106 protein-coding genes, 5 tRNA genes and 2 pseudogenes are annotated in these 111,593 nt (G+C 71.2%); 36 read left to right on the top strand and 77 right to left on the bottom strand.

The window, feature by feature from the left end; all coding sequences use genetic code 11:
* Positions 1-148: 148 nt before the first annotated feature.
* Positions 149-664: a DsbA family protein gene (locus ACFWSK_RS19355; protein ID WP_383787464.1), complete on the top strand. Its 516-nt coding sequence runs from the start codon at positions 149-151 to the stop codon at positions 662-664.
* A gap of 46 nt (positions 665-710) precedes the next feature.
* On the opposite strand, the gene ACFWSK_RS19350 is transcribed toward ACFWSK_RS19355, so the two are convergent.
* Genes ACFWSK_RS19350 through ACFWSK_RS19340 form a run of 3 tightly spaced genes read right to left on the bottom strand, consistent with a single transcriptional unit; the run spans position 711 to position 3,453 of the window.
* A complete protein-coding gene (locus ACFWSK_RS19350; protein ID WP_383787461.1) occupies positions 711-1,547 on the bottom strand; it encodes a GNAT family N-acetyltransferase in 837 nt (278 codons plus the stop codon).
* Between the two features lie 50 nt (positions 1,548-1,597).
* Positions 1,598-2,419: an aminotransferase class IV gene (locus ACFWSK_RS19345; protein ID WP_383787458.1), complete on the bottom strand. Its 822-nt coding sequence runs from the start codon at positions 2,417-2,419 to the stop codon at positions 1,598-1,600.
* Positions 2,416-3,453 carry a chorismate-binding protein gene (locus tag ACFWSK_RS19340; RefSeq protein ID WP_383787489.1) on the bottom strand — a complete coding sequence of 346 codons (1,038 nt, stop codon included), beginning with the start codon at positions 3,451-3,453 and terminating at the stop codon, positions 2,416-2,418. The genes ACFWSK_RS19345 and ACFWSK_RS19340 overlap by 4 nt, the downstream gene beginning before the upstream one ends.
* Before the next feature lie 163 nt (positions 3,454-3,616).
* On the opposite strand from ACFWSK_RS19340, the gene ACFWSK_RS19335 reads away from it, so the two are divergent.
* The 5 genes from ACFWSK_RS19335 (at position 3,617) to ACFWSK_RS19315 (ending at position 4,062) form a co-directional block, all read left to right on the top strand.
* Positions 3,617-3,689, top strand: a tRNA-Gly gene (locus tag ACFWSK_RS19335).
* A gap of 37 nt (positions 3,690-3,726) precedes the next feature.
* A tRNA-Cys gene (locus tag ACFWSK_RS19330) sits at positions 3,727-3,800 on the top strand.
* A 1-nt stretch (position 3,801) separates the two neighbouring features.
* A tRNA-Val gene (locus tag ACFWSK_RS19325) sits at positions 3,802-3,873 on the top strand.
* 19 nt (positions 3,874-3,892) lie between these two features.
* Positions 3,893-3,964 (top strand) — tRNA-Val (locus tag ACFWSK_RS19320).
* 23 nt (positions 3,965-3,987) lie between these two features.
* Positions 3,988-4,062: transfer RNA gene (locus ACFWSK_RS19315), tRNA-Val, on the top strand.
* A 127-nt stretch (positions 4,063-4,189) separates the two neighbouring features.
* Here ACFWSK_RS19315 and ACFWSK_RS19310 read toward each other — a convergent pair.
* The 3 genes from ACFWSK_RS19310 to ACFWSK_RS19300 form a co-directional block, all read right to left on the bottom strand.
* A complete protein-coding gene (locus ACFWSK_RS19310) occupies positions 4,190-4,501 on the bottom strand; it encodes a zf-TFIIB domain-containing protein (RefSeq protein WP_383787455.1) in 312 nt (103 codons plus the stop codon).
* Positions 4,502-4,566: 65 nt separating this feature from the next.
* Positions 4,567-5,682, bottom strand: coding sequence for a phosphotransferase (locus ACFWSK_RS19305; RefSeq protein ID WP_383787452.1), 1,116 nt, complete (start codon positions 5,680-5,682; stop codon positions 4,567-4,569).
* Between the two features lie 246 nt (positions 5,683-5,928).
* Positions 5,929-6,135, bottom strand: coding sequence for a hypothetical protein (locus ACFWSK_RS19300; protein WP_383787449.1), 207 nt, complete (start codon positions 6,133-6,135; stop codon positions 5,929-5,931).
* A gap of 684 nt (positions 6,136-6,819) precedes the next feature.
* On the opposite strand from ACFWSK_RS19300, the gene ACFWSK_RS19295 reads away from it, so the two are divergent.
* On the top strand, positions 6,820-8,160 hold the full coding sequence (locus ACFWSK_RS19295; protein WP_383787446.1) for a serine/threonine-protein kinase: 1,341 nt from the start codon (positions 6,820-6,822) through the stop codon (positions 8,158-8,160).
* Between the two features lie 10 nt (positions 8,161-8,170).
* Here ACFWSK_RS19295 and ACFWSK_RS19290 read toward each other — a convergent pair whose 3' ends face one another.
* From ACFWSK_RS19290 to ACFWSK_RS19255, 8 genes are all read right to left on the bottom strand, one after another.
* Entirely contained in the window at positions 8,171-8,989 is an 819-nt protein-coding gene (locus ACFWSK_RS19290) for a TrmH family RNA methyltransferase (protein WP_383787443.1), read from the bottom strand.
* A gap of 64 nt (positions 8,990-9,053) precedes the next feature.
* A complete protein-coding gene (cobA, locus tag ACFWSK_RS19285; protein WP_383787440.1) occupies positions 9,054-10,307 on the bottom strand; it encodes a uroporphyrinogen-III C-methyltransferase in 1,254 nt (417 codons plus the stop codon).
* A 388-nt stretch (positions 10,308-10,695) separates the two neighbouring features.
* Positions 10,696-14,196, bottom strand: coding sequence for a nicotinate-nucleotide--dimethylbenzimidazole phosphoribosyltransferase (gene cobT / locus ACFWSK_RS19280; protein ID WP_383787437.1), 3,501 nt, complete (start codon positions 14,194-14,196; stop codon positions 10,696-10,698).
* A 334-nt stretch (positions 14,197-14,530) separates the two neighbouring features.
* A complete protein-coding gene (gene cbiE / locus ACFWSK_RS19275) occupies positions 14,531-15,769 on the bottom strand; it encodes a precorrin-6y C5,15-methyltransferase (decarboxylating) subunit CbiE (protein WP_383787434.1) in 1,239 nt (412 codons plus the stop codon).
* A 103-nt stretch (positions 15,770-15,872) separates the two neighbouring features.
* Positions 15,873-16,559 carry a GNAT family N-acetyltransferase gene (locus ACFWSK_RS19270; protein ID WP_383787431.1) on the bottom strand — a complete coding sequence of 229 codons (687 nt, stop codon included), beginning with the start codon at positions 16,557-16,559 and terminating at the stop codon, positions 15,873-15,875.
* Positions 16,560-16,660: 101 nt separating this feature from the next.
* The gene (locus ACFWSK_RS19265; RefSeq protein WP_383787428.1) at positions 16,661-17,527 is read right to left on the bottom strand and encodes a MetQ/NlpA family ABC transporter substrate-binding protein; all 867 of its coding nucleotides are present in this window, start codon (positions 17,525-17,527) and stop codon (positions 16,661-16,663) included.
* A 72-nt stretch (positions 17,528-17,599) separates the two neighbouring features.
* Positions 17,600-18,271 carry a methionine ABC transporter permease gene (locus tag ACFWSK_RS19260; RefSeq protein ID WP_383787425.1) on the bottom strand — a complete coding sequence of 224 codons (672 nt, stop codon included), beginning with the start codon at positions 18,269-18,271 and terminating at the stop codon, positions 17,600-17,602.
* A complete protein-coding gene (locus ACFWSK_RS19255) occupies positions 18,268-19,329 on the bottom strand; it encodes a methionine ABC transporter ATP-binding protein (protein ID WP_383787422.1) in 1,062 nt (353 codons plus the stop codon). Before ACFWSK_RS19255 ends, ACFWSK_RS19260 begins: the two co-directional genes overlap by 4 nt.
* A gap of 652 nt (positions 19,330-19,981) precedes the next feature.
* Between ACFWSK_RS19255 and ACFWSK_RS19250 the strand changes: the two genes are divergently transcribed.
* Both ACFWSK_RS19250 and ACFWSK_RS19245 read left to right on the top strand, forming a co-directional pair.
* Positions 19,982-20,341: a hypothetical protein gene (locus ACFWSK_RS19250; protein WP_383787419.1), complete on the top strand. Its 360-nt coding sequence runs from the start codon at positions 19,982-19,984 to the stop codon at positions 20,339-20,341.
* A gap of 2 nt (positions 20,342-20,343) precedes the next feature.
* A complete protein-coding gene (locus tag ACFWSK_RS19245) occupies positions 20,344-20,775 on the top strand; it encodes a hypothetical protein (protein WP_383787417.1) in 432 nt (143 codons plus the stop codon).
* Between the two features lie 21 nt (positions 20,776-20,796).
* On the opposite strand, the gene ACFWSK_RS19240 is transcribed toward ACFWSK_RS19245, so the two are convergent.
* The 3 genes from ACFWSK_RS19240 to ACFWSK_RS19230 form a co-directional block, all read right to left on the bottom strand.
* A complete protein-coding gene (locus ACFWSK_RS19240; protein ID WP_383787414.1) occupies positions 20,797-21,300 on the bottom strand; it encodes a GNAT family N-acetyltransferase in 504 nt (167 codons plus the stop codon).
* A gap of 37 nt (positions 21,301-21,337) precedes the next feature.
* Complete coding sequence (locus ACFWSK_RS19235; RefSeq protein WP_383787411.1) at positions 21,338-21,886, bottom strand: sigma-70 family RNA polymerase sigma factor; 549 nt, start codon at positions 21,884-21,886, stop codon at positions 21,338-21,340.
* 117 nt (positions 21,887-22,003) lie between these two features.
* Entirely contained in the window at positions 22,004-23,164 is a 1,161-nt protein-coding gene (locus ACFWSK_RS19230) for a glycerophosphodiester phosphodiesterase (protein WP_383787408.1), read from the bottom strand.
* 233 nt (positions 23,165-23,397) lie between these two features.
* On the opposite strand from ACFWSK_RS19230, the gene ACFWSK_RS19225 reads away from it, so the two are divergent.
* The gene (locus tag ACFWSK_RS19225; RefSeq protein ID WP_383787405.1) at positions 23,398-24,069 is read left to right on the top strand and encodes a lysophospholipid acyltransferase family protein; all 672 of its coding nucleotides are present in this window, start codon (positions 23,398-23,400) and stop codon (positions 24,067-24,069) included.
* Positions 24,070-24,149: 80 nt separating this feature from the next.
* Here the strand turns inward: ACFWSK_RS19225 and ACFWSK_RS19220 are convergent, their stop codons facing one another.
* Together ACFWSK_RS19220 and ACFWSK_RS19215 are read right to left on the bottom strand one after the other, a co-directional pair.
* Complete coding sequence (locus ACFWSK_RS19220) at positions 24,150-25,694, bottom strand: MFS transporter (RefSeq protein WP_383787402.1); 1,545 nt, start codon at positions 25,692-25,694, stop codon at positions 24,150-24,152.
* The gene (locus ACFWSK_RS19215) at positions 25,691-26,242 is read right to left on the bottom strand and encodes a TetR/AcrR family transcriptional regulator (protein WP_383787399.1); all 552 of its coding nucleotides are present in this window, start codon (positions 26,240-26,242) and stop codon (positions 25,691-25,693) included. Before ACFWSK_RS19215 ends, ACFWSK_RS19220 begins: the two co-directional genes overlap by 4 nt.
* Before the next feature lie 102 nt (positions 26,243-26,344).
* On the opposite strand from ACFWSK_RS19215, the gene ACFWSK_RS19210 reads away from it, so the two are divergent.
* Complete coding sequence (locus ACFWSK_RS19210; RefSeq protein ID WP_383787396.1) at positions 26,345-26,854, top strand: hypothetical protein; 510 nt, start codon at positions 26,345-26,347, stop codon at positions 26,852-26,854.
* 31 nt (positions 26,855-26,885) lie between these two features.
* Here ACFWSK_RS19210 and ACFWSK_RS19205 read toward each other — a convergent pair whose 3' ends face one another.
* The 4 genes from ACFWSK_RS19205 to ACFWSK_RS19190 form a co-directional block, all read right to left on the bottom strand.
* The gene (locus ACFWSK_RS19205; protein WP_383787393.1) at positions 26,886-27,764 is read right to left on the bottom strand and encodes a sigma-70 family RNA polymerase sigma factor; all 879 of its coding nucleotides are present in this window, start codon (positions 27,762-27,764) and stop codon (positions 26,886-26,888) included.
* Between the two features lie 106 nt (positions 27,765-27,870).
* Complete coding sequence (locus ACFWSK_RS19200; RefSeq protein ID WP_383787391.1) at positions 27,871-28,842, bottom strand: aldo/keto reductase; 972 nt, start codon at positions 28,840-28,842, stop codon at positions 27,871-27,873.
* Between the two features lie 64 nt (positions 28,843-28,906).
* A complete protein-coding gene (gene argH / locus ACFWSK_RS19195) occupies positions 28,907-30,340 on the bottom strand; it encodes an argininosuccinate lyase (RefSeq protein ID WP_383787388.1) in 1,434 nt (477 codons plus the stop codon).
* A gap of 121 nt (positions 30,341-30,461) precedes the next feature.
* Positions 30,462-31,655, bottom strand: coding sequence for an argininosuccinate synthase (locus ACFWSK_RS19190; protein ID WP_383787385.1), 1,194 nt, complete (start codon positions 31,653-31,655; stop codon positions 30,462-30,464).
* A gap of 170 nt (positions 31,656-31,825) precedes the next feature.
* Between ACFWSK_RS19190 and ACFWSK_RS19185 the strand changes: the two genes are divergently transcribed.
* The 3 genes from ACFWSK_RS19185 (at position 31,826) to ACFWSK_RS19175 (ending at position 34,486) form a co-directional block, all read left to right on the top strand.
* The gene (locus tag ACFWSK_RS19185; RefSeq protein WP_383787382.1) at positions 31,826-33,067 is read left to right on the top strand and encodes a hypothetical protein; all 1,242 of its coding nucleotides are present in this window, start codon (positions 31,826-31,828) and stop codon (positions 33,065-33,067) included.
* A gap of 53 nt (positions 33,068-33,120) precedes the next feature.
* A complete protein-coding gene (locus ACFWSK_RS19180) occupies positions 33,121-33,720 on the top strand; it encodes a pyridoxamine 5'-phosphate oxidase family protein (RefSeq protein ID WP_383787379.1) in 600 nt (199 codons plus the stop codon).
* A gap of 64 nt (positions 33,721-33,784) precedes the next feature.
* Entirely contained in the window at positions 33,785-34,486 is a 702-nt protein-coding gene (locus ACFWSK_RS19175) for a L,D-transpeptidase (RefSeq protein ID WP_383787377.1), read from the top strand.
* 8 nt (positions 34,487-34,494) lie between these two features.
* Here ACFWSK_RS19175 and ACFWSK_RS19170 read toward each other — a convergent pair whose 3' ends face one another.
* From ACFWSK_RS19170 to ACFWSK_RS19100, 15 genes are all read right to left on the bottom strand, one after another.
* The gene (locus ACFWSK_RS19170; RefSeq protein ID WP_018515284.1) at positions 34,495-35,031 is read right to left on the bottom strand and encodes an arginine repressor; all 537 of its coding nucleotides are present in this window, start codon (positions 35,029-35,031) and stop codon (positions 34,495-34,497) included.
* Positions 35,032-35,056: 25 nt separating this feature from the next.
* Positions 35,057-36,253, bottom strand: a complete 1,197-nt coding sequence (locus tag ACFWSK_RS19165) for an acetylornithine transaminase (protein ID WP_383787375.1) — start codon at positions 36,251-36,253, stop codon at positions 35,057-35,059.
* Entirely contained in the window at positions 36,250-37,167 is a 918-nt protein-coding gene (gene argB / locus ACFWSK_RS19160; RefSeq protein ID WP_383787372.1) for an acetylglutamate kinase, read from the bottom strand. The genes ACFWSK_RS19165 and argB overlap by 4 nt, the downstream gene beginning before the upstream one ends.
* Positions 37,164-38,318, bottom strand: coding sequence for a bifunctional glutamate N-acetyltransferase/amino-acid acetyltransferase ArgJ (gene argJ, locus ACFWSK_RS19155; RefSeq protein WP_383787370.1), 1,155 nt, complete (start codon positions 38,316-38,318; stop codon positions 37,164-37,166). Before argJ ends, argB begins: the two co-directional genes overlap by 4 nt.
* On the bottom strand, positions 38,315-39,343 hold the full coding sequence (gene argC / locus ACFWSK_RS19150; RefSeq protein ID WP_383787367.1) for an N-acetyl-gamma-glutamyl-phosphate reductase: 1,029 nt from the start codon (positions 39,341-39,343) through the stop codon (positions 38,315-38,317). The genes argJ and argC overlap by 4 nt, the downstream gene beginning before the upstream one ends.
* Positions 39,344-39,469: 126 nt before the next feature.
* Positions 39,470-40,474: a MerR family transcriptional regulator gene (locus ACFWSK_RS19145; protein WP_383787364.1), complete on the bottom strand. Its 1,005-nt coding sequence runs from the start codon at positions 40,472-40,474 to the stop codon at positions 39,470-39,472.
* Positions 40,475-40,477: 3 nt separating this feature from the next.
* Positions 40,478-41,149 carry a HEAT repeat domain-containing protein gene (locus tag ACFWSK_RS19140; RefSeq protein WP_383787361.1) on the bottom strand — a complete coding sequence of 224 codons (672 nt, stop codon included), beginning with the start codon at positions 41,147-41,149 and terminating at the stop codon, positions 40,478-40,480.
* 123 nt (positions 41,150-41,272) lie between these two features.
* Positions 41,273-41,941 (bottom strand): response regulator, encoded by a 669-nt coding sequence (locus ACFWSK_RS19135; RefSeq protein WP_383787358.1) that lies wholly within the window; start codon positions 41,939-41,941, stop codon positions 41,273-41,275.
* A complete protein-coding gene (locus ACFWSK_RS19130) occupies positions 41,938-43,233 on the bottom strand; it encodes a histidine kinase (RefSeq protein ID WP_383787487.1) in 1,296 nt (431 codons plus the stop codon). The genes ACFWSK_RS19135 and ACFWSK_RS19130 overlap by 4 nt, the downstream gene beginning before the upstream one ends.
* A gap of 10 nt (positions 43,234-43,243) precedes the next feature.
* Positions 43,244-44,404 carry an acyltransferase gene (locus ACFWSK_RS19125; protein WP_383787356.1) on the bottom strand — a complete coding sequence of 387 codons (1,161 nt, stop codon included), beginning with the start codon at positions 44,402-44,404 and terminating at the stop codon, positions 43,244-43,246.
* Complete coding sequence (locus ACFWSK_RS19120) at positions 44,397-45,365, bottom strand: alpha/beta hydrolase (RefSeq protein WP_383787353.1); 969 nt, start codon at positions 45,363-45,365, stop codon at positions 44,397-44,399. Before ACFWSK_RS19120 ends, ACFWSK_RS19125 begins: the two co-directional genes overlap by 8 nt.
* Positions 45,366-45,473: 108 nt before the next feature.
* Positions 45,474-45,656 carry a hypothetical protein gene (locus ACFWSK_RS19115; RefSeq protein WP_383787484.1) on the bottom strand — a complete coding sequence of 61 codons (183 nt, stop codon included), beginning with the start codon at positions 45,654-45,656 and terminating at the stop codon, positions 45,474-45,476.
* Between the two features lie 169 nt (positions 45,657-45,825).
* Positions 45,826-46,977 carry a serine hydrolase domain-containing protein gene (locus tag ACFWSK_RS19110; protein WP_383787350.1) on the bottom strand — a complete coding sequence of 384 codons (1,152 nt, stop codon included), beginning with the start codon at positions 46,975-46,977 and terminating at the stop codon, positions 45,826-45,828.
* A 95-nt stretch (positions 46,978-47,072) separates the two neighbouring features.
* A complete protein-coding gene (locus ACFWSK_RS19105) occupies positions 47,073-47,648 on the bottom strand; it encodes a histidine phosphatase family protein (protein WP_383787347.1) in 576 nt (191 codons plus the stop codon).
* A gap of 105 nt (positions 47,649-47,753) precedes the next feature.
* Positions 47,754-49,226: a PLP-dependent aminotransferase family protein gene (locus tag ACFWSK_RS19100; RefSeq protein WP_383787344.1), complete on the bottom strand. Its 1,473-nt coding sequence runs from the start codon at positions 49,224-49,226 to the stop codon at positions 47,754-47,756.
* Between ACFWSK_RS19100 and ACFWSK_RS19095 the strand changes: the two genes are divergently transcribed.
* The 3 genes from ACFWSK_RS19095 (at position 49,225) to ACFWSK_RS19085 (ending at position 51,578) form a co-directional block, all read left to right on the top strand.
* Positions 49,225-50,226 carry a DMT family transporter gene (locus ACFWSK_RS19095; protein WP_383787342.1) on the top strand — a complete coding sequence of 334 codons (1,002 nt, stop codon included), beginning with the start codon at positions 49,225-49,227 and terminating at the stop codon, positions 50,224-50,226. The two genes, ACFWSK_RS19100 and ACFWSK_RS19095, sit on opposite strands and share 2 nt — an antisense overlap.
* Before the next feature lie 42 nt (positions 50,227-50,268).
* Positions 50,269-50,472: a DUF1918 domain-containing protein gene (locus ACFWSK_RS19090; RefSeq protein ID WP_383787340.1), complete on the top strand. Its 204-nt coding sequence runs from the start codon at positions 50,269-50,271 to the stop codon at positions 50,470-50,472.
* Between the two features lie 245 nt (positions 50,473-50,717).
* Positions 50,718-51,578 carry a 3-hydroxybutyryl-CoA dehydrogenase gene (locus ACFWSK_RS19085; RefSeq protein ID WP_383787338.1) on the top strand — a complete coding sequence of 287 codons (861 nt, stop codon included), beginning with the start codon at positions 50,718-50,720 and terminating at the stop codon, positions 51,576-51,578.
* A gap of 75 nt (positions 51,579-51,653) precedes the next feature.
* Here ACFWSK_RS19085 and ACFWSK_RS19080 read toward each other — a convergent pair whose 3' ends face one another.
* From ACFWSK_RS19080 to infC, 9 genes are all read right to left on the bottom strand, one after another.
* Positions 51,654-52,184: an NUDIX hydrolase gene (locus tag ACFWSK_RS19080; RefSeq protein ID WP_383787336.1), complete on the bottom strand. Its 531-nt coding sequence runs from the start codon at positions 52,182-52,184 to the stop codon at positions 51,654-51,656.
* Positions 52,185-52,272: 88 nt separating this feature from the next.
* On the bottom strand, positions 52,273-53,613 hold the full coding sequence (locus ACFWSK_RS19075; RefSeq protein WP_383787333.1) for a transcriptional regulator: 1,341 nt from the start codon (positions 53,611-53,613) through the stop codon (positions 52,273-52,275).
* A gap of 421 nt (positions 53,614-54,034) precedes the next feature.
* Positions 54,035-56,587: a phenylalanine--tRNA ligase subunit beta gene (gene pheT / locus ACFWSK_RS19070; protein ID WP_383787331.1), complete on the bottom strand. Its 2,553-nt coding sequence runs from the start codon at positions 56,585-56,587 to the stop codon at positions 54,035-54,037.
* Entirely contained in the window at positions 56,587-57,726 is a 1,140-nt protein-coding gene (gene pheS / locus ACFWSK_RS19065) for a phenylalanine--tRNA ligase subunit alpha (RefSeq protein WP_383787328.1), read from the bottom strand. Before pheS ends, pheT begins: the two co-directional genes overlap by 1 nt.
* 184 nt (positions 57,727-57,910) lie before the next feature.
* Positions 57,911-59,065, bottom strand: a complete 1,155-nt coding sequence (locus tag ACFWSK_RS19060; protein ID WP_383787325.1) for an ATP-binding protein — start codon at positions 59,063-59,065, stop codon at positions 57,911-57,913.
* Positions 59,066-59,187: 122 nt separating this feature from the next.
* Positions 59,188-60,030 (bottom strand): TrmH family RNA methyltransferase, encoded by an 843-nt coding sequence (locus tag ACFWSK_RS19055; protein ID WP_383787322.1) that lies wholly within the window; start codon positions 60,028-60,030, stop codon positions 59,188-59,190.
* Positions 60,031-60,146: 116 nt separating this feature from the next.
* A complete protein-coding gene (gene rplT / locus ACFWSK_RS19050) occupies positions 60,147-60,530 on the bottom strand; it encodes a 50S ribosomal protein L20 (protein WP_007457565.1) in 384 nt (127 codons plus the stop codon).
* 105 nt (positions 60,531-60,635) lie between these two features.
* Positions 60,636-60,830 carry a 50S ribosomal protein L35 gene (gene rpmI, locus ACFWSK_RS19045; RefSeq protein ID WP_173311612.1) on the bottom strand — a complete coding sequence of 65 codons (195 nt, stop codon included), beginning with the start codon at positions 60,828-60,830 and terminating at the stop codon, positions 60,636-60,638.
* Positions 60,831-60,954: 124 nt separating this feature from the next.
* Complete coding sequence (infC, locus tag ACFWSK_RS19040) at positions 60,955-61,659, bottom strand: translation initiation factor IF-3 (RefSeq protein ID WP_383787481.1); 705 nt, start codon at positions 61,657-61,659, stop codon at positions 60,955-60,957.
* Between the two features lie 372 nt (positions 61,660-62,031).
* On the opposite strand from infC, the gene ACFWSK_RS19035 reads away from it, so the two are divergent.
* Positions 62,032-62,394: a DUF1844 domain-containing protein gene (locus tag ACFWSK_RS19035; protein ID WP_185301810.1), complete on the top strand. Its 363-nt coding sequence runs from the start codon at positions 62,032-62,034 to the stop codon at positions 62,392-62,394.
* 159 nt (positions 62,395-62,553) lie between these two features.
* Here ACFWSK_RS19035 and ACFWSK_RS19030 read toward each other — a convergent pair whose 3' ends face one another.
* Complete coding sequence (locus ACFWSK_RS19030; protein WP_383787319.1) at positions 62,554-63,282, bottom strand: SseB family protein; 729 nt, start codon at positions 63,280-63,282, stop codon at positions 62,554-62,556.
* Positions 63,283-63,573: 291 nt separating this feature from the next.
* On the opposite strand from ACFWSK_RS19030, the gene ACFWSK_RS19025 reads away from it, so the two are divergent.
* On the top strand, positions 63,574-64,290 hold the full coding sequence (locus ACFWSK_RS19025; RefSeq protein WP_383787316.1) for a serine hydrolase: 717 nt from the start codon (positions 63,574-63,576) through the stop codon (positions 64,288-64,290).
* On the opposite strand, the gene mycP is transcribed toward ACFWSK_RS19025, so the two are convergent.
* Positions 64,287-65,483: a type VII secretion-associated serine protease mycosin gene (gene mycP, locus ACFWSK_RS19020; protein WP_383787314.1), complete on the bottom strand. Its 1,197-nt coding sequence runs from the start codon at positions 65,481-65,483 to the stop codon at positions 64,287-64,289. The genes ACFWSK_RS19025 and mycP overlap by 4 nt on opposite strands.
* Positions 65,480-66,364: a hypothetical protein gene (locus ACFWSK_RS19015; protein ID WP_383787311.1), complete on the bottom strand. Its 885-nt coding sequence runs from the start codon at positions 66,362-66,364 to the stop codon at positions 65,480-65,482. The genes mycP and ACFWSK_RS19015 overlap by 4 nt, the downstream gene beginning before the upstream one ends.
* A gap of 700 nt (positions 66,365-67,064) precedes the next feature.
* On the opposite strand from ACFWSK_RS19015, the gene ACFWSK_RS19010 reads away from it, so the two are divergent.
* On the top strand, positions 67,065-68,267 hold the full coding sequence (locus tag ACFWSK_RS19010) for an amino acid deaminase/aldolase (RefSeq protein ID WP_383787308.1): 1,203 nt from the start codon (positions 67,065-67,067) through the stop codon (positions 68,265-68,267).
* Positions 68,268-68,299: 32 nt separating this feature from the next.
* Here the strand turns inward: ACFWSK_RS19010 and ACFWSK_RS19005 are convergent, their stop codons facing one another.
* The gene (locus ACFWSK_RS19005) at positions 68,300-69,322 is read right to left on the bottom strand and encodes a DUF2510 domain-containing protein (RefSeq protein WP_383787305.1); all 1,023 of its coding nucleotides are present in this window, start codon (positions 69,320-69,322) and stop codon (positions 68,300-68,302) included.
* A 79-nt stretch (positions 69,323-69,401) separates the two neighbouring features.
* The gene (locus ACFWSK_RS19000) at positions 69,402-70,472 is read right to left on the bottom strand and encodes a hypothetical protein (protein ID WP_383787302.1); all 1,071 of its coding nucleotides are present in this window, start codon (positions 70,470-70,472) and stop codon (positions 69,402-69,404) included.
* A 156-nt stretch (positions 70,473-70,628) separates the two neighbouring features.
* On the opposite strand from ACFWSK_RS19000, the gene ACFWSK_RS18995 reads away from it, so the two are divergent.
* From ACFWSK_RS18995 to eutC, 3 genes are read left to right on the top strand one after another with little or no spacing between them, the layout of a single operon-like run.
* Positions 70,629-71,453: a hypothetical protein gene (locus tag ACFWSK_RS18995; protein WP_383787299.1), complete on the top strand. Its 825-nt coding sequence runs from the start codon at positions 70,629-70,631 to the stop codon at positions 71,451-71,453.
* 13 nt (positions 71,454-71,466) lie between these two features.
* Positions 71,467-72,867 carry an ethanolamine ammonia-lyase subunit EutB gene (locus tag ACFWSK_RS18990; protein ID WP_383787296.1) on the top strand — a complete coding sequence of 467 codons (1,401 nt, stop codon included), beginning with the start codon at positions 71,467-71,469 and terminating at the stop codon, positions 72,865-72,867.
* Entirely contained in the window at positions 72,864-73,613 is a 750-nt protein-coding gene (gene eutC, locus ACFWSK_RS18985) for an ethanolamine ammonia-lyase subunit EutC (RefSeq protein ID WP_383787294.1), read from the top strand. Before ACFWSK_RS18990 ends, eutC begins: the two co-directional genes overlap by 4 nt.
* A gap of 98 nt (positions 73,614-73,711) precedes the next feature.
* On the opposite strand, the gene ACFWSK_RS18980 is transcribed toward eutC, so the two are convergent.
* Positions 73,712-74,635, bottom strand: a complete 924-nt coding sequence (locus ACFWSK_RS18980; protein WP_383787291.1) for a LysR family transcriptional regulator — start codon at positions 74,633-74,635, stop codon at positions 73,712-73,714.
* Between the two features lie 70 nt (positions 74,636-74,705).
* On the opposite strand from ACFWSK_RS18980, the pseudogene ACFWSK_RS18975 reads away from it, so the two are divergent.
* A pseudogene (locus tag ACFWSK_RS18975) lies at positions 74,706-75,728 on the top strand (TDT family transporter); the annotation flags it as partial.
* Between the two features lie 4 nt (positions 75,729-75,732).
* Here the strand turns inward: ACFWSK_RS18975 and ACFWSK_RS18970 are convergent.
* The 4 genes from ACFWSK_RS18970 to ACFWSK_RS18955 form a co-directional block, all read right to left on the bottom strand.
* Positions 75,733-76,506 (bottom strand): helical backbone metal receptor, encoded by a 774-nt coding sequence (locus ACFWSK_RS18970; RefSeq protein WP_383787288.1) that lies wholly within the window; start codon positions 76,504-76,506, stop codon positions 75,733-75,735.
* 16 nt (positions 76,507-76,522) lie between these two features.
* Complete coding sequence (locus tag ACFWSK_RS18965; protein ID WP_383787285.1) at positions 76,523-77,068, bottom strand: helix-turn-helix domain-containing protein; 546 nt, start codon at positions 77,066-77,068, stop codon at positions 76,523-76,525.
* Between the two features lie 174 nt (positions 77,069-77,242).
* Positions 77,243-79,873: an ABC transporter permease/substrate binding protein gene (locus ACFWSK_RS18960; RefSeq protein ID WP_383787283.1), complete on the bottom strand. Its 2,631-nt coding sequence runs from the start codon at positions 79,871-79,873 to the stop codon at positions 77,243-77,245.
* A complete protein-coding gene (locus tag ACFWSK_RS18955) occupies positions 79,866-80,957 on the bottom strand; it encodes a glycine betaine/L-proline ABC transporter ATP-binding protein (RefSeq protein WP_383787280.1) in 1,092 nt (363 codons plus the stop codon). Before ACFWSK_RS18955 ends, ACFWSK_RS18960 begins: the two co-directional genes overlap by 8 nt.
* Positions 80,958-81,324: 367 nt before the next feature.
* Here ACFWSK_RS18955 and ACFWSK_RS18950 point away from each other — a divergent pair, with 367 nt between their 5' ends.
* Positions 81,325-82,233, top strand: a complete 909-nt coding sequence (locus ACFWSK_RS18950; RefSeq protein ID WP_383787478.1) for a 5'-3' exonuclease H3TH domain-containing protein — start codon at positions 81,325-81,327, stop codon at positions 82,231-82,233.
* Positions 82,234-82,280: 47 nt separating this feature from the next.
* On the top strand, positions 82,281-83,123 hold the full coding sequence (locus tag ACFWSK_RS18945; RefSeq protein WP_383787279.1) for a siderophore-interacting protein: 843 nt from the start codon (positions 82,281-82,283) through the stop codon (positions 83,121-83,123).
* A gap of 72 nt (positions 83,124-83,195) precedes the next feature.
* Here ACFWSK_RS18945 and ACFWSK_RS18940 read toward each other — a convergent pair whose 3' ends face one another.
* A complete protein-coding gene (locus tag ACFWSK_RS18940; protein WP_383787276.1) occupies positions 83,196-83,840 on the bottom strand; it encodes a MerR family transcriptional regulator in 645 nt (214 codons plus the stop codon).
* A 169-nt stretch (positions 83,841-84,009) separates the two neighbouring features.
* Between ACFWSK_RS18940 and ACFWSK_RS18935 the strand changes: the two genes are divergently transcribed.
* From ACFWSK_RS18935 to ACFWSK_RS18900, 8 genes are all read left to right on the top strand, one after another.
* Positions 84,010-84,930 carry a hypothetical protein gene (locus ACFWSK_RS18935; RefSeq protein ID WP_383787273.1) on the top strand — a complete coding sequence of 307 codons (921 nt, stop codon included), beginning with the start codon at positions 84,010-84,012 and terminating at the stop codon, positions 84,928-84,930.
* On the top strand, positions 84,927-85,427 hold the full coding sequence (locus ACFWSK_RS18930; protein ID WP_383787271.1) for an ABA4-like family protein: 501 nt from the start codon (positions 84,927-84,929) through the stop codon (positions 85,425-85,427). Before ACFWSK_RS18935 ends, ACFWSK_RS18930 begins: the two co-directional genes overlap by 4 nt.
* Before the next feature lie 68 nt (positions 85,428-85,495).
* Positions 85,496-86,080, top strand: coding sequence for a sigma-70 family RNA polymerase sigma factor (locus ACFWSK_RS18925; protein ID WP_383787268.1), 585 nt, complete (start codon positions 85,496-85,498; stop codon positions 86,078-86,080).
* Positions 86,077-86,829 carry an anti-sigma factor domain-containing protein gene (locus ACFWSK_RS18920; protein WP_383787265.1) on the top strand — a complete coding sequence of 251 codons (753 nt, stop codon included), beginning with the start codon at positions 86,077-86,079 and terminating at the stop codon, positions 86,827-86,829. Before ACFWSK_RS18925 ends, ACFWSK_RS18920 begins: the two co-directional genes overlap by 4 nt.
* Positions 86,830-87,083: 254 nt before the next feature.
* Positions 87,084-88,673, top strand: coding sequence for a molybdopterin-dependent oxidoreductase (locus ACFWSK_RS18915; RefSeq protein WP_383787475.1), 1,590 nt, complete (start codon positions 87,084-87,086; stop codon positions 88,671-88,673).
* A 111-nt stretch (positions 88,674-88,784) separates the two neighbouring features.
* Complete coding sequence (locus ACFWSK_RS18910; RefSeq protein ID WP_383787262.1) at positions 88,785-89,429, top strand: fasciclin domain-containing protein; 645 nt, start codon at positions 88,785-88,787, stop codon at positions 89,427-89,429.
* Between the two features lie 91 nt (positions 89,430-89,520).
* Positions 89,521-90,474, top strand: a complete 954-nt coding sequence (locus ACFWSK_RS18905; RefSeq protein ID WP_383787259.1) for an ADP-ribosylglycohydrolase family protein — start codon at positions 89,521-89,523, stop codon at positions 90,472-90,474.
* Between the two features lie 112 nt (positions 90,475-90,586).
* Positions 90,587-91,024, top strand: a complete 438-nt coding sequence (locus tag ACFWSK_RS18900; RefSeq protein ID WP_383787257.1) for an SPW repeat protein — start codon at positions 90,587-90,589, stop codon at positions 91,022-91,024.
* Between the two features lie 141 nt (positions 91,025-91,165).
* Here the strand turns inward: ACFWSK_RS18900 and ACFWSK_RS18895 are convergent, their stop codons facing one another.
* From ACFWSK_RS18895 to ACFWSK_RS18840, 12 genes are all read right to left on the bottom strand, one after another.
* Positions 91,166-94,012, bottom strand: a complete 2,847-nt coding sequence (locus tag ACFWSK_RS18895; RefSeq protein WP_383787255.1) for a DEAD/DEAH box helicase — start codon at positions 94,010-94,012, stop codon at positions 91,166-91,168.
* A 43-nt stretch (positions 94,013-94,055) separates the two neighbouring features.
* Positions 94,056-94,949 (bottom strand): diacylglycerol kinase, encoded by an 894-nt coding sequence (locus ACFWSK_RS18890; RefSeq protein ID WP_383787252.1) that lies wholly within the window; start codon positions 94,947-94,949, stop codon positions 94,056-94,058.
* 18 nt (positions 94,950-94,967) lie between these two features.
* On the bottom strand, positions 94,968-95,915 hold the full coding sequence (gene tatC, locus ACFWSK_RS18885; protein ID WP_383787249.1) for a twin-arginine translocase subunit TatC: 948 nt from the start codon (positions 95,913-95,915) through the stop codon (positions 94,968-94,970).
* Between the two features lie 49 nt (positions 95,916-95,964).
* Entirely contained in the window at positions 95,965-96,258 is a 294-nt protein-coding gene (gene tatA, locus ACFWSK_RS18880) for a Sec-independent protein translocase subunit TatA (protein ID WP_383787246.1), read from the bottom strand.
* Between the two features lie 216 nt (positions 96,259-96,474).
* Positions 96,475-96,672 (bottom strand): hypothetical protein, encoded by a 198-nt coding sequence (locus ACFWSK_RS18875; RefSeq protein ID WP_383787243.1) that lies wholly within the window; start codon positions 96,670-96,672, stop codon positions 96,475-96,477.
* Positions 96,673-96,699: 27 nt separating this feature from the next.
* Positions 96,700-96,975 carry a hypothetical protein gene (locus ACFWSK_RS18870; protein ID WP_383787240.1) on the bottom strand — a complete coding sequence of 92 codons (276 nt, stop codon included), beginning with the start codon at positions 96,973-96,975 and terminating at the stop codon, positions 96,700-96,702.
* Positions 96,976-97,016: 41 nt separating this feature from the next.
* Positions 97,017-97,973, bottom strand: coding sequence for a helix-turn-helix transcriptional regulator (locus ACFWSK_RS18865; RefSeq protein WP_383787237.1), 957 nt, complete (start codon positions 97,971-97,973; stop codon positions 97,017-97,019).
* Between the two features lie 15 nt (positions 97,974-97,988).
* A complete protein-coding gene (locus tag ACFWSK_RS18860) occupies positions 97,989-98,942 on the bottom strand; it encodes a helix-turn-helix transcriptional regulator (RefSeq protein WP_383787235.1) in 954 nt (317 codons plus the stop codon).
* 115 nt (positions 98,943-99,057) lie between these two features.
* Positions 99,058-99,432, bottom strand: coding sequence for an FKBP-type peptidyl-prolyl cis-trans isomerase (locus ACFWSK_RS18855; RefSeq protein ID WP_383787232.1), 375 nt, complete (start codon positions 99,430-99,432; stop codon positions 99,058-99,060).
* 43 nt (positions 99,433-99,475) lie between these two features.
* Complete coding sequence (locus ACFWSK_RS18850; RefSeq protein ID WP_383787229.1) at positions 99,476-100,411, bottom strand: FKBP-type peptidyl-prolyl cis-trans isomerase; 936 nt, start codon at positions 100,409-100,411, stop codon at positions 99,476-99,478.
* Between the two features lie 186 nt (positions 100,412-100,597).
* Positions 100,598-101,959 (bottom strand): Pup--protein ligase, encoded by a 1,362-nt coding sequence (gene pafA / locus ACFWSK_RS18845; protein WP_185301781.1) that lies wholly within the window; start codon positions 101,957-101,959, stop codon positions 100,598-100,600.
* A gap of 9 nt (positions 101,960-101,968) precedes the next feature.
* The gene (locus ACFWSK_RS18840; protein WP_383787226.1) at positions 101,969-103,228 is read right to left on the bottom strand and encodes an MFS transporter; all 1,260 of its coding nucleotides are present in this window, start codon (positions 103,226-103,228) and stop codon (positions 101,969-101,971) included.
* 143 nt (positions 103,229-103,371) lie between these two features.
* Between ACFWSK_RS18840 and ACFWSK_RS18835 the strand changes: the two genes are divergently transcribed.
* A complete protein-coding gene (locus ACFWSK_RS18835) occupies positions 103,372-104,400 on the top strand; it encodes a LacI family DNA-binding transcriptional regulator (RefSeq protein WP_383787223.1) in 1,029 nt (342 codons plus the stop codon).
* Positions 104,401-104,493: 93 nt separating this feature from the next.
* Here ACFWSK_RS18835 and prcA read toward each other — a convergent pair whose 3' ends face one another.
* The 6 genes and pseudogenes from prcA to arc all read right to left on the bottom strand — a co-directional run bounded on the left by prcA (position 104,494) and on the right by arc (position 110,255).
* On the bottom strand, positions 104,494-105,324 hold the full coding sequence (gene prcA, locus ACFWSK_RS18830) for a proteasome subunit alpha (protein ID WP_383787221.1): 831 nt from the start codon (positions 105,322-105,324) through the stop codon (positions 104,494-104,496).
* A gap of 56 nt (positions 105,325-105,380) precedes the next feature.
* Entirely contained in the window at positions 105,381-106,226 is an 846-nt protein-coding gene (gene prcB / locus ACFWSK_RS18825; RefSeq protein ID WP_383787218.1) for a proteasome subunit beta, read from the bottom strand.
* Positions 106,178-106,364, bottom strand: a pseudogene (locus ACFWSK_RS18820) (endonuclease VII domain-containing protein); the annotation flags it as partial. The gene prcB and the pseudogene ACFWSK_RS18820, both read right to left, overlap by 49 nt.
* A 37-nt stretch (positions 106,365-106,401) precedes the next feature.
* Positions 106,402-106,620, bottom strand: a complete 219-nt coding sequence (locus ACFWSK_RS18815) for a ubiquitin-like protein Pup (RefSeq protein WP_382729049.1) — start codon at positions 106,618-106,620, stop codon at positions 106,402-106,404.
* Between the two features lie 120 nt (positions 106,621-106,740).
* Entirely contained in the window at positions 106,741-108,252 is a 1,512-nt protein-coding gene (gene dop / locus ACFWSK_RS18810) for a depupylase/deamidase Dop (RefSeq protein ID WP_383787214.1), read from the bottom strand.
* Between the two features lie 236 nt (positions 108,253-108,488).
* Complete coding sequence (gene arc, locus ACFWSK_RS18805; RefSeq protein WP_383787211.1) at positions 108,489-110,255, bottom strand: proteasome ATPase; 1,767 nt, start codon at positions 110,253-110,255, stop codon at positions 108,489-108,491.
* 240 nt (positions 110,256-110,495) lie between these two features.
* Between arc and ACFWSK_RS18800 the strand changes: the two genes are divergently transcribed.
* On the top strand, positions 110,496-110,807 hold the full coding sequence (locus ACFWSK_RS18800; RefSeq protein ID WP_383787209.1) for a ferredoxin: 312 nt from the start codon (positions 110,496-110,498) through the stop codon (positions 110,805-110,807).
* 27 nt (positions 110,808-110,834) lie between these two features.
* Here the strand turns inward: ACFWSK_RS18800 and ACFWSK_RS18795 are convergent, their stop codons facing one another.
* Entirely contained in the window at positions 110,835-111,413 is a 579-nt protein-coding gene (locus ACFWSK_RS18795) for a hypothetical protein (protein ID WP_383787206.1), read from the bottom strand.
* Between the last annotated feature and the right edge of the window lie 180 nt (positions 111,414-111,593).

Below are 111,593 nucleotides of genomic sequence, written 5' to 3'. Positions count from 1 at the left end.
CTCCAAGGCGTGGGGAAACGTCCCTTCCATCCTGCACCGCCGCCCGCGCCGGGGCCACGACCCGCGACCACATCAGGGACATTTCAGGGCCGAGCTCCTCCCCAGGTCCCGATTGGGAAGCTCCCTCGCGGCCTGAAAGACTGATTTCATGAGCGAATCCACACCCCCGGCCCCGGTCGTCCTCGACATCTGGTGCGACCTCCAGTGTCCCGACTGCCACCAGGCCCTCACCGATGTACACGCCCTGCGCGCCCGCTACGGCGACCGGCTGGACGTACGGCTGCGGCACTTCCCGCTGGACAAGAACAAGCACGCCTACGCCGCCGCGCAGGCCGCCGAGGAGGCGTACGTACAGGGCGGGAGCTGGCCGTACGTCGAGGCCCTGCTCGCGCGTACCGCCGACCTGGGCCGCTCGGGTGAGCCAACGCTGCTCGACGTGGCACGCGAACTCGGCCTGGACGTAGAGGAGTTCGACACCGCCCTGATCGACGGCCGGCATCTCCTGATCGTCGACGCCGACCAGGCCGAGGGCAAGGCCATCGGTGTGACCGGGACTCCGACGTATGTGATCGGCGACGAGCGGCTGGATGGCGGCAAGAGCCAGGAGGGGCTCCGCGAGCGGATCGAGGAGATCGCCGACCGGCTGCTTGCCGCGCGGGACTGACAGCCGGAGAGGGACAGCCGGATCGCCGCGGGGACGGCCCGGCCGGCTACAGCGGCTTGGCGAGGTTGTGGTTGGTCGTCTCGTAGCCGAGGGACTCGTACAGCCGGAGCGCCGGGGTGTTGGCCGCGAAGACATGGAGTCCCAGCCGGTCCACGCCGGCGGCCAGCGCCATGCCCTCGGCCTCCAGCATCAGCGCCCTGCCGTAGCCGCGCCCCCGGTACTCCTCGCGCACCTCCACGTCGTAGACCCAGCCGATCCACGCACCGGGAGCCTGCTCGTAGCGTGCCACCCAGATGTGGCCGACCGCTTCCCCGTCGTGGACCAGCACATGCAGACGCACGCCTTCCGATGACAGCCCGTTGGGCAGCAGCCTGGCGTGGTCGGCCTCGGACTTCCGCATGGCCTGGCCATCGGGGACGCCGCGGTCGATCCAGTCCTGGGCGTAGGCCGTGATGGCAGTGCTCTCCCACCGCCTGAACTCCTCCTCGGACATCGAGCGCGCGACGAGGCCGCCGGGCAGCGAGGGAGGGTCCTGCGACAGCGCCTTGATCATGTTCCGGCTGCGCTCCGTGTAGCCGAGCGCGGCCGCCAGCTGCTGGGCGGCCTCGTTGCCGGCGGGGGCCTCCAGGCGGACCTGGACACAGCCCCATCCCCTCAGCACCTCCTCGGCGGCGAGCGCGGCGATGGTGCCGCGGCCCCGCCTCCGGTGCGGTGCGTCGATCCGCAGCGAGCGGAGCACCCCTGCCGCCGCGCCGAACGCCGGGTCGGTGGCGATCTGGACGGCACCGACGGGACGCCCGTTGTCGCACACGTCGTAGGCGCGTTCCCGTGCGCCGTCGGCGCCTTGCTTGCTCGGCCCGGTCGGCCGCAGGGTGGTGGTCATCAGAGGTGTTCTATCCGCTGTACGGCGGCCCGTCACCCGTTTTTACGCCCTCACGGGTCGAGGTCGTCCCCCGCGCGCTCGTCGAAGACGCGCATGGCCTTGGCGGTCACCGGACCGGGGGCGCCGGGAAGCTCGCGCGCGTCGACCCGGTGGACGGCCTGGATGTCGCGCGTGGTGGAGGTCAGGAAGATCTCCTCGGCGCGCCCGAGCACCTCCGGCGACAGCTCGGTCTCGTGCGCCCCGGTCCACTCCACGGCCAGGGCGCGGGTGATTCCGGCGAGGCATCCCGAGGCGAGCGGCGGGGTGTGGATCTGTCCGTCGATGACGACGAAGACGTTGGAGCCCGTGCCCTCGCAGAGCTGCCCCGCCGTGTTGGTGAAGAGCGCCTCGGAGGCTCCCTGACCGTGGGCGCGGGCGAGCGCGACGACGTTCTCGGCGTACGAGGTGGTCTTGAGCCCGGCGACGGCGCTGTGTTCGTTGCGCGTCCAGGGCACGGTGATCACGGCCGTGGAGTCGGGGCGGCGGCCCACCTCGCCCAGGGCGACTACGAGACCCGGGCCGTTGTCGCCGCGGTCCGAACCGAGCGGGGAGATGCCGCCGGTGAACGTGATGCGCAGCCGGCCGAGCGGCAGGGGCGTGGCGTCGGTCACGGCCCGGGCGGCGCGGCGGATCTCGTCGTGGTCCGGGTCCGGGAGGCCGAGGCCCCTGGCCGAACGGGTCAGCCGGTCCAGGTGCCGGGTCAGGGCGAAGGGACGTCCCTCGATGGTCTTGACCGTCTCGAAGACACCGTCCCCGACGGTGAGCCCGTGGTCGAGCACGGACACCCGTGCGGCATCGGCGTCGCACAGCTCGCCGTTGACCCAAATCATCATGATGCGGTCCTTCCGGTCTCCTCGTAGGTCCCCGACGCTACAGCGAGCAGTCTGGACGCCTTCAGTTCGGTCTCGTCCCATTCGCGCTCGGGGTCGGAGCCCCAGGTGATGCCCGCGCCGGTACCGAAGCGCAGGACCGGCGCGGCGCCGGTGCGGTCGATCCAGAACGTCCGTATCCCGACGGCGAGGCCCGCGGTGGCGCGGTCGGCGTCCACCCATCCGATCCCCCCGCAGTACGGTCCCCGCGGCGAGGTCTCCAGGGCTTCGATGATCCGCAGCGCACTGGACTTCGGTGCCCCGGTGACGGAGCCGGGCGGAAACGCGGCCCCGAGCAGTTCCGGCCACCCCGCGCCCTCCGCGAGCCGTCCCCGCACGGTGGAGACGAGGTGGACGAGGCCGGGGTGCTTCTCCACCACGCAGAGTTCGGGCACGGTGACGCTTCCGGTCGCGCAGACCCGTCCGAGGTCGTTGCGGACCAGGTCGACGATCATCACGTTCTCCGCGTGGTCCTTCTCCAGCAGATCGTCCTCGGTCCGTCCCGTGCCCTTGATCGGCCCGGACTCGACGGTCCGGCCGTCCCGCTTCAGGAAGAGCTCGGGGGACGCGGTGGCGATCTCGACGCCTTGCGCGGGCAGCCGGATCGTTCCCGCGTACGGAGCGGGGTTGCCGCGCGCGAGGAGCGCGGTGAGGGCGTCCACGTCACTCGCCACACCGTCGGGCAGGGGCGCGGACATCACCCGGCAGAGGTTGGCCTGGTACACCTCACCTGCCGCGATGTGTTCACGGATGCGCCGCACACCGGCCATGTAGGCGGTCTTGTCCAGGGACGAGGACCAGTCCCCGACAGCGGGTCCGCGCCAGGCCCCGGGCAAGGGCGCGGGCACCTGCTCCGGCCGTACGTCGGAGAAGCGGGCGCAGACGAGACCGCCTTCGAAATCGGCGCGGACGGCCCAGAAGCCGGAGGAGTCGAGGGCCGCGGGATCGGTGGTCACATCCCGCAGACCGGAGGCGACGAGGCCGCCGAAGCGGGCCATGGGAGCGAGGTCGTACACGCTGGTGAGTCTAGGACGGCACGCCGTGACCTGCGTCGGGGCGAGTGCACCTCGGCAAGCTGCGCAAACGCGTTTTTGTACTGGCCCGGGAATCCGCTAGAGTTCAACACGTCGCCGGGACGCGCAAGCGAACCGGGAATGACAAGCGGACGTAGCTCAGTTGGTAGAGCGCAACCTTGCCAAGGTTGAGGTCGCCAGTTCGAACCTGGTCGTCCGCTCGCAGAAAGTGAGGGATCTTCCCGAACCCTCACTCCTGGTGGAGTGGCCGAGAGGCGAGGCAACGGCCTGCAAAGCCGTCTACACGGGTTCAAATCCCGTCTCCACCTCCAAGGACGATTAGCTCAGCGGGAGAGCACTTCCCTGACACGGAAGGGGTCACTGGTTCAATCCCAGTATCGTCCACTGGTCCGCAAGGATCCCCGCGCGATTAGCTCAGCGGGAGAGCGCTTCCCTGACACGGAAGAGGTCACTGGTTCAATCCCAGTATCGCGCACGCAGTACACGCAGGGTCACCCTGCGCGATTAGCTCAGCGGGAGAGCGCTTCCCTGACACGGAAGAGGTCACTGGTTCAATCCCAGTATCGCGCACCATCCGAAACCCCCGGTCGTCTCGACGACCGGGGGTTTCAGCGTTCCTCCACAGCATCGTGCCGGGAGCCGGAGGACGGCAGCACGGACCGGCGCGGTGCGTCCGGGCCGTGCTGCCGTGGTGCCGGGCTCAGGAGGAGAAGAGCATCCGGCCGAAGCCCTTCTGACGGTGGTGGCCGTAGTGACCGCCCTGGTGCTGCGGGGCGCCCCACGCGGGAGCGGGCGCTGCGGGGTACGGCTGCGCGGCGGGGTACGCCTGCGGGGCGGCCGGCGGCGCGGGGGCGGGCGGGGCCTGCTGCGTCCACTGCGACTCCAGGCGGGTCAGGGACTCCAGCTCGCCGTAGTCGAGGAATATCCCGCGGCAGCCGCTGCACTGCTCGATCTGGACGCCGTTGCGGTTGAACGTCTGCATCTGTGCGTGGCACTTGGGACACTGCATCATCTGGTCGGCTCCTCGCCGTCGGTTAGCCGTCGCCGGAATTCATGCCCGGCTGCGGTCGGTTCACCCTACGACGAGCGTTCGACGGCCAACTCGGGCGGGAGGGACGCAATGCGGACACATGCGTCGATCATCAGCTGCTCGACCTCATCCGGACTGCGTCCCTCCGCAGCGGACTTGGCGAAGGCGAGCGCGGCGGTCTGAACGGTGAGCGCCCGCGCCGGCACGTCCAGCTCCGGCCACGGGTCCCCCTCGGACCGCACGGCCGGGCCGCCCGCGGAACGGTACGCGTCGAGGAAGCGCAGCCAGATGCCGGGCGGCAGCAGTCCGGCCGCGTACCAGGCCGCGGGCCGCGCGAGGTCCCAGGCCGCGTCGCCCAGGCCCGTGTCGTCGACGTCGATCAGCAGCCAGGGGCCGTGCGGTGCGGGGTGCCGGACCAACTGGCCGAGGTGCAGGTCCCCGTGGCAGAGGAACCCCGCGCGGTGGGCGGGCGGGGGCTCCTCGTCGCGGGCCCAGGCGGGCAGCCCGCGCCAGGCCGCCAGTACGGGGCGGGTGGCGGGGTCGTCGGGCCGGGCCGCCCGCATCCTGGCGACGGCGAGGGCGGCCTTGGCGGGGCCCCGCATCGGCGGGAGCCACACGGGCGGCTCCGTGCCGTGCAGCCGGGCGAGGAGGACGGCCGCCTCCCCCCAGGGGGCGGCGTCGGGGTCCGACGGGTCGACGGGTGAGCCGTGCGGCCAGAGTGTGACGGGGCGGCCTTCCAGGAGCGTCTGCGCGGGGCCGGGCCGGGAGGGCGCCGGCTCCGGGGGGTGTCCGGCGGGCGAGCCGGTGCCGGCTGCGGGCGGGTGGCGCCGGTCCAGCCGCTGGTCCTGCTGGTCCTGCTGGTGTTGGTGGGCGACTCCGTGGCCGTTGGCCGCCGACGGGTCCGCCGCGCGGGGTGACGGGAGCGGCGGCAGGAGGATGCCGGCCAGGGCGGGCGTCGCGGCTAGGGCCAGGCGGGCCGCCAGGGCCGGGCCGTCGGTGTCCGGGGCGTGGGCCTTGGCCACGATCTTCCCCCTGCGGACGACCGTGCCGTCCGCGCGGTCCGCCAGCACCTGGGCCGGGGCGCAGTCGCAGGCGGTGGTCCGTGGATGGGCGCTGTCGTGCGCGAGGTCGCCCAGTGCGCGTACGACCGTGGTGGTGGTCATGGACTCCCCCGGATGGCGACGGTGCGGCGCTGTCGCCGGTCCCGGCTCCGAGCGTACGTGCCGTGCCGGGCGCCGTGACTCCGGCCCTGATCCGCCGGGGCGGCCCCGAAGGACCCCGGACAGCGCGATGTCCGGCCAGCTCCCCAGCTGGCCGGACAAACGCTGCCGTCCGCCGCACCCCCGTCCCCACGGGGTTGTTGGCCGGATGTCCCGGTCCGGACCGCTCTTCCGGACCCGGGGCGCCGCTCAGCGCCCCAGCATCACGCCCACGGACGACGCTTGAGTGACCACCGCGTCCCAGCCGCCGAAGACGACTACGAGCAGGGCCGCCAGGGGAAGGACCATGGCCGTCGCCACCAGTGGGTGGCGCGTACCGGACGGACGGGCACCGAACGAGGCGTGTGCCTTGCGTCCCTGCGCACGGATCATGGTCCGCATGGCCGTGTCCGACATGGTTCCTCTCCTGACCTGATGTGGAGCGGCGGGCGTCTGACCTCGGGGGACGAGTGCTGCGCCCGCCGCTTGACCTCAACATTAGGGAACCCTGGGGCATGGGTCGTCATGCCCGCGTACCGATTGCCGGGCCTCCCGGAGGATGAGCTGTCGGTAGTCGGCGTACTCCCCTGGGTGGAGATGCGGCGCTACACCTTGGGGACATCCCGGAGGGGACGCTCGGACGCGTCCTCCCTGGGAACCGGTCGCTCGACCAGGGCGAGCACTCTGGTTCGCCGTGAAGCGGGCGGTGCGGACGACTCGTCAAGGGGGGCGCCTCCCGTGGCTTCAGGGCTGTGGGGGAGCGTGACTTCACTCACTTCGACCACCCCCCGGCGGACGGCCGTCTCGACCCTGCGGCCTGTCCTGGAGGCCACCACCTCGTACGTCCTGGCCGTGTCTCCCGCGTCCGTGACCATCTCCACGCGATCGCCCTTCACTGATCCAATCCCCCTTCTGCGAGGCTCCCTTGAGATCTCGCACGGGCCGGGGCGCCTGGATCCACCGCTCCCTGACCACTCCTCAAGTTTCCCACCCGGCACTGACAATCGATTCTGCGGCGAGGGCGCGGCCTCTGAGCGTGCCGGGCGGCGGGTACGTAAGCTGTGCCTCGTCAGGCGGACCAGGCAGCGGGGATGGGCAGACATGGCGATGATGCGGCTCCGGCGCGAGGACCCGCGTCTCGTCGGCTCGTTCAGGCTGCACCGACGGCTCGGTGCGGGCGGCATGGGTGTCGTCTACCTCGGTTCGGACCGGCGCGGACAGCGCGTGGCGCTCAAGGTGATCCGCCCGGATCTGGCCGAGGACCAGGAGTTCCGTTCGCGTTTCGCGCGCGAGGTGTCCGCCGCCCGGAGGATTCGCGGCGGGTGTACGGCGCGCCTGGTGGCCGCCGACCTGGAGGCGGACCGTCCGTGGTTCGCGACGCAGTACGTGCCGGGCCCCTCGCTCCACGACAAGGTCGCCGAAGAGGGCCCGCTGTCGGCCGCCGAGGTGGCCTCGATCGGGGCGGCGCTCTCCGAGGGGCTGGTGGCGGTCCACGAGGCCGGTGTCGTCCACCGTGACCTGAAGCCGTCGAACATCCTCCTCTCCCCCAAGGGCCCCCGGATCATCGACTTCGGTATCGCCTGGGCGACCGGGGCGAGCACCCTCACGCACGTCGGTACGGCGGTGGGCTCGCCCGGCTTCCTGGCACCCGAGCAGGTGCGGGGCGCCGCGGTGACCCCCGCAACCGACGTCTTCTCGCTGGGCGCCACGCTGGCTTACGCCGCGATGGCCGATTCGCCGTTCGGGCACGGCAGTTCCGAAGTGATGCTGTACCGCGTGGTGCACGAGGAGCCGCAGTTGTACGACGTGCACGACGCGCTCGCTCCGCTGGTCCGCGCCTGCCTGGCGAAGGACCCCGAGGAGCGGCCGAGCACGCTGCAACTGTCCATGCGGCTCAAGGAGATCGCGGCGCGCGAGGCGCAGGGGCTGCACGACGGCCGGCCTCCCGCGCAGCGGTCCGCGACGGACCCGGACCGGCCCACCGGCCGGATGGACGGCGCGTACACCGAGCAGCAGACGCGGCGGGCGGGCGACGGCGCCGAACCGGCTTCCCGGCCGCAGGGACAGCGCTCCGCCTCCCGGTCAGCCGCGTCCGCCCCGCCCCGTACCGGAGGCTCGCGTCCGCGGGCGCCACGCGATACGACCCGCTCGGGGAAGCGGCCGCACGGTACGCAGGGGACGAACGGTGCACAGGCTCGTCCGGGTACCCGGCCCGGCTCCCGGACCACCTCCACCGGGCGGCGGCCCGCCAATCCCCGACTGCTGCGGCAGCGGCTGGTCGTCTTCGTCGTCGTCACGCTGCTGGTGGCCCTGGGGATCGCGGCGGCCCAGGGCTGCCAGGGGCCGGCGCGCGGGCTGGGCGGCGGACAGTCGCCCGAGGGGGCTCTGACGCAGTCGCACGAGCGGGCCGCGGCACCGGAGCTGCCGCGGGCTCAGCGGTAGCGGTGCTCCGTCAGTTCCGGGGACGTCCGGTCGCCACCGCGTAGAAGGCGACGGCCGCCGCGGCGCCCACGTTCAGCGAGTCGACGCCGTGGGCCATGGGGATGCGTACCCATTCGTCGGCGGCCATGAGCGCCTGGGTGGACAGGCCGTCGCCCTCGGCGCCGAGCATCAGTGCCACCCGTTCCAGCCGGTGCGGCGCGGCGTCGTCGATGCTCGACGCCTTCTCGTCCGGGGTGAGCGCGAGGAGCTTGAACCCGGCCTCCCGTACGCCGTCCAGGGCCTTGGGCCAGGTGTCGAGGCGGGCGTACGGCACGGAGAACACGGCGCCCATGGACACCTTGACGGAGCGCCGGTAGAGCGGGTCCGCGCAGTCCGGGGAGAGCAGGACCGCGTCCATGCCGAGGGCGGCGGCACTCCGGAAGATCGCACCGATGTTGGTGTGGTCGTTGACCGATTCCATGACGACTACGCGGCGCGCGGTGCGGAGCAGTTCGTCGGCCGTCGGCAGCGGCTTGCGCTGCATGGAGGCGAGGGCGCCACGGTGTACGTGGTAGCCGGTCACGCGCTCGGCGAGCTCGGGGTTGACCGCGTACACCGGGGCGGGGACCTCGTCGATGACGTCACGCATCACGTCGACCCACTTGGCGGAGAGCAGCATGGACCGCATCTCGTACCCGGCGTGCCTGGCGCGCCTGATGACCTTCTCGCCCTCGGCGATGAAGAGGCCCTCGGCGGGCTCGCGCCGTCGCCGGAGTTCGACGTCGGTCAGACCGATGTAGTCGCGCAGGCGGGGGTCGTCGGGGTCGTCGATGGTGATGAGATCAGCCACAGGGTGATACTGCCTTGTCCGGTGTGAGGTGCCAACGGCTCGGATGAAGATCCATGACCGCCGGTTACTCGGTGGGGGTGGCGACGGGGCCGGGGCCGACGTTCACGACGTCGCCGATGACGATCACGGCCGGCGGGCGGACGTCCTCGGTGACGGCCCGTTCGCCGACGGTCGCGAGGGTCGCGTCGACCCGGCGCTGGGCCGCCGTGGTGCCCTCCTGGACAAGGGCGACCGGGGTGTCGGGGGACTTGCCGTGCGCGATGAGCGCGGCGGCGATGGCGCCGATCTTGTCGACGGCCATCAGGAGGACGAGGGTGCCACGCAGTTGCGCGAGGGCCGCCCAGTCGACCAGGGAACGCGGGTCCTCGGGGGCCACGTGGCCGCTGACCACCGTGAACTCGTGGGCTACGCCACGGTGGGTGACGGGGATTCCGGCGGCGCTCGGGACCGAGATGGAGCTGGAGATGCCGGGTACGACGGTGCAGGGAATGCCCTCGGCGGCCAGCGCCTGAGCCTCTTCCATGCCGCGGCCGAAGACGAACGGGTCGCCGCCCTTGAGGCGGACGACGGCCTTGCCCGCCTTGGCGTGCTCGATCAGCGCCTGGTTGATCGCCTCCTGCGCCATGAAGCGGCCGTACGGGATCTTGGCGGCGTCTATCACCTCGACGTGCGGCGGAAGCTCGTCGAGCAGGTCGCGGGGGCCGAGCCGGTCGGCGATGACGACGTCGGCCTCGGCCAGGAGGCGGCGGCCTCGCACCGTGATCAGGTCGGGGTCGCCGGGGCCGCCGCCGACCAGCGAGACGCCCGGGGCGTGCGTGCGGTGGTGCGGGGCGGCCAGGGTGCCGTCACGCAGGCCCTCGACGATGGCGTCACGGACAGCGGCGGAGTGGCGGGGGTCGCGGCCCTGTGAGGTGGTGGTGAGCACGGCGACGGTGACGCCCTCGCTGCGGCCGGTCGCCGGGGTCCAGGCCGTGGCCGCCTCGGCGTCGTCACTGCGGACGCACCAGGTGCGGGTGCGCTCGGCCTCGGCGGACGCGGCGTCGTTCGCGGCGGCGTCGGTGGAGGCGATCAGGGCGTACCAGGTGTCCGTGAGGTCACCGTCCTGGTAGCGGCGGCGTTCCCAGCGGATCTCGCCGGCGTCGGCCATCGCCTCGACGGAGGGGGTCGCTGACGGCGACACCAGGGTGATGTCTGCGCCGGCCGCGATGAGCGCGGGGAGGCGGCGCTGCGCGACCTGGCCGCCGCCGACGACGACTACGCGGCGCCCGCGCAGGCGCAGTCCGACGGGGTAGGCGGGGTGCTCGGCGTGCTCGGCCATGGCTGTGCGGGCTCCTCGGGCAGGGTGCAGGGTGCAGATGCGGAGTGCTGCGGTGTGCTGCGGGCCGCTGCGGCGGTGGAGCGGCTGTGACGTGCGGGGATTGGGGCACGGGTGGGGCGTGGGAACACGATACGGGGTGGTGGGCAGGAGGTGGGGTGTACGGGGGTGAGGTCTCCGGGGCTGTACATGCGGGACGGGGAACGCGCCTGCGGTGCGGGGTGGGGCGGCGCCAGGGGCGTGCTTGTTGCCCTGCCGGCCCCTTCCCGGACCCCAGCCCCCGTCCCCCGGTCCCCGGACCTCGGACGCCGGACGCCGGACGCCGGACGGGCTGACGTACGTACCCTCAGGCGCCGGGCGGACTGGATCTCCGGTCCGCCCGGCAGGGGGGTTACTTCTCCGTTACGCCCGCCGAGTCGAACGTCGCCACCTCGTGCATCGCGCGGGCCGCGCTCTGCACGATGGGGAGCGCGAGCAGCGCTCCCGTCCCTTCGCCGAGGCGGAGGTCCAGGTCGACCAGGGGGCGCAGGCCCAGCTTGTTCAGCGCGGCGATGTGGCCCGGCTCCGCACTGCGGTGGCCTGCGATGCAGGCGGCGAGGGACTCCGGGGCGATCGCCCTGGCGACCAGTGCCGCCGCTCCGGCGCTCACACCGTCCAGGATGACGGGGGTACGCAGCGAAGCGCCGCCGAGCAGGAACCCGGCCATCGCCGCGTGCTCCAGGCCGCCGACCGCGGCGAGCACGCCGATCGGGTCGGACGGATCGGGCTGGTGCAGATCCAGCGCACGGCGGACCACGTCGACCTTGCGGGCGTGCATCTCGTCGTTGATCCCGGTGCCGCGGCCGGTCACCTCGGCCGGGTCGATCCCCGTGTACACGCAGATCAGCGCCGCCGAGGCCGTCGTGTTGGCGATGCCCATCTCGCCGGTCAGCAGGCCCTTGTTGCCCGCTGCCACGAGGTCGCGGGCCGTCTCGATGCCCACCTCGATGGCGGCCAGCACCTCCTCGCGGCTCAGCGCGGGACCCGTCGTGAAGTCGGCCGTTCCCGCTCGGACCTTCCGGGGAAGGAGACCGGGCGTCGCGGGCAGCTCGGCGGCAACGCCGACATCGACCACACAGACCTCGGCGCCCACCTGGGCCGCGAAGGCGTTGCACACCGCTCCGCCGCCGAGGAAGTTCGCGACCATCTGCGCGGTCACTTCCTGCGGCCAGGCCGTGACGCCCTGGGCGTGCACTCCGTGGTCCCCGGCGAAGATCGCGACGGCCGCGGGCTCCGGGATCGGCGGCGGGCACATCCGGGAGAGGCCGGACAGCTGCGCGGAGATGATCTCCAGCATGCCGAGGGCGCCCGCCGGTTTGGTCATCCGCTTCTGGCGTTCCCATGCCTCGCCGAGCGCCTTGGCGTCCAGCGGGCGGATGTTGGAGATGGTCTCCTGGAGCAGGTCGTGCGGCTCCTCGCCGGGGAGCGCGCGGCGGCCGTACGTCTCCTCGTGCACGACCCATGACAGCGGGCGGCGCTTGGACCAGCCCGCCTGCATCAGCTCGGGCTCCTCGGGGAACTCGTCGACGTAGCCGACACACAGGTACGCGACGACTTCGAGGTGATCGGGCAGACCGAGTGCGCGGACCATTTCGCGCTCGTCGAAGAAGCTGACCCAGCCGACGCCGAGCCCTTCTGCCCGGGCGGCGAGCCAGAGGTTCTCCACGGCGAGGGCCGAGGAGTAGGGCGCCATCTGCGGCTGGGTGTGCCGACCGAGGGTGTGGCGGCCGCCGCGCGTGGGGTCTGCGGTGACGACGATGTTCACCGGAGTGTCGAGGATGGCCTCGATCTTCAGTTCCTTGAACTGCTTGGCGCGGCCCTTGGGCAGCGACTTGGCGTACGCGTCGCGCTGGCGCTGTGCCAGTTCGTGCATGGAACGCCGGGTCTCCGCCGAGCGGATGACGACGAAGTCCCAGGGCTGCGAGTGGCCCACGCTGGGCGCCGTGTGCGCGGCCTCCAGGACGCGGAGCAGCACCTCGTGCGGGATCGGGTCGCTGCGGAATCCGTTACGGATGTCGCGGCGCTCACGCATCACGCGGAGCACTGCCTCGCGCTCGGCGTCGTCGTAGCCGGGGGCGGGCGGGGAGTAGGCGGCCGGTTCGGCGATCTCCTCGGCCGGCTGGGGTGCCTCTGCCGTTTCGGCCGCCGGGGCGCTCTCGGTCTCCTCGGCGGGGACTGGTGCCTCGGTGGGGACCGGTGCCTCGGTGGCTTCCTCGGCGGGGGCCGGAGCCTCGGCGGCGTCCTCTGCCGTGGGTGCTGCCGGGGCGGCCTGTGCCGGTTCCACGATCTCCGGGGTCTCGATGATCTCGGGTCCGGTGACGAGCTCCGGTGCGGCCTCGGCCGCCGGCGTGGCCTCGGGAGCGGGGACGGGCTCGGGAGCGGGGACGGGCTCGGGAGCGGGGACGGGCTCGGGAGCGGGGACGGGCTCGGCCATCACGACCGGTTCCACCGTCGGCTCGGGCTCGGGCTCTGCCGCTGCTTCGACGGCTACGGGAAGCTCGGTGGGAGCTGCCGGGGCCGCGGGCTCGGGCTGGACCGTCGCGGCCGGCTCGACGAGCGGCTCCGGCTCCGGCACCGTCTCCGCGACGGGCGCCGCTACCGGCTCGGGTACGGGTACGGGTACGGGTACGGGTACGGGCTCAGGGTCGCTCACGGGCTCCGGAGCGTTCACGGCCTCCGGGGCGTTCACGGCCTCCGGCTGAGGCTCGGCCACCGGTTCCGGCGCCGGGTGCGGCTCCGGGGCGGCGGCGGCCTCCGGCGGTGCCGGCTGCTCGGCCACGGCCACCGCTTCGGGGGCCACGGGCTGTTCGGCGGCCGGTGTCGGGGATAGGTGCGGGGCCGTCGGAACGGAACCCTCCACTGCCACGAACCGGCCCATGGTGTCGCCCTCGGACACGGGCGCGGGCGGGGCCACGACCTCGGCCACGACCTCCGCGGGAGCCTCGGCCGGCGCCTCCACGGGGGCCTCGGCGACCGGCTCGGCGACCGGTTCGGCGACCGGCTCAGGGACGACCGTTTCTGCGGGGGCGACCGGGGCGACCGCGGCGGCGGGCTGAGCCGCCTGCTCCGGCTGGGGTGCCTGCGGTGCGACCGGCTGCGGTGCCTGGGCTGCCCACGGGCCAGGGGCCTGCGGCGGGATCTCGCCCGGCTGCGGTCCGGGCTGCGGGGCCTCGTCGGCCGGCAGATCGAAGTATTCGGGGCCCGGGGTCGGCGGTCCGGCGTGCCGGGCCGGTGCCTGGATCTGGGTCTGGGGTGCGGCGGTGGGGCCCCGGTCTGCCAGCGAGCGGACCACTCCGCCGCTCGGTGTGCCGCCGCTGGGTGTGCTGCCGAAGGACGGCGCCTCGGTGGAGGCGGGCCCCCGGTGCAGCGGGCGGCGCGTGGGAGCGGCAGCGGCCTGGGCACCCGCCGGGGCCGGCGCCGGTGCCTGGGCCTGAGCCGGGGTCGATGCGGCCATGGGCGCCGGGATACGTACGCCGTTGAGGTCGACGGAGCCGGTGTCACGGCCGCCGGACTCGTGCGTTCCCGCCATCTGCTCCGCCACCTGCGCGGCCTGGACCTGATGGCCGTACAAGAGGTCCTGTGGGGCGGTCTGCACCGGGGCCTGCGCGTAGGACTGCTGCTGGTACGCGGCCTGCTCGGGTGCCGGTGCGTACGCCGCGGGCTCGGCCGGGGCCGCCTGCGGGTCGCTCCACGCACCCTGGGACGTGGGCATCAGGAGAAGGTCGTCGTCCTCGGGTGCCTGCTCGGAGGGATCGAGGAAGGTGTAGGCGTCCGGGGCGGGGACGCCCGGCTGCTCCACCATGCCTGCGTTCTCCGGCAGTCCCTCGCCCGGGATCTGGCCGGTGTCAGTCATGCGTACCCCTCGCCCATCGTCAGTGCTCCTTCGGCCCTTCGCCCGGGACGCCCGAACCACGGCACGCCGGTGCTCGTCTACAAGAACGAGCGGGCTCGCCGCGCGGCACGAATCGCCCGCGGACATACACATTCTCGCGGCCGTTCGCCGCCGCGGCAGCTACTTCTGCCACGGCTCGCTGTGGACTGCGCCACGTCGCGCGCGTCCCCCGGTTGTGCCGTACCACAGCGAGGACCAAAACGGTCCCCTTTTCCGGACATTGACGAACGAAGCGACGAACGACCGGGCGCGGTACAACGATCGGCCAGCCTACCTCCCGCCGTCTCCGACCGGGTCAGGGGGCGAGGTCCGAACGCACGCCGGAGAGCAGGAAGACGACAGAGCGTTCCCGCTCCGACCATGCGGTCGTGTCGAGTTCGACGGTCTGGAGGAGGGCGCAGTCGATCCGGTATCCGTTCGCGGCGAGTGCGCCTCCGAGTGCCTCCGCCTCGTCCCGGGTGGACGCGTGCGTGACGATCCGTTCGGGGCGGCGGTCCGCCACGGCGGTGACGACCGGGACGCCGCCGCCCCCGATCCGTACGACATCGGGTTCGGGCAGGCGTTCCAGGACGTGCGGGGCCCTGCCCTGGACGACCTGGAGCGGAACCCCGAAGGCGCGGGCGGCGGCTGTGGTGCGGGCGCACGCCTCCGGATCGCTGTCAACGGCCAGGACCGCCGCGCCGAAGCGGGCCGCTTCCACGGCCAGGGCGCCGCTGCCGGAGCCGATGTCCCAGACGAGGTCGCCGGTCCGCGGGCCGAGGCGTGCCAACTGGGCGGCGCGCAGCCCCGGGAACTCGCCCTCGCCGCTCTCCCCCGCGATGTCCGCCGCACCGTCGCGGTACGCGTCGGCGGGCAGCGCCCAGCCTCGTACGCCCTGGGGGTACGCGGGCTGGCGGCCGGCGATCCAGGCGCCGGTGGCGGTGGTCTCGGGGCCGCCGCCGATGACGATGACGACGTTCGGGTCGCGCCAGGCGTGGTCGGCGGCCTTGTCGGAGGTCAGGACGGTGACCTGTTCGCGGTCGGTGCCGAGCTCCTCGCAGATCACGAAGGTGCGGTGCACGCCGTCGAGGAGGAGGGCGAGTTCGGCGGGGCCGGCGCCGGGCGAGGTGAGGACGGCGACCTTGTGGTGGGCGCGGCAGACGTTGACCGCACGGCGCAGCGTCCTCGGGTGGGCGACGACGACCTGGGCGTCGTCCCACGGCATTCCGGCGCGGGCGAAGGCGGTGGCGACGGAGGAGACGGCCGGAACGACTTCGACTTCGAGGCCGTGTTCGGGCGCGCGCAGGGTGCGTACGACGCCGAAGAAGCCGGGGTCGCCGTCGGCGAGGACCACGGCGCTGCCGCGGTGTCCGGCGATCCTGCGGGCGGCGAGGTCGACGCTGCCGAGACGGATGCGTTCGGCGCGTTCGGGGACTTCGGGGAGGGCGAGGTGGTGCCCTGCTCCGGCGACGAGCGTGGCGGCCGAGAGGGCGGCGGTGGCGGCCCTGCTCAGCGGCGAGCCGTCCCAGCCGATCACCGTGACCCGGTCGGCCATCGTCGTCAGTCTCCTGGGGTGTCGCAGGCGGGGCTGCCCGGGGGTGGCGGGCACGGTGAGAGTACCTGGTCCGTACCTGGCCGGGTCCGGCGGCTTCTCGTTGTCAGTTCCAGTCGTTGTAGCTGCCGTAGCCGCCCGCGTCGGCCAGCTGCTCGGCGACCCCTTCGAGGTCCTCGGGGAGGAGTCCCCAGACGATCAGGTCGGTCCTGATGTCGGTCCAGCCGCCGTCGGTACCGTTCTCGGTCCTGGTACGGGCTATCCGCGCGTTGCGCAGGACGCCTTCGCTGATGCAGCCCAGTTTCTGGGCGACCTGCTGAGAGGCGGTGTTGTCGGCGGGGGTGCGCAGCTCGATGCGTTCGAACCGCTGGTCCCGGAAGAGCCATTCGGCGAGGGCCAGCACGGACTCGGTGGCGTATCCCTCGCCGCGTGCCCAGGGCGCGGTGATGTAGCGGACCTCGGTGGCGAGGGTGCGCCAGTCGGTGTTGAGGAGCCGGACCGATCCGACGAGGCGCTGGGTGAGGAACTCGGTGACGGCGAAGACGATGCCGTTGCCCTGGGTGCGCTCGGCAGGAGCGATCCTGCGGACCCATCGTTCGGCGTCGACCTGGGTGTAGGGATGGGGGCTCTCGGTCCAGGCGGTGACGAGCTCGTCGTTCATCATCTCGATGTACGCGGGCACGTCCGCCATGTCGAAGGGGCGCAGCACCAACCTGTCCGTGCTGATGGAGATGGACGGAAAGGTGGTAGTCATGCGCAGCTCCATGCAGAAGACCGTGTAAAGGCACAGCATGCAGCATCCGGCCGACGTTGTGCATGGCCGGGTCCGTACCACGGAGCCCCGCGCACCCTGTGGGGGTGTGCGGGGCTCCGTGGGCAAGTGCCGTCCGGGTGTCAGGACTTGGCGGGGCTACCGAAGGAGGGGACGATCGAGCCCTGGTAGGTGTCCTCGATGAACTTCTTGACCTCGTCGGAGTTCAGGAGCCCGGCGAGCTTCTGGACGCGGGCGTCCTTCTCGTTGCCCTCCTTGACCGCGAGGAAGTTGGCGTAGGGGTTGCCCTCGGCCTTCTCCAGCACGAGGGAGTCCTTGCCGGGCTTGAGCTTGGCCTCGATGGCGTAGTTGCCGTTGATGACGGCGGCGTCCACATCGCTCAGGGCGCGGGGCACGGTCGCGGCCTCCAGCTCCTTGAACTCCAGGCCCTTCTTGTCCGTGATGTCGCTGAGCTTGGCGCTGGTGCCGACACCGGGCTTGAGGGTGATCAGGCCGTTCTCGGCGAGGAGCTGAAGGGCGCGGCCCTCGTTGGTGGTGTCGTTCGGGACGGCGATGGTCTGGCCGGCCTCGATGTCCTTGATGTCCTTGACGCTCTTGGAGTAGAGGCCCAGGGGCTCCAGGTGCACGTTGACGACCGGGACGATGTGGGTGTTGTTCTGCTTGTTGAAGTCGTCCAGGTACGGCTTGTGCTGGAAGAAGTTGGCGTCGACCTGGCCGGTCTCGGTCGCGGTGTTCGGCAGGACGTAGTCCGTGAACTCCTTGACCTCCAGCTTGAGGCCCGCCTTGTCGGCCAGGTTCTTCTTGACGAAGTTCAGGATGTCGTGGTGCGGCGTCGGGGACGCGGCGACGACGAGTGCCTTGGAGGTGTCGGCCTTGGCGCCGGTCTCGCCCTTGGCCGCCGGGTCGGAGTCCGTACCGCAGGCGCTGAGGCCGAGGGCGAGGGCGGCGGTGGCGGCGGCAGCTGCGGTGATCTTGATGTTCTTACGCACGAAAAGTGCCTCTTTCGGTGGTGAGGGTGGAGCGCCCGGACAAGGAGTTCGGGCTTGGTGGGGAGGAAAGTCTCAGGTGGTGGTGCGGCCCCGGCGGGCCAGCAGGCGTACGGCTCCGTCGCCGATCAGCTGGACCACGGTGACGATGACGACCAGGAGCACGACGGTGACGAGCATGAACTGGTTGTCGAAGCGCTGGAATCCGTACGTGACGGCCTTGGAACCGAGTCCTTCGCCACCGACCGCGCCGGCCATCGCGGAGTAGCCGATGAGGACGATGACGGTGGTCGTGACGCCCGAGACGAGCGAGGGCAGGGCCTGCGGGAGGAGGACCTTGCGGACGATCGTCGGGATGGAGCCGCCCATGGACTGGACGGCTTCGACGAGCCCGTGGTCGACCTCGCGGATCGCCGTCTCGACGAGCCGGGCGAAGAACGGGATGGCGCCCACGGCGAGCGGGACGATCATGGCCGTGGGGCCGATGAACGTGCCGACGACCCAGGTGGTGAAGGGGATCAGTGCGATCAGCAGGATGATGAAGGGCAGCGAGCGGCCGACGTTCACGATCGCGCCGATGACCTTGTTCACCGCGGTGTTCCGCAGCAGTCCGCCCTTGTCGGTGAGGACCAGCAGGACGCCGAGCGGCAGGCCGGCCAGGACGGTGACGAGCGCGGACCACAGCACCATGTAGAGGGTGTCGACGGTGCCCTGGGTCAGCAGTGGCTGCATTTCGGACCAGGTCACTTGACGGCCTCCTTGGTGAGCGGGGCGGGGGTCTGGGCGGGTACGCCGGGAGCTTCGGGCTCCACGACCTCGGCCTGGAGGCCCTGCTCGCGCAGGAAGCCGATCGGCACGACGTTCTCCTCGAAGCGGCCGGGGAGCTCGATGCGCATCCGGCCGATCTGGTTGCCGCCGACGGTGTCCATGGCGGCACCCAGGATCGAGATGTCGATGTTGTACGTACGGGAGAGCTGGGAGATCACCGGCCGTCCGGCGGCCTCCCCGTGGAAGGTGACGTCGACGACCGTGCTGTCCGGGCCGGACGCCGTACCACCGACGGGGAACAGCTCGTGGGCCAGTTCGGAGCCGGGGGTGGCGAGGAGCTCGCGGACGGTGCCTGACTCGACGACGCGGCCCTTGCGCATCAGCGCGGCCGAGTCGCAGACCGTCTTGACGACGTCCATCTCGTGCGTGATGAGCAGGACGGTGAGGCCGAGCTGCTGGTTGAGGTCGCGCAGCAGCTGGAGCACCGAGCGGGTGGTCTCGGGGTCGAGCGCGGAGGTCGCCTCGTCGGAGAGCAGCACCTTGGGCTCTCCGGCCAGGGCGCGGGCGATGCCGACGCGCTGCTTCTGGCCGCCGGACAGCTGGCCGGGGTACGCCTTCGCCTTGTCGGAGAGGCCGACCAGGTCGAGAAGTTCCAGGGCCTTGCGGGCCCGGTCACGGCCGGAGACGCCGAGGATCTCCAGGGGGAGTTCCACGTTGTCCTGCACGGTGCGGGAGGCCAGCAGGTTGAAGTGCTGGAAGACCATGCCGATGCGGCTGCGTGCCTGCCGGAGCTCCTTGCCGGCGCGGGGGCCCCGGCCCGCGAGTGCGGTGAGGTCCTGGCCCGCGACGGTCACGGTGCCGGACGTGGGGCGTTCCAGCAGGTTGACGCAGCGGATCAGGGAGGATTTTCCGGCGCCGCTCTGTCCGATGACGCCGTACACCTCGCCCTCGCGGACATGCAGGTCGACGCCGTCGAGGGCGGTGACCTCTCGGCCGCGCGACTGGTAGACCTTCGTGAGGCCCGTAGTGGTGATCACAGGGGTTTCCGTCACTGTCGAGTGCGCGGCGCGGTGTCCGCCGGGCACGGGGCATTCGTCTGATGAGACTGTTCGCAGTGGTTGACCGGTCAGGTCTCGGCGCGGCTGATCGCGGCGGACGGCCGGAAGGCAGCGCATGCTCGGGCAGGCACGTTCCGCTGGGTGCGGACGGCGGGGGCTCGGTCTCGCTTCGGGGCGTGAGACTCAGGCGGGGCTCAGAAGGCGCGCATTCGACACATACAACGAGCACCGGGCGTGGTGATCGCCTCGGTCGCAGGGATGCGGCAGCTCGTCGTGGTCATGGCCCAAGTAAAACAGACGTCACCCCCGCACCGGTCGGCCTGTCCGGATAGCGGACAAGCGTGGATGCTCGCTCCAGCTGCCACTCGGGGACGGGTGAGATTTCGCGAACACGGCTGTGACCTGCGCCGATACGGGTGGGACGGCGGCGGGGGCCTGGTTGGGCACGCCCCGGTGTCAGGGTCCGCTGTGGCGAAGGCCACGATCTTCGCTCCGGCCGCAGGGCCGGCCGCTCCGGCCACAGGGCCCCGGGCCTTCCTCCCGCCGGCCCCGGAGGGTGCCCGTGTCCCGGGGCCGGGCGGACAGGGGGCCTACACACGGGGCCTCTGCCCGCACGTAATACCCTCGCTTCATGCTTGACGCCCTGACGGTCGCGGTCGCCGTGTCCGCGCTCGCCCTTGCCGCCTGGTGCGGACTCGCCGCTTTCCGTGACCAGCCGACGAAGGACTGGCACTTCATAGGGATGGCCGTCGTGTCCGTACTGGCGCTGGCGCAGCTGGTCGTCGGAATCGTGCAGCTGGCCCGTGGCGAGCGGCCGGAGCAGGGGATGACCGTCTTCATCGCCTATCTGATCGGTGCCTTCGCCGCCGTGCCCGCGGCCGGTTTCCTGTCGCTGACCGAGCGGACCCGCTGGGGATCGGTGACGGTGGCGGCGGGGGCGGTCGTGCTGGCCGTCCTCGAAGTACGGCTCTACGACATCTGGGGAAACTGACCGTGACCGGCACCGAGCGCACCACCGAGGGTTCCCGCAGGCAGCCGTTCGAACTCGGCACCGGGCCGGGGCGCGTACTGGTGTGGTTCTACGGGGTGTTCACCGTGGCCGCCGCCTCCCGCTCGGTCGTCCAGATGATCCTGGACTTCGACAGGGCGCCGCTGGCCTACGTGCTGTCGGCCGTCGCCGCCGTCGTGTACGGCTTCATCACGTACTCGCTGGTGCGCGGCGGGGAGAAGGCACGCAGGGCGGCGCTGGTGTGCTGTGCCGCCGAACTCGTGGGTGTGCTCGTCGTGGGTACGTGGACGATGGTGGAGCCGTCGGCCTTCCCCGACGCCACCGTCTGGTCGGACTTCGGTACGGGCTATCTGCTCATCCCGGTGATCCTGCCGATCACCGGGATGATCTGGCTGCGACGCGCGAAGGTCGCGTAGCCACCCGCGTACGACGAGCCGTCAGGCGCTGGCCACGTAGGCCGGTGCGGCGGCGTGCTTCTCCAGCAGGATCAGCCGGACGCCGTCCTGTCCGGTGGCGTCCCCCACCCGTGCGTAACCCTCCCTGCGGTACAGCCGCAGATTGGTCTCGCTCCGGTGTCCGGTGTGGATCCGGAAGCGGGTGGCCGCGCGGCCGTTCGTGAGACCCGACTCCGCGGCGCGCAGCAGACGGGCGCCGAGGCCGTGGCCCTGGAGCCGGGGGTGCACGCAGAGCTTGCCGATCTGCCCGGTGCCGTCCTGGTCGGAGAAACCGCGTACCGAACCCACGACTTCGTCACCGAGCCGGGCCACGAACACCAGGTCCGCTTCGACTTCCACGCGGACCGAGTCGAGGGTCTGCACGAGCGGGTCGATCCGGTAGTTGCCGTAGAGCTCCGCCTCGCTCTGGAAACAGAGGTATCGGAGTTTGAATATCTGCTCGGCGTCCTGTGTGTCCGCCGCCGAGATGGTCACGCTCATGCCCATGTGTGCATGCCTCCCGCTCACCTGATCCGCCGGTTGTCTACCGCTCCTTTCCCCGCAGTTCAGGAGCTACAACCTCCGCCGCGAGCATTCTGCGCAGACATCCAAGGCATCGGGAACGCATCGGACCCAAACTCCCCTGTGACATACCCAACCTTCCTGCGATTTCCCGGTAGGTCGGATCGGCTGGGGAAAGCATCGCGTCGAGCAGCTGCGCGCACCTTCCGGGCAGACGTTCCACCGCCGTGCGTAACACCCGCCGTGTGTCGGCGCCGAGGGCGGTGCGCTCCGGGCAGCCGTAGTGGTCCGCGGCGGGCTCGGCGCTGCCGTACGCGTACTCGTGACGGGCCGTTCGCCGGGTCCGCCGCGCCTCCCCTCGTACCGCGCCGCGCACCCAGCGGGCCGGGTCGGCGGGCGGACCCTGGGCGTCGAGGCGCTCGAAGAGCCGGAGCCATACGGCCTGTTCGAGATCGGCGGGGTCGGCCGATGCGGCCTGGGCCTCGGCCCTCGCCTCCGCGCGGATCAGCGGGAGCAGGGCTTGTACGACGGCCGGACCGGCAGGGGGCGGGGCATGATCGATAAGCGTCATGCCCCACCCGACGTGCCGTGCGGGCGGCCGGTTGCCGTGCGCGGGGAGTGCCACCCGACCGGGGTGCGCCCGGCCGGGTGCTGACGCGGCTCCCGGGGTACAGCGGTCCCCCGTGGATCAGTCCCGGGTGAAGTCGGCCGCGGCGAGCAGTGCGGTGTCCGGGTTGTCGGAGAAGACGCCGTCGATGCCTGCCTCGAAGTACGTCCGGAGCGCGCCGAACGCGTCACCGTACGCGGCGGGGTCGGTCCCCCGGCGGAACTCGGCGGGCAGGAAGCTGTTCTCGTTGCGCATCGTGTACGGGTGCAGGATCAGGCCCTGCTGGTGCGCGTCCCGCACCAGGGTGGTCGGCGTGGTGAGCCGTCCCGCACCGTCCTTGGGGATGATCAGGTCCAGCGTGGGGCCGATGCCCTGTGCGAAGGAGGCCATCCACTTCAGGCCGGCGGGCTGGACGAGCTCGGCGACGGTGCGCGGGTCGCCGGCCTCGACGAAGTCCCAGGGGCGCGTCGCGGCGCCCGACAGCAGAACGACCCTGGGCGTGGCGACGAGCTTCGCGAGCCGCTGCATCGAGCTCGGCTCGAAGGACTGCAGGATGAGCGGGGAGTTCGCGCGGTGGCGGCCGTGGCGCCGCAGGAGGCGGGCGAGCGGCTCCTCCAGACCGAGGCCGAGGGACCGGAAGTACGTGGGGTGCTTCGTCTCGACGTACAGCCAGACCGGTGCGCCGCGCCTGCGTCCTTCCTGGTCGGCCCAGCGCAGGACCTCCTCGAAGGTGGGGATCTCCCAGCGGCCGTCGTAGAGGGTGTTCTCCTGGCGGGTGCCGGGGATGCGCTCCTTGGCGCGCAGCGTCTTCAGTTCGGCGAGGGTGAAGTCCTCGGTGAACCAGCCGGTGAACGAGACACCGTCGACCTTCTTCGTCGCCCTGCGGCTCGCGAACTCGGGGTGCTCGGCGACGTCCGTGGTGCCGGTGATGTCGTTCTCGTGGCGGCAGACGAGGTGACCGTCCTTCGTCGGCACGAGGTCCTGCTCGACGATGTGCGCGCCCATGTCCAGGGCCAGCTGGTAGGCGCCGAGGGTGTGCTCGGGCCGGTAGCCGCTGGCACCACGGTGGCCTATGACGGTCGGAACGGGCAGGTCGCGGTAGCCGCCGCGGCCCTTGCCCCGCCCGTCGGCGCCGCGCTCGGTGGCGGCGGCCGTCCCGGGCAGGCCGAGGGCCGCCGTGCCGAGCACCGCGGCCCCCAGCAGGGCCCGCCTGCCGGGGCTCGTCTGCGCACGCTCTGTCATGAATGCTCCTCGCTGTGATGTCCGGCACCTGGTCGAGCGAGGCCCGATCGTAGGCAGCTACGCCATCGGTGGGGCTGCTTCTGGACGAACGTGGCGGAAACACACGTCAACACTGCGTATCCAGTGCGTGAACCCGATGTGCGATCAGTGAGTACCCGCGAGTATCGTCCTCACCTGCACGGACCTTCATTCGCACCCGCCCCGGCCGCCCGGCCACGACACCGGAGGAACCGTTGTCCCGTCTCACGGTCATCAAGGCAGTGCTCGGACCGATCCTGCGCCTGATGTTCCGCCCACAGGTGGAAGGCGCCAAGAACATTCCCGGGACCGGGCCGGTGATTCTCGCGGGCAACCACCTCACGTTCATCGACTCGATGATCATGCCGATCTGCTGCGACCGGCCAGTGTTCTACATCGGCAAGGACGAGTACGTCACGGGCAAGGGCCTCAAGGGCAAGCTGATGGCCTGGTTCTTCACGGGCTGCGGGATGATCCCGGTGGACCGGGACGGCGGGCGCGGTGGCGTCGCGGCGCTGATGACGGGCCGCCGGGTGCTGGACGAGGGCCACGCCTTCGCGATCTACCCGGAGGGCACCCGCTCCCCCGACGGCCGGCTCTACCGCGGCCGTACGGGCATCGCGCGGCTGACCCTGATGACGGGCGCCCCCGTTGTCCCGTTCGCGATGATCGGCACCGACAAGCTTCAGCCGGGCGGCGCCGGGCTGCCCCGGCCGGGCAAGGTCACGGTCCGTTTCGGCGAGCCGATGGAGTTCTCGCGCTACGAGGGCATGGACCGCGACCGCTATGTGCTGCGTGCGGTGACGGACTCGGTGATGGCCGAAGTGATGCGGCTCTCCGGCCAGGAGTACGTCGACATGTACGCCACGAAGGCCAAGGCCGCGTGAGCTGACACGCTCCGCGTCGATCGGAAGGGCCCGTACCCCGGCCAGTCGGGGGTACGGGCCCTTCCGTGTGACACCGCGTGCTACGGGTGCTCGACGCCGTCCTCCAGCTTCTGGCCCCGCAGCAGGAACCAGGCGGCCACGGCTGTCGCCAGGAGGACGGCGGCGCCGATGCCCGCCGCGTACCGCAGCCCCTCGACGAACGCCTCCTGCGCTGCCTCCACCAGGGGCGCCGCCTGGGCGGCGGGAAGCGTGGAGGCCGCTTCGACCGCGCCGCCCAGCGATTGGTGGGCGGCCTCCGCCGTGCCGGACCCGATGCCGGCCGGGGTCTCGAAGCCCTGGTAGACGCCCGTGACGATCGAGCCGAGAATGGCGATGCCGAGGGCCGCGCCGAGCTCGTACGCCGTCTCGGAGACCGCGGACGCCGAGCCCGCCTGCTCCTTGGGGACGGTGGAGAGGATGACGTCGGCGGTGACGGTGAAGGCGAAACCGGCACCGACTCCGACGACCAGCAGCATCGCTCCGAGCATCGGGTACCCGGTGTCCTTGCTCAGCAGGGTCACCGAGGCGAGCGCCACCCCGACGGCGGCGAGTCCGCCGGTCACCACCGAGCGCACGGAGTAGCGGCGGGCCACCAGCCCGGCCATCAGTCCCGCGGCCACCGCGCCGATGGCCGCGGGCAGTTCGGCGAGGCCGGCCTCCAGCGGGCCGCGGCCCTGGACCAGTTGCAGGAACTGGGAGAGGAAGAAGATCAGTCCGGCCAGACCCAGGATGGTCAGCAGGTCGGCGAGTACCGCGCCGGAGAAGCCCCGGTGGTGGAAGAGCCGCATGTCCAGCAGCGGTGCGGGCAGCTTCAGTTGCCTGCGTACGAACCAGGCGAGCGCCGCCGCCCCGATGACGGCCGAGGCCGCCACCTCCCCGCTCCCGCCGTGGGCGGCCAGTTCCTTGATGGCGTACACGACGCCGATCATGCCGATGAGCGAGAGTCCGACACTGAGGAGGTCCCAGGGGCCCGGTGCCGGGTTCTTGGATTCGGGGATCATCTTGATGCCGACCACGACCAGGACGGCCATCACCGGGAGGTTGATCAGGAAGACCGAGCCCCACCAGAAGTGTTCGAGCAGGAAACCGCCCACGACGGGGCCGACGGCCGCGCCGGCGGAGGCCATGGCGCCCCAGATGCCGACCGCGAGGCTGCGTTCCCGAGGGTCGTGGAAGAGGTTGCGGATCAGGGCGAGCGTGGAGGGCATCAGGGTGGCGCCCGCGACACCGAGCAGCGCCCGGGCCAGGATCATCATCTCCGGGCTGGTCGCGTAGGCGTTGAGCACCGAGACCGCACCGAACGCGACGGCGCCGGTCAGCAGCAGCTTCTTGCGGCCGATGCGGTCGCCGAGGCTGCCCATGGAGACGAGCAGTCCGGCGATGACGAAGGAGTAGACGTCACCGATCCAGAGCAGCTGGGTGCCGGTCGGCGCGAGGTCCTCGCTGAGGAAGGGGGTCGCCAGTCCGAGGACGGTGGCGTCGACGGCCACCAGCAGCACGGCGAGGACGAGGACGGCCAGAGCGATCCACCGTCCCGGCCGGCGCACGATGTCCGTGGTGTGCGATGTCTGGGCGATGCTGCTCATTGCTCCACGCTCCGGCGTGCTCCGCCGATCAACAACTCGACGATCATGTACTGAAAGTCCTTGGGGGCGACTCTGCCGACCTGTACGGCCCAGGCGCCGGTGCCGATCAGCCCGTAGAGGGCCTCGGTCAGCCAGGCGGGCGTGAGGTCGATGCGGAATTCGCCGCGCTCCTGGCCGCGCCGGAAGAAGGCGGCGACGCGGGCGTCGAGCCGGTTCCAGCCCTCGTTCACCTCGTCGCCCTCGAAGAGCTGGTTCTCGGTGACGAGGAACGAGAGCAGCCCCGCGCTGGGTTCGACGGCGGCGACGAAGCGGCGCAGGCCGCCCTCCGCACTGCCCTCGTCCAGCGCGGCGGCATCCAGGGCCGTCTCGAATTCCTGGATGCCCAGATTCTCCAGCGCCTTGACCAGGGCGTCCCGCCCGGCGAAGTGACGGTGCAGCGTGGCGCGGCCGATGCCGGCGGCCTTGGCCACCTCGTCCATGGTGGCGGTGGATTTGTGGGTCAGCAGAGCGGCAGCGCTGCGCAGCACCTGCTCACGGTCCAGAGTCATGAGACAACCATAACTCACATGAGACAACCCTGTCTCACCACATTCCTGCCTCACCAAGGCCAACCGATCGCACCGCCCGGCAGCGGCGGGCACCATGAGGCCATGAAGCCGCTGTTGCTGATCGATATCGACGGTCCGCTCAACCCGTACCTGGCCCTGTCCCGTCCCGGTACGCCGGACGGATATCGCCAGCACCTCATGCGGCCGTCCGGGTGGACGGAAGGGCCGGCGCTGCCGGTCCTGCTGAATCCCGGGCACGGCGGAGCGTTGCTGGCCCTCGCCGGTGACCGGTACGAACTGGCCTGGGCCTCAACGTGGATGAACGAGGCCAACGAGTGGATCGCCCCGCTGCTGGGGCTGCCCGCGCTGCCGTACGTCGAGTGGCCCTCACTCCTGGGCAGCACCCCGGACGGTTTGTTCTGGAAGACCCGTCATGTCGTGGAGTACGCGGCCGGGCGGCCCTTCGCCTGGATCGACGACGAGATCACCGAGCGGGACCGGGCATGGGTGGCTGCCCATCACCCCGCCCGGTCGCTGCTGCGGCGGATCGATCCGTGGGTCGGTCTGGAACAGGCCGACTTCGACGCACTCGCCGCGTGGGCCGGGGACTGAACCCGCGGCCCCGCGGTGGCCGGTACGGACGTCAGTCGGCGAGCAGCATGAGATCCAGGTCGCGCAGGTGGGCGCGGTCGGTGATCGCGTTCAGGGACGCGATCCGACCGTCCCTGAACGTGAACCTCATGAGGGAAAACTGCTGCCCCTCGCGGATCGATACGACGCCCAGCTCCCCGTCGACGAGAACGAGCTGCGCGGACAGGGCGAACGGCGCGAACATGATCGCCTGGCCGGCGACCGCGGCGGCTCCGCGCACCGCGAGGCCCGCGCCCATGTCGGAGCGTGCCACGACATCCGGGTCGAGCACGGCGACGAGGGCCTCGAACTCGCCGTTGCGGGCGGCGGCGAGGAAGGCGTCCACCACGGTGCGCCGACGCGCCAGGTCCGGGTCGGTGACGGGTTCGGCCCCCCGCACCCGGCGACGGGCCCGGCTGGCCAGCTGACGGGCGGCCGCCGGGGTCCGGTCCACGATCCGGGCGACCTCGTCGAAGGGCACGGCGAACATGTCGTGCAGGACGAACGCCAGCCGCTCGGCCGGCTCCAGGGTCTCCAGCACCACGAACATGGCCAGCCCGACGGAGTCCGCCAGCAGCGCCTGCTCCTCCGGGTCACCGCTGTTCCGCCCGCCCTTCACCGGCTCGGGCGCGGGTACCGTCGGCGGGTCGAAGGGCTCCTCCCGCCGGGAGCGGCGCGAGCGCAGCATGTCCAGGCAGACGCGGCCGACGACGGTGGTCAGCCAGCCGCCCAGATTCTCGATGTCTCCGGCCCCGGAGCGGCTCAGCCGCAGCCACGCCTCCTGGACCGCGTCCTCGGCCTCGTTCCGCGAGCCGAGCATCCGGTGGGCGACCGCCTTCAGGTGGTCCCGGTTCTCCTCAAAACGCTCCGCGAGGTACACGTTCTCGTCCACTGCCCCATCCTCCGTCTCGGCCCCGTGTCACTCTGACGGATCAAAGGGGCGGGATGTGACGGGTTCCGCCGAGTTCCGGGACCAGCCTCGGGGCTCGGCCCAGCCCTCAGCTCCAGGGCAAGGAGGCGCGGTGGCGCCAGTACGCCTCCGGCTCCTCGACCAGCGCGTCCAGCCGGGCCCGCCGCTCCTCGTCGAGGTCGAGGACGGCCGCGTGGAGGTTCCCGGCGAGCTGGGCGACCGTGGCCGCGCCGGAGAGGACGACGCCGGCCCACGGCTGGTGCAGGACGAGCGCGAGGGCGACGGCATCACTGTCGAGACCCGCCTCCGCGGCGATCTCCCGTACGACGGCGGGGGCCTCGGTGCCCGCGAGCCGGCCGTTGGCCATGCCCTCCTTGACGATCACGGTGAGCCCGGCGTCGTGGGCGTCGGCGAGCGCGGGTCCCGCGGAGGTCTCCAGCACGTTGTAGGTGGCCTGGACGGTACGGAAGAGGGGTGCGCCGTCGACGGTGACGGCGAGCGCGGCGCGGATGGCGTCGGCCTGGCCGGGACCACTGGTGGAGAGTCCGACGGTGACGCCCTCGGCCGCGTGCTCGGCGAGGCGCGCGTGCAGTTCCTTGTCGGTGAGGGCCGGGCTGTCGGCTGTCACGGAGTGGATCTGGTAGAGGTCGAGCCGGTCCCCCAGCAGGGCGTGGGTCTCGGCGCGCTGGCGCTCGTACGTGGCGAGGCCGTGATCCTTGATCTCGTGGTCCTCGGCGTCCACCCGCCAGTCGGCGGTGTAGGTGTAGCCCCACTTGCTGCCGACGACGACGTCGGTGACCTCGGGACGGGCCGTCAGCCAGTCGGCGAGGAACTCCTCGGAGCGGCCGTAGGAGCGGGCGGCGTCGAAGTAGCGGACGCCCTGGGCGTAGGCGGCGTCGAGGAGTTCGTGCGTGCGGGCGCGCAGGGCCTCGACACTGCGCTCGTCGGGGAGGTCCCGGTCGCGGTGGAGGTTGATGTAGCCGGGTCTGGCGACGGCGGCCAGGCCCAAACCGATGTGGGCGGTCGGGGTCGTAGCGGTGGCCAGCCTGGCGAAGGGCATCGCGGGCTCCTCGTGGGTCGGGGGGGGGAATCCTTCCCGTCCAACGTAGCCCGCGACGCCGTTCCTACACCTGCAGGCGGGCCGTCGCCCAGGCGTGCTGCGCCGCCAGATCGGCCTTCACCTCGGCGAGCTGGATCGCGACGGCGGACGGGGCCGTACCGCCGCGCCCGTCGCGGGAGGCGAGGGCGCCCTTCACGTTGAGGACCGTCCGAACCTCCGGGGTGAGGTGCTCGGAGATCTTCGCGAACTGCTCGTCGGTGAGCTGGTCCAGCTCGATGCCGTGCTGCTCGCACTCCTTGACGCACTCGCCCGCGACCTCGTGCGCGACCCGGAACGGGACACCCTGCTTGACGAGCCACTCGGCGATGTCGGTGGCGAGCGAGAAGCCGGCGGGGGCCAGCTCCTCCATGCGCTCCCGGTTGACGGTGAGCGTCGCCATCATGCCGGTGAAGGCGGGCAGCAGGACTTCGAGCTGGTCGCAGGAGTCGAAGACCGGCTCCTTGTCCTCCTGGAGGTCGCGGTTGTACGCGAGCGGGAGGGCCTTGAGCGTGGCCATCAGGCCCGTCAGATTGCCGATGAGGCGCCCCGACTTGCCGCGCGCCAGCTCGGCGATGTCCGGGTTCTTCTTCTGCGGCATGATCGATGAGCCGGTGGAGAAGGCGTCGTGCAGGGTGACGAAGGAGAACTCCTTCGTGTTCCAGATGATGATCTCCTCCGCGATCCGGGAGAGGTTGATCCCGGTCATCGCGGTGATGAAGGCGAACTCGGCCACGAAGTCGCGGGAGGCCGTGCCGTCGATGGAGTTGGCGACGGAGCCGTGCTCGAAGCCGAGGTCGGCGGCGACCGCCTCCGGGTCGAGGCCCAGGGACGAGCCGGCCAGCGCGCCGGAGCCGTACGGCGAAACGGCGGTCCGCTCGTCCCACTGGCGCAGCCGCTCGGCGTCCCGGGACAGGGACTGCACATGGGCCAGGACGTGGTGGGCGAAGAGGACCGGCTGGGCGTGCTGGAGGTGCGTACGGCCGGGCATGGCCACGTCCGGGTGGGCCTCGGCGAGACCGACCAGGGCGTCCTGGAGCTCGGCGACGAGACCGCCGATGATCCGGGCGTGGTCACGCAGGTACATCCGGAAGAGGGTGGCGACCTGGTCGTTGCGGGAGCGGCCCGCGCGCAGCTTGCCGCCGAGGTCGGGGCCGAGGTGCTCCAGCAGGCCGCGTTCCAGGGCGGTGTGGACGTCCTCGTCGGCGATGGTGCCGACGAAGGTGCCCGAGGCGACGTCCTCCTCGAGCCGGTCGAGTCCGGCGAGCATGCGGGTCAGCTCGTCCTCGGTGAGCAGCCCGGCCTTGTGCAGCACCCGCGCGTGGGCGCGGGAGCCCGCGATGTCGTACGGGGCCAGGCGCCAGTCGAAGTGGACCGAGGCGGAGAGTTTCGCCAGGGCCTCGGCGGGGCCGTCGGCGAACCGGCCGCCCCAGAGGCGGACATCGCCGGTGTTGCTGCTCACGGTTGCTCCTCGTTGTGCGTCGGGGCGGGGCGGGGATCTTCTCCCCGCCCCGCCCCTTCCCGTAACCGGGGGCTCCGCCCCCGGACCCCGCTCCTTGAACGCCGGAGGGGCTGAAAGTGTGTCAGGCCAGGTCGCGCTTGGCCGCGATCTTCGAGGACAGGCCGAAGATCTCGATGAAGCCCTGCGCCTTGGACTGGTCGAACGTGTCGCCCGAGTCGTAGGTGGCGAGGTTGAAGTCGTAGAGCGACTGCTCGGACTTCCGGCCGGTGACGACCGCGCGGCCGGCGTGCAGGGTCATCCGGATGTCACCGGTGACGTGCTGGTTGGCCTCGTTGATGAAGCCGTCCAGGGCGCGCTTGAGCGGGGAGAACCACAGGCCGTCGTAGACCATCTCGCCCCAGCGCTGCTCGACCTGCCGCTTGTAGCGGGCCAGCTCGCGCTCGACCGTGACGTTCTCCAGCTCCTGGTGCGCGGTGATCAGTGCGATCGCGCCGGGGGCCTCGTACACCTCGCGGGACTTGATGCCCACGAGCCGGTCCTCGACCATGTCGATCCGGCCGATGCCCTGGGCTCCGGCGCGCTCGTTGAGCTGCTGGATCGCCTGGAGCACGGTGACGGGCTTGCCGTCGATGGCGACCGGGACGCCCTCCTTGAAGGAGATGACGACCTCGTCGGCCTCGCGGGGAGTGGCCGGGTTCTGCGTGTACTCGTAGATGTCCTCGATCGGCGCGTTCCAGATGTCCTCCAGGAAGCCCGTCTCGACCGCGCGCCCGAAGACGTTCTGGTCGATGGAGTACGGGGACTTCTTGGTGGTCGCGATCGGGAGGTTCTTCTCCTCGCAGAAGGCGATCGCCTTGTCGCGGGTCATCGCGTAGTCGCGGACCGGGGCGATGCACTTCAGGTCGGGGCCGAGCGCGGAGATACCGGCCTCGAAGCGGACCTGGTCGTTGCCCTTGCCGGTGCAGCCGTGGGCGACGACGCCCGCGTTGTGCTTCTTGGCGGCGGCGACGAGGTGCTTGACGATCGTCGGCCGGGAGAGGGCCGAGACCAGCGGATAGCGGTCCATGTAGAGGGCGTTGGCCTTGATCGCCGGGAGGCAGTACTCCTCGGCGAACTCGTCCTTGGCGTCCGCGACCTCGGCTTCGACGGCGCCGCAGGCGAGCGCGCGCTTGCGGATGACGTCCAGGTCCTCGCCGCCCTGGCCGACGTCCACGGCAACGGCGATGACCTCGGCGCCCGTCTCCTCGGCGATCCAGCCGATGGCGACGGAGGTGTCCAGGCCGCCCGAGTAGGCGAGTACGACGCGCTCGGTCACGGGTTTCTCCTTACGGTGCAATCACTGATGGGTATAACTATGCAGTCGACCGTATGGTTTGTCAAAGCTCCAGGTCAGGACGGTTCGGCCAGCACAGCGGCCTCGAAAATGCGGCGCCTCCCGGCCGCACGCTCCTCTACGATCGGCACCCGGCGAGGGGGAGGAAGACCATGGAGCACGGCGACAGTCACGGCGGAGCGGCCGAGCAGCTGGCCCTTGGCATGCCGCTGCACAAGGCCCTGGACACCACATCGGCCGCGGCATGGGTGGCCCTCGACGCCGGTGCACGGGAGCTGGACCGGAGTGCGTGGTCCCCGCTGCGGCCGGAGCCTCCGGTGCGCCGCCGGTGGCTGAGCCCGCCGCCCCCACTCGGCCGGCCGAGTGCGCCGGGCCGGCGAATCCCGCTCGCACTGGCCCTGTGCCACCCCGACGGCCGCGTCCGCGAGGCCGCGCTCGACTCGGTGCGCGACGCTCCGGAGCTGCGCCCGCTCCTGGTGCTGCGCTGCGCGGACTGGGCGGGTCCGGTGCGCGAACGCGCCCGCGTCGTGCTCGCGGAGGTGCCGGGACGCGAGCTCGTGCCGCTGGCCGGGCTGATCCTGCGGCTGGCACGGCGTGCGCAGGGCGGTTTCGCCCGCACCTTGCTGGAGAGCAGCCTGCGCGAGGGCCCGCCGGCCGATGTCGAGGCGCTGATGGCCGACCCGGACCGTACGACACGGCGCCTCGCCCACCGGATCGCGGTCGACCGGAGGCTGCTGAACCCCATGACGCTGGCCGCCATCGCCGCATCGGAAGGGGACGTCACCCTCCAGGACCTGTGCGCGGACGCGGCCCTCGCCGCTCTGCGGGACGGCACCGTGCCCGCCGTCGTGGACCGATTGGTCGCGGCACGCTCGCCCCGGGTCCGTGCGGCGGGTGTCACCGCCCTGCGCGGGGCCGGACGGCACCGTGAGGCGGAGGCGTTCCTCGCCGACCGCTCGCCCGTCGTACGGGCCTGCGCGCGCTACGTCCTTCGGCAGGCCGGGGCCGATCCCCTCCCCCACTACCGGACGCTGTGCACCGAGCCGGCAGCGCACCCGGGCGCGGCGGCCGGCCTGGGCGAGTGCGGGACGCGGGCGGACGCCGACACGCTGCGCACGCTCCTTGCGCACCCGCTCCCCGCCGTGCGCGTCAACGCGGTCACCGGACTGCGGGCGCTCGACGCGGTGACCCTCGCGTGCGTGAGCCCGCTGCTGGACGACCCGGCGCCCGCGGTGGTCCGGGCCGCGACGCTCGCCGCACTGCCGGACGCCGGCCGGTTCGAAGAGCATTGGCTGCGCGAACGGACCGCTCCTGAGCGGCCGCGCGCGACACGGGTGGCCGCGGAGCGGCTGCTGCGGGCGAGGGCGCGGCGCGGCGGGCGTCCCACCGGCTGAAACACCCCGCCCGTACGCCCTCGGGCACGGGAGTCGGCGCGGATAATATCCGCATGGGAAAAACGTACGAACGTATAGACGGATGGCTCAGGACCTTCATAGAAGAGCAGCACATCTTCTTCACGGCGACGGCCCCCCTCGGCGCGGAGGGCACTGTCAACCTCTCCCCCAAGGGCGTGAGCGGGTCGTTCGCCGTCATCGACGAGCGGACCGTCGCCTATCTGGACTTCGCCGGGAGCACTGCGGAGACCATCGCCCACCTCCGTGAGAACGGCCGGGTCACGCTGATGTGGTGCGCCTTTCAGGGGCCGCCCAACATCGTCCGGGTGCACGGGCGCGGGGAGCCGGTGTTCCGGGACGATCCCCGGTTCGCCGGGCTGCTGAGCCACTTCCCGGCGGTGGACCCCTCGCCGCACGGGCTGCGGGCGGTCATCGTGGTGACGGCGGAGCTGATCCGGGACACCTGCGGTTTCGCGGTGCCGTACTACTCCTACGACGAGGACCGATCGCTGCACGCCGACCGTTTCCGGCGCGAGGACGACGACAGTCTCGGCGCGTACTTCGAGAAGAAGCCGGACATCGCCACGAGCATCGACGGGCTGCCGGGGCTGCCCCTGCCGCTGCCTCCGATGCCGGTGCCGCCCGCCGGGTGACCCGCTGGGCCGTACGGAGCAGGCGCGGTGGGGGCCCGGCCGCCGGGCCCGTACGGTCCGGATCATGCGCAGACTTCTGGTCACCGGTTCGGTACTGCTGACTCTGCTGGTCTCGGTCGCGGCCGGTGACCCCGGCGAGCCGCCCCTTCCCGAGCGGCTCGCCGACACCGGCGGCGGCTCCCAGCTGATCACCGCCGAGGCCCCGTCCGAGGACTCCACCACCGGCACGGTCACCTGGTGGGAGCGGAGGCGCGGCGGCTGGGTGGAGGCCGGGGCGGCGCCGGCGCGCTTCGGGGCGAAGGGGCTGACCGAGGGCAGTACGCGGGCCCAGGGCACGGACACCACGCCCGCCGGTCTGTACGACCTGCCGTACGTCTTCGGGATCGAGCCGGCCCCGGCCGGGACGCGCTACCCCTACCGTCGCGTCAACGACCGTTCGTGGTGGTGCCAGGACAACAGCGCCGACGCCTACAACCGGTGGGTGGAGCCGCGGCCCGCGGACTGCCGGGCCGCCGAGGCCGAGCACCTGGTCACCTACGGCACGCAGTACGCGCACGCGCTGGTCGTCGGCTTCAACTACGAGTGGCCGGTACGGGGCCGGGGCGCCGGGATCTTCCTCCATGTCAACGGCCTTGGTGCGACCGCCGGTTGTGTCTCCGTACCGGCGGCCGCGATGAGCCGGATCCTGGCCTGGGCCGATCCGGACCGCCGTCCCCACATCGCGATCGGGACGCGTTCGGGGCGGACGGCGATCACCCGCTACTAGGGGTGGGGTCAGCGGTCGTTCTGGGCGAGCCGCAGGAGGTGGTCGGCGAGTGCCTGGCCGCCCGCCGGGTCGCGGCTGATCAGCATCAGGGTGTCGTCGCCCGCGATGGTGCCGAGGATGTCGTGCAGTTCGGCCTGGTCGATGGCCGAGGCGAGGAACTGCGCCGCTCCCGGAGGCGTACGCAGGACCACCAGATTGGCCGACGCCTCCGCCGAGATGAGCAGTTCGGCGGAGAGCCTGCGCATCCGCTCCTCCTTGGCGGAGCCGCCAAGCGGTGCCTGCGGGGTGCGGAATCCACCCTCGCTGGGCACCGCGTAGATCAGCTCTCCCCCGGTGTTACGGATCTTCACCGCGCCCAGCTCGTCCAGGTCGCGGGAGAGCGTCGCCTGGGTGACGCTCAGCCCGTCGTCGGCGAGAAGCTTGGCCAGCTGGCTCTGCGAGCGCACCGGCTGCCGGTTCAGGATGTCCACGATCCGGCGGTGGCGGGCCGTGCGGGTCTGCGGCACGGACGGCCCGCCGTGCTCGGTTTCCTGCGCCTCGGTCATCGTCATCGCCTCATTCTCCGGATCGTCATGCTCCGGATCGTCCGTCCCCGTATGCCGCGTCGAGAGCGCCCGGCAGGACTCGCAGGAACGCGTCCACCTCCGCGTCGCCGATGATCAGCGGCGGCATGAGCCGTACGACATCGGGGGCGGGCGCGTTGACCAGGAGTCCGGCTCCCTGGGCCGCCTGCTGCACCTTCGGTGCGAGGGGTCCGGTGAGCACGATACCCAGCAGCAGGCCGGAGCCGCGGACGTGGGAGACCAGGGGGTGGCCGAGGCCCTCCACACCGTCCCTGATCTTCTCTCCGAGACGCTTCACCTCGTCGAGCGTTCCGTCGGCGGCGAGCGTGTCCAGGACGGCGAGTCCGGCCGCGCAGGCGACCGGGTTGCCACCGAACGTCGTGCCGTGGTGGCCGGGCTTCAGCAGGCCGGCCGCCGCGCCGAACGCGACGGTCGCACCGATCGGCAGTCCGCCGCCGAGGCCCTTGGCGAGGGTGACCACGTCGGGCTCGACGCCCTGGTGGGCCTGGTACTCGAACCAGTGGCCGCAGCGGCCGATGCCCGTCTGCACCTCGTCGAGCACGAGCAGTGTGCCGGTGGCCCGGGTGATCTCCCTGGCCGCTTCCAGATAGCCCTTGGGCGGGACGACGACGCCGTTCTCACCCTGGACGGGTTCGATGATCAGGAGCGCCGTGTCGGCGGTCACCGCGGTGCGGAGCGCCTCGACATCGCCGTACGGCACATGCGTGACGTCACCGGGCAGCGGGACGAACGGCTCCCGCTTCTTTGGCTGGCCGGTGAGGGCGAGCGCGCCCATGGTCCGGCCGTGGAAGCCGCCGTCCGTGGCGACCATGTGCGTACGCCCGGTCAGCCGGCCGATCTTGAAGGCGGCTTCGTTGGCCTCGGCGCCGGAGTTGGAGAAGTAGACCTTCCCTGCCCGGCCGGAGAGCTGGAGCAGCCGCTCGGCCAGGGCGATGGGCGGTTCGGCGATGAAGAGGTTCGAGACGTGGCCGAGGGACGCGATCTGGGTGGAGACGGCTTCGACGACGGCGGGGTGGGCGTGGCCCAGCGCGTTCACCGCGATACCGCCGACGAAGTCGAGGTATTCGGTGCCTTCGGCGTCCCAGACGTGGGCGCCGGCGCCGCGGACCAGGGGGAGCTGCGGGGTGCCGTAGTTGTCCATCAGCGCGCCCCGCCAGCGCTGCGAGAGCTCCGCGTTGCTCATGACTCCCCCTGGGTGTCGGTCGGTGCGTCGGGCACGACCATCGTGCCGACTCCTTCGTCGGTGAAGATCTCCAGCAGGATCGAGTGCTGGACCCGGCCGTCGATGACGCGGGCGGTCTCGACGCCGTTGCGTACGGCGTGGAGGCAGCCCTGCATCTTCGGGACCATGCCGCTCGACAGGCTGGGCAGCAGCTTCTCCAGCTCGGTGGCGGTGAGACGGCTGATCACGTCGTCGCTGTTGGGCCAGTCCTCGTAGAGGCCCTCGACGTCGGTGAGGACCATCAGCGTCTCGGCGTTCAGCGCGGCGGCGAGTGCGGCAGCCGCGGTGTCCGCGTTGACGTTGTAGACGTGGTTGTCGTCGGCGGAGCGCGCGATGGAGGAGACGACCGGGATCCGGCCGTCGTCCAGGAGGGCCTGTATGGCGCCGGTGTCGATCGCGGTGATCTCGCCGACCCGGCCGATGTCGACGAGTTCGCCGTCGATGGTGGGCCGGTGCTGGACGGCGGTGATGGTGTGGGCGTCCTCGCCCGTCATGCCGACGGCGAGCGGGCCGTGCTGGTTGAGGAGACCGACCAGCTCGCGCTGGACCTGTCCGGCGAGCACCATCCGTACGACGTCCATCGCCTCGGGCGTGGTGACCCTCAGTCCGGCCTTGAACTCACTGACCAGGCCCTGTTTGTCGAGCTGGGCGCTGATCTGCGGTCCGCCGCCGTGCACGACGACGGGCTTGAGACCGGCCTGCCGCAGGAAGACGACGTCCTGCGCGAAGGCGGCCTTCAGCTCCTCGTCGATCATGGCGTTGCCGCCGAACTTGATGACGACGGTCCTGCCGTTGTGCCGGGTCAGCCAGGGCAGCGCCTCGATGAGGATCTGCGCCTTCGGCAGTGCGGTGTGCTTCCGCGCCGGCGTACTCATGAGCTGTACGCGCTGTTCTCGTGGACGTACTCCGCGGTCAGGTCGTTGGCCCAGATGACGGCCGACTCCGTGCCCTCGGAGAGGTCCGCGGTGATCCTGACCTCGCGGTACCGCATGTCGACGAGTTCGCGGTCCTCGCCGACGCCGCCGTTCTTGCAGACCCAGACGTCGTTGATGGCGACGTTCAGCCGGTCCGGCTCGAAGGCGGCCTTCGTGGTGCCGATCGCGGACAGGACGCGGCCCCAGTTTGGGTCCTCGCCGTGGATGGCGCACTTGAGGAGGTTGTTGCGGGCGATGCTCCGGCCGACCTCGACGGCGTCGTCCTCGGTCGCGGCGTTGATCACCTCGATGCGGATGTCCTTGGAGGCACCCTCGGCGTCGCCGATCAGCTGGCGGGCGAGGTCGGCGCAGACGGTCCGTACCGCCTCGGCGAACTCGTCCCGCGCGGGCGTGATTCCGCTCGCCCCCGAGGCGAGCAGCAGCACGGTGTCGTTGGTCGACATGCAGCCGTCGGAGTCGACCCGGTCGAAGGTGGTGCGGGTGGCGTCGCGCAGTGCGGCGTCGAGCGCGGGGGTCTCCACGTCGGCGTCGGTGGTGAGGACGACCAGCATGGTGGCGAGGCCCGGGGCGAGCATGCCCGCGCCCTTTGCCATGCCGCCGACGGTCCAGCCGCCCTGGGTGGCCACGCTCGTCTTGTGCACCGTGTCGGTGGTCTTGATGGCGATGGCGGCCTTCTCGCCGCCGTGCTCGCTGAGCGCCGCCGCGGCCTTCTCGATGCCGGGCAGCAGCTTGTCCATGGGGAGCGGCAGCCCGATGAGTCCGGTCGAGGCGACCGCGATCTCGCCCGCGCTGTGGCCTTCGAGGACCTCGGCGGCCTTCTCGGCGGTGGCGTGGGTGTCCTGGAAGCCCTGCGGGCCCGTACAGGCGTTGGCGCCGCCGGAGTTGAGGACGACGGCGGTGACCTCGCCGCCCTTGAGTACCTGCTCCGACCAGAGGACGGGGGCGGCCTTGACGCGGTTGGAGGTGAAGACGCCCGCGGCGGCGCGACGCGGCCCGTGGTTGACCACGAGGGCCAGGTCCGGTTGACCGCTCTCCTTGATTCCGGCGGCGATACCGGCCGCCGTGAATCCCTGTGCTGCCGTGACGCTCACGGTGCGACTCCGATCGTGGAAAGACCTGTGTCCTCGGGGAGCCCGAGGGCGATGTTCATGCTCTGAAGGGCGCCGCCGGCGGTTCCCTTGGCGAGGTTGTCGATGGCGCTGATCACGATCATCCGGCCCGCGGCCTCGTCGTGGGCGACCTGGATCTGTACGGCGTTGGAACCGTGGACGGACGCTGTGGCGGGCCACTGGCCGTCGGGCAGCAGGTCCACGAACGGCTCGTCCGCGAATGCCTTCTCGTACGCCGTACGCAGCGTCTCGGCGTTCACGCCCGGCTTCGCCTTCGCGCTGCACGTGGCGAGGATGCCGCGGGGCATGGGGGCGAGGGTCGGCGTGAAGGAGACGATCACCGGTTCACCGGCGGCGGCGCTGAGGTTCTGGATCATCTCGGGCGTGTGCCGGTGCCCTCCGCCGACGCCGTACGGGGACATGTTGCCCATCACCTCGGAACCCAGGAGGTGGGGCTTGAGTGCCTTGCCCGCCCCGGAGGTCCCGGACGCGGCGACGATCACGGCCTCGGGCTCGGCGAGCCCGGCGGCGTACGCGGGGAAGAGCGCGAGGGAGACGGCGGTCGGGTAGCAGCCGGGCACCGCGATGCGCTTGGACCCCTCCAGCGCGGCCCGGCCGCCGGGCAGCTCGGGCAGCCCGTAGGGCCAGGTGCCCGCGTGCGCGGAACCGTAGAACTTCTCCCAGTCGGCGCCGTCCTTGAGCCGGAAGTCGGCGCCCATGTCGACCACGAGCACCTCGTCCCCCAGCTGCTCGGCGACGGCGGCGGACTGGCCGTGCGGCAGGGCGAGGAAGACGACGTCGTGCCCGGCGAGCACCTCGGCGGTGGTCGGCTGGAGCACCCGGCCGGCGAGCGGCCGCAGGTGCGGCTGGAGGGGCCCGAGCTGCTGCCCCGCGTTGGAATGCGCGGTGAGGGCCCCGATCTCGATCTCGGGGTGGACCAGCAGGAGACGGAGCAGCTCCCCGCCCGCATATCCGCTCGCCCCTGCTACCGCTGCGCGTACCACCATCGAAATCCTCCTCGTTGATGGCATGACTATACGCAGCGCTGCACTTTTATGCAAAGGTCTTTGGCTGTGCTTTCCGGCCGCTTGTGACCGAGTGCTTCGGATGCGCGTCGCCCCCGGAGAGGTACGTCACCGACCGTCGCGTAGCCGGAGAAGGTACGCCGCGGTCAGCGCAACGGCACGGTCGTCGTCATGCGACAGCTCCACGAGGGCCCGTGACGCCCTCGTTCCCGGGATGCCCGCCAGCGCCTGGGTCAGCCGTCCGCGTGCGGGCGCTTCGGTGGTGTCGTGGGCGAGGCGGTCGACGAACCCGGTCGCGATCCGATCCGCCACAGAGGAGTCGCTCGCCAGCACGCTCAGCGCATCGGCTGCATCGATGTCGTTCCTTCCTGCCACGATCATCTCGATGAGCGTCGGGACCGCTTCGGCCACTCCACGTGTCCCGAGCGCCAGAGCCGCATACCCGCGGACCACGACGTCGGGGCTTTCGAGAGCATTCCGCAGGTGCACGGCGGCCTCACCGCCGGGCATCTCGGCGAGGGATTGGACGGCGCGTTCCCGCACCACTGCCACCGGTGAGTCGAGGCCCTCCGCCAGGAGTTCCGGGCCGCCGTCGCCCGATCGCGCCAGCGCCCATCGAAGCGCTCCGGCGACGTTCGGCTCCGTCTCGCTCAGAGCCGCCTCGACCAGGGCCTCCACCGGCACCGGAACCTCGTCGACCGAGGAAAGGGCCGCACGCTGGCGGGCGTCGGCGCTCTTCGAGCCCAGTGCCTGGAGGAGCGCAACGACCTGGAGGACGTCATCCCAGCCAGCGGGGTCCGCGGCATCGATCCTGCGCAGCCGCGTGAGAAGCTCGGTCTCGGCCTCGATGCGTTCGCGTGTCTGACGGACGAGGTCGCCGACGAGCGCCGATGGCGTGAAGCCGGGATCGTCGAGCGCGCGACCGATCTCACGCAGCGACAGCCCCAGCGACCGCAGGCTCTCGATATGGAAGATCCGCCGGATGTCCTCCACGGAGTACTCCCGATAACCGGAGCCCTTACGACCGGAAGGCCGTACCAGGCCGAGCGACTCGTAATGCCGGAGCATGCGGGCACTGACCCCGGACCGTCGCGCCACCTCACCGATCAACACGTCCTATCGTCCCTCCTGGCCGGACCCGCCGAGGGCCACGACGCGCTTCGCCTCCTCGATCGCGAACTCGAATCCGGCGTCCGGGTCGCGCAGCAGACGTTCCGTGGCGAGCGCGTGCGCACGCACGTGCGGGTCGGGGACCGTCGTCGCAGCACGCAGAGCCGGCACGATGACTTCACCCAGCGCGACCAGTGCCCGGCTGAGACTCAGCTGCGTCTCCCGCTCACCGCGCCCGAGCTGCGTCGCCAGCACCGTGGCCAGAGCGGACTCCTCGCCTTCCGGTACGAGCAGGACCGCGGCCCGCCAGGCGCTCCGCGCCACTTCGTCGTCGGCGTCGGACAACAGCGTCCGTGTGATCGCCGGCCACGCCTGCCGGTCCCCGACCTTGGACAGTGTGTGCAGCGCCTGGCTCCGCGCCTGCGCACGCTCCGAGCGGACTTCGCAAAGCAGCTCGGGGAGCGTCATGGACACCGGGTAGCGGGTGAGCGCCCAGGTCAGCATCTCGCGGACGAAGAACTCGGGCTCGATCGCGCATCGCTCGATGAGCTTGTCGACGAAGCGCGGGTCAGGCGTCGTACCGACCGCCAGAGCGGCCCGCAGGCGCACGGACGAACTGCCGTCCTCCAGCCCCTGGAGCGCTCGTGTCACATCGGTGTCCTGTCTCGTGATCCTCATCGAGATCACCTCCTTGGCCAGGAGTGAAGACCTTGTCACCGTGTCAAGGTCAAGACGGTCCCCCGGGACGCCGGGTCTCTGCGACGTCGCCCACGACCCTCGACCGGGCGAGGAGTCACCCGGTCAGTAACCGGCCGGCCGCACCAGTCCGGTCTCGTACGCGTGGACGGCGGCCTGGGTGCGGTCGCGCAGGGACAGTTTGACGAGGATGCGGCTCACATGGGTCTTCACCGTCTGTTCGGCGACCACCAGGCGCGCGGCTATCTCCGCGTTCGACAGTCCGTGCGCGATCAGGGACAGCACCTCCGTCTCGCGCTGCGTCAGGTCCCCGAGGCGGTCCTTGAGGGGGGCGCGCGGGGCCTCGGCCAGCCGGGAGTACTCGGCGATCAGCCGTTTGGTGATGTTCGGGGCGAGGAGTGCCTCCCCGGCCGCCACCACCCGCACCGCGTGGGCGAGTTCGGCCGCCGAGGCGTCCTTCAGGAGGAAGCCGGACGCACCCGCGCGCAGCGCCTCGTACACGTACTCGTCGAGGTCGAAGGTGGTCAGGACGAGGACCTTGACGGTGGCGTCGTGCGGCGCCGTGACGCGGCGGGTCGCCTCAATGCCGCCGAGTCCGGGCATGCGGATGTCCATCAGGACGACGTCGGGGGCCAGTTCGGCCACCTTGGCGACCGCGTCGAGGCCGTCCACGGCCTGGCCCACGACCTCGATGCCGGGCTCGGCGCCGAGCAGCACGGTGAACCCCTGCCGGACCATCATCTGGTCGTCGGCTATCAGCACGCGGATGGTCATACGGGGTCCTCCAGGGGAAGTGTGGCGACGACTTCGTAACCGCCTTCGGTGGTGGGCCCGTTGGCGAAGTCTCCGCCCAGCATGACGGTACGTTCCCGCATGCCGAGCAGCCCGTGGCCGGCGCCCCGCGAGGGGGCGGCCGCACGGTCGGGCGCGGTGTTGACGACGCGGACGGTGACCGCCGTCGAGTGGTAGCCGGTCTCCACCCGTACGCGTGCTCCGGGTGCGTGGCGCATCACGTTGCTCAGCGCCTCCTGGACGATGCGGAACGCCGACAGTTCGACACCCGGCGACAGCGGCCGGCGCTCCCCTGTCGACTCGCTGACGACGGTGATCCCGGCGCCCCGTACCGTGCCGACCAGTTCGTCCAGCCGGTCGAGCGTGGGCTGCGGTGTGTGCGCCCCTTCGGAGAGCGTGTCCTCCGTGCGCAGTACGCCCAGCACCCGGCGCAGTTCGGTGAGCGCGTCGACGGCGTTCTCCCGGATGGAGGCGAGGTTCTCCCGCAGGGCGTCGGAGGGGTCTTCGGCCAGGTGCGGGGCGACCTGCGCCTGGATCGATATCACGGTCATGTGATGGGCGACCACGTCGTGCAGCTCACGGGCGATCCGGTTGCGTTCCTCGAGCAGCGTGCGCCTGGCGCGTTCCTCGGCGGTCAGTTCCGCCTGGACGACCAACTGCCCGCGGGCCACCCGGATGCCACGCAGCGAGGAGCCGAGCGCCGTCGCGACGACGAAGAAGGGGGCCGCCCGCTCGACGCCGTAGTTGTGCGGCTGGGTGGTGAAGGCGAGGCAGGCCACTCCCGCCAGGAACGTGATCACCAGCGCCCGTACCGCGCTCCAGGGCCGCACCCGCGAGGCCACCAGGAACAGCACCGAACTGTGCAGGGCGATCGCCGGGATGCTCCACGGGTACAGCCTGTCCGGGCCGATCAGGGGTTCCCAGACCACGGCGCCGGCCACCATAAGGACCGTCGACGCCCACCAGGCCGGCATGGGCCGGGACATCGCCGCGATGAGCACCGCCGACTGGAGCATGGAGAGCACCAGGGCGTGCCAGGTGATCGCCCGGCCGTCCCCGCCGTTCACGTTCATCACGGCGATGGTCGCCGCGAGCACCACCAGCACCATCCAGAACACCGGCCGCCAGACCGGCCATCCCGGCTCCCCCATGCGCGGCAGCGGATCGGCGGCCCCCGTCCACATGTCCTCCCGCAGGGTGCGCGGCAGCCGCCGCACCGCGGTCATCAGCCGCTTCCCGCTCCCCGCCCCCGTCAGCGCCCCCGTCAGCTTCACATGATCCACATTAGGCACTGTGCGCCTCCACGGTTCGGTCGGGGCGGGCATCACGCACCACCCGTGAGCGGCCCGGCCGCCCCTGTTCGTACGTGCGGAACGCCGCCCAGCAGACCAGCAGCGCCGCCGCGAACACCGGCAGCCAGGCCAGTCTTGCCAGCACCCAGGCCGCACCGTCCGGGACGGTGTGCAGTCCCGGCAGCGGTCCGCCCGCCGCCAGGCCGGTCGCGGTGACCGCCATCATGGCGGTCTGGTGCCAGAGGAAGAGGGTCATCGCGGAAAGGTTGGCCAGGGCCACCGCCGCCCAGACGGCGGGCCGCGCGAGTACCCGCCGCAGCGGGCCGAGCAGCAGAAGGGCCGCACCGCACTGGGCGAGTCCGAAGGTCACCACGGCGAGGGTGGGCGGGTCGAGGTTGGAGACGGCGGCTCCGGGGACGCCGACCATGGACGCCGGGTAACCGGCGAACAGGACGAGGAGCAGGGTAATAACGGCTCCCCCGGACAACAGGACCCATCCGGTCGACCGGCCCCGCAGGCCTCCCCGGGCCCAGGCGGCACCGAGGCAGTACGGGACCAGCCAGCCGGCCGCCACGTTGATCCAGCCGAGCGCAGCGGGCGCGTCGGCTCCGAATCTCAGCAGGTCGACGTGGAGCACGACGACGAGCGGCCAGAGCGGGTGGATCCGCGCCACCAGCGGGGTGGCGGCGGTGAGCACCGCGAAGACCAGCAGAAACCAGAGCGGCGAAAGGACCAGCTTGCAGAGCGTGTACAGGGTTTGGTGGCCGACGCCCGCGGCGGCCATCGCGCCCACCGCCACCGCCCAGACGGCCGTGAGAGCGACGACCGGCCGGAACAGCCGGGCCAGCCGGGCACCGAGCCACCGCCGGTAGGGCACGCCCCGGGCGCGGGCCGACGCGTACCCCTGCGCGCCCATCCGTCCGCCGACCAGGAAGAACACGGCGAGGGTCTGGAACGCCCAGGAGACGGGCGCGAGTTGGGGCATGTGCTGGAGGGGGCTCGCGGCGCGCACCGTGCCGCTGTCGGCGACAAGCGCGGTCACCAGCCAGTGGCCCATGACCACGCCGAGGATGGCGAGGGCCCGCAGGGCGTCGACCGCGCGGTCGCGGCCGGGCGGGGTGGCGGCTTCGATGGTCCGCACGAGGTCACGCATGGCCGCGCTCCTCGCTCACGGCGTGCCCGTTCACGATCCGGGCCATGTTGCGCAGCGGGACGGAACCGGGGCGGAGGTAGTCGCTGTGGCCGCCGGGGCCCGCGTCGAACACCCGGGCTCCGAAGGCGGGGGCCATGGGGTCGGCCCCGAAGCCGACGGTCGCGAATCCGAGTGGGAGCCGCCCGTGCGGCACGTCGGCTATCCAGTCGTCGGCGCTCCGGCCCGCCCAGACGGTGGCGTCGGTGTGCAGGCTCTCCACGTTCCGGGCGCCGGTGCCGGGGCTGCCGTACAGCACGATGCCGGCGACGGGGAGGTCCGCGGCGGCCCGGGCGCAGACGACCGACCCGTAGGAGTGGCAGAGCAGCGTGGTCCGGGAGCCGGGGACGGCCGCACTCAACTCCCGTACGAAGTCGGCCAGCCGGGGAGCCGCGGCGACAGCGCTCCGGTCCGTGAGGATCTGACGGCTGGCCGTGCCCGGGGTCTTGTAGCCGAGCCAGGCCACGACCGCAGCGCCTTCGCCCAGTTCACGCCGCAGGGCCTCGGCTCCGGCGCCGAGGCGTCCGTACGAATCGAGGCTGGTGTCCGAACCGGGTACCAGCACGGCGATGCGTAAGGCGTGCGCGAGGTCGCCGAAGACTTCGGTCGTACGGCCGCCGTCGCGCCCGTCGAAGGAGAGGAACCGGCGGTCGGGGTCCGCCAGGGTGCGCAGGACGGCCGCCCGTCGCCGGTCGCCGTGGCCGGCGGCCGTCCGCTCGGCCGCCCGGATGTCCGTACGGCTGGCGGCGTACCGCTCACCCAGGGCGGCCGGGGTCGCCGGCCCGAGCGGGCCGAGGTCGGCCGGGGCGGGCGCGGGGACGGCCGCGGGTCCGGCCGCGCCCGACACCGGCACCGCCACCGAAGCGGCGACGAGGGCGGCGAGGAGGGTGCGGCGCAGACGGCTGGTGCGCGGGCGTGTCGCCATGGAGGGTGTTCCTTCCGTACCGGATGCGGTGTGTGCTTCCGGTACGGAAGGTATGGATCAGCCCGTGTCGTCGGCGTCCCGCTGGAGGGTGCACCTGCCGGGTAGCTCTCAGGTACTACAGGTAGGGGGTGCCGGCTTCGCCTTCCGCGGCGCGCGGAGCCGCGCCCGTCCGGTAGGGCTCGACGAGCAGGGGGCGCAGGGCCGTTCCGCGGCGGCGGTGAGCCGGTGACGGGAGCGCACCGGGAAGCTGTTGAGCCTGTCGTGGGCCACCAGGCCAGGCTGTTCGAGCACGCGCAGCCGTGCGGTGAGCACCTTGGCACTGATCCGCGGCAGTCGCTCGCGCGGGACGAGGGTGGTCCAGCGGCTGGACACGGCGGCCGGCGCGGTCCCCACCGGGCGGTCGGGGTCGGGGCGGTCGGTCCGCCTCGCCTCGCCGCTTCCGGTACGCCTTCGCGGCGGCTCACAGTGCCTCGTACACCGCGTCCACCAGTGCCGTCTTGCGCGGGTCGTCGGCGATATTCGGGCCCATCCGGTTCATGACATAGCCGAGCGCGACACCGGCTTCCGGGTCGGCCAGACCGCAGGAGCCGCCCGCGCCGTCGTGGCCGAAGGCCCGGGGGTTGGGGCCGTAGGAGCGGTTCGGGCCGCTGAGCCAGAGGCCGAGGCCGACCTCGGTGTCCTGCGCGAATCCCGCTCCGAGCACCAGGTCGCGGCAGCTCCCCTGCCCCTCGCGGACCCGCTCGGCAGCCTCCTCGGACAGGATGCGCCGGCCGTCGACAGTGCCGCGCCCGGCGAAGATCCCGTACAGCGAGGCCACCGCGCGGGCCGTCCCGTGGCCGTTGGCCGCGGGGATCTCGGCCGCCCGCCACTCACGTGTGTTCGCGGCGCCCGCGCCCGTCGGCGGGTTGGCCAGTGAGGCGATGGCGACCGGCTCCATCTGCGCGAGGAACGCGGACACCGCACCCGGCGGTGTCTTCCACGGGACCAGTTCGGCGACCCGCCCCTCCTCCTTCTCCGGGAGGCCGACGGTGAAGTCGATGCCGAGCGGGCCCGTGACCTCCTGGTGCAGGAAGGCGCCCGGCAGCAGTCCGGTGATGCGGCGGACGACCTCGCCGACCAGGAAGCCGTAGGTGAGCGCGTGATAGCCGGAGCGGGTTCCCGGCTCCCACCAGGGCTCGGTCGCGGCCAGCCGGGCGGTGGTCAGCTCCCAGTCGTAGAGCTCGGCCAGTGTGTGCGGCTCGCGGAACCCGGCCAGGCCCGCGCGGTGCGAGAGCAGGTGCCGTACGCGGACGGATTCCTTGCCCGCTGCGGCGAATTCGGGCCAGTACGCGGCGACGGGGGCATCGAGGTCGAGCAGGCCCCGGTCGACGAGGATGTGGGCGCAGAGCGCCGTCGGGCCCTTGGTCGTGGACCACACGTTGACCAGGGTGTCCCGCTCCCAGGGGCGGGTACGGTCCCGGTCGGCCCAGCCGGCCCACAGGTCGGCCACCGGGACGCCGTCGACGAGGACGGTGACGGCCGCGCCCAGCTCGTCGCGCTCCGCGAAGTTCTCCTCGAAGGCGGCGCGGACCGCGGCGAATCTGTCGTGGCAGTGACCGTGGATCTGCGGCACGTGGGCTCCTCGTTTCGCGCACAGCCTGGTGGCTTCGGCGAGCGCAACATACCGACTGGTCGGACCGGCCGGAAGGGGCGTACGCAGTGGGCCGCTCAGCCGGACGACGCTTCCAGGCTCAGGCTCCAGCGGCCCGGTCCCCCGGTGAGCGTGACCGTGGACAGCGGCCGGACGTCGACGTTCCAGTACGAGGCGGGCGGCGCCTTGAGCGCGTACACGAGCGCGGCACGCACCACCGAGGGTTCGGCGACCGCGACGATGAGTCCGTCGCAGGGGGGCCGGGTGTCGAGCCAGCCCCCTATCCGCGAGATGAAGGCCAGCAGGGACTCGCCGCCGTGCGGGGCGGAACGCGGATCGGAGAGCCAGGCGTCCACCGCGGCCGGTTCGCGGGCGCTGACCTCGGCCAGGGTCCAGCCCCGCCAGCGGCCCATGTCGCAGTCGCGCAGCGCGGGCTGCACCATCGGCGCGAAGCCGAGCGCGTCACCGGTGGCACGGCTGCGCGGGGTCGGCGAGCAGTAGCGCAGTTCTGCGGCACCGAGCGGCAGGAGTGTGTGCGCGGTGAGCTGGATCTCGTGCCAGCCGGCGTGGTCGAGCGGCCGGTCGTCGTCGAAGCGCTCGGCGAGCAGGGCCGAGCTGCGCGCCGCGGCGACCAGAGAGACTCGAACACTCATGGCCGCGATCGTGGAGCCGAACGCCACGCCGGTCAAGAGGACGGATCGGGCGGGCGGGTCCTTGCGGGCCGGACGCTGTCTCCCGCCGGCGCGCGGGCACACCGGTCACGCCGGAGAGCCGTCCCGTTCCGGGCCGTCGCGGAGTTCGTCGTACGCGGTGCGCAACCGCCGTACACCCTCGGTGATCTCGGCCGGTCCGGAGACCGTGGCGAAGCTCAGCCGGATGCGGCCCGCCGGTGCCTCCGCGCAGAAGTACGGGCGGCCGGGCGCGACGGCGACGCCCGCGCGCAGGGCGGCGGAGACCACCGCGGACTCCTCGGCCCCGGTCCACGTGTCGGGCAGCCCCAGCCAGAGGCTGCCGCCGCCCGACGGGATGTGCGGCAGGGCCAGTTCGGGCAGCTCCAGCCGGAGCGCGGCCGTCATCGCGGTCCGGCGTTCCTTCAGCGCGGACGCGACGGTGCGCAGGTGGCGGCTCCACGACGGGGAGCCGACCAGTTCGAGCGCCGCCTCCTGGAGCGGCCGGGGGACGAAGAAGCTGTCGACGACCTGGATGGCGCGCAGGCGCTCCAGCACGGGTCCGCGGGCGGCCAGGGCCCCGACGCGGAGGCTGGGCGAGGTGACCTTGGTGAGGGAGCAGACGTGGACGACGACGCCGTCCTCGTCGTGGGCCATGAGCGGCGCGGGCAGCGGACCCGCGTCCTCGTGGACGAGACGGCGGGCGAAGTCGTCCTCGACGACGAAGGCACCCGCCTCACGGGCGATCCGGACCACCTCCCCCCGGCGGTCGGGGGCCAGGACTGCGCCGGTCGGATTCTGGAACAAGGGCTGGCAGACGAACACCCGGGCGCCCGTCGCCCGGAAGGCGGCGGCGAGCAGATCGGGCCGCACGCCGTCGGCGTCACCGGGGACCGGCACGGGGCGCAGACCGGTGGCGCGGGCCGCCGCCAGCATGCCCGGGTAGGTGGGCGACTCGACGAGGATGGGCGCACCCGGCGGGGCGAGCGCGCGCAGGGCGGTGGCCAGGGCGCTCTGGCCGCCCGCGGTGATCAGCACGTCGGCGGCGGTCACGGCGGGACCGATCTCCCGGGCGAACCAGGCCCGCAGCTCGGGGAGCCCGTCCGTGGGCGGGCGGCCCCAGGCGCCGGGACGGCGCCCCGCGCGGGCCAGCGCGGCGGCCATGGCGCGCTCGGGCTGGAGCGAGGGATGGAGATAGCCGCCGTTGAACTCGATGACGCCGGGCGAGGGGGCGGCGAGCGTCACCAGCACACCGGAGGCGTCGACGGTGCGCGGCACCACCTCCGGACCGCCGTCGGCACTGAGCGACACCTCCTGCCAGGAGGTGTCGCCGAGCGGACGAGCGGCGTTACGGGGCTGCGCCCTGAAGGCCCCGGCACCGGGGCGGGTGACGACCAGCCCCTCGGCGGCGAGCTGCGCGATGGCCCGGGAGACGGTCACCGGACTCACCCGGAAGCGTTCCGTCATCGCGCGACTCGACGGCAGCTTTCCACCTGGAGAGTAGCGGTCGAGTTCCTCGCGAAGGAATCCTGCCAGTTCTGCCACGCTGCTACGCTCATGCATGACAGCAGAGAATAGCGCTACTCACCGCACTGCGATAGCAGTTGGCTCCCCAGTCACCGCCGCCCCGGTCAGCAGCCCCACCGGAGCCGGGACGGGCCGCGCCGACGCCGTCGCGCACCCACCCGTCGGCGGCAGCGGGACCCTTCTCGCCATGTCCGGCGTGGTCGCCTTCTCCCTGACCTTCCCCTCCACGGCCTGGGGCCTGGAGAGTTTCGGGCCCTGGTCGCTGGTCGCCCTGCGCAGCCTGTTCGCCGCCGCCATCGCGGGCGGTGTGCTGCTGGCGGGCCGCGTGCCGGTGCCCGAGCGCCGCCACTGGGCCGGCCTCGCCGTCGTCGCGGGCGGTGTGGTGGTGGGCTTCCCGCTGCTGACCACGCTGGCCCTGCAGACCACGACGACCTCGCACGCGGCCGTGGTGGTGGGCCTCCTGCCGCTGACCACCGCGGCGTTCTCCTCCCTGCGCACCGGCTCGCGCCCGCCGCGCGCGTTCTGGGCCGCGGCCCTGGCGGGTGCCGGCGTGGTCATCGTGTTCACCGTGCGGCAGAGCGGCGGGGCACTGTCCGCCGGCGACCTCTATCTGTTCGGCGCCCTGCTCGTGTGCGCCGCCGGTTACACCGAGGGCGGCAGGCTGGCCCGGGTCATGCCGGGCTGGCAGGTGATCGGCTGGGCCCTGATCCTCGCGCTGCCGCTCGCGGTGGCGGGCGCCGCGATCGCGCTGCCCTTCGAACCGGTGCGGCTGACGGCACACGGCGTCATCGGCCTGGTCTGGGTGGCCGCCGGCTCCACCTTCGTCGGCCTGTACGTCTGGTACCGGGGCATGGCCGAGATCGGGGTGGCGCGGGCCAGCCAGCTCCAGCTGGCGCAGCCGCTGCTGACCCTGGCGTGGTCGGCGCTGCTGCTCGGCGAGGAGATCCCGGCGGCCGCCCCGGTGGCCGCGGTGGCCGTACTCGTCTGCATCGCGGTCACCCAGCGCGCAGGAGTCAAAGCCGCTCCCCGGTCATAGACTTGTCGATAGGCACCGCCACCCGTGAGGAGGTCACTCCCGATGGAGGCACACACCGGCGACCGGCTGCTGATACACGGCAGGACCGTGGGGCAGCACGACCGTGTCGCAGAGATCATCGAAGTGCTCGGTGCCGGGGGCTCCCCTCCGTACCGTCTGCGCTACGACGACGGACACGAATCGATCAAGTCTCCCGGCCCGGACTGTGTCGTGCGGCACACGCCACCGCAGGACAAACAGCGGTAGAGCCGGGACCTGACGCCGGGGACCTCCGAGTGGGGTCCCCGGCTCATGCCCCGTACGGCCAGGGGCTTCGCACCTCCCCCGCCCCCCGTCCCGCGTGACGGGGGTAACGTCCGGGCGTCGGCGGTACGACCCCCGGGCCAAGGGCCCCGGATCACGGAGTAACGTCGTGGGGTCGAGGCGGGCACCGGAACCGGACGGGAACCTGCGACACAGGGATCAGCGAAAGGCACGAGGTGACGGACTCTATGGCCGACATTGCACGCGTCGGAGTGGTGGGCTGTGGCCAGATGGGCGCAGGTATCGCAGAGGTGTGCGCCCGCAGCGGCCTTCAGGTCATGGTGGCCGAGACCACCGGCGAGGCGCTGGAGATCGGCCGCACCCGGCTGCACAACTCCCTCTCGAAGGCCGCCGAACGCGGCAAGATCACCGAGGAGGAGCGGGACGAGACCCTCGGCCGCCTCAGCTTCACCACCGACCTCGGGGAGTTCGCAGACCGCGATCTCGTCATCGAGGCCGTCGTGGAGAACGAGCAGGTCAAGACCGAGATCTTCCAGGTGCTCGACCAGGTGGTGACCCGGCAGGACGCGATCCTCGCCTCCAACACCTCGTCCATCCCCCTGGTGAAGCTGGCCGTCGCGACCTCGCGCCCGGACCAGGTCATCGGCATTCACTTCTTCAACCCGGCACCGGTGCAGAAGCTCGTCGAGCTGATCCCCGCGCTGACCACCTCCGACGAGACGGTGAAGCGGGCCGAGGCGCTGGTCCAGGACGTCCTGGGCAAGCACCCGATCCGCGCGCAGGACCGTTCCGGCTTCGTCGTGAACGCCCTGCTGATCCCGTACCTGCTCTCCGCGATCCGGATGTTCGAGTCGGGCATCGCCAGCCGCGAGGACATCGACAACGGCATGGAGATGGGCTGCGCCCACCCGATGGGCCCGCTGAAGCTCGCCGACCTGATCGGCCTGGACACCGTGGCCTCGGTCGCCGACTCCATGTACGCCGAGTACAAGGAGCCGCTGTACGCCGCTCCCCCGCTGCTCCAGCGCATGGTGGACGCGGGCCGTCTGGGCCGCAAGACGGGCTCGGGCTTCTACCCGTACTCCTGACACCGTACATCCGCGAAGGGCCGGCCGGGATCTCCCGGCCGGCCCTTCGTGCGTCCCGGCCGCGTCCGATTCCCCTCAGCCCAGCCGCAGGTGATGGAGCATCAGCAGCCCGGCCGCCATGCCGGCCGCGGGGATCTCGCCGCGGGCGATCATGTCGGGCACCAGCTTGAGCGGGATCCATTCGCGGCGTGAGGACTCGAAGTCGTCCTGGGGATGGCCGGTGTACGTGGCCTCCCGCGCCCAGTAGAGATGGTGCCGGGCGTCGATGAGCCCGTTGGCGGGCTCCACCGTCATCAGCGGCTCCAACTCACCCGGGCGCCAGCCGGTCTCCTCCTCCATCTCGCGGGCGGCGGCGGAGGCGAAGTCCTCGCCGTCCTCGACCACACCCGCCGCGAGCTCCCAGCCCCAGCTGTCGGTGATGAAGCGGTGCCGCCAGAGCAGCAGCACCTCGTTGGCGTCGTTGACGACGGTTGCCGCCGCGACCGGGCGGAGCCGGATGACGAAGTGATCGAGGTGCCGCCCGTCAGGGAGGACGACATCCGCCAGATTGACCCGGAACCAACGGTTCTGGTACACCGTGTGCTCGTTTAAGTTCATCCACTGCACAGTTCTGCCACCTTCCGACAGGTCGATGGCAATATCGGAGCAGGGACGGCCCGCCAGGGGAACGGATGGCGGGCCGCTTTGGCGGAGCTCACAGAGGCACGCGCAGCGCTCCGTCGACGATCCCGGCCGCCTCCTCGGCCTCGGCGCAACCGCTCGCCGCCAGCTGCTCACGGACCGCGCGGAGCCGGTCGCGCAGCCGCCGGGACTCCATGCCCCTGGCGCGTTCGGCCATGTCCGTGGCCGTGCGCGCGGCCCGGTCCGCCTCCCCCTGGAGCAGCTCGAGGTGGGTGAGCATCGCCAGCCGGTGCACCTGACCGCGGTCGTGCGCGGGGGTGCGCGCCGCTGTCGCCGCGTGCTCCCGTGCGCCCGGCAGATCCCCGAGGCCGAGCAGCGCCTCGGCCACCTGCACGTTGACCAGCCCCGGCTGGACGTACCCCGTCTCGTCCGGTTCCCGGCCCGGGTGGATGCGACCGGCCTCCGACTCCGCGCGGCGGATGCACGAACGGGCGTTGTGACCGTCGCCGAGGTGGGCGTACGCCTTGGCCTGCATCGCGTACAGATCGGCCGCGAGCGCCGGGGTGATGTGGGTGCCCGCCGCCCGCAGTGCGGCCTCCGCGAAGGCGACGGACCGGCGGTATTCGGCCAGGAAGAGGGACTGGTTGACCAGCAGCGCGATGACATAGCCGCCCAGCCCCCGGTCGCCGCTGGCCTTGGCGAGCCGGAGCGCCTGGTGGAAGTAGCGCTGGGCGAGACCGTGGGCGTCGGAGTCGTACGCGCAGATACCGGCGACGGCGACCAGCCCGCCGGCCGCCCGGTGCAGCTGACGGCCCATCATGTCGCTGTAGCCGCCGCGCAGGAGCGGCGCCGTCTCGGCGTTGAGGAAGCCGACGATGCGCGAGCGCGTCGCGATGCCGCCGGCCTTGCGGTACATCTGCTCGTAGTGGGCGCGGGCCGCGCGGAGCATCACGATGTCCGCCGGGCCGACGTGGGCCGGGCCCGGCCGGGAGACATCGGCGTCCTCGGGCGGGTTCTCCCATTCCCAGACCGGCATCACCGCCGTCGTCCCGGTGACGGCGGGCGCGCCCACCACGTGCGGGCGCCGCTGTTCGTCGGAGCGCCACAGCGCGGAGGCCCGTTCGACGAATCCGGTGAGGGAGGAGCCGTGCACCACCGTGTTCCCTCCGGAGGGCCCCATGCCGATGTCGTCGAGGGTGAGGGCGCGGTGCACGCGCTCCCCCAGCACGTCGCAGATGAGGTCGGGCACCTGCCCCCGCGGGCGCTGGCCCTTGAGCCAGCGGGCCACCGCCGTGTGCTCGTACCGCAGGTCCAGACCGCGGGCCCGGCCGGCCCGGTTGACGTGGCCGGCAAGACCGGCCCGGGACACCCCGGCCTCGTCGATCAGGGATTCGAGCAGGACGTTGGGCTCCATTGCCCCCCCCAGTTGCGCGTCGCACTGAGCCTAGTGCAGCACGATTCACACGGGGTGTGAACGGAATGCCCGAACCGTCCTGCTGTGCGCTCTGTCGCGGCGTGCGGCGAATCGGTTGACTTGGTCGTCTCGCAAGAGGCGGACGGGTCGTCGGCTCCCCCTCGTACAGTTGACGACCCGCTCCCGCCGTCCGCCCTGCCGACCTGCCCAACACTCCGTGGCAGGGCGGACGGCGCCGCAGGACCGCACGACCCACTGCCCACGGATCGGAGGGTGGCTGCGGGTCGGCCCCCGCTCCCCGGCCCGGGCCGGGCCCGCGTGCGGTCCCGCGCCTCACGCGAGCACAAAGGAGGGGCGTATCCGGTGGCCGGATACGCCCCTCCTCACTGCCTGCTCCCGGCGGCTGCCCGCCGGTGCCGTACTACGCGCCGCGCAGCACCGCGCCGGTCCGCTCGGCGGCCAGCGCGACCGCCGTGTCGCGGGCGGCCGAAGCCTCCTCGACGGTCAGCGTGCGGTCCGCGGCACGGAACCGCAGCGCGTACGCCAGGGACTTCTTGCCCTCGCCGATCTGGTCACCGGTGAAGACGTCGAACAGCCGCAGCGATTCGAGGAGTCCGCCCGCGCCCTCGCGCAGAGCACGCTCCACGTCGGCGGCGGTCACGTCCTGCTCCACGATCAGCGCGACGTCCTGGGTCGCGACCGGGAAGGCCGAGATCCGCGGCGCCTGGAGGGCACCGTCGACGGCCTGCTCCAGGACGTCGAGCTCGACCTCCATGGCACAGGTGCGCTCGGGCAGGTGGAGCTCCTTGACGACCCGCGGGTGAAGCTCACCCGCGTGCCCGAAGAGCGTCTCCTCGCCGTTCACCGTGACGTACAGCGCGGCGCAGCGGCCGGGGTGCCACGGAGCGTGCTGGTCGCCGCGGACGATCAGCTCGACGCCCGCCTCGCGGGCGATCATGCGGGCCGCCTCGATGGAGTCCGCCCAGTCGGCCGGGCGGCCCTTGCCCCACCAGCCGGCCTGCTCGCGGGCGCCCGCGAGGACGACGGCGGCGCGACGCGGCTGACGCGGCAGCGCGGCGTCGAGTCCGGCGATCTCCTCGTCGGTGGGACGACGGTCGACGGGCAGCCGGACGGCCTGCGTCTCGGTGCCGGTCAGTGGGGCCTCCCCTGCTCGAACGGAGTTGAGAGCTCGGGGAAGGAAGACCAGGCCGGTCTCGAAGAGCGCGAGGTCGTGGCTGCCGCGGCCGTCGTTGCGCCGCATTGCGCCGAGGAGACCCGGCAGCAGCGTGGTGCGCAGCGACGGCTCCTCGTCGGAGAGCGGGTTGACGAGGGTGACCGTGCGGCGGCGGGCGTCGTCCTTGTCCAGGCCGAGCTGGTCGAGGACGGCGGTGCCGATGAACGGGTAGCTCAGCGCCTCGACGTAGCCCGCTCCGGCGAGTGCCCGGCCGATGCGGCGGTGCAGCCGCTGACGGTCGGTGAGCCCTCGGCCCGACGGCGGCGTCGGCAGGGTCGACGGAAGGTTCTCGTAGCCCTCCAGCCGGATGACCTCTTCGGCGAGGTCGTTCGGCTCGGCGAGGTCGGGGCGCCAGGACGGCACCGTGACGATCAGCTCGTCCTGCCCGTAGACGTCGCAGCCGACCTGCTGGAGGCGGCGTACGACGGTCTCCCGGCCGTACGCGACTCCGGCCACCCGGTCGGGGTGGTCGGCCGGCATGGCGATGGTGCGGGGAGCGGACGGGGCACTGATCTCGGTGACGCCCGACTCGGCGGTGCCGCCCGCGAGGAGGACCAGCAGGTCCACCGTGCGCTGCGCGGCGGCGGCGGCCGCGGCGGGGTCGACGCCGCGCTCGAAGCGCTTGGACGCCTCGGAGGACAGCTTGTGGCGGCGCGCGGTGCGGGCGATGGAGATCGCGTCGAAGTGCGCCGCCTCGATGACGACCGAGGTGGTGGTGTGCTCACCGGCCGCGGCGTCCGCGATCTCGGTGTTGGCGCCGCCCATGACGCCCGCGAGACCGATCGGCCCGCGGTCGTCGGTGATGACGAGATCCTCGGCGTCCAGGACCCGCACGGTGCCGTCCAGCGTGGTGAGCTTCTCGCCCTGCTGGGCGCGGCGCACCCCGATCGTCCCGTCGACGAGGGTCCGGTCGTAGGCGTGCAGCGGCTGGCCGAGTTCGAGCATCACGTAGTTCGTGACGTCGACCGCGAGCGAGACGGTGCGCATCCCGGCCTTCTGCAGGCGGCGCTGCATCCAGATCGGGGAACGGGCCTCGGGCTCCAGGCCGACCACGGTGCGGGCGGTGAAGCGGTCGCAGCCGAAGGGGTCGGACACCTTCACCGGGTAGCCGAACGCGTTCGGCGCGGGTACGTCGAGGAGCGCCGGGTCGCGCAGCGGCAGCCCGTACGCGATGGCCGTCTCACGCGCGACACCGCGCATGGAGAGGCAGTAGCCCCGGTCCGGCGTGACGGCGATGTCGAGGACCTCGTCGACGAGCTCCAGGAGCTCGATCGCGTCGGTACCGGCCTCGTGCTCCGGCGGCAGCACGATGATGCCGTGCGTGCCGTCGTCGCCCATGCCGAGCTCGTCGGTGGAGCAGATCATGCCGTGAGAGGTCTTGCCGTACGTCTGACGTGCGGCGATGGCGAAGTCACCGGGCAGCACGGCGCCGGGGAGCACCACGACGACCTTGTCACCGACGGAGAAGTTGCGGGCTCCGCAGACGATCTCCTGCGGTTCGCCGGTGCCGTTGGCCATGCCGACGTCGACCGTGCAGAAGCGGATGGGCTTCTTGAAGCCCTCCAGCTCCTCGATGGTCAGGACCTGTCCGACGACCAGCGGGCCCTGGAGGCCGGCGCCGATCTGCTCGACGGTCTCGACCTCCAGTCCCACGGCGACGAGCTTGGCCTGCACATCACGGCCGGTCTCCGTCGCCGGCAGGTCGACGTACTCCCGCAGCCAGGAAAGCGGGACGCGCATCAGATCTCCATCCCGAACGGCCGGGTGAACCGGACGTCACCCTCGACCATGTCTCGCATGTCTTCGACGTTGTGGCGGAACATCAGCATCCGCTCGATGCCGAACCCGAAGGCGAATCCGCTGTACTTCTTGGGGTCGACACCGCAGGCGACGAGCACCTTGGGGTTGACCATGCCGCAGCCGCCCAGCTCGATCCAGCCCTCGCTGCCGCAGGTGCGGCAGGGGCGGTCCGGGTTGCCCACGGACTCGCCGCGGCAGACGTAGCAGACCATGTCCATCTCGGCGGACGGCTCGGTGAACGGGAAGAAGTTCGGCCGGAGCCGGGTCTTCATGTCCGGGCCGAAGAGCGCCTGGACCATGTGGTCGAGGGTGCCCTTGAGGTCGGCCATGGTGAGGCCCTCGTCGATGGCCAGCAGCTCGATCTGGTGGAAGACCGGGGTGTGCGTGGCGTCGAGCTCGTCGGTGCGGTAGACCCGGCCGGGGCAGACCACGTAGACGGGGGGCTTCCGGCTGAGCAGGGAGCGCGCCTGGACCGGCGAGGTGTGCGTACGCAGCACGACGCCGGACTCGTCGCCCGTGGTCGGCCTGCCGTCGGGCGTGGTGCCCTGCACGAAGAAGGTGTCCTGCATCTGCCGGGCCGGGTGGTCGGGCACGAAGTTCAGGGCGTCGAAGTTGAACCACTCCGCCTCGACCTCGGGGCCCTCGGCGATCTCGTAGCCCATCGCCACGAAGACGTCGGCGACGCGCTCCATGATCGTGGTCAGCGGGTGCCGGGCGCCTGCCGGGGTGCGGTCGTACGGCAGCGTGACGTCGACTGCCTCCTCGACCAGGACCCGGGCGTCACGCTCGGCCTCCAGCTCCGCCTGACGGGCGGCGAGGGCCTTGGAGACGGCGCCGCGGGCCTGGCCCACGCGCTTGCCCGCCTCGGCCTTGGCCTGCGGCGGCAGGGCGCCGATCTCCCGGTTGGCGAGCGAAAGGGGCGAGGTACCACCGGTGTGCGCGGTCTTCGCCTGGGCGAGCGCGTCGAGGTCGCCGGCGGCGGCGAAGGCGGCGAACGCCTCGTCCCGCATGCGCTCGATCTCTTCCGGTTTCAGTGCCTCGACCTCGACTGGGTCGTACGACTTGTTCGGTGCCGACATCTCTTCCCGTGCTTCCGATTGGCTGATGGCGCGGCCCCGCTCGACGACTGGAGGACGCAAAGGTGCCAAAGGTCGAGTCTAAGGGCCGCAGGGAGGCGAAGAAGCCCGCGGGCGGCTCAGGCCCTCCCGTCGCCCGCCGCCACCCTTTCTGATCCGCTGCGCGAGACCCCTTATGTCAAACGAGTTATGTCAAATAGGCCGGGGCGCTCACAGGCAGGATAAATCGGAACTCGGCGCCGCCGCCGGGACCCCGGTCGACGGTGATCGTTCCGCCGTGCGCCTCGACGATGCCCTTGACGATGTACAGACCCAGGCCCGTACCGCCGCGCTTGCTCCCCCGCCAGAAGCGGGTGAAGACACGGCCCATCGACTCCTCGGGGATGCCAGGGCCTTCGTCGCTCACGGTGACTGCCGTTCCTGTCTCGTCACTCTTCGCCGGCGCGGATGCGGGGGCCACCTCAATGGTGACGGTTCCCTCGCCGTGGCGCACCGCGTTTTCCAGGAGGTTGCCGAGTACCTGGTCGACCTTGTCGGGATCGGCCCACAGTGCGGGCAGCGGCTGCCGGGTGCGTACGAGGAAGCGGTCGGGCGCCTGGCCGGACGCGATGTGGGCCTGGACGTGACGCTCCACGGCGGCGGAGATGTCCACGGGCTGGCGGCGCAGCTCCAGGCGGCCGGAGTCGATCCGGGAGATGTCGAGCAGCTCGGCGATGAGCCGGGTGACGCGGTTGGCGTCGGCGTCGACCGTCTCCAGCATCAGCCGCTTCTGGTCGTCCGTGAACCGCTCCCACTTGGCGAGCAGGGTCGCGGTGAAGCCCTTGACCGAGGTCAGCGGGGAGCGCAGCTCATGGGCGACGGTGGCGATCAGTTCGGCGTGGCTGAGCTCGGTACGGCGACGGGCCTCGGTGCCCCGCAGGGAGATCACCAGGCGGCGCACCGGCCCGGTCGGGCTCTCGCGTACGTACCGCGCGGAGACCAGGACCTCGCGCCCGCCGGGCAGGAGCAGGTTCCGCTCGGGCTGGCCGACACGGGTGGCCAGCCCCCCGTACGGGTCGGTCAGTGTCCACCAGCGCCGGCCCTTGAGGTCTTCGAGGGGCAGCGCGTGCTCCAGCGGGCGGCCGAGTGCGGCGGCGCGCGGAGTGGCGGTGATCCGGGCCGCGGCGGAGTTGAAGCAGATGACCCTGCCGGTCTCGTCGGCGACGACGAGACCGTCGGGCAGATCGTCCGGGTCGATGTCACCGGGACCGATGAGGGACTCGTCCCGCGCGGCGGGCTCGGCGGCTGCGGCGCGCACGGCGGCCGTGTGTGTCTCTCGCGGCCTGCTCATGCCGACTGCCATATTGCCGTACCCCACCTCTCGAACCGGTGCAGTGGGCCCCCGAGTTCGTCACCCTACTAGTCGTCGGGGAACGAGCGACACCCTGCGGGATCGAATGGGCGACGATCCCTGGACGAGAGCCCCTAGACGGCCGTGCGCCGGGGGCGCTGGGCGCGAGCGGAGGCGTACAGGCACACGGCCGCCGCCGTCGCGAGGTTGAGGCTCTCCGCCTTGCCGTGAATCGGTACCCGGACCACCGCGTCGGCCAGGGCCCGCGTCTCCTCGGGGAGCCCCCACGCCTCGTTGCCGAAGACCCAGGCGGTTGGGCCGCCCATGGTGCCGGCGTCCAGCTCGTCGTCGAGGTCGTCGTCGCCCGCGCCGTCCGCGGCGAGAATGCGCACGCCCGCGTCCCGCAGCCCGCGCACCGCCTGGTCGACGGGCACGCCCACGGCGACCGGCAGATGGAACAGGGAACCGACGGACGCCCGCACCGACTTGGGGTTGTACAGGTCCACGGACGCGTCGGTCAGCACGACGGCGTCGGCCCCTGCCGCGTCGGCGCAGCGCAGCACCGTACCGGCGTTCCCGGGGTCACGGACGTTGGCCAGCACGGCTACGAGCGTCGGCTTCGCGGCGAGGATGTCCTCGAACGGTGAGTCGAGGAAGCGGCAGACGCCGATCAGACCCTGCGGGGTGACGGTCTGCGACACGTCGGCGAGTACGTCGCCGTCGGCGAGATGGACCCGGGCCCCTGCGGAGTGGGCGGCGTCGACGATGTCGGCGTACCGCTCGGCGGCCTCGACGGTGGCGAAGAGCTCGATCAGTGTCGGCTCACCGTCTCCGCCCCGGTGCCCCGCGGCCTCGCGCACGGCCTGCGGCCCCTCGGCGATGAACCTGCGCTCCTTGCCGCGGAAGTTTCGCTTGGCCAGCCGTCGGGCGGCCGTGACACGCGGCGATCGCGAGGAGATCAGTTCGGGGGTGCCCATGGTCGGCGGCGAGCCTCTCTGCGTACGGAGGAACGAAAGCGGGGGTGCAACGCACCGGACCCGCAGACGGCTCGCGCCTGCGGGTCCGGCTCAGAAACCTGGAAGGACTGCCTGGATCAGGCGGCCTTCGGGGCGTTGACGTCGCTCGGGAGGGCCTTCTGGGCCACCTCGACGAGCGCGGCGAACGCGTTGGCGTCGTTGACCGCGAGCTCGGCCAGGATCTTGCGGTCCACCTCGATGTTGGCGGCCTTCAGACCCTGGATGAGGCGGTTGTACGTCATGCCGTTCTGGCGGGCAGCGGCGTTGATGCGCTGGATCCACAGCTGACGGAAGTCGCCCTTGCGCTTCTTGCGGTCGTTGTAGTTGTAGACCAGGGAGTGAGTGACCTGCTCCTTGGCCTTGCGGTACAGGCGCGAACGCTGACCGCGGTAGCCCTTGGCCGCCTCGAGGATTGCCCGGCGCTTCTTGTGGGCGTTGACTGCCCGCTTGACGCGTGCCACTTGTTAACTCCTTGTAGCGGGGCCGTGGTTGAACTCACACGGCCCGGAAACGAATTGGTCCCGGTCGGATCGAGATCGCGCCCCCGGATCAGCGGGGGCGGCGACTCACTTGCCGAGAAGCTTCTTGATCTTCTTGGCGTCGGCCGGAGCCACGACGACCGTGCCGGACAGCGAGCGGGTCTTCTTGGACGACTTGTGCTCGAGAAGGTGGCGCTTGCCGGCCTTCTCGCGGAGCACCTTGCCGGAGCCGGTGATCTTGAAGCGCTTGCTGGCACCGCTGTGCGTCTTGTTCTTCGGCATCGCGCCGTTCTCTCCTCGTCAGTGGCGCCCCTCTCGGTGCGGGGCACCGGACTGCAGGGGCGTCAGATCTTTGGTGGGATATTCCGCGGGGACCTGGGGGCGCCTGGATGGCAGCCCCCAGAGGTCACGCCTCGGAAGGTGTCTCGGCCTGGGCCTCGACCGCTTCGGCCGGAGCCTCGGCTGCGTCGCCCTCGGACTCGGCGTCGTGGGCGTAACCCTGACGCTCCGCCTTACGGGCGGCCTGGGCCTCACGGGCCTCGGCCATGGCTTCGGTCTTCTTCTTGTGCGGGCCCAGAACCATGATCATGTTCCGGCCGTCCTGCTTCGGATTGGACTCGATGAAACCGAGGTCCTCGACATCCGAAGCGAGACGCTGGAGCAGTCGGAAGCCCAGCTCGGGGCGGGACTGCTCACGACCACGGAACATGATCGTGATCTTGACCTTGTCACCCTGCTTGAGGAACCGAACGACGTGACCCTTCTTGGTGTCATAGTCGTGCGGGTCGATCTTCGGCCGGAGCTTCATTTCCTTGATGACCGTGTGCGCCTGGTTCTTGCGCGCCTCACGGGCCTTCATGGCCGACTCGTACTTGAACTTTCCGTAGTCCATGAGCTTGCACACGGGGGGGCGGGCTGTCGCCGCCACCTCGACCAGGTCGAGGTCATACTCCTGTGCGAGCTCCAGGGCTTTGGCAAGCGGAACAATCCCGACCTGCTCGCCGCTGGGACCGACAAGTCGCACCTCGGGAACGCGAATCCGGTCGTTGATGCGGGGCTCGGCGCTGATGGATCCTCCTCGGTTGCACCACGCGGACCGCCTGGCGGACAGCCGCGTAGTGTCTGTTTCGAAAGACCAACCGTGGCGGGACACGAAAAATGCCCCGGACGGGACACAGGCGGGGCTCCTGGAAATACCGGAACACCGCCGCGGTCAACCGCGGGGCGCATCATCGGGCAGCTCCATCGTCCGTACGGAACGATGGGCGCCACCTGACCGGTGACCCGCCGTCCCGGAGGACGGTCAGGTGGGAGATCGGAGCCTCCACTTGTGGGCCGAGCACATAGGTGTCCGGCCGGTCGTTACACAAGGTTAGCAGCTCCGGCGGGGTGCTGCTAACCCGCCGGGCGTCGCGGGCCGGGGGCGGGCGGGGAGCGTCTCCCGCAGTCGGGGGCCTCTGAGCATGGCCTTATCGTGTGGGACATGAGTGACGCGACCCCCCGTAGTGAATCCCCCGGCTTCGACGACATGGCCCGCGATATCGCGGAGGTCCCCGCGGTCGAGGTGATCGTGACGGTCGCCGTGAACCTGATGAGCGCAGCCGCCGTGAAGCTCGGCCTCACCGAGGACGGCGACGACCACAAGGACCTGGACGAGGCCCGCAAGCTGGTGCACGCCCTGGCCGGCCTGCTGGACGCGAGCACCACCGAGATCAGCACCTTCCACGCGTCCCCGCTGCGCGACGGCCTGAAGTCGCTCCAGCTGGCGTTCCGCGAGGCGTCGCTCGTACCGGACGAGCCCGGTCAGGGCCCGGGCGAGAAGTACACGGGCCCGGTGTACGGCTAGTCCGTTCCGTCAGCCGCCTCCCTCCGGCCCTTCTGACCTTCCCGTCTTCCCGGTCTTCCCCCTCTTCCCGACGACGCGAGCCCGCAGCCTGTGACAGGCGGCGGGCTCGCGTCGTGTGCGTCCGGGTTCAGCGTGCGAACAGTCATGCGCGTTTGGGGTTCAGCGTGCGAACAGGGGCTCGCCCGGTGCGACGGCGTCGGCCGGGAGCAGCGCCAGGTCGAGGCCGCGCACCAGCCTGGCCCGCAGCGCCTCACTGGCCGCCAGTGCTCCGGCCAGCCGCTGCGCGGCTTCGGCGGGAACGGCGTCCGGGGCGAGGACCACCGCCACGATGCCGTCGGCCGGGCCGGGGCCGAGGTGGGCCCGCACCACGGCGGGCTCGGCGGCCACGACGTCCCGTACCGCCCTGACGACGGCGGGGTCGTCGAGCGGGTCCGCGCTGACCCGGTTCTCGGCGAGGGCGCGCAGCGCCGATCCGGTCAGCTCGAAGGCGACCGGGCCCGCGAGGTCGAGCACCACGGTGTCCGCCTTCTCGTGCGCCGCGGCCTGGAGCGCCTGGTGCAGGGGTACGGCGACGGGGCGGGCCTCCGGGTCCCAGAGCGCCAGCGCCGCGGTCGAGGTGAAGGCGGGCAGGGCGCGGCGGTCACCCGCTTGCAGGGTGGGGACCGCCATATCGCTGGTCTTCTCGCGGCGCAGCCCGTTCTCGTCCTCCTCCACCTCGCCGAGCACGGCGACGACGGGGACGAGCAGCCGGGCGCCGAGCAGAGCTTCGAGGACCGGGCCGACGGCCTTCCGGTCCTGCGACCATGCGGCGAGCGCCGCGGTCAGCTCGGGAGCGGCCGTGCCGTCGTCGTCGGAGAAACCGGGGTCCGGAATGTTCTTGAGCGCCACATGACGAGCGTAGTGGGTCCGCTTTCTCATCCTGGCGACAGGTCGGGCACAGGGTGCTGCCAGTTCCCCTTCCTGGCGGGCGGAGCATGTCCCGCCACAGAATGCGCCGCTCAGCGCTGTCCACCCTCCGCGCTGTCCGCCTCCGTGACGGCCGTGGTGCCGCTGGCGGGTTCGGCCGCCGGGGGCGCCTTCCTGGTGGGTCGGTCACCGGATCGCGCGCCCGTCGCCATCGCGTCCGTATCGTCCGCTTCGAGCCCGCCGGCCGGGGCGGCGGCGAGCGAGGAGGCCGAGGTGGATCTCGACGCGGAGCTGGCACGGGCGGTGGCGCCGCTGATCGGCGACGCCGCGCTGTCCGTCGCCGTGCTGGGCGACGGCGGTGCGCCGATCGCGGCGTACGGGGACACGAGGACGTACGACACCGCGAGCATCGTCAAGGTCGATGTGCTGGCCGCCCTGCTGCTCCTGGCCCAGGACGAGGGGCGTGAGCTGAACGGCGCCGAGCACGGATACGCGGCCGCGATGATCCGGCGCAGCGACAACGCCTCGGCGACCAGGCTGTGGCAGGTGATCGGCGGTGCGGAGGGGCTCGACGCGGCCAATGCCCGGCTCGAGCTGACCTCGACGGCCGCCGCACGGGCGTGGGGGCTGACACAGACCACGGCCTGCGACCAGGTGCGTCTGCTCCGGGCGGTCTTCGGCCCGGCCGGGGATTCCGCGCTGTCCGCCGGCTCGCGGGCGTACGTGCAGGAGCTGATGGGAAAGGTCGGGGCGGATCAGCAGTGGGGAGTGTCCGCGGCGGGCACCGGCTGGTCGCTGAAGAACGGCTGGATGCCGCGCACCACGACGGGGCTGTGGGACATCAACAGCATCGGCCGGGTCCTCGCCGGTGGCCGCACGTATCTGGTCGCCGTGCTCTCCGACGGGCACGCCACGAAAGAGGCGGGCATCGCGCTCGTCGAGTCGGTGGCCGGGGCGGCGGTCGGGGCGGTCAGCGACGCCGCCCGCTAGGCCCTGGGGCCCCGGCCTTCCCTGCCGCGCCACAGGACGACGGCCAGGGCCAGCAGCACCGCACCGAGTCCGCCGGCTGTCGGGGCCAGCCAGTTCGCCGAGCTGTCGTCCTCGGGCCGGGGGGTGGGGCCGGGGCCGAAGAACTGCTTGCCGTAGCCGGTCGCGGCGGAGCCGGGGTTCCCCGCGGTACGGGTGCGTGAACCGGCCTCGATCGCGGCGGCCGGGTCGACGAGGCCATAGCCCCGGGCGTCGTCGCGGCCGTCCGGCGGGGAGTTGCGGGCGGTGTCCGCGAGGAGCTTCTTGACCTGGGCGGGGCCCAGCTCCGGGTGGGCGGCGCGGACCAGGGCGACGGCCCCGGACACGAACGCGGACGCGGCGGAGGTGCCCCACTCGATGTAGTAGTGGCGGTCGGGGTTGGCGACGACGATGTCGACGCCGGGCGCGCTGACGGTGGCGTACCAGCGGCGGGTGGAGAACGCGGCGTGCGTGCCGTACTTGTCGACGGCCGCGACCGCGATCACCCCGGGGTAGGCGGCCGGGTACGAGATGTGGTCGCCCTTCTCGCCGCTGTTGCCGGCCGACGCGACGACCGAGACGCCCTTGGCCAGCGCGTACTGGACGGCCGCGTCCTCGCTCGGCTCGGGGTGGGCGGATTTGCTGTCGTCGCCGAGGGAGAGGTTGATGACGTCCGCGCCGTGGTCCGTGGCCCAGCGGATGCCTTCCGCGAGGGCGGTTCCGCGTGATTCACGGGCCTTCGCCCGGGACGGGTCGTTGGACTCCAGGATCACCCGGCCGGGCAGGATCTTGGCTTCGGGGGCGATGCCGAGGACGCCGTTGCCCCGGCCGGGGCCGCTGCCCCGGCCCGCGATGATCCCGGCCATCGCGGTGCCGTGCAGGGCCCAGGCCCGGTCGCCGCGCTCCGCGCCGAAGCCGATCAGGTCCTTGCCTGGCAGGACCTGGCCTGCGAGGTCCGGGTGGGTGGCGTCGACACCCGTGTCCAGGACGGCGACCGTGACGCCTTCGCCCTTGGTGGTCTGCCAGGCCCGGTCGGTGTGGAGCGCGGCCAGGCCCCACTGCTGGTCGCGGATGCCGTCGGCTTGCGCGGGCGCGGCGGGGACCAGGGCGAACGCGGTCGCGGCGCAGACCGCCGCGAGGGCCCTGCGGCGGCGTCCGGGCGGGCGTCGTCGGCTCATTCCGGCTGCTCCGTGAGCTCGGTGACGGTCTTGCGCAGGCCGCGTTCCACCCGGTCCGCCACGCCCTTCGCCTCGTGGCCTAGCCCTGCCTGGGCGACGGCGGTCGTCGCGTCCGGGGCCATGGCCTCGGCGGCGGGCTGGGGTGCGGGCACGGGGCGTCCGTCGGCGAATCCGGAGACGGCGAACACGACGACGGGCACCTCGGTCAGGACGTGAACGGTCCAGCTGGCTCGCTGCCGGTCGCCAAACCCGGCGGCGACGGTGCCCTCGGGGGCGTAGGTACGCGGCACCAGGTCGGCGCGTCCGTCGAGGCGCTGGCCGGTGAACCGGGTGCTGAGGGCGCGCATCCCCTCGGTGTCGGCCTCCGTGAAGACCATTCCGACGGTGACGAGGCTGCTGTGGGTCGCGTCGGTGTAGGTGGCCCGCACCATGCGTGCGCAGCCGACGGGGCGCAGCGTCTTGAGGAGCAGCGGATCGAGGCCCTTGGCGCAGGAGCTGTCCGGGGCGACGGCGACCCGGGTCCAGACCCGGTCCGTGGCCCCGGGGCCCGCGCCGTCGCCCTTGAGGGTGGCCGGGAAGAGGGTGCCGACGGGCACGCTGTGCCAGGCGGTGCGGCCCTCGCTGTACGCGGTGGGGGCGCCGGGGCCGGCCGAGGAGTCACCGGTCAGCCAGGCCCCGGTGACCGCGCCCCCGATCAGGCCGAGCCCGAGCACGACACAGACGGCGGCGCCCAGGGTCCGCGCGGGGTGGCGCGGCCGGACGGGACGCAGCCGGGTGGTGGTCTCGGCGGGCGTCTCGGCGAAGGCGTACCGGGGCGGCACGTAGGGGTTCGGGTACGGGTGGGGCCCCGGGGCGGACCCGGGCGCCGCGGAGAGGTCCACGGCGCCGACAGGGCGGCGCCGCGTGACGGGGTGCGGCGGCCCGACGGGCTCCCCGGGCCGCGGTCCGGCTGCCGGGCCCGCCGGAGGGACCGGGCCCGCCGGAGGGACCGGCCGCAGGCGTGCGGTCGTTTCGGCGGGCGCGGGCGGAGGCTGAACGGGTGGGGCCTGGCCGGGCGGCGCATGCCTCGCCGGCCGGCTCGGCGGGAGGTGGGCGGGGGGTTGCTGTGGTGCGGCAGCGGACGGCTGCGGCTGAGCGGGGGTGTACGGCTGCTGCTGCGGAGCACGGAAGGACGGCTCCTGCCGCGGTGCGGGAGCGGGTGCGGACGGCTCCGGCTGCCGCTGCGGCGGCGAGGCGGGGATCGGGGGCTCCTGCCGGGCGGGCAGGTTCCGGGGCGGCCGGGGCCCGGGCGGCTGCGCCGCGCCGTGGCCGGCCGTCGCCGGAGGGGGCGGAGTGGCCGGGAGGGGTGGAGTGGCCGGGCGGGGTGGCACGGGAGCGCGTCGCGCTTCGGTACTCATCCGGCCCCCTGGTTCGCGTCCTCGTACCGCCCGCGGACCGCCCTCACGGGCGGGCCCGTTGGTCAGCGCGTGACCGTCACTCTACGGGTTGGCGGGTGACCGTTGGGAACGGACGCCGTGGCTCGGGGCATCTGCCCCGATCGTCCCCCTACCCAGCGGTACGGGTGTCTGGCAAGCTGCGGCCATGACTGCCCGCGCCGCTGACCGGACCCGTTACAACCGGGCCACCGCCCATCTCGACGCCCCGCTCGCCGTCGTCGATCTGGAGGCGTTCGACGCCAACGCGGACGACCTGGTGAGCCGGGCCGCCGGCAAACCGGTCCGGGTGGCGAGCAAGTCGGTGCGGTGCCGGGCCCTCCTGGAGCGGGTGCTCGCACGTCCCGGGTTCACGGGGATCATGTCGTTCACCCTCGCGGAGTCGCTGTGGCTGGCCCGGGCCGGTTTCGAGGACGTGCTGCTGGCCTATCCGTCGGCCGACCGTGCCGCGTTCGCGGAGCTGGCAGGTGATCCGAAGCTCGCCGGGGCGGTGACCGTCATGGTCGACGACCCGTCCCAGCTGGAGCTGATCGATGCCGCGCGGGCCGGCGGGCAGGAGGAGATCCGGGTCTGCCTGGAGCTGGACACCTCGCTGCGCCTGCTCGGCGGCCGGGTCAGGATCGGGGCGCTGCGTTCCCCCCTGCGCTCGCCCGCCCAACTGGCGGAGCTGGCACGCTCGGTGGCGCGCAGGCCCGGTTTCCGGCTGGTGGGGCTGATGGCGTACGAAGGTCATGTCGCCGGTGTCGGCGACTCGGTCGCCGGGCGGCCGCTGCGCTCCCGGGCCGTGCGGCTGATGCAGACGGCGGCCCGCAAGGAGCTGGCGGCGCGGCGGGCCGAGGTGGTGCGGGCGGTGCGCGCGGTCACACCGGACGTGGAGTTCGTGAACGGCGGCGGCACCGGCAGCGTGCAGCACACGGCCGCCGAGTCGGCGGTGACGGAGATCGCGGCCGGGTCGGGGCTCTACGTACCGCGGCTGTTCGACAACTACACGTCGTTCACGGGCCGCCCGGCGGCCCTGTTCGCGCAGCCGGTGGTCCGGCGGCCCGGGGTGGGCGTGGTGACGGTGCTCGGTGGCGGCTATCCCGCGTCCGGGGCCGCCGGCCGTGACCGGCTGCCCGTCCCGTATCTGCCGGAGGGACTGCGCTACGACCCGCAGGAAGGTCCTGGCGAGGTGCAGACCCCACTGCTCGGCTCCCCCGCCGACGATCTGCTGATCGGTGACAAGGTGTGGTTCCGGCACGCGAAGGCGGGTGAACTGTGCGAGCGCTTCGACGAGCTCCAGCTGATCGAGGGCGACCGGATCACGGCGACCGTACCGACGTACCGCGGTGAGGGCCTGACCTTCCTCTGACCTCTGACGCGCCTGTGCCGCGGGGGCAGGGCTCAGGGAGCGATCGAGCTGCCCACTCCCCCGCTCGTCGCGCTGTCGCCGATCGGGCGGATGCCCTTGGTGATCGTGTCCATGAGGGAGAGCGGCAGGTCGCCCTGGCCCGCGTCGAAGGCGAAGCGCACGATGACCGGCGTCTCGCTGCCCACGGCCGAGGGGAAGACCAGGGACTGCACGTAGCCGCCGGGCCCCTTGCCCGTGGTGACCCGCCAGCGCACGAGGTAGCCGGTGCGCCCCGCCACGGTGACCGACGTGGAGGCGAGCTCCTCGTGGGACCTGATGCCGCCGTGGAGGCGGTTGCCGAGGGAGTTCTCCTCGTACGCGTTGTCCGCCGCTGTCTCGATGTCCGCCTTGGCCAGGGCCTCGACGGAGGCGAGATCGGTGGAGCTCGCCGTACGGCTGCTGACCGTGCCGTGGTAGCAGAAGCCTCCCGAGTCACCCGGGCACCGGTAGGAGAGCACCGTGCGCATGACCGTCGTCGCCTGCTCCAGGGTGTTGTCCGGCTTCTCCCAGCCCTCCGGTACGGGCAGGGTGATCCCGTTGAGCTGGTCGACCAGTACCCTCGGGTCGTCCGACGGGCCGGTACCGGGGGACGCGGTGCCGGAGGGCGCGGTGCCGGAGGGCGCGGTGCCGGAGGGCGCGGTGCCGGAGGGCGCGGTGCCGGAGGGCGCGGTGCCGGAGGGCGAGCTGTGCGCGGGGGCCGGGGCGGCCGAACTGCTGGGCGCCGGCCCGGGCTTCGCGTCGCCGTCGTCCTTGCCGAGCAGTACGGCTCCGGTGACGGCCGCGCCGACGACGATCAGGCCCGTCAGGGTCATGACGATGGTCCTGGTGCTGCCGCCGGGGCGTGGGCGCGGCGGCAGCGGGGCCCCGAACTCCTGCGAGACGTACGCCTGGTGCCCGCCCTGCGCGACGGCGCCGAGCGGGCGGGTGTGCGCACTCCACGCCGTACCGTCCCACCAGCGCTCGGTGCCGGGTATCCCCGCGTCCGGATACCAGCCGGGCGGTGTCGCGTTGCTCATCCGGCTTAGCCTAGGGCCCCGGTTCCGGGGCGCCGGAGGCGGTGTCCGGTGGTCTTCGCGGGGCCGGGGCGGTGCCGTCTCACTTCCCGTCCCGTACCGGCCTGGCGGCCGCCGTCCACAACGGTCTGCGCCGGCGTCTGCCGAACGCGCGCACGGTGGGAACGGCCTCCTTGACCGGCTCCGGAAGTGTCTGGCCGTGCTCCTCGGAGGTGAGCAGGTGGTCGAACGTCCGCCATCCCTCCCACTGGCGTATGTCCGCGTCCACCTGCGGCTTGAGCGGTGCGAACCGGCCGAGTTCGAAGTCCTCGCCGGCCAGGTCGAACCAGCGCTCGCCGAAGACCTCCGTGCCCAGGCCGCCGGCCTTCCCCGTCAGGCGCACGAGGATTCTCACGGACTCGGCGCCCTCCAGGGGCGTGCCCTGGATCTCGGTGATCGGCAGCGTGGGAACGGCCGCTTCGACGGGGACCCACACGGTGAAGGGAGAGCCCCGGTCCATGACGAACCAGTTGCGCTCCTGGGCCGGATTGCCCTGCTGGTCGAGCACGCGCAGGGGCTGCTTGTAGAAGACCGGTGTCCCGTCGTGCGGCGACTTGCGCAGGTACCAGAGGTAGACCCGGGCCGTCAGATCGATGACGGTGAGGTTCTCCATCCGGTTGTAGAACCGCACGGCGATGATGCGTTCCTCGCGGCCCCGGTGCGCCTCGGCGAACTCACGGGCGTCGGCCTGGTGCGCGTAACAGACACTCAGCTTCTTGCGCCAGACGAAGGGCCGCATCGAGAACATCTTGATGAAGACGACGCCCACCATCGTCGCTGGGACGACCGCGCCGATCACCGAAGCCGTGGTGGAGAGGAACTCCTGCGCCGTGTTGCCGTCCTGCGCCTTGATGCTGTCCGTCCCCACGCAGGCGCGCAGCGACTGCAACGTCAGATCGGTCAGCTGTCCGGTGTCGCCCAGTCGCGCGGCCTGGCCGCGCGGGGAGTCGAGGGTGACCGTGAGTCCCACGGCGATCAGGGCCGACAGCAGGACGAGCCCGCCGATCACCAGTCCGACCAGCCCCAGGACCGTGCGCTCCGCGATCCACCAGCGCAGTGACGTCCGGAAGCGGGGGTGTCCCCTTCTACTGATCACCGCTCGAGTCAGCATCATCAAAAGTCCTCCCCCGTATGACACTTGACCTGCTGGGACCAATCCTAGCCGGGTCGCCCACCCCCCTCGGCGGTGTGGCGCAAGTCGGGGCGCCCGCCCTACCGTCAGGTGTGGCAAGCTCAGCGGCGGAGGACGTCGTCAGTGAGGAGACACAAGGTGCTGAATCGTTCACTCAAGGCCCTCGGGCTGGCGACCGTACCGGCGAAGGAGCCGCTCACCTATCCCGGGCGGCCGATCGACGCGCCCTCTCTGCTGGACGACGGTGCCCTGCTGGAGCTGACGGTCAACCAGGGCCCCGTGGAGACCTGGGACGTCCTCACCGAACAGGGCCCGGTCCCGCTCGACGCCCATCTGGCGGCGCGGGGCGCGGCTCCGCTGCGGGAGCGCCACGCCGCGGTGTCGGTCGGCTCCAACGCGTCGCCCGCGCAGCTGAACAACAAGCTGGTGAGCCGCGGGCTGTCGGGCACCGTTCCGATGGTCCCCGTACAGGCCCACGGGCTCGCGATCGGCATGTGCGCGCACATCTACCCCGCCGGGTACGTGGCGACCGCGCCCTACGCCGACAAGCGTTCCGAACTGACCCTGGCCGTCACCTGGCTGGACGACGACCAGCTCAAGGCGGTCGACGAGACCGAGATCCCGTTCTACGAGCGCGTCCTGCTGCCGGGCGACGCCTTCCCCATGCGGCTGCCGCACGGGGAGACGCTCAAGGAGGTGCACCTGTACGCCAGCGCGATGGGCGTGCTGGCGGGCCCGGACGGCTTCCCCCGGCCCGCGCAGGCCGAGCAGGCGGCGCTCCTGGAAGATCTTCTGGCGGCCTCCCCCCGGCTCCGCGCGCTCCTCGGTCCCGATCCGCTGACCTGGGTGGAGCGAGCCGTCAGCCAACCGGAGCTGCGGGAGGAAGGGACCCGGATCTTCCGGGACGAGGGCTGGGTCCTGATGCTGGACGACTTCACCCAGTACGCCATCTCGCACTCCTGAGCGGAGCGGTGTCGTGACGCGCTACACCGCATCGGTCGGCGTATCCGGCTACCGCTTCCCCGACCTGCGGACGGTGCTGGCCAGGGCGAGCCCCGTGCGCTCGGGCGACCAGCTCGCGGGAGTCGCGGCCGGGAGCGACGCGGAGCGGGTGGCCGCCCGGCTCGTCCTGGCGGATCTCCCGCTGCGCGTGTTCCTCGACGAGACGGTCGTGCCGTACGAGACCGATGAGGTGACCCGTCTGATCGTGGACACGCACGACACGGCGGCGTTCGCGCCCGTCGCCCATATGACGGTGGGCGAGTTCCGTGACTGGCTGCTGTCCTACGAGGCCACCCCGGCGGACCTGTCCGCACTGGCGCCCGGCCTCACTCCCGAAATGGCGGCCGCGGTCAGCAAGCTGATGCGCGGTCAGGACTTGATACAGGTGGCCCGGAAGTGCTCGGTGGTCACCCGGTTCCGCAACACCATCGGCCTGCCGGGCCGGATGTCGGTCCGTCTCCAGCCGAACCACCCCACCGACGCGCCCCGCGGGGTGGCCGCCTCTGTCCTCGACGGGCTGCTGTACGGCTGCGGCGACGCGGTGATCGGCATCAACCCCGCGACCGACTCCGTCGCGGCCGCCGTCGAACTGCTGCGGCTGACGGACGACATCAGGCAGCGGTACGCGATCCCCACCCAGACCTGTGTGCTGACGCATGTCACGAACACGATCCGGGCCATCGAACGCGGGGCGCCCGTCGATCTCGTCTTCCAGTCCGTCGCCGGGACCGAGGCGGCGAACAGGGCGTTCGGCATCGACCTCGCGCTCCTCACCGAGGCGCACGCGGCGGGGCGCTCCCTGAACCGGGGCTGCGTGGGCGACAACCTCATGTACTTCGAGACGGGCCAGGGCAGCGCGCTCTCCTCCGACGCCCATCACGGGGTCGACCAGCAGACGCTCGAAGCCCGGGCGTACGGGGTCGCCCGGCACTTCCGCCCGCTGCTGGTGAACACCGTCGTCGGCTTCATCGGCCCCGAATACCTCTACGACGGCAAACAGATCGTCCGGGCCGGACTGGAGGACCACTTCTGCGGGAAGCTGCTCGGCCTGCCGATGGGCTGCGACGTCTGCCACACCAACCACGCCGAAGCCGATCAGGACGACATGGACACTCTGCTGACGCTGCTCGGCGTGGCGGGCTGCACGTTCGTCATGGGGGTGCCGGGCTCGGACGACGTCATGCTCAACTACCAGAGCACGTCCTTCCACGACGCCCTGTACGTCCGGTCGGTCCTGGGCCTGCGTCCCGCCCCGGAGTTCGAGGCGTGGATGGAGCGCATGGGCATGTTCGACGACGAACGCAGGGTCGTGGCACCGGTCGCGCACAGCCCGCTGGCGGCCGGTCTCGACGCGCTGCTGAAGGGAAGCGGATGAGCGAGGAGGCCCGCCCTGACCTGTGGGACCCGCTTCGCCGGTTCACCCCCGCCCGGGTGGGACTCGGTCGCAGCGGCGGCGCGCTCCCGGTCCGCCCTCTGCTGGAGTTCCAGCTGGCCCACGCACAGGCGCGCGACGCCGTCCATCTGCCGGTCGACTTCCGGTCGGTACGGGAAGCGGCGGCCGGGCTGCCGCTCACCGAGGTGCGCAGTTCGGCCCCGGACCGCACCACGTATCTGCGCCGGCCCGATCTGGGCAGGCGGGTGCACCCGGACGATCTCCCGCTGCTCCCGGAGCCCGGTGGCCACGAGCTCGTCCTCGTCGTGGCGGACGGGCTCTCGGCGACGGCGGTCCACCGGCACGCGGCTCCGCTGCTGGCGCAGCTCCGTCCGCGTCTCGCGGCCTTCGGTGACCTCTCCGTCGTCCTGGCGTCGCAGGCACGCGTCGCCATCGGGGACGAGATCGGCGAACGGGTGGGCGCGCGGCTGGTCGTGGTGCTGATCGGTGAGCGGCCCGGCCTCAGCGCGGCCGACAGTCTCGGGGTCTATCTGACGTACGCGCCCCGCGTCGGCCGCCGGGACTCCGAGCGCAACTGCCTCTCCAACATCCATCCGCCCAACGGTCTCGGTTACGAGGCCGCCGCGCGTGCGCTCGCCTCGCTGATGACGCGGTCGCTGCGGCTGGGCCTGTCGGGAGTGGCGCTTCGGGAAGAGGACGAGCCGCCGGCCGTCGGGCCTGCGCCGTGAGCCGGTGCGGGGAGCCGGGGCCCGCTGGACCGCCTCGGCCCGCACGACCGCCTCGGCCCGCACGGCGTCGCTGAGCCCATGTCAGGGCTTGCCGCCGGTCAGGACTCGCGGCCCGTCAGCGAGAGCAGGTCGCGGGCCGGGCCTGTCGGGCGGTGGCCGGTGGGCCAGACGGCGCGGAGCTGGCGCCGGAGCCGTACCCCCGCGATGGGGATCTTGACGAGGCGGCGGGCCGACAGTTCCTCACCGAGCGCGAGTTCGCTCAGGACGCAGGGGCCGGCGCCGCTCTCCGCCGCGCCCTTCACCGCCGTGGTCGAGGAGAGTTCCAGGAGCGGCCGCGCGAGACCTCCGTGGAAGGCGAGCGCGGCGTCCAGGACCTGGCGGGTGCCGGACCCGTACTCGCGCAGGATGAGCGGGGTCGCGGCCAGTTCGGCGGGGGTCAGGGGGGTGCGGCGGCGGGCCCAGGCGTGGCTCGGGGCGACCACGACGACGAGCCGGTCGTGCGCGATGACCGTGCCGTCGAGACCTTCCGGTATCGAAAGGCCCTCCACGAAGCCCAGGTCGGCTTCGCCGCCGAGCAGGCGCTGGGCGACCGCCGCGGAGTTCCCCGCGAGCAGCGACACCGCCGTGCCGGGCCGTTCGGCGCGCAGTGCGATCAGCCAGCCCGGCAGCAGATACTCGGCGATGGTCATGCTGGCCGCGACCCGCAGCCGGGAGTCGCGCCGGTCGCGCAGCGCCTGCGCGCCCGCGTCGAACGCCTCCGCCGCTTCGACGATCCGGCGGGCCCAGTCCGTGACGAGCGCTCCCGCGTCGGTCAGCCGGGAGCCGCGGGGCGAGCGGTCCAGGAGCGCGACACCGAGCTGGCGCTCCATCGAGCGGACGCGGCTGGAAGCGGCGGGCTGGGTGATGCCGACGTCGCGCGCCGCGCGCCCGAGGCTGCCGTGGCGGGCGACGGCGAGCAGCAGCTCCAGCGCGCCCAGGTCGGGAACCCGGTGGGACAGGAGGGTGTGCTGATCGCTGGACATAAAGGAAGCTTATGACCTCATAGGGCAGGGCTCCCTGGTGGGGGACGCCGTACGCCACCAGGATCGTGTCATGGCCATCTATCCGCAGACCCAGTCCCGCGCCGGCGCGTACCGCCCGGCCGCCCTCCGGCTCCCGGCGCTGCGGTACATCGGCCCCAACTGGTACGCGACCGTCATGGGCACCGCGATCGTGGCGAGTGCGGGGGTGGCCCTGCCCGGCGGGCTCGGCTGGCTGCGGGCTGCCTGCACGGTCGTGTGGGCGCTCTCGGCGGTCCTGCTGGCCGTCGTCCTCGCGGCCCGCGCCGGCCACTGGCTGCTCCACCGCGACCAGGCGCGCACGCACCTCCTGGACCCGGCGGTCGCCCCGTTCTACGGCTGTCTGTCCATGGCGCTGCTCGCGGTCGGCGGAGCCACGATGGTGGTCGGCCGGGATGTGATCGGGCACGACGCCGCGGTCGCCGTGGACACGGTTCTGTTCGCGCTCGGCACCGTGACCGGGCTCGCCACCGCGGTCGTGATCCCGTATCTGATGGTCGTACGCCACCGTCCCGCCCCCGGTACGGCCTCGCCGGTCTGGCTGCTGCCGCTGGTGGCGCCCATGGTCTCCGCCGCGCTCGGCCCGCTGCTGGTGCCCGAGCTGCCCGCCGGGCAGTGGCGGGAGACGCTGCTGCTGGCCTGTTACGCGATGTTCGGGCTGTCCCTGCTGGCGACGCTGGTGGTGCTGCCGCTGGTCTTCGGCCGGCTGGTGCACCACGGGCCCCTGCCCCTGGCCCTGACCCCCACGCTGTTCCTGGTGCTCGGTCCGCTGGGGCAGTCGACGACCGCGGTGAATCAGCTGGCCGATGCGGCGCCCGGGGCGGTCGGCGCCCCGTACGCCTCCGCCTTCGCCGCGTTCGCCGTGCTGTACGGGGTGCCCGTGATGGGGTTCGCGCTGCTGTGGCTGGCGCTGGCCGCTGCCATGGTCGTACGGGCGGCGCGGGGCGGGATGACGTTCACGATGACCTGGTGGGGCTTCACCTTCCCGGTCGGTACGTGTGTCACCGGCGCCGCCGGGCTGGCCGGGCACACCGGGCTCACGGCCTTCACCTGGCTGGCCGTCACTCTGTACGTGTTCCTGGTGGCGGCCTGGTCGGTGGCCGCTGTGCGGACGCTGCGGGGGCTGGCCGGCGGAGCGCTGCTCGCAGCGCCGCGGGCGCCGCTGCCAGTGATGGCCCGTACCACGTGAGGAAACGCCCGTCGACGAGTGCGGCGGGCAGTCCGGGAAAGGCTTCGGGGCCGTCGTCCGCGGTGAAGCGGTAGGGCTCGTCGGGCAGCACGACGAGGTCCGCGCCGGCTCCCCGGAGCTCGTCGAGAGGGATGCGCGGATAGCGCTCCGGGTGGTCCGCGTAGACGTTGCGCACGCCGAGACGGGCCAGCAGATCACCGGCGAAGGTGTCGCGGCCCAGCACCATCCAGGGCCGGCGCCAGACCGGCACGATCGCGGAGCGCGGTGGCGGGGGCTGCGGGAGCGCCGCCCAGGCCGCCTCGGCCTCGTCCAGCCAGCGGGGGCCGGCGAGGCCGCAGCCGGTGACCAGGACCCGTCGCAGCTCCTGGAACGCCTGGTCGAGGGTGCGGATGCCGGTGGTCATGACGTCGAGCCCGGCTGCGCGCAGAGCGGCCAGGTCCGCGGGCCGGTTCTCCTCCTCGTTGGCGAGGACGAGGTCGGGGCGCAGCGCGGCGATCGCCGCCACGTCCGGATTCTTCGTGCCGCCGACGCGCGCGGCGGTGAGACCGGCGGGGTGGGTGCACCAGTCGGTGACACCCACCAGCATTCCGGGTGCGGTGACGGCGACGGCTTCGCTGAGCGAGGGGACGAGGGAGACGACGCGCACGCGCGATCAGCGCCCTTCAGCGGCGGGGGTCGAAGGTGGCGTCGATGTGTTCGGCCACCGCGACGACGAGCAGCCGGGTGCCGGGCACGGTCGCGCGCCAGCGGTGGCGCACGCCACCGGAGAGGAACAGTGTGTCGCCGCGGTCCAGCCGGTACGCCTGCCCCTCGGCCTCCACCTCGGCGGCGCCCTCCACGACGTACATCACCTCGTCGTTGCGGTGCTGGAACTCGCGGCCGAGGTCCTGCTCGCCGGTGAACTCCAGGGCGCTGAGCTGATGACGGCCGCGCACCACTCTGCGTACCCCGTCGCCCTCGCCGGCCCGTACGACGTCGACGGCGCGCGCCGAGTCTGCGGCGGCGCGCAGCCTGGCGGGCGTGGTTTCCAGGGCTTCCGCGACGCGGTCCAGGGACTTGGCGCTCGGCCGGGCCCGTTCGTTCTCGATCTGGCTGAGAAAGGGCACGGACAGCCCACTGCGCGCGGCGACCGCGGACAGCGTGAGCCCGAGGTTCCTGCGCCGTCGGCGGACCGCGGCACCTACCCGCGGTGTGTCCTTGTCGTCCATGTCCGGCTCCCTCCCGCCTGGCCATCCTCCCGGCTGCCAGCACCCTACGCATGTCGTTCGCGGTATGGCGCCGAAGCGAATGGAGGAAAGCTACCGGGGAGTGACCGGGAGTACACCGAAGGGGACGACCCCGGTGCGATACCGGGGCCGTCCCTTCCGAGTCTGCGCGGTGTCTCAGCTGCCGACGGGGGCCAGCTTGTCGATCACATCCGGGTTGGCATCCATCCAGCGACGGGCGGATTCCTTCTCCTTGCCGGCGCCGCCCTTCTGGATCTCCACCTCGAGCGAGGCGAGCTGGGCCTCACTGAGCTCGAAATCCTTGAGCCAGCCGGTCAGCTCGGGGAAGTCCTTGGGGAAGTCCTTCTTGGCGACCGTGTGGATCTGCTCGCCCTCGCCCCAGGCACCCTTGGGGTCCTTGAGCTTCTTGAGGTCGTGCTTGCCGTAGGCCCAGTGCGGCGACCACAGGGTCACCACGACGGGCTCCTTCTTCTTGATCGACCGGTTGAGCTCGGCCAGCATCGAGGAGGTGCTGGAGGACACGACCTCGTACTCGCCCTCCAGGCCGTACTCCTTCAGGACCTTCTCGTTCAGCGTGCCCATCATCCCGGCGCTCGACTCGATGCCGATGATCTTGCCGTTGAACTTCTTGCCCTGACCCTTGAGGTCATCGAGCGAGTCGATGCCCTTCACGTACGAGGGAACGGAGAGTTCCAGCGAGGTCGGCCCGTACCAGGAACCGAGGTCGGTGAGGTCGTCCTTGTAACGGTCCCAGTAGTCCTTGTGCGTGGTCGGCAGCCAGGAGTCGAACTGGACGTCCATCTGCCCCTGCGCGAGACCGGTGTACAGCGGGCCCGGGTCGAGCTGCTTGACCGTCGTGCTGTACCCGCGGTCCTCCAGCATGTTCTGCCAGAGGTACGTGCTGGCGATGGCCTCGTCCCAGGGGAAGTAGCCCAGGTTGACGGTCTTGCCCGCGTCCTTGCCCTGCGCCGTGCCGCCGGCACCGGCCGGGAGCGGGGCGAGCTTGTCGACGAGACCCGGGTTCTTCTTGAGCCAGGCGCGGACGCCGTCCTGCTCCTTGCCCTGGCCGGCCGCCTGGATCTCGTTCTCCAGGCTGGTGAGCTGCTCCTCGGTGAGCTTGAACTTCTTCAGCCAGTCGGCGACGGCGGGAGCCTTCTTGGCGAAGCCCTTGTGCGCGACGGTGTGGACGTCCTCGCCCTTGCCCCAGGCGCCCTTGGGGTCCTTGAGCTTCTTCAGGTCGTGCTTGCCGTAGGCCCAGTGCGGCGACCACAGGGTCACCACGACGGGCTCCTTCTTCTTGATGGAGGCGTTCAGCTCGGCCAGCATCGAGGAGGTGCTGGAGGAGACGACCTTGTACTCGCCCTCCAGGCCGTACTCCTTCAGGACCTTCTCGTTCAGCGTGCCCATCATCCCGGCACTGGCCTCGATGCCGATGATCTTGCCGTTGAACTTCTTGCCCTGACCCTTGAGGTCGTCCAGGGAGTCGATGCCCTTCACGTACGAGGGGACGGTCAGCTCCAGCGAGGTCGGCCCGTACCAGGAACCGAGGTCGTCCAGCTTGTCGCTGTACTTGTCCCAGTAGTCCTTGTGCGTGGTCGGCAGCCAGGAGTCCGTCTGGAAGTCGATGTCCCCGCGGGCGACACCCGAGTAGAGCGGACCGGCGTCGAGCTGCTTGATGTCCGTCGTGTAGCCGCGCTGTTCCAGGAGTTCCTTCCAGAGGAAGGTGGAGGCGATGCCCTCGTCCCAGGGGATGTAGCCCAGGTTGATCTTCTGGCCCTGGCCGACGTTCGTACCGTCGGCCTGAGCGCCCTTGTCCTTGCCACTGCCGGCGAAGTTCAGGCCGCCGGCGACCAGCGCCAGGACGACCACACCGACCATCGCGACGGCGGTGCCCGGCTTGTAGTGCGTGAACTTGAGGCGGCGCGCACCGGCGGCGGCCTTGGCGGCGGCCCTGCGGCCGAGCGGGGAGACCCGCTCGTTGAGCGCTCCGGTCATCCGGTCCAGGTACATGGCGAGGATGACGACGGCGATACCGCTCTCGGCGGCCAGGCCGACCTGGAGCTGGGTGATCGCGGCGTACACCTTCTCGCCGAGACCGCCGGCGCCGGCCATACCGCCGATGACGACCATCGACAGCGCCAGCATGATGACCTGGTTGATACCGGCCATGATCGTCGGCAGGGCGAGCGGCAGCTGCACCCGGGTCAGGGTGTCGCGCGGCGTGGTGCCGAACGCCTCGGCCGCCTCGACGAGTTCGCCGTCCACCTGACGGATGCCGAGCTCGGTCATGCGTACGCCGGGCGGCATCGCGAACACGATGGTGGCGATCACACCGGGGGTGACGCCGACGCCGAAGAACATGACGCCGGGGATCAGGTAGACGAAGGCCGGCATCGTCTGCATGACGTCGAGCACCGGTCGCAGGGTGGCGCTGACCTTGTTGTTGCGCGCGGCCCAGATACCCATGGGAACCGCGATCACGATGGTGATGACGGCTGCCACGAAGACCAGCGACAGCGTCGCCATCGCCTCGTCCCAGAGGGCGAGGGAGTCGATCAGGGCGAAGCCCACGAAGGTGAGCGCGGCGGGCACCACCCCGCGCAGCCAGAACGCCAGTACGGCGAAGATGCCCGCCATGAGCAGCGGTTCACCGCCGCTGAGTACCGCGTTGACGCCGTCGTACATGCCGCCGAGTACGGCCTTGATGGCGTCGAAGATCCAGGTGAGGTTCGACTGGAGCCAGTCGACCGCGCTCTCGACCCATTCGCCGAAGGTGAACCTAGGCACCGGCGGTCACCTTCTTGACGTCTCGCGGAGCGGGGAGCACCGTCTCGATCTGCGGTTCCTCGCCGAGGGCGGCGAGCAGCCGGTTGCGGGGTACGACGCCGATGACGTCGCCCTCAGCGTCGGTGACGGCGACGGCGACGCCACTCGTGGAACACGGGGTGAAGAGCTCGGCGATCGGCGTCTCGGCGGACACCGTCGCGGGCGCGTCGGCCAGCAGCTCGGCGTCTGAGCGGCCCTGCTCGGGCTGCTCCATGATCGAACCGGCGGTGAGCACGCGCGAGCGGTCGACGTCCTGGATGAACGAGGCGACGTAGTCGTTGGCGGGACGGACGAGGATGTCCTCGGCGGTGCCCTGCTGAACGATCTTCCCGTCGCGCATCACGGCGATACGGTCACCGAGGCGCATGGCCTCGTTGAGGTCGTGGGTGATGAAGACGATGGTCTTCTTGAGCCGCTTCTGCAGTTCGAGGAGCTGGCTCTGCATGTCGCGGCGGATCAGCGGGTCCAGCGCACTGAAGGACTCGTCCATCAGCAGCAGGTCCGCGTCCGTGGCGAGCGCGCGGGCGAGGCCGACGCGCTGCTGCATACCGCCGGACAGCTCGTCGGGCCAGGACTTCTCCCAGCCGGCGAGGCCGGTCATCTCCAGCGCCTCGGCGGCGCGCTTCTCACGCTCTGCGCGCGGCACACCCTGTACTTCGAGGCCGTACGCGGCGTTCTCCAGGACGCTCCTGTGCGGGAAGAGCGCGAAGTGCTGGAAGACCATACTGATCTTGGTGGAGCGGACCTTGCGCAGCTCCCGGGGACTCAGGGCGGTCAGGTCCTGACCGTCGAACAGCACACGTCCGGCTGTGGGGTCGAGCAGTCCGTTGAGCATCCGCAGCAACGTGGACTTGCCGGACCCGGACAGACCCATCACGACAAAGATCTGGCCCGGTTCCACGGTGAACGATGCGTCGATCACCGCTGCGGTCGTTCCGTCGGCGCGCAACTCGTCGCGGTCGGTGCCGCTTTCGAGCTTCTGCACGGCTTGATCGGGTCGTCTGCCGAACACCTTGTACAGGTGCTCAGCTTGCAGCCTTGACACATACACCTCACGCGTTGAACCGAAAACGGTCCGCCACCCCCGCCGGCAGACCGTGGAGCGGTGCGGATTCGGTCCGCACTGCACGCGCACTGGTTGAAAATGCGACGTGGTCCGCTCCGGTGGCGCGCCTGCCCGCACTTACGCAACCCAAACACGAGAGTGACCCAGTTCACTTTTAATCCCGGTTCACCCGGGAACCGCACAGCACCGGCAGATCACCGCGCGGGCCGGCCGCGCGGGCCACCGGAAGCACCGCGCGCATCCGCGGCGCGCGCATGCGTCTCAGCGGCGCACGGCATACGCGTCAGTGGTGTGCGGCACGCGTGTCAGTGGTGTGCGGCATCATCGGGGTGTGACGCGACGCCTGATGCTCCTCGACACCGCCTCCCTCTACTACCGCGCCTATTTCGGCGTTCCGGACTCGGTGCGCGCACCGGACGGCACACCGGTCAACGCCGTGCGCGGACTGCTCGACTTCATCGGACGGCTGGTGCAGGACCACCGGCCCGACGATCTGGTCGCCTGCATGGACGCCGACTGGCGACCGCACTGGCGCGTCGAGCTGATCCCCACCTACAAGGCGCACCGCGTGGCGGTGGAGACACCCGCGGGCGTGGCCGACGAGGAGGACACCCCCGACACCCTGGCCCCACAGGTCCCGATCATCGAGGATGTCCTCGATGCCCTCGGGATCGCCCGGGTCGGCGTCACTCCGTACGAGGCGGACGACGTGATCGGCACGCTCACGGGCCTGGCGACGGGCCCCGTGGACATCGTCACGGGCGACCGGGACCTCTATCAGCTGGTCGACGACGCCCGCGAGGTGCGGGTGCTCTACCCGCTGAAGGGCGTCGGCTCGCTCCAGGTGACCGACGAGGCGTGGCTGCGCGAGAAGTACGGGGTCGACGGCTCCGGCTATGTCGACCTGGCCCTGCTGCGGGGTGACCCGAGCGACGGCCTGCCGGGCGTCCCCGGTATCGGCGAGAAGACGGCCGCGAAACTGCTCGACACCTTCGGCGACCTGGCCGGGATCATGGCCGCGGTCGACGACCCCGCCGCCCGGCTGACCCCCTCGCAGCGCAAGCGTCTGTACGAGGCGCGGGATTACGTGGCGGTCGCGCCGAAGGTCGTACGGGTCGCCGCCGACGTACCCCTGCCCCCGTTCGATCCGGCGCTGCCGCGCGAGCCGCGCGACCCGGCGGCCCTCGAAGCGCTCGCGGAGCAGTGGGGCCTGGGCGGTGCCCTGATGCGCCTGCTCTCCACACTCCGGAGCTGAGATGCTAACTTAGGTAAGCCTAAGTACTCGGATACAGGGAGACCCTCGTGGCAGAACGACCGGCACGCCAGGCACCGAAGGCACGGGGAGCCCAGGTACTGCGCACCGAGCAGATCACTCCGCACATGGTGCGGGTGGTCCTCGGCGGTGACGGTCTCGCCGATTTCGCGCTCTCCGGGTTCACCGACCACTACATCAAGCTGTGCTTCGCGCCCGAGGGCGCGGACTACGCGCACCCCTTCGACATGGCCGCGATTCGCGAGGAGTTCCCCCGCGAGCTGTGGCCGACCACCCGCACCTACACGGTGCGCGCCTGGGACCCGGTCGCCCGGGAGATGACGGTCGACTTCGTGGTGCACGGCGACGAGGGCCTCGCGGGTCCGTGGGCGATGCGCGCGGCCCCCGGCGACCAGGTGACCTTCCTGGGCCCCGGCGGGGGCTACGGTCCGGACGCGTCGGCGGACTGGCACCTCCTGGCCGGTGACGAGAGCGCCCTGCCGGCGATCGCCGCCACTTTGGAGCAGATGCCGGCGGGCGCGGTGGTCCACGCCTTCGTCGAGGTGCAGGACGCCTCGGAGGAGCAGAAGATCGTCACGGCCGACGGCGTCGCCATCACCTGGCTGCACCGCGGCGACCGTCCGGTCGGCGAGGCTCTGACGGCTGCGGTGAAGGCCCTGGACTTCCCCGCGGGCGAGGTTCAGGCGTTCGTGCACGGCGAGGCCGGGTTTGTGAAGGAGATCCGCCGCCATCTGCGTCTGGAGCGGCAGATCCCGCTCTCGCGGCTGTCGATCTCCGGTTACTGGCGCGCGGGCCAGAACGACGACGCCTGGCGCGCGGTCAAGCGCGAGTGGAACGAGCAGGTGGAGCGCGAGCAGGAGAGCGCCGCGTAACACGCAGACACAGGAACCCCGGTCACCGTCCTGGACGGTGACCGGGGTTCAGCCGTTCCCGGAGCGGCAAGCTCAGGCCGCTCCCCCCTCGTCTCCCCCGAAGGCCCGCGCCGACGCGTCCACGTGCGCGAGCCGTCGCAGCGCGCTGAACATCGCCTCGCCCAGCACCGTGCCGACGACCACGCTCTCCACCAAGTCCTCCCGGGCCACCCGCCGCCCCACGTAGTCGAGGTCGGCCCGGGCGACAGGCTCGGCGGCGGCCGCGTAGTCGTCGAGCAGTTCGACGAACCCCCCGTGCCCGGCCCGTCGCAGCGCGACCAGCACCGCGGCCAGGGTCTCACCGGCGGGACTGGCCGCCTCGGCCTTCCAGCCCCGCCGCTCCAGCAGTTCGGCCACGTCCTCGCGGGCGGCCTCCAGTTCGGGGCCGGGCTCGCCCTCCTCCAGCAGAGCGATCCGCTTCGCCGCGACACCCAGCACCTTGTGCACCGGCTGCCCGGGGTCGTCGATCGAGCGCAGGACGTCCCCGATCGCGGAGAGCGAGAGTCCACCGACGTCGAGCAGGGCGCGGATCAGTTTCAGTCTGCGCTCGTGCCCGGAGTCGTACGTCGCTTGATTGGGGCTCGTCAACTTCCCCGGGGACAGCAGCCCTTCCCGCACATAGAACTTGATCGTCGGTACCGGGACCCCGGACATGCGACTCAACTCGCCGATGCGCACCGCGTGTTCTTCCTTCCGCCCTTGCCAACCACGGAACCCATAGTAGATAGTTCCACTACCGGATAGCAGACAGTGCCACTATCCATAGTGTCCCGCAATCCTCACCGGGGGTATCCCTATGACGTGCTGGCGTTCCTGGCACCGTCCCTTAGTCCTCTTCGCCGCGGCGATGACCGTGATGGCGTTCGTCGCCGGAGTGGGCATCCTGGTCGACGACCGGGTCCTCGCTGGCTCGGCGATCTGGGCGAAGCCCTTCAAATTCTCCGTCTCGTTCGTGGCCTACGCACTCTCGCTCGCCTGGATGCTGACGCTGTTGACGCGGGGCCGTCGCATCGGCTGGTGGGCCGGGACCGTGGTGGCCGTGGCCAGCCTGGCCGAGATGGCACTCATCACCTGGCAGGTGGTCCGCGGAAAACGGAGCCACTTCAACAACGCCACCCCCTTCGACACGAGCCTCTACAACGCGATGGCCGGCAGCATCGTCATCCTGTGGACCGGCACCCTCGTCATCGCGATCCTGCTGATGCGCGCCCGGATCGCCGACCGTGCCTCGGCCTGGGTGATCCGTGCGGGCGTCGTCATCGCCCTGGCCGGAGCCGGCCTCGGCTTCCTGATGACCCAGCCGACGGCCGAACAGCGGGCCGCGGGCAACCTCGACACCGCCGACGTGGTCGGTGCCCACGCGGTCGGCGTGCCGGACGGCGGGCCCTCGATGCCCCTCACCGGCTGGTCGACGACCGGCGGCGACCTGCGCATCCCCCACTTCGTCGGGATGCACGCCCTCCAACTGCTCCCGCTCCTCCTGCTGGTGCTGGTCGCACTGGCGACTCGCCTTCCCCGGCTGGGCGACCCACGGGTCCGGCTGCGTCTGGTGCTCGTCGCCTCCGGGGCGTACGCGGCCGTCGTCGCCCTGCTCACCTGGCAGGCGCTGCGCGGCCAGCCGCTGATCCACCCGGACGGCGCGACGCTCACCACCGCGGCCCTGATCCTTGCCGCCACCACCGCCGGGGCGTACGCGGCACTGCGCCCGGCCCCCGTACGCCCCGAGAACGATCCGCACATCCCCGCCGACAAGGAGCTCATGGCATGACCGGTGCACTCTTCGAGATCGCGTTCCTGCTGGCCGCGCCCTTCTGGCTGCTCATGATCTTCGCGCCGCGCTGGAAGCCCACCGCGCGCATCGCCGCCTCCCCGCTCACGGTCCTGCCGGTGCTGGCCGTCTACGTCACCATGGCGGTGCCGGTCTTCCCCGAGCTGTGGACGGCGGTGCGCAGCCCCGACCTCGACACGTTCCGCGAACTGACGGCCCTGGCGAACGGGGCGGGCGCGGTCTGGGCGCAGATCATCGCCTGGGATCTGCTGCTGGGTCAGTGGATGTACCTGGAAGGGCGCCGGCTGGCCGTCTCTCCGCTGGTGATGGGACCTCTGCTGGTGCTGACGATCCTGCTCGCGCCGTTCGGTCTCCTGATCTTCCTGGCCCTGCGCGCGACCAGGACCCGGACCGGGAAGGCGCTCCCCGCCCGGACGGCCCCTGATGTACACGGCCTCGCGGATTCCGGGCAGCATGGAAGAATTTCCGGGGCTTGACCAATCCGTACGGGCGGCGGCTCCGAATCACAACAGGGAACCGATGCGCCGTCCTGGAGGAAGCCCGCGTGAAAGAAGCCGTACACATCAGCGGAGCCCCCTCTGCTGGGCCCGATCTCCAGGAGCTCCTGGTAAGGGTCGCCCGTGGTGACCAGAACGCCTTCGCCAAGGTGTACGACGCGGTCTGCGGGCCCGTACTGGGTCTGGTGCGCAGCGTCCTGCGGGACCCGGCCCAGTCGGAGGAAGTGGCACAGGAAGTGCTGGTGGAGGTGTGGCGCACGGCGCCCCGCTTCCAGCCGGCGCGCGGCAGCGCCATGAACTGGGTACTGACGCTGGCCCACCGCAGGGCCGTCGACCGGGTCCGTTCCGTGGAGGCCGCGGCGGCCCGCGAACACAAGGCCGCCCTTCTGGACCGCACGCCCGACTTCGACGAGGTGGCGGAGCAGGTCGAGACCCGGCTCGAACGCGAACAGGTCCGGCGCTGTCTGCGGACCCTCTCCGAACTGCAACGTCAGTCCGTGACCCTGGCCTACTACCGGGGTCTCACCTACCGCGAGGTGTCGGAGCTGCTCTCCGTCCCTCTCGGCACGATCAAGACACGGCTGCGCGACGGGCTGATCCGGATGCGCGACTGCCTGGGGGTGAACGCATGAGCACCGCCGAACTCCACACACTGACCGGGGCCTACGCCCTGCACGCACTGCCGGACGACGAACGCCGTGAGTTCGAACGGCATCTGGAGGCGTGCGAGGCATGCGCCCAGGAGCTACGGGAACTGTCCGCGACCGCCGCCCGGCTCGGGCTCGCGGTGTCCCGGACGCCGACGCCCGGACTGCGTGACAGGGTGCTGCGCGACATCACGACGGTACGTCAGGAGCCGCCGTCCCACGGCCGGCTCGCCCGCGCCGCCGGGGCCGGGGGCCGGGCGCGTCGCCGGACCACCTATGTGCTCGCCGCCTGCATCGCCGCGTCCGCCGCCTTCGGCGGAGTCGCGATCTGGCAGAACCAGGTGGCCCAGGACGCGAGGCAGGAGGCCAACCGTGCCGGTCAGCGCAGCGAACAGCTGGCCCAGGTGCTCGCGGCTCCGGACGCGAAGACCAGCTCGGGCACGCTGGAGGGCGGTGCGCGGGGCACCGTAGTCGTCTCACGGAGCGTGAACCGGGCGGTGTTCCTGGCGTCGGGGATGGAGCGCCCGCCGGCCGGCCGGGTGTACCAGCTGTGGTTCGACGACGGTGGCACGATGCGGTCCGCGGGGCTGATGGACCCGTCGACGACGAGTGACGCCTTGCTGATGGACGGACCGGTCGACCGGGCGTCCGGGATGGGCATCACCGTCGAACCCGCCGGCGGCTCCGCGCAGCCGACCACCGCGCCGCTGGCCCTGATGAGCCTCCCGGCCTGATCCGGAGGAAAGGCCGTGGGAGATCCGGCGGCTGACGAACCGTTCTGTCCGGAGACCCGGTGGCGCCCGTGCCACCGGGTCTCCGGCTTACCGGGCCGTACCGGCGGACGGGACCGTGCCGGCGGGCCGGGCAGCTTCGTTCGTCGGGGCAGTTTCATTCGATCGGGTGACTGACCAATCCGCGACCCGACCGGCACCGAATCACCGGTGTGAAAGCAGATCAGAACGATGCGCAGCCGCACGGGACGACGCCCCTGTCCCGGCGATCCCGTTGGGCATGCGCCTCCTTCGCCGCGTTCAGTGGCCTGATCGCGGGGTTCTGCGCCCTGTGCGTCGCCGAGCTGGTCGCGGCCGTCGTTCGTCCCGAGGCGGGTCCGGTCACGGCGGTGGGCGGTGCGGTCATCGACCGCACTCCCACGGCGGTGAAGGACTTCGCCGTACGGAACTTCGGCACCGCCGACAAGCTGGTGCTTCAGCTCGGCATCCTCGCGCTCCTGGCGGTCTTCGCCATGGCGGTGGGGGTGCTGGCGCTGCGGCACCGGCGGCTCGGTGCGGCGGCCGTCCTGGTCTTCGGTGTGGTCGGGGCAGTGTCGGCGACCGGACGGCCCGAGGGCCGCCCCGGCGACGCACTGCCTTCGGTGGTGGGTGCCCTGGTGGCCGCAGGAGCGCTGTATCTCCTGGTCGGACGGCTTGCCCCGAGGACCCTTCCGTCTCCCGCGGCTGGGGAGACGGAGGTCCGGGCGGACCAGGGCACCTTCGACCGTCGCGCGTTCGTGATCGCGGCGGGCGTCGCGGCTGCGGCCTCGGCCGGAGCCGGTTACACGGGGCGCCGGGTCACCGCGTCCCAGCAGGCCGGTGCGGCCGCCTCGCGCGGTGCGATCACCCTTCCTGTCCCCGGTTCGCCGGCGCCTCCCGTACCTCGCGGCGCAGACCTCGGCATCCGCGGGCTGAGCTCGTTCGTCACACCGAACAAGAGCTTCTACCGCGTGGACACCGCCCTGGTCGTGCCGCGTGTCGACGCCGGACGCTGGCGCCTTCGCATCCATGGCAAGGGGGTGGCACGCCCCCTCACGGTCGACTTCCAGGACCTGCTCCAGCGGGAGCTGATCGAGCGTGACATCACGCTCACCTGCGTCTCCAACGAGGTGGGTGGCCCCTACGTCGGCAATGCCCGCTGGATCGGTGTGCGGCTGGCCGATCTGCTGCGCGAGGCCGGGGTGAAGCCGCCCTCGAACGGCGGGAGCGCCGACCAGCTCGTAGCCCGGTCGGTCGACGGCATGACGATCGGCACACCGGTCGAGGACGTCATGGACGGCCGCGACGCGATGCTCGCCCTCGGGATGAACGGCGAACCGCTCCCCTTCAGGCACGGTTTCCCCGTCCGGATGCTCGTTCCCGGGCTGTACGGCTATGTGTCCGCCTGCAAATGGATCAAGGACATCGAGCTGACGACCTTCGGCGCGTACGACGCGTACTGGGTCAAGCGCAAGTGGTCGCACGAAGCCCCCGTCAAGACCCAGTCACGCATCGACACCCCGCGCCCGTTCGCCTCCCCCAGGGCAGGCACGGTGCCGGTCGCAGGAGTCGCCTGGGCCCAGCACCGGGGCGTCGCCCGGGTGGAGGTCCGGGTCGACGGCGGTGAGTGGCAGACCGCCCGGCTGGCCGCCGAGGACAGCAGGGACACCTGGCGCCAGTGGGTGTGGGAGTGGCCCGCCACGACCGGCAGCCACACCCTCGAAGTCCGCGCGACGGACCGTACGGGTGCCACCCAGACGGACAAGCGCGTCGGCACCGTCCCCAACGGGGCGACCGGCTGGCACTCGGTGGTGGTCAACGTGCCCTGAGCAGCCAGGACCGACTGTCTCCCCCCATACATACGGCTCCACACCCTCCCTCACACCTGTACAACGCACACGCCCCTTCCGGGCCAACAGAATCCGAACCAGGAGAACACCATGAACACCCTTCGCTTCCGCCGCGCCGCCATCGCCGTGTCCGCCGCGGCCGTGCTGCCGCTCGCCCTGACGGCCTGTTCGAGCGACGCCAAGGACTCCGCATCGGGCTCCACTGCCTCGGCCGCTTCCTCCGAGCCCGCCGCGTCGCCGGACGAGGCGATGGGCACGGACAAGCCGTTCGGTCCGGGCTGCGCGTCCGTGCCCGCGGACGGCGCGGGTTCGTTCGACGGCATGGCCCAGGACCCGGTCGCCACGGCCGCGTCGAACAACCCGGACCTCTCGACGCTGGTCACCGCCGTCAAGCAGGCCGGCCTGGTCGACACCCTGAACAACGCCCAGAACATCACGGTGTTCGCGCCGACCAACGACGCCTTCGCCAAGGTCCCGAAGGCCGACCTCGACGCGCTGCTCGCCGACAAGGCCGCGCTCACCAAGGTCCTCACCTACCACGTGGTGGGCGAGAAGCTGACGCCGAAGCAGCTCGAGAAGGGCTCCTTCGACACCCTGGAGAAGAGCAAGCTCACCACCGCCGGTTCGGGCGTGGACTACACCGTCAACGACTCCTCCAAGGTGGTCTGCGGCAATGTCCCCACGGCCAACGCCACGGTCTACATCGTCGATTCGGTGCTGATGCCCCCGAAGTAGCCGCTGCGCATCTCCGGACGGCGGCAGCGGGCTCGGCCCCGATCCCCCGCGGCCGGAAGGACACCTCTGCGAAAGCCTCTACCCTGGCCGGATGAACCGTACGGACCGGGCAGTGGGCGCAGTGGTCGGCTCAGCGGTGGGTGACGCGCTGGGCGCCCCCTTCGAGTTCGGGCCGAGGGGCGTCTTCACGGAGCGCTTCCCCGACGGCGTCGGCACGATGTGCGGGGGCGGCGGCTGGGACCCCGGCGAGGCCACCGATGACACGCAGATGGCGGTCCTGGCCGGGGAATCCCTGCTGGAGCGCGGCGGGCTGGACCTGCCCGACATCTTCGGCCGGTTCCGGCGCTGGGCGGCGGGCGACCCGAAGGACATCGGGCTCCAGACCGAGGACGTGCTGACGAGCGGGGAGCCCTGGGATCTGGCGGCCGCCCTGCACTTCCAGGTCAACGGCCGGGCGGCGGGGAACGGTTCGCTGATGCGGGCCACTCCGTCCGCCGTCCACTTCGCGCGGGCGGGCCGGACGGCGACGATGGACGCCGCCCGGCGTATCGCGGCGCTGACGCACGGCGACCGCGCCGCCTGGGAAGGCACGGCCGTCTTCCACGAGCTGGTGCGGGTCGCCCTGTACGGAGGCGACCCGCTCGCCGCCGTCCCCGAAACCCTCGCGGAGGTGCACGCCGGCCACCGTGCCCGGTGGGCTGCCGTCCTGGCGGCCGACTGGCACCCGGACGACGCCACGGAGTTCAACGGCGCGGTGTGGCCGTGCCTGGGCACCGCGCTGTGGGCGGTGCGCACGACCCGTACGTACGAGAGCGCCCTGGCGGCGGCCGTCGACGTGGGCGGCGACACGGACACCGTGGCAGCGGTGACCGGCGGCCTGGCGGGCGCGGTGTACGGGGCGGACGCGATCCCGGAGCGCTGGACCCAGCCGCTGCACGTCCCCCTGCCCGGGTGGGGCGACCGGGTGCTGCGGGCGGCGGAACTGGCCTCGTTGGCCCGGCGGCTGAACGGTGACGAGACCGCCGCAGTGGATTCACATCGATAAGTCGACCAGATATCTACACATAAGGGATGGATAAGCGCAGAATGGGCGTGTTAGGTGCCCACCGCGCACGCACCCGGCGGTCGGGCCTGTAGCAGCGAGGGAGACGAATCTCATGAGCAACGTCTCGCACACCCGGAGTGACATGAGCACGCACCCCGATGTGTCCGAAATGCGAGCACGGCACGACCGCGTTCTCGGCGGCCGTGACGTGGCCCTCGTGGACGCACCGGTACTCCTGGTCGGGCTGTACTGCGCCGTCTCGCCATGGGTGCTCCACTTCACGGCGAGCCAGCCGGCTCTGGTGACGCACAATCTCGTCCTCGGCATCGCGATCGCGGTGCTGGCGCTCGGGTTCACCGTGATGCCGGAGCGGATGTACGGACTGAGCTGGGCCATCTGCGCCATCGGCGCCTGGCTCATCGTGTCGACGTGGATCGTGGGCACCAGCCCGGACGCCGGGGTCATCGCCAACAACATCATCGTCGGCGGACTGACGGTCCTGCTGGGCGCGGCCTGCGCGGTCACGGCGATGAAGAGCGAGAAGAGCTGAGGAGGGCGACAGGGGCCTGTGGCCCCGGACCGGACACGGACGTGCCCGGTCCGGGGCCACAGCCGTATCAGGTCCGGTGCCCCGAGTCCGCATGCTCCTCAGCCCGTCCGGCGTTCGAGGACCGGGGCGGAGCATCGGGGTTCACCCCACGGAGCTGTACGCCACCACGCCCCGCAGCACCGCGTCGACCGCCTTGTGCGCGTTCTTCGCCACAGACCCGGCCGCCCCCGCAGCCGCACCCTCACGAGGCGCCGCGGCCGCGATCTGTCCGAGCACGTCGATCACCTGCTTGCACCACCGCACGAAGTCCCCCGCGGGCATCTCCGCCTCGCGCAGCACCTCGTCCAGCGTCCGCCCGGAGGCCCACATATAGACCGCCCAAGCGAAACCGAGGTCGGGTTCGCGCTGTCCGACCCCCTCCGCCTGGTTGATCTTGAAGTCTTCCTCCAGGGCGTCGAGACGGCCCCAGATCCGCACCATCTCGGCCATCGCCGTCTTCGCCGGCCCGCTCGGCAGCTTCGGCGCCACCGCGTCGTCCGCCTGCCGCGCCTCGTACACCAACGCCGATACGCACGCCGCGAGTTCGGCCGGGTTCAGCCCTTCCCAGACGCCTTCGCGCAGACACTCACTGGCGAGCAGGTCGAGCTCGCCGTAGAGGCGGGACAGCCGCCGCCCGTTCGAGGTGACCTCGTTGCCCCGCAGATAGTCCAGCTCGGTCAGGAGCGCCACGATCCGGTCGAAGGTCCGGGAGATCGTGTTCGTGCGCCCGGCGATCCGGTTCTCCAGCTGCTTCGTGTCACGCTGCAGCCGGTGGTACCGCTCCGCCCACCGCGCATGGTCCTCACGCTCGTCGCATCCATGGCAGGGGTGCGCGCGCAGAGCCGTCCGCAGCCGCGAGATCTCGCGGTCGTCGGCCGCGGCCGCCCGCTCCTTGCGGTGCCGCTCGGGCACCAGGTGCCCGGCCTTCGTCCGCAGCGCGGACGCCAGATCGCGCCGCGACTGCGGCGAACGCGCGTTGAACGACTTCGGCACCCGCATCCGGTCCAGGGCCTCCACCGGCACCGGGAAGTCGATCGACGCCAGCCGCTTGACCTGTCGCTCGGCGGTCAGCACCAGGGGCCGGGGCCCGTCGGCGTACTCCAGCCCCCGGTGCCCGTTGGCCCGCCCGGCGGGCAGCCCCGGATCGAGGACGAGCGCCAGCCCGGCGAACTTGCCGGTCGGCACATGAATGACGTCACCCGGCTTCAGCCTCTCCAGGGACGAGGCCGCCGCGACCCTCCGCTGCGCCGCGCCCTGCTTGGCGAGCTCCGTCTCACGGTCCTTGAGATCACGCCGCATCCGCGCGTACTCCTCGAAGTCACCGAGGTGGCACGTCATGCCCTCGCGGTAGCCCTCCAGGCCCTCCTCGTTGCGCTGGACCTGCTTGGAGATCCCGACGACCGACCGGTCGGCCTGGAACTGCGCGAACGAGGTCTCCAGCAGCTCACGCGACCGATGCCGCCCGAACTGGTGCACGAGGTTCACGGCCATGTTGTACGAGGGGCGGAAGCTGGACCGGAGCGGATACGTGCGCGTACCCGCGAGCCCGGCCAGGCCGCCCGGGTCCATGCCCCGCTGCCACAGCACGACCGCATGACCCTCGACGTCGATCCCGCGGCGCCCGGCCCGGCCGGTGAGCTGTGTGTACTCGCCGGGAGTGATGTCGGCGTGCTGCTCGCCGTTCCACTTGACCAGCTTCTCCAGGACCACCGAGCGCGCCGGCATGTTGATCCCCAGCGCCAGCGTCTCGGTGGCGAAGACCGCCTTGACGAGTCCGCGTACGAACAGCTCCTCGACGACCTCCTTGAAGGTCGGCAGCATGCCCGCGTGATGCGCGGCGATGCCCCGCTCCAGCCCTTCCAGCCATTCGTAGTAGCCGAGGACATGAAGGTCCTCACCCGGGATGGAGGCGGTCCGCTCCTCGACGATCTCCCGCACCAGCCGGCGCTTGTTCTCGTCGTTCAGCCGGAGCCCGGCCTGCAGGCACTGCTGCACGGCGGCCTGGCAGCCGGCCCGGCTGAAGATGAACGTGATGGCCGGCAGCAGCCCCTCGTGGTCCAGCCGGTCGATGACCTCGGGTCTCGACGGGGTCCAGATCCGGCTGCGCTGACGCCGCTCGCGCTCCCGGTCCGCCTCGCGCACCATCTTGCCGCGCCGCCGGTCGCGGGGGTTGTATCCCGCCTGGTTCTCCATGCGGGCGAGCCGGACGAGGTCCGGGTTGACCTCACGGCGCCCCGTCCCCCGGCCGCCGTGATCGGTCTCCTCCTCGAAGAGGTCGTACATCCGGCGCCCGGCCAGCACGTGCTGCCAGAGCGGCACGGGGCGGTGTTCGGAGACGATCACTTCGGTGTCGCCGCGGACGGTGCCCAGCCAGTCGCCGAACTCCTCGGCGTTGGACACGGTCGCCGACAGGGACACCAGAGTGACGGACTCCGGCAGGTGAATGATCACTTCTTCCCACACCGCGCCCCGGAAGCGGTCGGAGAGGTAGTGCACCTCGTCCATCACGACGTAACCGAGACCGGTCAGGGACTGCGAGCCCGCGTACAGCATGTTCCGCAGGACCTCGGTGGTCATGACGACCACCGGTGCCTCGGAGTTCACGCTGTTGTCGCCGGTCAGCAGACCGACCTTGTCCGCACCGTAGCGCCGCGCCAGATCGGCGAACTTCTGGTTGGACAGCGCCTTGATCGGGGTGGTGTAGAAGCACTTGCGGCCCTGCTGGAGCGCGAGATGCACGGCGAACTCGCCGACGATCGTCTTGCCCGAACCGGTGGGCGCCGCCACCAGCACGCCCTTGCCCGCCTCCAGGGCTTCGCACGCCTCGACCTGATACGGGTCGAGACCGAATTCGTACATCTCGCGGAAGGGCCCGAGGGCCGTGGCCCGCTCGGCCGCACGAACGCGAGAAGCCTGGTATCGCTCAGCTGGTGAGAGGTCCTCTGTCATCTTGATATGAGCCTACCCGCCACCTCTGACAGTCAGGCGATCTTTAATTCTCCGGGCAGAGAACCCTCACGGCGCCCGGCACACTGGTGGCCGTGAGCGGCAGCGCCCCCAGCGGTTCACCGTCCGCGTAGGCGGTGACACCCGCCGCCACCAGCTCGATCGAGGAGACCCGGTACGCGGTGACCTTGGGATGGCTGAGGTGCGTTCCCTTGTACACCCTGGGGAACACCTTCAGCAGGGTCGCGCGGCTGCAGTCCCCGACCACGGTCACGTCGAACAGCCCGTCGTCCATGACGGCGTCCGCGCAGATCCGCATGCCACCGCCGTACGTGGACCCGTTGCCGACGGCGATCAGCGTCGCCTCGACCTCCCGCACGGCGCCTCCGTCGAGCCGGATGCGGTACGGGATGGGCTTGAACGCGGCCAGTTCGGCGAGGATCGCCAGGTCGTACCTGAAGCGACCGCCCCAGGGCATCCGGTTGCCCCGGTCGTTCACCCGTGAGTCGAAACCGGAGGCGAGGACGGAACCGAACCACCGCTCGCCGACCCGTCCGAGGTCGATGTCCCGGACATGGCCCTCCTTGAGGGCCCGGGCGGCCAGCCGCCCCGCGGCGGCCGGGTCCCGTACCGGCAGCCCGAGCGCACGGGCGAAGTCGTTGCCGGTACCGACGGCGACGACGCCGAGCGGGGTCGTGGTTCCGGCGACGGCCTGAAGGGCGAGGGAGGCCATGCCGTCCCCGCCCACGGCTATCAGCGCCCCGGTCCCGGCACCCACGGCCTCACGAGCCCGCCGCAGGGCGTCGTCGGCGTCCTCGCCGAGGACCGTGCGTACGGAGAATCCGGCGTCCCGCAACGCGGAAGCGGCCGGCTGCGCGGCGTGCGCGCCCCGGCCGCGTCCTGCGGTGGGATTGACGAAAAGGGTGATCTCGCTGGTCACCCGCCGGACCTTACAAGGTCAGGTGATGTCGTCGTAACCGTTGACCCGGTGCGACCGTGCGCCGTCCGACTCGCCGGTGGCCTGCTCCGGCAGCGGGGTACGCGAGGCGGACACCACTTCGGGGGTGAGGTCCAGCCGCGACGCCTCGTCGTCGTCGAGTTCGGCGTCGGGGTTGGCCCGGCGCCTGCGGGCGTCGTTGAGGAGGGAGAAGCCCGTCGCGATGAAGTAGAGGACGGCCAGCGGTCCCGCGAGGAGCAGCATGGACAGCGGTTCACCACCCGGGGTGGCGATCGCCGCGAAACCGGTGAGCCCGATGATCATGCCCCGCCACCAGCCGAGCATCCGCTTGCCGGAGACGATGCCCGTCATGTTCAGCGCGATGAGGAGGAGCGGCAGCTCGAAGGCGAGCCCGAAGACGATCACCATGCGGGTGAGCAGGTCCAGGTAGCTGTCGAGCCCGATCTGGTTCTGCACGTCGCTGGGGGTGAAACCGAGCATGATCTCCGCGGTCTGCGGCAGGATCGAGTACGCCAGGTATCCCCCGGCGAGGAACAGCGGTGCTCCTATGACCGCGAAGCCGTAGGCATACCGCTTCTCACCCTTGTGCAGGCCCGGGGCCACGAAGGCCCACAGCTGGTAGAGCCAGACCGGGGCGGCCAGCAGCACGCCCGACATCAGGGCGACCTTCAGTGCGTTCGTGAAGGGACCCATCAGGGTGTCGGTCTTCAGCAGGGCGCACGGATTCCCGTTCTTCGCGACGACCACCGCGCCTTCACAGCCCACCGAGCTGATGAGCGGGCGCAGCAGGAAGTCGTAGATGTCCTTCTGGAAGAAGGCGGCGACAATCGTCACCACGACAATCGCCAGTACGGCCTTCAGCAGCCGGTTACGCAGCTCACGCAGGTGATCGAGGAGGGGCATGCGCCCCTCTTCGTCCTTCTCCTGCTTGCGGGCAGACTTGAGCAACCCACTTCCCTCGTCTCGTACGGCAGCTGTCGGTGGAGCCCGTCAGCTGTCAGCTCTGGGTGGTGGGCTTGGCCTCGCTGACCGGGCGGGAGCTGGTGACGTCTCCGGGAGCGGCCTGAATGGTGCGCGCGGGAGTCGCCTGCGGGGTCTGGTCGGCGACGGTCTCCGTCGTGGGCGCCGCGGTCTCCGCGTCGTCCTTCTTCATGGCCTTGGCCTCGCTCTTGAGGATGCGGGCCGACTTGCCGAGCGAACGCGCCATGTCAGGAAGCTTCTTGGCACCGAAGAGAAGCAGGATGACAGCGATGATCAGAACGATCTCGAGGGGCTTCAGATTGCCGATCATGTGCGACTTCCTTCTCACTGAGGCGACTGGAGGGTGGGCTCGCTACCCGTTCGATCGGACATAGGTCCGATCTGTGCGCTGGCAGCGATCGTATCCCGCAGGGGTAAACGTGAGGCAATGCCCGTGCATACTCCCGGTTGCGACCCGCACCTCCCTGCCTGGGCCGACCTCAGCAGCGTACCCCCCGAAGTTGCGGAACAGGAGGCCGCGCCCCTTCTATCGCAGGGCCTCACCGGTGGCGGCCAGGCCGGTCGCCGCACGTTCCAGGTCCTCGGCCGCGCGGTTGATCCGCTGGGTGGTGACGTTGACCTGGCGGCCCAGCCGCTGGGCCTCGATGAAGACCTTGACTGCGAGTACGCCGAGAACGGCGATCCCCAGGAACCCCAGGGCGATGGCGAACATGGGCCAGAACATGCGGCGGTGCCTCGATGTCGTCGTGTTCTACAGGGCGGTGTGGAGGCGCAGCGTCCGCACCCCTCCACCGGTGAGGAGTTCGATGATGCGCTCCCCCGCGGGCTTGCGGACGGCGGAGTCGCACATGGGGCAGGTGAAGGAGTAGAAGGTGGTGCGGCTGCTGGCGCCGATCGCGAGACGCAGGGCGCCCGCCGCGAGTTCGAAGCGCTCGCGGCAGTCGGGGCAGGCGGCCCTGAACCGTACGGCGGCGGGCACCGGCACCGGGACGGGCGCGGCGACCGGCACGGTTGTGACATCCGACATCACAGACATCCGCTCCATTTCTCTTCCGCTCCGCTCGGCGCTCAGGCCACGTCGTCGTACGCGGCGAGCGCGTCCCGGGCCGCCTCGCGCGCACTCTGCGCGAGTTCCGGCGGGGAGACGATCCGCCCTTCCCCGCCGAGTCGCAGTGCGAGCCGGCGCAGCGAGGCCGGGTCCGGGGTGCGCAGGGTGATCCGGAGACCGCCGTCGGGAAGCTCCTCCGCGCTGTCGTGCGGGTAGTACTCGGCGACCCACCGGCCACCGGTCCCCACCTCGATCACGACTTCCGGGTCCTCGGCAGCCGGCTGCACCAGCCCTTCGGAGAGGTCCCGCAGCTCCAGCTCCGGCGGGGCGGCCGGGGCGTCCAGGAGGCGGATCTCGGCGACCCGGTCCAGCCGGAACGTGCGCCGGGCCTCGGAGAGCCGGCACCACCCCTCCATATAGGTGTGGCCGACGGCGAACAGCCGGATCGGGTCCACCTCGCGCTCAGTGAGCTCGTCGCGCGCCGGGGAGTAGTAGCGCAGCCAGAGCCGGCGCCGCTCGGAGATCGCCCGGTCCACATCGGCGAAGACGCCGCCCTCGGCCTCGAAGGTGACCGAGAGCCGCGAGCTGGCGGCCCCCACCTCTCCGGCCGCCGTCTCCAGCTTGGCCGTCGCGCGGACCAGCGCGAGCCGGTCGCTCTCGCGGAGCCCGGGCAGGGTCGCCACGGCGCGGGCCGCGACGAGCAGGGCGGTGGCCTCGTCCGCGGCGAGGCGCAGGGGTTCGGCGACGTCGTCCGGGTTGTGCCACCAGATCCGGTCACCATCGGTGTCGATGTCGAGGAGGTCCCCGCCCCGGAAGCTCGTCCCGCACATGGGGAGCACGTCCAGGTCGGAGATCAGCTCGTCCTCGGTGATCCCGAAGGCCCTGGCGACGTCCTGGACGTGGGCGCCGGGGCGCTCACGCAGATAGGTCACCAGGGACAGCATCCGGCGGGTCTGGTCGATCGCGTTCGTGGCCATGAGCTACGGGTCCCCTCAGTCCTTGGCCACGGCGCGCAGCCGGTCCACCACATCGGCCCGCAGATCGGCGGGTTCCGTCACGACGACGTCCGGACCGAATTCGACGAGCCAGGCATCCAGCCCGTGTCCGTACGGAATCTCCAACTCGTCCCAGCCGTTGCCGAGTTCCCGGACAGATATCGCCCGGGACCTCAACGGGTAGCCGGACCCGGACCGCAGCCTGATCCGCGCGGTCCTGGTGGCGGTCTCGCCCGCCCAGCTCTCCACGGTCTCGCGCACGGTCACCACGTCCGGCACCTGGGCGGTGAACGCCCCGGCGCGCGAGCGGACCCGGCCGGTGATCCGGGAGAGCCTGAAGACCCGCTCGGCACCGCGGTCACGGTCCCAGCCGGCCAGATACCAGTGGCCGCGCCAGCACTCCAGGGTCCACGGCTCGACCTGGCGCTGCTCGTGGCGGGCGGCGTTGCCCTTGCGGTAGTCGAAGGTGACAGGCCGGCGGTCGCGGCAGGCGAGCATCAGCGGTTCGAACGCGGCCTCGTGAACCGGGATACGGGGTTCAAGGGCGCTGTGCACCTCGTAGGCGTCCTCGGCCTCGGGCATGCCCGCGGCCCGCAGCTTCTGCAGTGCTCCGCTGGCCGCTCCGGCGAGGCGGGCCTGCTGCCACACCTTGGCCGCCAGTCCGAGAGCGGCGGCCTCCTCGGCGTCCAGGGTGATGGGAGGCAGCCGGTTGCTGTCCCGGCGGGCGAGATAGCCGGTCTCGCCGTCCAGATTCTCCACGGTCTCGATGACCAGACCGAGTTCGCGCAGATCGTCCTTGTCCCGCTCGAACATCCGGTTGAAGGAGTCGTCGGTACCCGCTTCGAGGTACGCCTCGATGGACTCGCGGAGCTCGCGCTTGCTGAGCGGGCGCCGGGTACCCAGCAGGCACAGCGCCAGGTTCATCAATCGCTCGGCCTTGGCAATCGCCATCGGCGCCCTTTCTCTACGTGCTCTCCGACCCTCGACCGTACCGCCCCGGGGTGTCCGGACAAAAGCGAGGGCCCGTGCCTCACGGCACGGGCCCTCGTTCACACGCGACTGGGGATCAGACGCCCATCAGGTCGCAGACGAAGATCAGCGTCTCGCCGGGGGCGATGGCACCGCCGCCGGCGCCGCGGTCACCGTACGCGAGGTGCGCGGGGATGATCAGCTGGCGACGGCCGCCGACCTTCATGCCCTGCACGCCCTGGTCCCAGCCCGCGATGACCTGACCGGCACCGAGCTGGAACTTGAGCGGAGTCCCGCGGTTCCACGAAGCGTCGAACTCCTCGCCGGTGGAGTAGGCCACACCCACGTAGTGGACGGAGACGGTCTGGCCGGCCTTGGCGACCTCGCCCTCGCCCTCCCAGATGTCCTTGATCTCCAGGTCGACCGGCGGCTCGCCACCCGGGAAGTCGATCTCGGGCTTCTCGATGCTCACTGAATTGCTCCTCTAAATGATGAACTGGGCAACCGGGACAGTCTTACATCTTTGCCAGGATGTCGACTGCGAAGACCAGCGTCGACTTGGCGGGGATGCTCTGCTGCGCCTTGTCACCGAACGCCTGGTCCGGCGGGATGACGAGCAGCACACGACTGCCGACCTTCTTGTCGACCAGACCGTTCTTGAGCCCCTTGAGGGTGATCTGAGCCAGCGGGAAGGTCTGGGTCTTGCCCTGTTCGTAGGTGCTGTCGAACTTCTTGCCACCCTTCCACAGCAGACCCACGTAGTTCACGACGACGCTGTCGCTCTCCTTGATGACCGCGCCGTCGGACTCCAGGATGTAGTTGGAGACGAGCTTCTTGGGCGGGTCGCTCTTGGGAACCGTGACGGTCGGCGCCTTGCCGTCGGTCTTCGTGCCCACCTTCGGCAGGTCGATGTTGTCCTGAGCGACTTCGGTTCCCTTGGCCGAGGCCGGGATCTGTGTCGCCTTCAGAATGTCGACGACGAAGACGAGGGTGGCGTTGGGCTTGATGTCGCCCTGCCCCTGCGCCCCGTAACCGAGTTCCGGCGGGATGACGAGCTCGACACGGCTGCCGACCTTCTGGCCGACCAGGCCCTTGTCCCAGCCCTGGATGACCATGCCCGCGCCGAGCGTCAGATCGAACGGCTGCTTGCGGTCGAAACTGTTGTCGAACGGCTTCGTGGAGTCCCACGACTGCCCGAGGTAGTTGACCTGGATCGCGTCGCCGTTCTTGAGCTTCGCGCCGTCACCCTCACTGATGACCTCGGTCTGCAGCTCCTTGGGCGGGTCGCCCTCGCCCTTCGCGAGGGTGGGCTTCTCGCCGAACTTCGCGCCCGCGGTGATCGCGGGCACTCCGTTCTTGGACGAGGCGGAGTCGGAGCCCTTGTCGTCGCCACAGGCCGCTGTCGACAGCAGCAGGAGGGGGACGACGAGAAGGCCGGCAAGTCGGCGCACTGGTTCCTCAGATCTCAGACGGCACGTTGGTTGGGTCCCCCGACACTCTAGGGGGTGCCCAGCCGTTCGGTCCGGACCCCGGGAGACCGGCCCGAACGGCCGGGCACCCACACGTGGACGGGGCCCCGTACGAGGAACGTACGGGGCCCTGTCGTCACCATGAATGCCCGGGCGTCCTGCGCCAGGTCACATACCCGCGATCAGTTTCTCCACGCGGTCGTCCACGGACCGGAAGGGGTCCTTGCACAGCACGGTGCGCTGCGCCTGGTCGTTGAGCTTGAGGTGGACCCAGTCGACGGTGAAGTCGCGTCGCTGCTCCTGCGCCCTGCGGATGAAGTCCCCGCGCAGCCTCGCCCTGGTGGTCTGCGGGGGCACCGACTTGCCCTCGAAGATCTTCAGGTCGTTGCAGATGCGGGCGACCTGCCCCTTGCGCTCCAGCAGGTAGTAGAGCCCTCGGCGGCGGTGGATGTCGTGGTAGGCGAGGTCTATCTGAGCGACCCTCGGATTCGACATGGTCATGTTGTGCTTGGCCCGGTACCGCTCGATGAGCTTGTACTTCATGACCCAGTCGATCTCGGTGCCGATCCGGTCGAGGTCCTCCGCCTCGATCGCGTCGAGCGTGCGGCCCCACAGTTCGAGCACCTGGTCGACCGTGCCGGTGCGGATGCCCCGGCGCTCCACGAAGTCGACGGCCTTCTCGTAGTACTCGCGCTGCACCTCGATGGCCGATGCCTCACGGCCGCTGGCCAGGCGCACCTTGCGCTGTCCTGTGATGTCGTGGCTGACCTCGCGGATGGCCCGGATCGGGTTCTCCAGGGTCAGGTCGCGCATCACGGTGCCCGCTTCGATCATGCGGAGCACCAGGTCGGTCGCGCCGACCTTGAGCAGCATGGTCGTCTCGGACATGTTGGAGTCGCCGACGATGACGTGGAGGCGGCGGTACCGCTCAGCGTCGGCGTGCGGTTCGTCCCTGGTGTTGATGATCGGCCGCGAGCGGGTCGTCGCGGAACTGACGCCCTCCCAGATGTGCTCGGCACGCTGGCTTACGCAGTAGACCGCCCCGCGCGGAGTCTGCAGCACCTTGCCGGCACCACAGATCAACTGCCTGGTGACGAGGAACGGAATGAGGATGTCCGCGAGCCGGGAGAATTCTCCGTGCCGGGCGACGAGGTAGTTCTCGTGGCACCCGTAGGAGTTTCCCGCCGAGTCGGTGTTGTTCTTGAAGAGATAGACGTCGCCCGCGATTCCCTCCTCGTGCAGGCGGCGTTCGGCGTCGACGAGCAGTCCTTCGAGAATGCGCTCGCCGGCCTTGTCGTGCGTGACCAGCTCGGTCACGTTGTCGCATTCGGGGGTTGCATATTCCGGATGCGATCCCACGTCGAGGTAGAGGCGGGCGCCGTTCCGCAGGAAGACATTGCTGCTGCGGCCCCATGACACAACACGGCGGAAGAGGTAGCGCGCCACTTCGTCAGGTGACAGTCGGCGCTGTCCCCTGAACGTGCACGTGACGCCGTACTCGTTCTCCAGCCCGAAAATGCGGCGGTCCATGACTGAACATTACGCCTTATGGCCTGAGCTGAAACCGGGTTCGGCAGCACCGTTTCGATCATTTTCCGAACCCGTCACAACAGTGGGCGTACGCACGGGAACTGCGAGGACCCTTCCGGTGGCCAGCAGGACCACCAGCGCGGCCACTCCGCCCGCCCCGGCGACGGCGAAACTCCACGCCGTTCCGCCGAGCTCGACGGCCGGGCCCGCCACGGCCGTTCCGGCCGCCGCGCCTACGCCGAACGTGGTCACGAGCCAGGAGAACGCCTCCGTGACCGTGCCGCGTGGCGCGTGCCGGTCGACGACGATGAACGAGCAGGCGATGGCGGGCGCGAGGAACACGCCGGCGAGTGCGGCGAGGCCGGTCATGGCGGCCACGCCGGGGGTGAGCATCAGCGGCAGGTAGCCCAGCGCCAGCAGGGCGACGATGACGCGCAGCCGACGTTCGGGCGCACCGGCCCACTGCCGGGCCCCGTAGACCACTCCGCCGATCAGCGCGCCGAGGCCGAGGGCCGCCATCAGCCAGCCGTACACGGAGGCGTCTGCGTGGTCGTCGGCGTACGCGACGCCCGCCACCGTGATCGAGCCGAGGGCCAGCCCGACGAAGAAGAACGAGCCGAGCAGGGCGAGCAGTCCGGGCGCGCGCAGAGCGCCGAGCCAGTGCGCCTCGCGGGGTGCGGAGCGCCAGGTGCGGGAGGGCTCCGACAGGACGACGGACAGGGCTCCGAGTACGCCTATGGCGTTGATGACGAGGAGGGCCACGGCCGGTGACCAGAGCGCGACCAGCACCGTCACGAGCAGCGGTCCCACGGTGAACATGACTTCCTGGGCCACGGCGTCCATGGCGTACGCCCGGTGCACCCGGTCCTCACGGCCGAGCACGGTCGGCCACAGGGCTCGCAGCCCGCCCTCCAGCGGGGGCGTGCAGACGCCGGCGATGACGACCGCCAGATAGGCCAGGGGCAGCGGGTCGAGGCCCACGAGGGCGAACAGGGCCATGCCGAGCGCGGAGAGGACCGCGGCGGGGAGCTGGACCCGCGGCTGGCCGTGGAGGTCCACCGCGCGGCCGAGGAGGGGCTGCCCGACGGCCGTGGCGAGCCCGTAGGCGGCGGCGAGTGCGCCGGCCAGTGTGTAGCTGCCGCCCTCGGCGCGGGTGAACAGGACGATCGCGATGTGGGCGGTGCCGCTCGGCAGCCGCCCCACGAGGGTTCCCGTCAGCAGCCGCGTCGCGTGCCGCGCCCTGAGGACGTCCAGATATCCCGCGGCCATTCCTGCCCCTCTCCCTCGGACGGGTGTGCGACCCAATCGAGGTTTTACGTATAACGTCGAGACCCATACGTACCATGTGCGCAGTCCCGGGTCCACCTCGCGGTGTCCGGGCATCACGGCACGAGTGAGCACGGAGGCCCGAAGTGACCAGCGCGCAGCAGCCCGCCCCGGCACGGCCCACCAGCCGGGACGTGGCACGGGCGGCGGGAGTCTCCCAGGCCACCGTCTCCCTCGTGCTCGGCGACAAGTGGCGGGGAAGGGTGTCGGAGGTCACAGCCGGGCGCGTACGGGACAGCGCGGCGGCGCTCGGATATCGGCCGAATCTCGCCGCCCGCAGCCTGCGCCTCGGCAGCACCCGGACCGCGCTCCTCGTGGTCCCGGCCCTCACCAACGAGTTCTTCGCCCGCGTCTACACGGGCGCGGCCGGGGTAGCCGCCGCACACGACTTCGGGGTCGTGCTCTATCCGTCGCCGGACGGCACAGGGCCCGCCAGGGACCCCTTCGCCTCGGCCCGCGCCTCGCTCGACGGTGTGATCGCCTCGTCCATGGCCGCCGAGGCCCTGGGCGCGCTGCGCGGCGCCGGACTGCCTCTGGTGATGCTGGACAGCGATCCGGCCGATCCGGGCGCGGCGGCGCAGGTGAACCTGGACATCGCGGACGGCATGCGCCAGGTGACGGACCATCTGCTGGGCCTCGGCCACCGCCGGTTCGTCCACCTCGCCTCGGCCGTGGACTCCTGGACCTTCGCGATCCGCGCACGGGCGCTGCACGACACCCTTCGCGGCGTGCCCGACGCGGTCGTACGCACGTTCCCCGCCGCGCTCGACGTCGCGGCCGGGCGGGAGGCCGTGGAGGAGGCCCTGTCGGCTCCTGGCGCCCGGCCGACGGCGATCGTCTGTGACGACGACATCCTGGCCGCAGGGGCCTGCAAGGCGGTCCGCAGACGAGGTCTCCGGGTTCCGGACGACATCTCCGTGACCGGCTTCGACGATCTCGCTCTGGCGACGGCCGTGGAGCCGGAGCTCACCACGGTGCGGCTGCCCGCCGAGCGGGTGGGCGAGCGGGGCATGACGGCGCTGCTGGCCGTCCTGGACGGGCGGCCGGCGGAGCCGGGCAGCCTGCCCGTACAGCTGGTGGTGCGCGGCTCGACCGCCCCCGCGCCCCGTTCCTGACGGCTGGGACCTGCGTGACCGCCCGGACATGACCGTGCCCCGGCCCGCCGGCGGCGGTACGGGGCACGGCTACGGAGCGGGGGGCGGAGTGGGCTAGCCCTCGGCCGGGGGCTCCGTGGTCCCGCCGGCGCCCTTGGCCTCGGTGCTCCCGCTGGACCCGGTCGCCGTATCGGTGGAATCGGCGCTCTCGTCGTCGGAGGGAGCGTCCGTCGGAGCCCCGGCGCCATTCGCGTCCAGCAGGCGCGTCAGTTGCCGTCCGACGATCCGCTTGAACTTGCGCTGCTGTGGCCTCGTGCGGTCCAGGACCGCGACCTCCAGCCGTTCGGCGGGGATCTCCCGCTCTCCGCCGTTGGGTTCGCGCGACAGCGCCTGGACGGCCAGCTTGAGCGCCTCGGCGAGCGTCATGCCGTCGCGGTGGCGCTGATCCAGGAAGCTGCTGATCTGCTCGGCGTTCCCGCCGACCGCGACCGAGCCGTGCTCGTCCACGATCGAGCCGTCGTGCGGCAGTCGGTAGATCTGATCGCCCTCGGGCAGTGCGCCGACCTCGGCGACCACCAGCTCCACCTCGTACGGCTTCTCGGCCGCACTGGAGAAAATGGTGCCCAGAGTCTGCGCGTAGACATTGGCCAGACCACGAGCCGTCACATCGTCACGGTCGTAGGTGTATCCGCGGAGATCCGCGTATCGCACACCGCCGATACGGAGGTTCTCGTATTCGTTGTACTTACCGGCGGCCGCGAAGCCGATCCGGTCGTAGATCTCGCTGAACTTGTGCAGCGCACGGGACGGGTTCTCGCCGACGAACACAATGCCGTCGGCGTACTGCAGCACAACCAGGCTGCGACCACGGGCGATGCCCTTCCGGGCGTATTCCGCCCGGTCGGCCATGGCCTGCTGAGGTGAGACATAGAACGGCGTCGACACCGGCTATCCGTCCCTTTCTGTCAGTGACGAGTGCATCGAGGAGGCTGGGAAGCCGGTCAGAGCAGGGCGGCGCGCGGGCCGTCGGGCTCTTCCATCCGGCGCTCCAGCACGGCGCGGGCGATCTCTGCGGATTCCACGTCGGTCAGCTTCCGGAAGCCCTCGTCGGTGATGACGGTGACGATCGGATAGATCCGGCGTGCCACGTCCGGTCCCCCGGTCGCCGAGTCGTCGTCCGCCGCGTCGTAGAGCGCCTGCACCACCAGGGTCAGCGTCTGCTGCTCCGTCAGGTCGTCGCGGTAGAGCTTCTTCATCGATCCACGGGCGAAGATCGAACCGGAGCCGGTGGCCGCGTAACCGACTTCTTCCGAGCGGCCGCCCGTGACGTCGTACGAGAAGATCCGGCCCTTCTCGCGGTCGACGTCGTAGCCCGCGAAGAGCGGGACGACGGCGAGGCCCTGCATGGCCATCGCCAGATTGCTGCGGATCATCGTGGAGAGCCGGTTGGCCTTGCCCTCCAGGGAGAGCGTGGCACCCTCGACCTTCTCGAAGTGCTCCAGCTCCAGCTGGAACAGCTTGACCATCTCCACGGCCAGACCCGCCGTACCGGCGATGCCCACCGCCGAGTACTCGTCGGCCGGGAAGACCTTCTCGATATCGCGCTGCGCGATCATGTTCCCCATGGTCGCCCGCCGGTCACCGGCGAGTACCACGCCACCGGGGAAGGACGCCGCGACGATGGTCGTCCCGTGCGGTGCCTCGATGGCCCCCTGGAGGGGCGGCAGGCTCCGCTTGCCGGGCAGCATGTCCGGTGAGTGGTCGGACAGGAAGTCCATGAACGAGGACGAACCCGGCGTCAGGAAGGCTGCTGGTAGACGCCCGGTGCTACGAGTGTTGGCTTCCACGCGTTTCCCTCCAGGTATGCGATGGCCCTGCGCAAGGAGTCAGGATCATCCCCCAACTTGCCGATGGCCGAATTGCAGTTGAAGCAGTACGCCCCGGACCCTACCCGTCCTGTGGTGGTGATCCACATGGAGTTGCGGCCCGGGACGCACTTTCCACACCGTTCACATGAGTGGACTACTGTCCACCCTTCTGAACGAAGGAACGCACGAAGTCCTCTGCGTTCTCCTCCAGCACGTCGTCGATCTCGTCCAGGACCGAGTCGACGTCGTCGCTCAGCTTCTCCTGTCGCTCCGCGAGGTCCTCGGAAGCCTGCGCGTCCTGCGCCTGCTCCTCGACCTCCTCGTTGGAGCGCGTCGCCTTCTGCTGTCCGCCGCCGGTGTCCTTGGTCGCCATATAGCTCACCCCGCTCGGTTCGAAGCACTTGATCAGACCCTACCCATGGGGTCCGACATTGGCCCGGTACTTGTCTCAACGTCCGGAGGTCATCGGAATGATTCCCAGCCGGCGGCCCTTTCAGCCGCCCGAGAGCACCCGGACCAGCTCTTCCGCCGTACGGCAGCGGTCCAGGAGAGCCTTGACGTGCTCGCGCGTCCCGCGCAGGGGCTCCATGGTGGGCACCCGTTGCAGGGAGTCGTGGCCGGGCAGGTCGAAGATGACCGAATCCCAGGAGGCCGCGGCGACGTCGTCCGCGTACTGCTCCAGGCACCGGCCCCGGAAATAGGCCCTGGTGTCCTCGGGGGGCTTCGTACGGGCCCGCTCGACGTCGTTCTCGTCCAGCAGGCGCTTCATCTTCCCGCGGGCCGCCAGGCGGTTGTAGAGGCCCTTGTCGGGCCGCACGTCGGCGTACTGGAGGTCCACCAGGTGCAGCCGCGGGGCGTCCCAGTCGAGGCTGTCGCGGCGCCGGTAGCCCTCCATGAGCTCCTTCTTCGCGATCCAGTCCAGCTCGCCCGAGAGGCTCATCGGATCGTTCTCCAGCCGGTTGAGCGTGTCCTCCCAGCGGATCAGGACGTCCTTGGTCTGCTCGTCGGCGTCCGCGCCGTACCTCTCCTCGACGTACTTGCGGCCCAGCTCGAAGTACTCCATCTGGAGCTGCACAGCGGTGAGTGTCCGGCCGCTGCGGAGCGTGATCAGCTGTTGCAGCGAAGGATCGTGCGAGACCTGGTGCAGGGTGCGCACCGGCTGGTCGATGGCGAGGTCGACGTTGATGAAACCGTCCTCGATCATGGACAGGACCAGTGCCGTGGTGCCCAGCTTCAGATACGTCGAGATCTCCGACAGATTCGCGTCGCCGATGATCACATGCAGCCGGCGGTACTTCTCGGCGTCGGAGTGCGGTTCGTCGCGGGTATTGATGATGGGGCGCTTGAGCGTGGTCTCCAGGCCCACCTCGACCTCGAAGTAGTCGGCGCGCTGACTGATCTGGAAGCCGTGTTCATGGCCGTCCTGACCGATGCCGACCCGGCCCGCGCCGGTGACGACCTGCCGGGAGACGAAGAAGGGCGTGAGGTGGCGCACGATGTCCGAGAACGCGGTCTCCCGCTTCATCAGGTAGTTCTCGTGCGTGCCGTAGGAGGCGCCCTTGTTGTCGGTGTTGTTCTTGTAGAGGTGGATCGGCTGGGCGCCCGGGATCGCGGCGGCCCGCTCGGCGGCCTCCGCCATGATCCGTTCGCCGGCCTTGTCCCAGAGCACCGCGTCCATCGGATTGGTGATCTCGGGTGAGCTGTATTCGGGGTGCGCGTGGTCGACGTAGAGCCGGGCACCATTGGTGAGGATGACATTGGCCAGGCCGATGTCCTCGTCGGTGAGCTGGCTGGAGTCGGCGGTCTCACGGGCGAGGTCGAAGCCTCGCGCGTCGCGCAGCGGATTCTCCTCCTCGAAGTCCCAGCGGGCGCGGCGCGCCCGGTGCATCGCCGCCGCGTAGGCGTTGACGATCTGGGACGAGGTGAGCATGGCATTGGCGTTGGGGTGACCGGGGACGGAGATTCCGTACTCGGTCTCGATGCCCATTACTCGCCGTACGGTCATGCGGCCCTCCTTGCCCGGCGGCGCTCCCCTCCGGGAGCGGCGCTCAAGTACCGCTGCTTGTCCGGTGGGTGTGCGGTGCCCGTCCCCGCACTGCGCGACTCGGCGGTACGGCAGAGCCTAGAGCGCCATTGCGCCGGTGGGGAGATCAATTTCGTCATTGCTCCGATATGGCCGGAGCGGCCGGGAAAACAACCGGCTGCGGATGCCCGGCCGGGCATCCGCAGCCGGTCTGCGTTCTACAGGTACTGCCCGGTATTTGCCACCGTGTCGATGGAGCGTCCGGTGTCCGCGCCCTGCTTTCCGGTGACGAGCGTACGGATGAAGACGATCCGCTCGCCCTTCTTTCCGGAAATCCTGGCCCAGTCGTCCGGGTTCGTCGTGTTGGGAAGGTCCTCGTTCTCCTTGAACTCATCCACGCAAGCCTGGAGGAGATGGGAGACCCGGAGGCCCTTTTGGCCGTGTTCGAGGAATGCCTTGATGGCCATCTTCTTTGCCCGGTCGACGATGTTCTGAATCATCGCGCCGGAGTTGAAGTCCTTGAAGTACAGGACTTCCTTGTCACCGTTGGCATAGGTGACCTCGAGGAAGCGGTTCTCCTCGGACTCGGTGTACATCCTCTCCACGACGGACTGGATCATGGCGTGGGTGGCAGCCGGCTTGGAGTCGGCGTGCTCGGCCAGATCCTCCGCGTGGAGCGGCAGCGAAGGCGTCAGGTACTTCGCGAAGATGTCCTTCGCGGCCTCCGCGTCCGGACGCTCGATCTTGATCTTCACATCGAGGCGGCCGGGCCGCAGGATGGCGGGGTCGATCATGTCCTCGCGGTTGGAGGCGCCGATGACGATGACGTTCTCCAGGCCCTCCACACCGTCGATCTCGGCGAGCAGCTGGGGGACGATGGTGTTCTCCACGTCCGAGCTGACACCGGAACCACGGGTACGGAAGAGGGATTCCATCTCGTCGAAGAAGACGATGACGGGGGTCCCCTCGCTCGCCTTCTCCCGGGCACGCTGGAAGACCAGGCGGATGTGCCGCTCGGTCTCGCCGACGTACTTGTTGAGGAGCTCGGGTCCCTTGATATTGAGGAAGTAGCTCTTCCCCGCGGGCTTTCCCGTGACCTCGGCGACCTTCTTGGCCAGCGAGTTGGCTACGGCCTTGGCGATCAGAGTCTTGCCGCAGCCGGGCGGGCCGTAGAGCAGGATGCCCTTCGGCGGCCGCAGTTCGTGCTCCTTGAAGAGGTCGGGGTGGAGGTACGGAAGCTCGACCGCGTCACGGATCAGCTCGATCTGGTCGCCCAGGCCGCCGATCTTCTCGTAGTCGATGTCCGGAACCTCTTCGAGGACCAGTTCCTCGACCTCGCTCTTCGGGACCACCTCGTAGACGTAGCCGGACCTGGGTTCCAGCAGCAGGGCGTCGCCGGGCCGGATGGTGATGTCGAGCAGCGGCTCGGCGAGCCGCACCACCCGTTCCTCGTCGGTGTGCCCGACCACCAGGGCACGTTCGCCGTCCTCGAGGATCTCCTTGAGGGTGACGATGTCGCCGGCCCGCTCGAACGCCATGGCCTCGACCACGTTGAGCGCTTCGTTGAGCATGACTTCCTGACCTCGTCTGAGGTCTTCGAGCTCGACGCTGGGGCTGACGTTCACCCGGAGCTTGCGGCCCCCGGTGAAAATGTCGCAGGTGCCGTCCTCGTTGGTCTGCAGGAAGACACCGAAGCCGGCCGGCGGCTGTGCGAGCCGGTCGACCTCCTCCTTGAGCGCCACGATCTGGTCTCGGGCCTCGCGGAGCGTATTGGCGAGCCGCTCGTTCTGGGCGGACACGCCGGCCAGGTTGGTCTGCAACTCGACGATCCGCTCTTCGAGAATCCTCGTATGACGCGGAGAGTCGGCGAGCTTACGTCGCAGGACGGCGATTTCCTGCTCGAGATAGGCAACCTGGCCGGCTGGGTCTTCTGACCCCCGCGCGGGCCGGATGCCGCGGTTGATGTCGTCGTCGTGGGCTGCCACGGTCCTCACCTCCTCCAAGGGGAGCTGGACGCTTCCTGACCCTACCTGGGTGGGTGATGATTGAAACCCCTAGATCACAAAGACTCCGGGGCGTGTCCGATCTTCACCCTTGCGCTCTCCCTCACGCCAAGGGAATACCCACTTTGAGCACCGGAAAGCGGCCGGTTGTATCGTCGAAGCGTTCAACACCCGCCAGGGCTGGCTTCATTTGGTTCGGATACGCAGGGAACGGCAGGACATATGACCGTGCGGCAGGAAGCTCCGGGAGACAGCGCGACACAGGATCTGGAGGTCTGGATCGACCAGGACCTCTGCACGGGCGACGGCATCTGTGTGCAGTACGCACCCGAGGTGTTCGAGCTGGACATCGATGGTCTGGCCTACGTGAAGAGCGGCGAGGACGAGCTCCTCCAGGACAAGGGCGCCACGACGCCGGTGCCGTTGCCGCTCCTCCAGGACGTGGTCGATTCGGCCAAGGAGTGCCCGGGCGACTGCATTCATGTACGACGCGTTTCGGACAGCGTCGAAGTTTTTGGTCCGGACGCGGCGTAACGGCTGGGGCGCGGCGGGCGAGGTCGCTCAGGCGCTGCGCGCGAGGTCCTGCGCGGACCTGACGAAGGCGTTGCCCTTCCACTGCCAGCTGGCCTTCTCCTCCTCGTCGGGGCAGCAGCGCGGCACGTCCACCGAGGAGTAGCCGAGCAGCGTCGCCGAGACGATTCCGTCGTGCACGGAGAAGTCGGTGACCGACGTCTTCCGAGCGGGGTCCACCAGGGTCGCGACGACCCGGGGTGCGGCCCCGCTTCCCTGTGTCAGGACGTAGACGCCGCTGGGCGGCGTGCCCGTACCGGCGTCGCAGCGGACCACGGCCACGGTCTCGGGGCGGCCGTCGCCGTCGAGGTCTCCCGCCGCTTCGTCGGCCACCACGTACCGCGCGCCGCCGCAGTCGAGCGGGTAGGTCGCGGCTGCCGCGTCGGGGGCGGCCACGGGGGCGCTGCCCGGCCGGGAGGCGGCGGCGTGGCCGGATGCCGTCGCCGTGGCGGTCCCGGGCTGGAGCAGGCCCGCGCAGGCGACGACGGCTGCCATGGCCGTGGCCGTGGCGAGCCAGTGCACCGGCTTCGTGGCAGTGTGCGCGAGGTCCGGGAGCGCGGAGGTCTGCACGCGGTATATCTCCTGTGGTTCCTGGGGGCCTGGGTAGGCGGTGCCGGCTGCGCGTCGGCGGGCGGGGGGTGGCCAGCATCGTGCCACACCTCACACGACAGCGGAACGGTGGGGTCGGCACCGGCTCGTCGGGGCAACGAAAAGGCGCCGCTGCCGAGTTCCCGGGTCGGTCCGGGGAAC

This window comes from Streptomyces sp. NPDC058620, from assembly GCF_042717135.1.
Taxonomy (GTDB): Bacteria; Actinomycetota; Actinomycetes; order Streptomycetales; family Streptomycetaceae; genus Streptomyces.
This window is presented reverse-complemented; position numbering and strand designations above follow the sequence as displayed.

Coding starts and splice junctions, on each gene's coding strand:
- ACFWSK_RS19310 (WP_383787455.1), bottom strand. CDS start 4,501: ATGATGCAGTGTCCCAAGTGCCACGCACAGATGCAGACGTTCAACCGC.
- ACFWSK_RS19240 (WP_383787414.1), bottom strand. CDS start 21,300: ATGGGCATGAGCGTGACCATCTCGGCGGCGGACACACAGGACGCCGAG.
- ACFWSK_RS19035 (WP_185301810.1), top strand. CDS start 62,032: ATGAGTGACGCGACCCCCCGTAGTGAATCCCCCGGCTTCGACGACATG.
- ACFWSK_RS18900 (WP_383787257.1), top strand. CDS start 90,587: ATGAGCAACGTCTCGCACACCCGGAGTGACATGAGCACGCACCCCGAT.
- pheT (WP_383787331.1), bottom strand. CDS start 56,587: ATGCGCGTCCCGCTTTCCTGGCTGCGGGAGTACGTCGACCTGCCGGCG.
- cobA (WP_383787440.1), bottom strand. CDS start 10,307: ATGGCCGAGCACGCCGAGCACCCCGCCTACCCCGTCGGACTGCGCCTG.
- ACFWSK_RS18800 (WP_383787209.1), top strand. CDS start 110,496: ATGACCGTGCGGCAGGAAGCTCCGGGAGACAGCGCGACACAGGATCTG.
- ACFWSK_RS19085 (WP_383787338.1), top strand. CDS start 50,718: ATGGCCGACATTGCACGCGTCGGAGTGGTGGGCTGTGGCCAGATGGGC.
- ACFWSK_RS19075 (WP_383787333.1), bottom strand. CDS start 53,613: ATGGAGCCCAACGTCCTGCTCGAATCCCTGATCGACGAGGCCGGGGTG.
- ACFWSK_RS19100 (WP_383787344.1), bottom strand. CDS start 49,226: ATGCATGAGCGTAGCAGCGTGGCAGAACTGGCAGGATTCCTTCGCGAG.
- ACFWSK_RS18980 (WP_383787291.1), bottom strand. CDS start 74,635: ATGTCCAGCGATCAGCACACCCTCCTGTCCCACCGGGTTCCCGACCTG.
- ACFWSK_RS19185 (WP_383787382.1), top strand. CDS start 31,826: ATGGAGCACGGCGACAGTCACGGCGGAGCGGCCGAGCAGCTGGCCCTT.
- ACFWSK_RS18860 (WP_383787235.1), bottom strand. CDS start 98,942: ATGGCGATTGCCAAGGCCGAGCGATTGATGAACCTGGCGCTGTGCCTG.
- ACFWSK_RS18875 (WP_383787243.1), bottom strand. CDS start 96,672: ATGTTCTGGCCCATGTTCGCCATCGCCCTGGGGTTCCTGGGGATCGCC.
- tatA (WP_383787246.1), bottom strand. CDS start 96,258: ATGATCGGCAATCTGAAGCCCCTCGAGATCGTTCTGATCATCGCTGTC.
- mycP (WP_383787314.1), bottom strand. CDS start 65,483: ATGAGCCGACGACGCCCGCCCGGACGCCGCCGCAGGGCCCTCGCGGCG.
- ACFWSK_RS19355 (WP_383787464.1), top strand. CDS start 149: ATGAGCGAATCCACACCCCCGGCCCCGGTCGTCCTCGACATCTGGTGC.
- argC (WP_383787367.1), bottom strand. CDS start 39,343: ATGGTGGTACGCGCAGCGGTAGCAGGGGCGAGCGGATATGCGGGCGGG.
- ACFWSK_RS19120 (WP_383787353.1), bottom strand. CDS start 45,365: ATGGCGACACGCCCGCGCACCAGCCGTCTGCGCCGCACCCTCCTCGCC.
- ACFWSK_RS19350 (WP_383787461.1), bottom strand. CDS start 1,547: ATGACCACCACCCTGCGGCCGACCGGGCCGAGCAAGCAAGGCGCCGAC.
- eutC (WP_383787294.1), top strand. CDS start 72,864: ATGAGCGAGGAGGCCCGCCCTGACCTGTGGGACCCGCTTCGCCGGTTC.
- cobT (WP_383787437.1), bottom strand. CDS start 14,196: ATGACTGACACCGGCCAGATCCCGGGCGAGGGACTGCCGGAGAACGCA.
- dop (WP_383787214.1), bottom strand. CDS start 108,252: ATGACCGTACGGCGAGTAATGGGCATCGAGACCGAGTACGGAATCTCC.
- ACFWSK_RS18950 (WP_383787478.1), top strand. CDS start 81,325: ATGCTCCTCGACACCGCCTCCCTCTACTACCGCGCCTATTTCGGCGTT.
- ACFWSK_RS18815 (WP_382729049.1), bottom strand. CDS start 106,620: ATGGCGACCAAGGACACCGGCGGCGGACAGCAGAAGGCGACGCGCTCC.
- ACFWSK_RS19300 (WP_383787449.1), bottom strand. CDS start 6,135: ATGTCGGACACGGCCATGCGGACCATGATCCGTGCGCAGGGACGCAAG.
- ACFWSK_RS19175 (WP_383787377.1), top strand. CDS start 33,785: ATGCGCAGACTTCTGGTCACCGGTTCGGTACTGCTGACTCTGCTGGTC.
- ACFWSK_RS19165 (WP_383787375.1), bottom strand. CDS start 36,253: ATGAGCAACGCGGAGCTCTCGCAGCGCTGGCGGGGCGCGCTGATGGAC.
- ACFWSK_RS18895 (WP_383787255.1), bottom strand. CDS start 94,012: ATGACAGAGGACCTCTCACCAGCTGAGCGATACCAGGCTTCTCGCGTT.
- ACFWSK_RS18905 (WP_383787259.1), top strand. CDS start 89,521: ATGAACCGTACGGACCGGGCAGTGGGCGCAGTGGTCGGCTCAGCGGTG.
- ACFWSK_RS18870 (WP_383787240.1), bottom strand. CDS start 96,975: ATGTCGGATGTCACAACCGTGCCGGTCGCCGCGCCCGTCCCGGTGCCG.
- ACFWSK_RS19125 (WP_383787356.1), bottom strand. CDS start 44,404: ATGCGTGACCTCGTGCGGACCATCGAAGCCGCCACCCCGCCCGGCCGC.
- ACFWSK_RS18920 (WP_383787265.1), top strand. CDS start 86,077: ATGAGCACCGCCGAACTCCACACACTGACCGGGGCCTACGCCCTGCAC.
- ACFWSK_RS19295 (WP_383787446.1), top strand. CDS start 6,820: ATGGCGATGATGCGGCTCCGGCGCGAGGACCCGCGTCTCGTCGGCTCG.
- pafA (WP_185301781.1), bottom strand. CDS start 101,959: ATGGACCGCCGCATTTTCGGGCTGGAGAACGAGTACGGCGTCACGTGC.
- ACFWSK_RS19000 (WP_383787302.1), bottom strand. CDS start 70,472: ATGATGCTGACTCGAGCGGTGATCAGTAGAAGGGGACACCCCCGCTTC.
- ACFWSK_RS19305 (WP_383787452.1), bottom strand. CDS start 5,682: ATGACCACCACCACGGTCGTACGCGCACTGGGCGACCTCGCGCACGAC.
- ACFWSK_RS19010 (WP_383787308.1), top strand. CDS start 67,065: ATGACTGCCCGCGCCGCTGACCGGACCCGTTACAACCGGGCCACCGCC.
- ACFWSK_RS18930 (WP_383787271.1), top strand. CDS start 84,927: ATGACCGGTGCACTCTTCGAGATCGCGTTCCTGCTGGCCGCGCCCTTC.
- ACFWSK_RS19095 (WP_383787342.1), top strand. CDS start 49,225: ATGACAGCAGAGAATAGCGCTACTCACCGCACTGCGATAGCAGTTGGC.
- cbiE (WP_383787434.1), bottom strand. CDS start 15,769: ATGGCCGACCGGGTCACGGTGATCGGCTGGGACGGCTCGCCGCTGAGC.
- ACFWSK_RS19250 (WP_383787419.1), top strand. CDS start 19,982: ATGCTTGACGCCCTGACGGTCGCGGTCGCCGTGTCCGCGCTCGCCCTT.
- ACFWSK_RS19140 (WP_383787361.1), bottom strand. CDS start 41,149: ATGAGGATCACGAGACAGGACACCGATGTGACACGAGCGCTCCAGGGG.
- ACFWSK_RS19180 (WP_383787379.1), top strand. CDS start 33,121: ATGGGAAAAACGTACGAACGTATAGACGGATGGCTCAGGACCTTCATA.
- ACFWSK_RS19170 (WP_018515284.1), bottom strand. CDS start 35,031: ATGACCGAGGCGCAGGAAACCGAGCACGGCGGGCCGTCCGTGCCGCAG.
- ACFWSK_RS19105 (WP_383787347.1), bottom strand. CDS start 47,648: ATGAGTGTTCGAGTCTCTCTGGTCGCCGCGGCGCGCAGCTCGGCCCTG.
- ACFWSK_RS19005 (WP_383787305.1), bottom strand. CDS start 69,322: ATGAGCAACGCGACACCGCCCGGCTGGTATCCGGACGCGGGGATACCC.
- ACFWSK_RS19090 (WP_383787340.1), top strand. CDS start 50,269: ATGGAGGCACACACCGGCGACCGGCTGCTGATACACGGCAGGACCGTG.
- ACFWSK_RS19270 (WP_383787431.1), bottom strand. CDS start 16,559: ATGCTGTGCCTTTACACGGTCTTCTGCATGGAGCTGCGCATGACTACC.
- ACFWSK_RS19230 (WP_383787408.1), bottom strand. CDS start 23,164: ATGACAGAGCGTGCGCAGACGAGCCCCGGCAGGCGGGCCCTGCTGGGG.
- ACFWSK_RS19340 (WP_383787489.1), bottom strand. CDS start 3,453: ATGGCCCGCTTCGGCGGCCTCGTCGCCTCCGGTCTGCGGGATGTGACC.
- ACFWSK_RS18840 (WP_383787226.1), bottom strand. CDS start 103,228: ATGGCCGCGGGATATCTGGACGTCCTCAGGGCGCGGCACGCGACGCGG.
- ACFWSK_RS19055 (WP_383787322.1), bottom strand. CDS start 60,030: ATGGGCACCCCCGAACTGATCTCCTCGCGATCGCCGCGTGTCACGGCC.
- ACFWSK_RS19235 (WP_383787411.1), bottom strand. CDS start 21,886: ATGACGCTTATCGATCATGCCCCGCCCCCTGCCGGTCCGGCCGTCGTA.
- ACFWSK_RS18965 (WP_383787285.1), bottom strand. CDS start 77,068: ATGGACGACAAGGACACACCGCGGGTAGGTGCCGCGGTCCGCCGACGG.
- rpmI (WP_173311612.1), bottom strand. CDS start 60,830: ATGCCGAAGAACAAGACGCACAGCGGTGCCAGCAAGCGCTTCAAGATC.
- ACFWSK_RS18935 (WP_383787273.1), top strand. CDS start 84,010: ATGACCGTGATGGCGTTCGTCGCCGGAGTGGGCATCCTGGTCGACGAC.
- ACFWSK_RS19200 (WP_383787391.1), bottom strand. CDS start 28,842: ATGCCCTTCGCCAGGCTGGCCACCGCTACGACCCCGACCGCCCACATC.
- ACFWSK_RS19345 (WP_383787458.1), bottom strand. CDS start 2,419: ATGATGATTTGGGTCAACGGCGAGCTGTGCGACGCCGATGCCGCACGG.
- ACFWSK_RS18910 (WP_383787262.1), top strand. CDS start 88,785: ATGAACACCCTTCGCTTCCGCCGCGCCGCCATCGCCGTGTCCGCCGCG.
- ACFWSK_RS19220 (WP_383787402.1), bottom strand. CDS start 25,694: ATGAGCAGCATCGCCCAGACATCGCACACCACGGACATCGTGCGCCGG.
- ACFWSK_RS19215 (WP_383787399.1), bottom strand. CDS start 26,242: ATGACTCTGGACCGTGAGCAGGTGCTGCGCAGCGCTGCCGCTCTGCTG.
- argB (WP_383787372.1), bottom strand. CDS start 37,167: ATGAGTACGCCGGCGCGGAAGCACACCGCACTGCCGAAGGCGCAGATC.
- ACFWSK_RS19060 (WP_383787325.1), bottom strand. CDS start 59,065: ATGGCAGTCGGCATGAGCAGGCCGCGAGAGACACACACGGCCGCCGTG.
- pheS (WP_383787328.1), bottom strand. CDS start 57,726: ATGTCGGCACCGAACAAGTCGTACGACCCAGTCGAGGTCGAGGCACTG.
- ACFWSK_RS19135 (WP_383787358.1), bottom strand. CDS start 41,941: ATGACCATCCGCGTGCTGATAGCCGACGACCAGATGATGGTCCGGCAG.
- ACFWSK_RS19210 (WP_383787396.1), top strand. CDS start 26,345: ATGAAGCCGCTGTTGCTGATCGATATCGACGGTCCGCTCAACCCGTAC.
- ACFWSK_RS18865 (WP_383787237.1), bottom strand. CDS start 97,973: ATGGCCACGAACGCGATCGACCAGACCCGCCGGATGCTGTCCCTGGTG.